Source organism: Streptomyces lasiicapitis, assembly GCF_014646335.1.
Taxonomy (GTDB): Bacteria; Actinomycetota; Actinomycetes; order Streptomycetales; family Streptomycetaceae; genus Streptomyces; species Streptomyces lasiicapitis.
Genome location: NZ_BMNG01000003.1, coordinates 230,686 through 346,028, shown reverse-complemented (window position 1 = coordinate 346,028; position 115,343 = coordinate 230,686). Strand labels below are relative to the sequence as shown.

General features: G+C 72.6%; 72 protein-coding genes (2 of these 72 only partly in view). 39 read left to right on the top strand and 33 right to left on the bottom strand.

Annotated features, from left to right (window positions below):
- The 6 genes from IEY91_RS07150 to IEY91_RS07125 form a co-directional block, all read right to left on the bottom strand.
- Window positions 1-26: the start of a substrate-binding domain-containing protein gene (locus tag IEY91_RS07150; RefSeq protein WP_164319442.1), read on the bottom strand. Its footprint begins 1,072 nt before the window's first position; only the first 26 of its 1,098 coding nucleotides appear in the window; the start codon lies at window positions 24-26; the stop codon falls past the left edge of the window.
- 122 nt (window positions 27-148) lie between these two features.
- Entirely contained in the window at window positions 149-1,348 is a 1,200-nt protein-coding gene (locus IEY91_RS07145; RefSeq protein ID WP_164319444.1) for an ROK family transcriptional regulator, read from the bottom strand.
- A 197-nt stretch (window positions 1,349-1,545) separates the two neighbouring features.
- A complete protein-coding gene (locus IEY91_RS07140; protein ID WP_164319447.1) occupies window positions 1,546-2,472 on the bottom strand; it encodes a carbohydrate ABC transporter permease in 927 nt (308 codons plus the stop codon).
- A gap of 14 nt (window positions 2,473-2,486) precedes the next feature.
- Window positions 2,487-3,416, bottom strand: coding sequence for a carbohydrate ABC transporter permease (locus IEY91_RS07135; protein WP_164319449.1), 930 nt, complete (start codon window positions 3,414-3,416; stop codon window positions 2,487-2,489).
- 117 nt (window positions 3,417-3,533) lie between these two features.
- Window positions 3,534-4,982: an N-acetylglucosamine/diacetylchitobiose ABC transporter substrate-binding protein gene (gene ngcE, locus IEY91_RS07130; protein WP_164319452.1), complete on the bottom strand. Its 1,449-nt coding sequence runs from the start codon at window positions 4,980-4,982 to the stop codon at window positions 3,534-3,536.
- A gap of 419 nt (window positions 4,983-5,401) precedes the next feature.
- Window positions 5,402-6,295 carry a LysR family transcriptional regulator gene (locus IEY91_RS07125; protein WP_189173272.1) on the bottom strand — a complete coding sequence of 298 codons (894 nt, stop codon included), beginning with the start codon at window positions 6,293-6,295 and terminating at the stop codon, window positions 5,402-5,404.
- A 195-nt stretch (window positions 6,296-6,490) separates the two neighbouring features.
- Between IEY91_RS07125 and IEY91_RS07120 the strand changes: the two genes are divergently transcribed.
- The gene (locus IEY91_RS07120; RefSeq protein ID WP_189173271.1) at window positions 6,491-7,396 is read left to right on the top strand and encodes a TIGR03564 family F420-dependent LLM class oxidoreductase; all 906 of its coding nucleotides are present in this window, start codon (window positions 6,491-6,493) and stop codon (window positions 7,394-7,396) included.
- Window positions 7,397-7,725: 329 nt separating this feature from the next.
- On the top strand, window positions 7,726-11,592 hold the full coding sequence (locus tag IEY91_RS07115) for a GH92 family glycosyl hydrolase (protein ID WP_229696763.1): 3,867 nt from the start codon (window positions 7,726-7,728) through the stop codon (window positions 11,590-11,592).
- Window positions 11,593-11,647: 55 nt separating this feature from the next.
- Here the strand turns inward: IEY91_RS07115 and IEY91_RS07110 are convergent, their stop codons facing one another.
- Complete coding sequence (locus tag IEY91_RS07110) at window positions 11,648-15,202, bottom strand: ATP-binding protein (protein WP_189173270.1); 3,555 nt, start codon at window positions 15,200-15,202, stop codon at window positions 11,648-11,650.
- A gap of 155 nt (window positions 15,203-15,357) precedes the next feature.
- Between IEY91_RS07110 and IEY91_RS07105 the strand changes: the two genes are divergently transcribed.
- Window positions 15,358-17,025, top strand: a complete 1,668-nt coding sequence (locus tag IEY91_RS07105; protein ID WP_189173269.1) for a beta propeller lectin — start codon at window positions 15,358-15,360, stop codon at window positions 17,023-17,025.
- On the opposite strand, the gene IEY91_RS07100 is transcribed toward IEY91_RS07105, so the two are convergent.
- A complete protein-coding gene (locus IEY91_RS07100) occupies window positions 17,015-17,461 on the bottom strand; it encodes an ATP-binding protein (protein ID WP_189173473.1) in 447 nt (148 codons plus the stop codon). The two genes, IEY91_RS07105 and IEY91_RS07100, sit on opposite strands and share 11 nt — an antisense overlap.
- Window positions 17,462-17,589: 128 nt before the next feature.
- Between IEY91_RS07100 and IEY91_RS07095 the strand changes: the two genes are divergently transcribed.
- Genes IEY91_RS07095 through IEY91_RS07080 form a run of 4 tightly spaced genes read left to right on the top strand, consistent with a single transcriptional unit; the run spans window position 17,590 to window position 21,421 of the window.
- Window positions 17,590-18,375, top strand: a complete 786-nt coding sequence (locus tag IEY91_RS07095; RefSeq protein ID WP_306309865.1) for a helix-turn-helix domain-containing protein — start codon at window positions 17,590-17,592, stop codon at window positions 18,373-18,375.
- Window positions 18,372-18,566 carry a DUF397 domain-containing protein gene (locus IEY91_RS07090; protein WP_189173267.1) on the top strand — a complete coding sequence of 65 codons (195 nt, stop codon included), beginning with the start codon at window positions 18,372-18,374 and terminating at the stop codon, window positions 18,564-18,566. The genes IEY91_RS07095 and IEY91_RS07090 overlap by 4 nt, the downstream gene beginning before the upstream one ends.
- Window positions 18,567-18,574: 8 nt before the next feature.
- Window positions 18,575-19,252, top strand: a complete 678-nt coding sequence (locus IEY91_RS07085) for a DUF7019 family protein (protein WP_189173266.1) — start codon at window positions 18,575-18,577, stop codon at window positions 19,250-19,252.
- On the top strand, window positions 19,253-21,421 hold the full coding sequence (locus tag IEY91_RS07080; RefSeq protein WP_189173265.1) for a HEAT repeat domain-containing protein: 2,169 nt from the start codon (window positions 19,253-19,255) through the stop codon (window positions 21,419-21,421).
- 37 nt (window positions 21,422-21,458) lie between these two features.
- Here the strand turns inward: IEY91_RS07080 and IEY91_RS07075 are convergent, their stop codons facing one another.
- Window positions 21,459-22,907 carry an MFS transporter gene (locus IEY91_RS07075; RefSeq protein ID WP_189173264.1) on the bottom strand — a complete coding sequence of 483 codons (1,449 nt, stop codon included), beginning with the start codon at window positions 22,905-22,907 and terminating at the stop codon, window positions 21,459-21,461.
- A 117-nt stretch (window positions 22,908-23,024) separates the two neighbouring features.
- On the opposite strand from IEY91_RS07075, the gene IEY91_RS07070 reads away from it, so the two are divergent.
- The 3 genes from IEY91_RS07070 (at window position 23,025) to IEY91_RS07060 (ending at window position 24,682) form a co-directional block, all read left to right on the top strand.
- On the top strand, window positions 23,025-23,333 hold the full coding sequence (locus IEY91_RS07070; RefSeq protein WP_164319466.1) for an ArsR/SmtB family transcription factor: 309 nt from the start codon (window positions 23,025-23,027) through the stop codon (window positions 23,331-23,333).
- Window positions 23,334-23,414: 81 nt separating this feature from the next.
- Window positions 23,415-23,807 (top strand): VOC family protein, encoded by a 393-nt coding sequence (locus IEY91_RS07065; RefSeq protein WP_189173263.1) that lies wholly within the window; start codon window positions 23,415-23,417, stop codon window positions 23,805-23,807.
- A 98-nt stretch (window positions 23,808-23,905) separates the two neighbouring features.
- Complete coding sequence (locus tag IEY91_RS07060; protein WP_189173262.1) at window positions 23,906-24,682, top strand: hypothetical protein; 777 nt, start codon at window positions 23,906-23,908, stop codon at window positions 24,680-24,682.
- On the opposite strand, the gene IEY91_RS07055 is transcribed toward IEY91_RS07060, so the two are convergent.
- Window positions 24,683-25,318, bottom strand: a complete 636-nt coding sequence (locus tag IEY91_RS07055) for a MerR family transcriptional regulator (RefSeq protein ID WP_229696762.1) — start codon at window positions 25,316-25,318, stop codon at window positions 24,683-24,685. It abuts the gene before it with no gap.
- A gap of 91 nt (window positions 25,319-25,409) precedes the next feature.
- Here IEY91_RS07055 and IEY91_RS42310 point away from each other — a divergent pair, with 91 nt between their 5' ends.
- Window positions 25,410-26,756 (top strand): flavin-containing monooxygenase, encoded by a 1,347-nt coding sequence (locus tag IEY91_RS42310; protein ID WP_189173260.1) that lies wholly within the window; start codon window positions 25,410-25,412, stop codon window positions 26,754-26,756.
- Window positions 26,757-26,829: 73 nt separating this feature from the next.
- Here IEY91_RS42310 and acnA read toward each other — a convergent pair whose 3' ends face one another.
- Complete coding sequence (acnA, locus tag IEY91_RS07045; protein ID WP_164319478.1) at window positions 26,830-29,544, bottom strand: aconitate hydratase AcnA; 2,715 nt, start codon at window positions 29,542-29,544, stop codon at window positions 26,830-26,832.
- A 334-nt stretch (window positions 29,545-29,878) separates the two neighbouring features.
- On the opposite strand from acnA, the gene IEY91_RS07040 reads away from it, so the two are divergent.
- On the top strand, window positions 29,879-30,478 hold the full coding sequence (locus tag IEY91_RS07040) for a hypothetical protein (protein ID WP_189173258.1): 600 nt from the start codon (window positions 29,879-29,881) through the stop codon (window positions 30,476-30,478).
- A gap of 110 nt (window positions 30,479-30,588) precedes the next feature.
- Here the strand turns inward: IEY91_RS07040 and IEY91_RS07035 are convergent, their stop codons facing one another.
- The 3 genes from IEY91_RS07035 to IEY91_RS07025 form a co-directional block, all read right to left on the bottom strand.
- Window positions 30,589-31,482: an NADP-dependent oxidoreductase gene (locus IEY91_RS07035; RefSeq protein ID WP_189173257.1), complete on the bottom strand. Its 894-nt coding sequence runs from the start codon at window positions 31,480-31,482 to the stop codon at window positions 30,589-30,591.
- 66 nt (window positions 31,483-31,548) lie between these two features.
- Window positions 31,549-32,298 carry a hypothetical protein gene (locus IEY91_RS07030; protein WP_189173256.1) on the bottom strand — a complete coding sequence of 250 codons (750 nt, stop codon included), beginning with the start codon at window positions 32,296-32,298 and terminating at the stop codon, window positions 31,549-31,551.
- A gap of 205 nt (window positions 32,299-32,503) precedes the next feature.
- Window positions 32,504-33,514 carry a LacI family DNA-binding transcriptional regulator gene (locus IEY91_RS07025; protein ID WP_189173255.1) on the bottom strand — a complete coding sequence of 337 codons (1,011 nt, stop codon included), beginning with the start codon at window positions 33,512-33,514 and terminating at the stop codon, window positions 32,504-32,506.
- A gap of 406 nt (window positions 33,515-33,920) precedes the next feature.
- Between IEY91_RS07025 and IEY91_RS07020 the strand changes: the two genes are divergently transcribed.
- The 3 genes from IEY91_RS07020 to IEY91_RS07010 all read left to right on the top strand — a co-directional run bounded on the left by IEY91_RS07020 (window position 33,921) and on the right by IEY91_RS07010 (window position 39,073).
- Complete coding sequence (locus IEY91_RS07020) at window positions 33,921-35,828, top strand: amidohydrolase (RefSeq protein ID WP_229696761.1); 1,908 nt, start codon at window positions 33,921-33,923, stop codon at window positions 35,826-35,828.
- Between the two features lie 186 nt (window positions 35,829-36,014).
- Window positions 36,015-37,544: a helix-turn-helix domain-containing protein gene (locus IEY91_RS07015; protein WP_164319486.1), complete on the top strand. Its 1,530-nt coding sequence runs from the start codon at window positions 36,015-36,017 to the stop codon at window positions 37,542-37,544.
- A gap of 68 nt (window positions 37,545-37,612) precedes the next feature.
- Window positions 37,613-39,073 carry a hypothetical protein gene (locus IEY91_RS07010; protein WP_189173254.1) on the top strand — a complete coding sequence of 487 codons (1,461 nt, stop codon included), beginning with the start codon at window positions 37,613-37,615 and terminating at the stop codon, window positions 39,071-39,073.
- 133 nt (window positions 39,074-39,206) lie between these two features.
- Here the strand turns inward: IEY91_RS07010 and IEY91_RS07005 are convergent, their stop codons facing one another.
- Together IEY91_RS07005 and IEY91_RS07000 are read right to left on the bottom strand one after the other, a co-directional pair.
- Entirely contained in the window at window positions 39,207-39,605 is a 399-nt protein-coding gene (locus IEY91_RS07005; RefSeq protein ID WP_189173253.1) for a RidA family protein, read from the bottom strand.
- A complete protein-coding gene (locus IEY91_RS07000; RefSeq protein WP_189173252.1) occupies window positions 39,602-40,768 on the bottom strand; it encodes an acyl-CoA dehydrogenase family protein in 1,167 nt (388 codons plus the stop codon). Before IEY91_RS07000 ends, IEY91_RS07005 begins: the two co-directional genes overlap by 4 nt.
- A gap of 126 nt (window positions 40,769-40,894) precedes the next feature.
- On the opposite strand from IEY91_RS07000, the gene IEY91_RS06995 reads away from it, so the two are divergent.
- From IEY91_RS06995 to IEY91_RS06985, 3 genes are all read left to right on the top strand, one after another.
- On the top strand, window positions 40,895-42,541 hold the full coding sequence (locus IEY91_RS06995; protein ID WP_189173251.1) for an AMP-binding protein: 1,647 nt from the start codon (window positions 40,895-40,897) through the stop codon (window positions 42,539-42,541).
- Between the two features lie 9 nt (window positions 42,542-42,550).
- Window positions 42,551-43,396 carry a PaaX family transcriptional regulator gene (locus tag IEY91_RS06990; RefSeq protein WP_189173250.1) on the top strand — a complete coding sequence of 282 codons (846 nt, stop codon included), beginning with the start codon at window positions 42,551-42,553 and terminating at the stop codon, window positions 43,394-43,396.
- Between the two features lie 256 nt (window positions 43,397-43,652).
- Window positions 43,653-44,111: a hypothetical protein gene (locus IEY91_RS06985; protein WP_164319517.1), complete on the top strand. Its 459-nt coding sequence runs from the start codon at window positions 43,653-43,655 to the stop codon at window positions 44,109-44,111.
- Window positions 44,112-44,323: 212 nt separating this feature from the next.
- Here IEY91_RS06985 and IEY91_RS06980 read toward each other — a convergent pair whose 3' ends face one another.
- Both IEY91_RS06980 and IEY91_RS06975 read right to left on the bottom strand, forming a co-directional pair.
- On the bottom strand, window positions 44,324-46,642 hold the full coding sequence (locus IEY91_RS06980) for a bifunctional salicylyl-CoA 5-hydroxylase/oxidoreductase (protein ID WP_189173471.1): 2,319 nt from the start codon (window positions 46,640-46,642) through the stop codon (window positions 44,324-44,326).
- Window positions 46,643-46,677: 35 nt separating this feature from the next.
- The gene (locus tag IEY91_RS06975; RefSeq protein ID WP_164319520.1) at window positions 46,678-47,505 is read right to left on the bottom strand and encodes an enoyl-CoA hydratase family protein; all 828 of its coding nucleotides are present in this window, start codon (window positions 47,503-47,505) and stop codon (window positions 46,678-46,680) included.
- A gap of 411 nt (window positions 47,506-47,916) precedes the next feature.
- Between IEY91_RS06975 and IEY91_RS06970 the strand changes: the two genes are divergently transcribed.
- Window positions 47,917-48,342, top strand: a complete 426-nt coding sequence (locus tag IEY91_RS06970) for an ATP-binding protein (RefSeq protein WP_164319523.1) — start codon at window positions 47,917-47,919, stop codon at window positions 48,340-48,342.
- Between the two features lie 15 nt (window positions 48,343-48,357).
- On the opposite strand, the gene argF is transcribed toward IEY91_RS06970, so the two are convergent.
- From argF to IEY91_RS06945, 5 genes are all read right to left on the bottom strand, one after another.
- Window positions 48,358-49,365, bottom strand: coding sequence for an ornithine carbamoyltransferase (gene argF, locus IEY91_RS06965; RefSeq protein WP_189173249.1), 1,008 nt, complete (start codon window positions 49,363-49,365; stop codon window positions 48,358-48,360).
- Window positions 49,366-49,523: 158 nt separating this feature from the next.
- A complete protein-coding gene (locus IEY91_RS06960) occupies window positions 49,524-50,750 on the bottom strand; it encodes an arginine deiminase (protein WP_164319527.1) in 1,227 nt (408 codons plus the stop codon).
- Between the two features lie 102 nt (window positions 50,751-50,852).
- Window positions 50,853-53,432: a polynucleotide kinase-phosphatase gene (locus IEY91_RS06955; RefSeq protein ID WP_189173248.1), complete on the bottom strand. Its 2,580-nt coding sequence runs from the start codon at window positions 53,430-53,432 to the stop codon at window positions 50,853-50,855.
- Window positions 53,429-54,997 carry a 3' terminal RNA ribose 2'-O-methyltransferase Hen1 gene (locus IEY91_RS06950; RefSeq protein WP_189173247.1) on the bottom strand — a complete coding sequence of 523 codons (1,569 nt, stop codon included), beginning with the start codon at window positions 54,995-54,997 and terminating at the stop codon, window positions 53,429-53,431. Before IEY91_RS06950 ends, IEY91_RS06955 begins: the two co-directional genes overlap by 4 nt.
- A gap of 278 nt (window positions 54,998-55,275) precedes the next feature.
- Window positions 55,276-56,196 carry a GlxA family transcriptional regulator gene (locus IEY91_RS06945; RefSeq protein WP_229696760.1) on the bottom strand — a complete coding sequence of 307 codons (921 nt, stop codon included), beginning with the start codon at window positions 56,194-56,196 and terminating at the stop codon, window positions 55,276-55,278.
- Window positions 56,197-56,285: 89 nt separating this feature from the next.
- Between IEY91_RS06945 and IEY91_RS06940 the strand changes: the two genes are divergently transcribed.
- Window positions 56,286-56,747: a Rid family hydrolase gene (locus IEY91_RS06940; RefSeq protein WP_189173246.1), complete on the top strand. Its 462-nt coding sequence runs from the start codon at window positions 56,286-56,288 to the stop codon at window positions 56,745-56,747.
- A 118-nt stretch (window positions 56,748-56,865) separates the two neighbouring features.
- On the top strand, window positions 56,866-57,165 hold the full coding sequence (locus IEY91_RS06935) for a hypothetical protein (protein ID WP_229696759.1): 300 nt from the start codon (window positions 56,866-56,868) through the stop codon (window positions 57,163-57,165).
- Between the two features lie 97 nt (window positions 57,166-57,262).
- Here the strand turns inward: IEY91_RS06935 and IEY91_RS06930 are convergent, their stop codons facing one another.
- Window positions 57,263-58,186, bottom strand: a complete 924-nt coding sequence (locus IEY91_RS06930) for an LLM class F420-dependent oxidoreductase (RefSeq protein ID WP_189173245.1) — start codon at window positions 58,184-58,186, stop codon at window positions 57,263-57,265.
- 263 nt (window positions 58,187-58,449) lie between these two features.
- On the opposite strand from IEY91_RS06930, the gene IEY91_RS06925 reads away from it, so the two are divergent.
- Window positions 58,450-58,698 carry a hypothetical protein gene (locus IEY91_RS06925; RefSeq protein ID WP_373287897.1) on the top strand — a complete coding sequence of 83 codons (249 nt, stop codon included), beginning with the start codon at window positions 58,450-58,452 and terminating at the stop codon, window positions 58,696-58,698.
- Window positions 58,699-58,930: 232 nt separating this feature from the next.
- Here IEY91_RS06925 and IEY91_RS06920 read toward each other — a convergent pair whose 3' ends face one another.
- The 4 genes from IEY91_RS06920 to IEY91_RS06905 form a co-directional block, all read right to left on the bottom strand.
- Complete coding sequence (locus IEY91_RS06920; protein WP_164319537.1) at window positions 58,931-59,455, bottom strand: DUF6099 family protein; 525 nt, start codon at window positions 59,453-59,455, stop codon at window positions 58,931-58,933.
- A 273-nt stretch (window positions 59,456-59,728) separates the two neighbouring features.
- Window positions 59,729-60,052, bottom strand: a complete 324-nt coding sequence (locus IEY91_RS06915) for a nucleotide pyrophosphohydrolase (protein WP_189173244.1) — start codon at window positions 60,050-60,052, stop codon at window positions 59,729-59,731.
- A 76-nt stretch (window positions 60,053-60,128) separates the two neighbouring features.
- Window positions 60,129-61,313 carry an AAA family ATPase gene (locus IEY91_RS06910; RefSeq protein ID WP_189173243.1) on the bottom strand — a complete coding sequence of 395 codons (1,185 nt, stop codon included), beginning with the start codon at window positions 61,311-61,313 and terminating at the stop codon, window positions 60,129-60,131.
- Window positions 61,314-61,459: 146 nt separating this feature from the next.
- On the bottom strand, window positions 61,460-61,843 hold the full coding sequence (locus IEY91_RS06905) for a cell division protein SepF (protein WP_016639357.1): 384 nt from the start codon (window positions 61,841-61,843) through the stop codon (window positions 61,460-61,462).
- Window positions 61,844-62,039: 196 nt separating this feature from the next.
- Here IEY91_RS06905 and IEY91_RS06900 point away from each other — a divergent pair, with 196 nt between their 5' ends.
- The 6 genes from IEY91_RS06900 (at window position 62,040) to IEY91_RS06875 (ending at window position 67,731) form a co-directional block, all read left to right on the top strand.
- Window positions 62,040-62,324, top strand: coding sequence for a hypothetical protein (locus IEY91_RS06900; RefSeq protein ID WP_229696758.1), 285 nt, complete (start codon window positions 62,040-62,042; stop codon window positions 62,322-62,324).
- A gap of 86 nt (window positions 62,325-62,410) precedes the next feature.
- Window positions 62,411-64,708: a heavy metal translocating P-type ATPase gene (locus IEY91_RS06895; protein ID WP_189173468.1), complete on the top strand. Its 2,298-nt coding sequence runs from the start codon at window positions 62,411-62,413 to the stop codon at window positions 64,706-64,708.
- A 7-nt stretch (window positions 64,709-64,715) separates the two neighbouring features.
- A complete protein-coding gene (locus IEY91_RS06890; protein WP_229696757.1) occupies window positions 64,716-65,225 on the top strand; it encodes a copper chaperone PCu(A)C in 510 nt (169 codons plus the stop codon).
- Between the two features lie 100 nt (window positions 65,226-65,325).
- Window positions 65,326-65,964, top strand: coding sequence for a metal ABC transporter ATP-binding protein (locus IEY91_RS06885; RefSeq protein ID WP_189173242.1), 639 nt, complete (start codon window positions 65,326-65,328; stop codon window positions 65,962-65,964).
- A 127-nt stretch (window positions 65,965-66,091) separates the two neighbouring features.
- Window positions 66,092-66,964 carry a metal ABC transporter permease gene (locus IEY91_RS06880; RefSeq protein ID WP_164319545.1) on the top strand — a complete coding sequence of 291 codons (873 nt, stop codon included), beginning with the start codon at window positions 66,092-66,094 and terminating at the stop codon, window positions 66,962-66,964.
- Window positions 66,919-67,731: a metal ABC transporter solute-binding protein, Zn/Mn family gene (locus IEY91_RS06875; protein WP_189173241.1), complete on the top strand. Its 813-nt coding sequence runs from the start codon at window positions 66,919-66,921 to the stop codon at window positions 67,729-67,731. Before IEY91_RS06880 ends, IEY91_RS06875 begins: the two co-directional genes overlap by 46 nt.
- Window positions 67,732-67,784: 53 nt before the next feature.
- Here the strand turns inward: IEY91_RS06875 and IEY91_RS06870 are convergent, their stop codons facing one another.
- Together IEY91_RS06870 and IEY91_RS06865 are read right to left on the bottom strand one after the other, a co-directional pair.
- Window positions 67,785-69,521 carry a class I adenylate-forming enzyme family protein gene (locus IEY91_RS06870; protein WP_189173240.1) on the bottom strand — a complete coding sequence of 579 codons (1,737 nt, stop codon included), beginning with the start codon at window positions 69,519-69,521 and terminating at the stop codon, window positions 67,785-67,787.
- A gap of 614 nt (window positions 69,522-70,135) precedes the next feature.
- Window positions 70,136-72,058 carry a CoA transferase gene (locus IEY91_RS06865; protein ID WP_189173239.1) on the bottom strand — a complete coding sequence of 641 codons (1,923 nt, stop codon included), beginning with the start codon at window positions 72,056-72,058 and terminating at the stop codon, window positions 70,136-70,138.
- 199 nt (window positions 72,059-72,257) lie between these two features.
- On the opposite strand from IEY91_RS06865, the gene IEY91_RS06860 reads away from it, so the two are divergent.
- Window positions 72,258-73,424 (top strand): acyl-CoA dehydrogenase family protein, encoded by a 1,167-nt coding sequence (locus IEY91_RS06860; RefSeq protein ID WP_189173466.1) that lies wholly within the window; start codon window positions 72,258-72,260, stop codon window positions 73,422-73,424.
- Window positions 73,425-73,477: 53 nt separating this feature from the next.
- On the opposite strand, the gene IEY91_RS06855 is transcribed toward IEY91_RS06860, so the two are convergent.
- Together IEY91_RS06855 and IEY91_RS06850 are read right to left on the bottom strand one after the other, a co-directional pair.
- Window positions 73,478-74,671: a sugar ABC transporter permease gene (locus IEY91_RS06855; RefSeq protein ID WP_229696756.1), complete on the bottom strand. Its 1,194-nt coding sequence runs from the start codon at window positions 74,669-74,671 to the stop codon at window positions 73,478-73,480.
- A gap of 106 nt (window positions 74,672-74,777) precedes the next feature.
- Window positions 74,778-75,914: an MFS transporter gene (locus IEY91_RS06850; RefSeq protein WP_189173464.1), complete on the bottom strand. Its 1,137-nt coding sequence runs from the start codon at window positions 75,912-75,914 to the stop codon at window positions 74,778-74,780.
- 339 nt (window positions 75,915-76,253) lie between these two features.
- On the opposite strand from IEY91_RS06850, the gene IEY91_RS06845 reads away from it, so the two are divergent.
- The 10 genes from IEY91_RS06845 (at window position 76,254) to IEY91_RS06800 (ending at window position 106,275) form a co-directional block, all read left to right on the top strand.
- Window positions 76,254-77,099: a hypothetical protein gene (locus IEY91_RS06845; RefSeq protein ID WP_189173238.1), complete on the top strand. Its 846-nt coding sequence runs from the start codon at window positions 76,254-76,256 to the stop codon at window positions 77,097-77,099.
- A 341-nt stretch (window positions 77,100-77,440) separates the two neighbouring features.
- Complete coding sequence (locus IEY91_RS06840) at window positions 77,441-78,100, top strand: sigma-70 family RNA polymerase sigma factor (protein ID WP_164319551.1); 660 nt, start codon at window positions 77,441-77,443, stop codon at window positions 78,098-78,100.
- Between the two features lie 301 nt (window positions 78,101-78,401).
- Window positions 78,402-79,574, top strand: coding sequence for a glycosyltransferase 87 family protein (locus tag IEY91_RS06835; RefSeq protein ID WP_444545471.1), 1,173 nt, complete (start codon window positions 78,402-78,404; stop codon window positions 79,572-79,574).
- 80 nt (window positions 79,575-79,654) lie between these two features.
- On the top strand, window positions 79,655-81,052 hold the full coding sequence (locus IEY91_RS06830; protein ID WP_189173236.1) for a sensor histidine kinase: 1,398 nt from the start codon (window positions 79,655-79,657) through the stop codon (window positions 81,050-81,052).
- A 61-nt stretch (window positions 81,053-81,113) separates the two neighbouring features.
- The gene (locus IEY91_RS06825) at window positions 81,114-81,815 is read left to right on the top strand and encodes a response regulator transcription factor (RefSeq protein ID WP_164319554.1); all 702 of its coding nucleotides are present in this window, start codon (window positions 81,114-81,116) and stop codon (window positions 81,813-81,815) included.
- Between the two features lie 615 nt (window positions 81,816-82,430).
- On the top strand, window positions 82,431-83,597 hold the full coding sequence (locus IEY91_RS06820) for a cytochrome P450 (protein WP_229696754.1): 1,167 nt from the start codon (window positions 82,431-82,433) through the stop codon (window positions 83,595-83,597).
- 151 nt (window positions 83,598-83,748) lie between these two features.
- Window positions 83,749-97,707, top strand: coding sequence for a type I polyketide synthase (locus IEY91_RS06815; RefSeq protein ID WP_189173235.1), 13,959 nt, complete (start codon window positions 83,749-83,751; stop codon window positions 97,705-97,707).
- Between the two features lie 72 nt (window positions 97,708-97,779).
- Window positions 97,780-104,229, top strand: a complete 6,450-nt coding sequence (locus tag IEY91_RS06810; RefSeq protein WP_444545470.1) for a type I polyketide synthase — start codon at window positions 97,780-97,782, stop codon at window positions 104,227-104,229.
- Window positions 104,230-104,281: 52 nt separating this feature from the next.
- A complete protein-coding gene (locus IEY91_RS06805) occupies window positions 104,282-105,043 on the top strand; it encodes a thioesterase II family protein (RefSeq protein WP_189173233.1) in 762 nt (253 codons plus the stop codon).
- Window positions 105,044-105,123: 80 nt separating this feature from the next.
- A complete protein-coding gene (locus IEY91_RS06800) occupies window positions 105,124-106,275 on the top strand; it encodes an alpha-hydroxy-acid oxidizing protein (protein WP_189173462.1) in 1,152 nt (383 codons plus the stop codon).
- Window positions 106,276-106,435: 160 nt separating this feature from the next.
- Here IEY91_RS06800 and IEY91_RS06795 read toward each other — a convergent pair whose 3' ends face one another.
- On the bottom strand, window positions 106,436-115,343 hold the 3' portion of the coding sequence (locus tag IEY91_RS06795) for a non-ribosomal peptide synthetase (RefSeq protein WP_189173232.1). It continues 7,493 nt past the right edge of the window; only the last 8,908 of its 16,401 coding nucleotides appear in the window; the start codon falls outside the window, past its right edge; the stop codon is at window positions 106,436-106,438.

Genomic DNA, 115,343 nt, shown 5'->3' with positions numbered 1-115,343 from the left:
CCGACGCGGCGCGTCAATCTGTTCATTTGGGGGTGCCTCCCTGACGTGGCCGCGTCGTTGCGGCCGAGGTGGCTCGAAGTCAACTCGGCCACCCGACACGCGTCAAGGAGTAAATCCTTAACGAGATGACAACGGTGCCATGCGTTATCTAAGTGAAGGCAGGTGCGGCAGCCGTCAGGCTCCCGTCCAAAAGGGTTGAATCACCCATCTCGCTGAGCGCGAGCGCGAGCGCGCCGAGGACCTCCGCACGATGGCCAAGTGCCCCGGGAAGTACGGACAGTTGGCGTGCCGCACTCGGGATGGCGTAGCGCCCCACGGACTCCCTGATGGGCGCGAGGACCAGTTCCCCGGCCTCCGCCAGGGCGCCCCCCAGGACGACCCTGCTCGGGTTCAGCAGGTTGCACAGGTTCGCGACACCGCTGCCGATGTGCCGGCCGACGTCGGCGATCACGCGGCGGCAGCCGGGGTCGCCCTCGCGGGCCAGGGCCACCACGCGCTCCATGGTCAGATCGCTGCCGTGGCTGGACTGGAGCAGCGGCAGGACGTACCGGGCGGCGGCGAAGGTCTCCAGGCAGCCGCGGTTGCCGCAGCGGCAGACGGGGCCGGACTCGTCCAGGGTGATATGCCCGATTTCTCCGGCCGTGCCGCCGGGTCCGCGGTAGATCCGGCCGCTTATCACCAGGCCGGCGCCGACACCGCTCGCGACCTTGATGTACGCGAGGTCCTTGACGCCCCGGCCGCTCCCCCAGACCAGCTCGCCGAGCGCGCCCAGGTTGGCGTCGTTGTCGACGTGCACGGGCACGCCGAGCCGCTCTTTGAGCTCCTCGGCGGGCTTGGTGCCCGCCCAGCCCGGCAGGATCGCGGTGGAGCCGAGGGTGCCGGACTCCACGTCGATGGGTCCGGGCACGCCGAGGCCGACGCCCGCGACCTTGGAGCGGTCCACGCCGGTGGCCTCGATCAGCTTGCCGACCAGGCGCTCGGCCCGGTCGAAGCCCTGCGCGGCGGAGGCGTCCACGTCCAGCGGCTCGGACTCCTCGGCGAGCACCTTGTGGGCGAGGTTGCCGAGCGCGACGCGCAGGTGGGTGTGGCCGAAGTCGATGCCGATGACCATGCCGGCGTCGCCGCTGAGGGAGACGCTGCGGGCCCGGCGGCCGCCCGCCGACGTGGGCGTGACCTCGACGGTGCCGCCGTCCTTCAGTTCGCGGACGATGTTGGATACCGTCGCGGCGGACAGGCCCGTCGTCCTGGCGATCTCCGCCTGCGTGAGCGATCCCGCGAGCCGTACCGCGCGCACGACCCGCTCGAGGTTTGCTCGGTGCAGTGACGACTGCGACCCCGGAGTCTCCATCGACTCATCCACTCCCGCCTATGGCGGACGGCGCCATCGCCGCCCGTACAAGTTGTGAACTCCAAGCTGTGCTGAAGGTGTTACCGCAGTCAAGTCCTTGACGAAAATCCAGTAGGTCACACCATGCACACGAAACGCCCCGCGTACGGGGCGTTCCATGGGCATGATCGCGTTCGACTACTTGATCGTGACCGCCGTCACTTGATGGTGGCCGCGGTGAGGCCGGACTGCACCTGCCGCTGGAAGGAGAGGTAGACCACAAGGACCGGGATCATGGAGATGGTCATGCCCGCGTACAGGGCGGGCAGGTCGGTCTCGTAGTTTCCCTGGTTCATCAGGCTCACCAGGCCCTGGGCGAGCATGGAGCGGTCCTCGTCGCCGCCGCTCTGCTTCTGCATCAGGGTCAGCGGCAGGATGTACTGGTTCCACTGGCCGAGGACGTTGAAGATCCCGACGCTGATCAGTCCGGGTTTCGCCATCGGCACCATGATCTGGAAGAACACCCGGGTGTGCGAGGCGCCGTCGATCACCGCCGCCTCGTGGATGGCGGTGGGCAGCGTCCGGAAGAACGAGTGCAGGTAGAACACGGTGAACGGCAGCGAGTACGCGACGTACACCAGGATCAGTCCTTGGTACGTGTTGAGCATGCCGAGCCGGTCGACCATGAAGTACAGCGGCACGAGCGCCAGGAACACCGGGAACATCGACCCGGCGACGAAGAAGTAGTACACGAACCGGTTGCCGACGAAGTCGTAGCGGGCGAGCACGTAGGCCGCCATCGCGCCGAGCAGCATCGTCAGCGGCACCGAGACGACCATGACGATCAGGGTGTTGAGCAGGTAGTCGCCGACGCCCTTCTCCCAGCCGCGCTGGAAGGCGTCGAAGGTCCATTCGGTGGGCCAGGTCCAGGCGCTGGACTTGATCTGGGAGTCGGTCTTGAAGTTGCCGAGCAGGATCCAGAACAGCGGCAGGACGATCATGACCGCCCACAGCACCAGGAAGCCGTGCGAGAAGGCGTTGAGGGTCCTTCCCTCCATGCCGTCCTTGCCGGGGCCGCGTCCGCCGCCGCGCTGGCCCGGCACCTTGACCTTGGTGGCAGGCGGTTGAGTCGCGGGAGCCGTCATCGCTCGCGCCTCCCTCAGAACTCGATGCGGTCACGGCGGCTGAGCCGCAGCGTGACGATGGACACGATCAGGGTGAGCAGCAGCATCACCACCCCCATGGCGCAGGCGTACCCGCTCTTGCTGTACGTCTGGAAGTTGCGCATCAGGTACGTCGAGATGACCTCGCTGCTGTGGTCGGGGCCACCGCCGAAGTCCTGTGACGTGAGGGTGGAGATGAGCAGGAACGCGTCCATGGAGAGAATCGCGAGGAACACCCAGGCCGTCTGGATGGTCTCCCAGAGCAGCGGCAGGGTGACCCGGAAGAAGGTCTGGAACTTCCCCGCGCCGTCGAGCAGCGCCGCCTCGTAGATGTCCTTGGGGATGGACTGCATGGCGGCCGAGAACAGCACCATGTAGAAGCCGGCCCCGGCCCAGACCATCACGAACACGATGCACCAGAGCACCAGGTCCGGGTCGTTGAGCCACTCCGTCGGGTTGCTCTTGTCGCCGAGGCCGATCGCCTGGAGCGAGCCGTTGATGAGGCCCGAGTCGTCGCCGCGGTAGACCGCCTTGAAGAGGATGGCGAGGATGGCGATGGAGAGGACCTGCGGGAAGAAGAAGATGATGCGGTAGAAAGCGGATCCCTTGACGCCGGACACTCCGCCCGCGCCGCCGCGGCCGCCGACATTCACCATGAAGGCGAAGAACAGCGAGAGCAGAATCGTCAGGGTCGGCACCAGAACGAGCAGCAGGGCATTGTGCTGCAGCGCCTTGATGAAGACGTCGTCCTTCGCCAGTGCCGTGTAGTTGTCGAAGCCGACGAAATTGAAGTTCTGGGAGGCGCCGCTCCAGTCGGTGAAGGAGTAGCTGATGGTCTGGATGTAGGGCCAGATCACCAGCAATACATAGAGCCCGACGGGGAGAATGAGAAAACCCGCGATGAACGGGTACTTTTTCCGATGCATAACACCCTGCTCCTGGCCTTGCCGTGACCGTACCGAGGCGGCGCCGCACCGCCGGCCGGGGCGCGGGCGGCGCCCGGCCGACCGTGCCGCCCGGCCCCGGCCGGCGGATGACGACGACTACTTCCGCTTCGTGTCGGGGTTCTTCTCGGCTTCCTTGTCGACCGCGGCCTGGCAGCGCTCCAGCCACTTCTTGGGCGTGATGCGCTTGGCCATCAGCTCACCGGTGGCGTTCTGGATCGCCACGTCCAGCTCGCCGTACCACTCCGAGTAACGGAAGTTGAAGCGCTCGTCGACCGGACAGGCGTCGACCGCGGCCAGCGCCGTCTTGATGCCGGGGCGAAGCTGCACGCTCTTGTCGACGAACTCCGGGCCGATCACGGACAGCGAACTGGCCTCCTTGGCAAAGGCGGTGGCGCCTTCCTTGGAGAGCATGCGGCGCAGGAACTCAAGGCCGCCGGGCACGTTCTTGGCCTTGGACGGCACGATGAACGGCTCGTCGGCGCCGGTGCGCAGGGCGTGCAGCTTCATCTTGGAGTCGGGCAGCAGCGGCAGCGGCAGGAACGTCATCTCGAAGTCGTCCGGCGTCTGCTTGGCCTGCTCGTTCTCCAGCCAGGAGCCCGACGGGATGAAGACGGCCTTGTACTCGTTCCACTTGGTCTGGGCCTCGGTGTGCTCCAGGGAGTTGGTGCCCGGCATCAGCAGGCCCTTCTCCACGATCTCGTACACCGCCTCGATGGCGCGCTCGGCGGCCGGGTTGCCGACGAAGGCCTTCTTCTCCAGGTTGTCGATCGCCTTCACGGCGTCCATGCCACCGGTCTTGGCGATCAGGTCCATGATCACGATGTTCATGTAGTACGGGTACTTGCCCTGGTGGGCGAGGCCGCCGATGCCCTTGGACTTGGCGTCCTTCATGATGTCGAGCATCTGGTCCCAGGTCTTCGGGACCTCCCAACCGTGCTTCTTGAAAAGCTTGTTGGAGTACCAGAGGCCCCACGTCGCGTACACGTAGAACAGCGCGTGGAACTTGCCGCCGAAGGTGCCCTGCTCGATCGTCCCCGGCAGCATGATGTCGCGGATCTTCTTGCTCGGGTCGTCGATGGACGGCGCGTCGAGCAACTGCGTGAGGTCGGTCAGATGACCTTCCTTGTGCAGCGTGTCCAGCTTCATCTTCTTGGAACCGGAGTCGTCGACGACGTCCGGCGGATTGCCCTTGTTGAAGCGGGGCTGCAGCTTGCCGGTGACGTCCTGCTCGCCGCTGTGCGCGACCGAGCCGCCGTACTTCTTCTCGAAGGACGCCTCCCACGCCTTGGCGTAGGCGTCGCCGTAGCCGCCCTTGAAGATGAAGACGTCCAGGTCGTTGTCCTTGGCGACGCCGAACGGGTTGCTCTTCGTCTTCTTGGACGTCTTGGCCTTGTCGTTGTCACCGCCGCCGCCGGAGGCGCACGCCGACAGAAAGCTCATCGTCGGTACGGAGATGATGCCGAGCGCGGCCGCGCGCTTGATCAGATCGCGGCGGCCGACGCCGCCGGCGGTGGGCCTGCCGGAGGTCCCAGGGGTGGATCCCATGCTCAAGTCCTCGCCTTCTTCCAGGACTCAGGCGGTGAACCGGAACCTCCCCGGCACCGCGGAGTTGTGAAGCTGGGGTTGTGCGATGGTGCGGGATGTGTCCGACGCCGGTGGAACGGCCGCCGCGGCTGGTCGATCCGGGACAGTCCAGGGAGTGCAGACGCCGACAGGTATAGTCCACTCACGGTCGGCCTAGCAAGATCGAATGCAGGTTTGGGCTGCAGGCTTTTCCGAGTTGAGACCTCACGGAGACGTGCGCGCCGAACGCTCCGCGCGCCATAAAAGTCCGTACCAATACGGAAGCGAATCGGGCTTTCTCCCGCCCCGTCCGAAGCCTGTCGGCACCACCGAACTCGACGGTGAAACCGGGCGCCCGCAAAAGCGCGGCGACGTGCCCGACGAAGGGGCCGGCACACGGCTCAGCGGAAGGCGTCCACCAGTGCGTCACGGCATGTGGCCGCCCACCGGATCGGCAGCAGCATGTGGACGGGGACGCCGAGCGGCGGGTCGAAGGGACGCACCGCGGCCCGCGGCCCCCGGTACGTCTCGCTCGCGCACCTGTCGACCTCGGTCCGCTCGCCGTGCACCACGGTCCACGCGGGGGTCCCGGTGCCGATCTCCAGGACGGCGTCGTCCACCGAGGTGACGTCGCGGCCGCGGGCGACGGCCGCCTCCTCGTCGGCGCACCGGGCGAGCACCGCGTCGTGCAGCACCGGATCGCCGTCGCGCGGGGGCAACCGCAGCCGCAGATCGGCGAGTTCACGGACCCGTACGGCCGGTGCCGCGGCGGCGGGGTGCGTACGCGGCAGCACCGCCGAGAGCGGGTCCTCGCCGAGACGCACCGCGTGCACCCCGGCCCTCGGCGGCGGCGCGGTGCGGACGAGGGCCGCGCGCAGCTCGCCGGAGGCGACGGCGGCCGCGTGGGCCCGAGCCGGTCCGTCGACCAGGATCAGCTCCACGTCCGGCGCGAGCTCCCGCAGGGTGGCGAGACCGTGCGCCAGCCTGCGCCCGAGCCCCGGGCTCGTCCCGATGCGCAGCGCGCCCGTCCGGCCCGTGGCCAGCTCCTCGGCCACGTCCCGCACCCGGTCGACCGCGGCGAGCGCCGCCCGCGCCTCGGTGAGCAGCCGGACCCCGTCCGCGGTGAGGGCGACCCGGCGCGGCGAACGGGTCAGCAGGCTGAGGCCCAACTCCCGCTCCAGCCTGGCCAGTTGATGACTCACGGCGGGCTGCGCGACGCCGAGCCGGGCGGCGGCGCGGGCGAAGTGCAGTTCCTCGGCGACGGCCACGAAGCAGCGGAGCTGCCGGATCTCCATGGTGCTTTTCTCCTCCCCGGATGCCCCTGACGCCCCGGATGCCCCGGATGCCCCGGGGATGCCCCTGACGCCCCGGCGCTCCGGCGCCCTTTGTGCCCCCGCACCGGCCCGCCCGGTGCCACCATCACGCCCGCTTATCGCTGGGCAGCGTGATTGCCCATTGTTCCCCCTGGTGCCGCGCGTTGGACTGGACCCATGGAACTCGGACTCTGGATCGACGGCACCACTCCCCTCCCGGACATCCTCGACGCCGTGGAGCACGCCGCCGCGGACGGCTTCGCGCGGGCCTGGCTGAACGAGAGCACGGGCTGGGACCCGCTGACGGTGTTCGCGGCGCTCGGCGAGCGCGCCCCCGGCATCGAGCTCGGCACCTCCGTCGTCCCGCTGTTCCCGCGCCACCCCTTCACGCTCGCCGCCCAAGCCCTGACGGCGCAGGCCGCGGTGGGCGGGCGGCTGACGCTGGGGGTCGGGCCGAGCCACGCGGCCCTCGTGGAGGCGCGGTTCGGCCTGCCGTGGGACCGGCCGCTGCGCCGCGTACACGAATATCTCGACGTCCTCGATCCCGTGCTGCGCGGTGCGGAGGCCGAGGTGCGCGGGGAGACGGTCACGGCGGTCGGCGGGGTGGCCGCGCCCGGCACGAAGGCACCGCCCGTCCTGCTCGCCGCCCACGGCCCCAAGATGCTCGCCCTCGCCGGCGAGCGCGCCGACGGGGTCCTCACCATCTGGACGGGTCCGCGCCTCCTCGCCGACTACGTGGTCCCCGGCGTCACGGCGGGCGCCGCGGGCAGGGCGGCGCCCCCGCGGATCACCGTCGGCGTGATGGCGTCCGTGACGGCGGATCCGGACGGCGTACGTGCCGGGGTCGCCGGGACGTACGGCATGGCCGGCACGCTGCCCAGCTATCGCGGCACGCTCGACCGGCAGGGCATCGGCGGCCCCGAGGAGACCCTCGTCGCGGGCGACGAGGCGGTCGTCGAAGCGGCCGTGCGCCGCTTTGCCGAGGCGGGCGCGACCGAGCTGATGCTGTTCCCCGAGGGCTCCCCGGCGGACCGGGCGCGCACGGTCGCCCTGTTCGCCGAGTTGGCCGGGCGCTCGGGCTGACCGCGCGCCGGGTTCGCGGACCTGGCCGGGCGCTCCGGTTGACCGCACGCCGCGATCGCCAACCCGACCAGGCCTCCGGCCGACCACCCGCCACGTTCACCCACCCGGCCAAGCCTCCGGCCCACCACCCGCCACCGTCGACCACACCCCCGCCCAGCCCACCTCCGCACCTCTGACGGTCCGTCCGCAGCCCCAACAGGCAGCGGACGGACCTCTCGTCGCCCGTGGCCCGGCAACACCCTTGACACCGCCGCCCACTTACCGCCCTACTGGACCCTGCGCAACCACTGACAACGTTGTCCAGCAGGTGCTTGGAGGGGACTCAGGGGATGGGACACAGACCTCGACACAGACGCCGCGGGGGGAGCGCGCGCCGCGCCCCGGCCGCCGTCGGCCTCACCGCGCTCGCGGTGCTCGCCGCCTCGCAGGGCGTCGCCGTGGCCGGGCCGGAGCGGGCGCCGCGCGCGGAGAAGGAGTTCAGCTCCTCGTTCGAGAAGAACGACGCGCAGCCCGACTGGCTGAACACGGTCGAGACGGGCGCCGACGGCAAGAAGAAGGCCGGCGGCGTCAACGGCGGCTTCAGCTCCGGGATTCCGGGGAGCGTGAACGACCACGTCGTGGACGTGCGGGCGAGCGGTGAGAACGCGGGCTCCGGGGAGACCAAGGAGAAGCTGGTCGACGGCGAGCAGTCGACCAAGTGGCTCACCTTCAAGCCCACCGGCTGGGTGGAGTTCGAGCTCGACGAGCCCGCGAAGGTCGTGACGTACGCACTCACCTCCGCCAACGACCACCAGGAGCGCGACCCGAAGGACTGGACGCTCCAGGGCTCGACGGACGGCAAGGACTGGAAGGACCTCGACACCCGCAAGGGCGAGAAGTTCGCCAGCCCCTTCACGACGAAGAAGTACGACTTCGAGAACACAGCCGCGTACTCCCACTACCGCCTGGACATCACCGCCAACAACGGCGCGAGCGATGCCCTGCAACTCGCCGACGTGCAGCTCTCCGTCGGCGGCAGCGACAACCCGGCCCCGCCCGACGACATGCTGAGCCTCGTCGACCGGGGCCCCGCCGGCTCTCCGACCGCCAAGGCGCGCGCCGGGTTCACCGGCAGGCAGGCCCTGCGGTACGCGGGCACGCACACGGCCGAGCGGCGCGGCTTCTCGTACAACAAGGTCTTCGACGTGAACGTCGACGTGCGCCGTGACACGGAGCTGTCGTACCGCGTCTTCCCGTCCATGGCGGACGGCGATCTCGACTACGACGCCACGAACGTCGCCGTCGACCTGGCCTTCACGGACGGCACCTATCTGAGTGACCTCAAAGCCACCGACCAGCACGGCTTCCCGCTGACCCCGCGCGGGCAGGGCGATTCCAAGGTGTTGTACGTCAACCAGTGGAACGACGTCGCCGGGCGCATCGGTGACGTGGCCGCGGGCAAGACGGTGGACCGGATCCTCGTCGGCTACGACTCCCCCAAGGGCCCCGCGAAGTTCCGGGGCTGGCTGGACGACGTGTCCCTGAAGGAGACCCCGCCCGCCGAGCCCAAGGCGCGCCCCTCCGACTACGCCTCCACCACGCGCGGCACCAACTCCAGCAACGGCTTCTCGCGCGGCAACACCTTCCCCGCGACGGCCGTCCCGCACGGCTTCAACTTCTGGACGCCGGTGACCAACGCGGGCTCCATAAGCTGGCTGTACGACTACGCGCGCGGCAACAACGACGACAACCTGCCGACCGTGCAGGCGTTCAGCGCGAGCCACGAGCCGAGCCCGTGGATGGGCGACCGGCAGACCTTCCAGGTGATGCCGTCGGCGGCGAAGGACAAGCCGGACGCCGACCGCACCAAGCGGGCGCTGCCGTTCCGGCACGAGAAGGAGACGGCGAAGCCGCACTACTACGGCGTGACGTTCGAGAACGGCCTCAAGGCCGAGATGACGCCGACCGACCACGCGGCCATGTTCAAGTTCACCTATCCCGGTGACGACGCGAGCATCGTCTTCGACAACATCGAGAAGACGGGCGACACCAAGCACAACGTCGGCCTGACCCTCGACAAGGAGAAGGGCGTCGTCACGGGCTACTCCGACGTGAAGTCGGGCCTGTCGACCGGCGCGACGCGCATGTTCGTGTACGGCACCTTCGACAGCCCGGTCACGGACGGCGGCAAGCTGACGGGCGGCGGCACCACCGACGCCACCGGCTACTTCCGCTTCAAGCCCGGCAAGGACCGCAGTGTCTCGCTGCGCCTGGCGACCTCCCTGATCAGCGTCGACCAGGCGAAGGCCAACCTGGACGAGGAGATCCCGGCGGGCACGTCGTTCGGCCGCGTCAAGGAGCGGGCGCAGGACAAGTGGGACGACATCCTCGGCCGCGTCGAGGTGGAGGGCGCGAGCGAGGGCCAGAAGACGTCCCTGTACTCCAGCCTGTACCGCCTCTACCTGTACCCCAACTCCGGCTTCGAGAAGGTCGGTTCGAAGCACAAGTACGCGTCGCCGTTCTCGCCGCAGACCGGCCCGGACACGCCCACCCACACCGGCGCGAAGATCGTCGAGGGCAAGCCGTACGTGAACAACGGCTTCTGGGACACGTACCGCACGACGTGGCCCGCCTACTCCCTCTTCACGCCGAAGAAGGCGGGCGAGCTGGTCGACGGCTTCGTGCAGCACTACAAGGACGGCGGCTGGACGTCGCGCTGGTCCTCGCCCGGCTACGCGGACCTGATGACCGGCACGTCCTCCGACGTGGCGTTCGCCGACGCGTACGTGAAGGGCGTCAAGGGCTTCGACGCGAAGGCGGCGTACGACGCGGCGGTGAAGAACGCGACGGTCGCGCCGGACAGGTCGGGCTACGGCCGCAAGGGCATGACCACGTCGCCGTTCCTCGGCTACACCCCGTCCGAGACGCACGAGGGCCTGTCGTGGGCACTCGAGGGATACGTCAACGACTACGGCATCGCGAAGATGGGCCAGGCGCTCTACAAGAAGACGGGCGAGAAGCGCTACAAGGAGGAGGCCTCGTACTTCCTCAACCGCGCCCGCGACTACGTGAACCTCTTCGACTCCAAGGCCGGGTTCTTCCAGGGCAAGAACAAGAAGGGCGACTGGCGCGTCCCCTCCGACAAGTTCGACCCGCGCGTCTGGGGCCACGACTACACCGAGACCAACGCGTGGGGCTACGCCTTCACCGCCCCGCAGGACTCGCGCGGCCTCGCCAACCTGTACGGCGGGCGGGGCGGCCTGTCGAAGAAGCTGGACACGTACTTCGCCACTCCCGAGACCGCCTCGCCCGAGTTCGCCGGTTCGTACGGCGGCGTCATCCACGAGATGACGGAGGCCCGTGACGTACGCATGGGCATGTACGGGCACTCCAACCAGGTCGCGCACCACGCCGCGTACATGTACGACGCGGCCGGACAGCCCTCGAAGACGCAGGAGAAGGTCCGCGAGGTCATGTCCCGCCTGTACACGGGCAGCGAGATCGGGCAGGGCTACCACGGCGACGAGGACAACGGCGAGCAGTCGGCCTGGTACCTGTTCTCGGCGCTCGGCTTCTACCCGCTCGTCATGGGCAGCGGTGAATACGCCATCGGCTCACCGCAGTTCACGAAGATGACCGTGCACATGGACAACGGCAAGGACCTGGTGGTCAAGGCCCCGAAGAACAGCGCGAAGAACGTGTACGTGCAGGGCCTGAAGGTCAACGGCAAGAAGTGGAACTCGACCGCGCTGCCGCACTCCGCCGTCGCGCGCGGCGGGGTCCTGGAATTCGACATGGGCCCGAAGCCGTCCGCGTGGGGCACCGGCAAGAACGCCCAGCCGGTCTCCGTCACGGACGACGACAAGGTGCCGTCCCCGCGCAAGGACGCCCTCAAGGTGGAGGGCGAACTCTTCGACAACTCGTCGTCCACGTACGCGAATTCGGCGTCCGTCGTACTGCCGGTGCAGGGCCGCACCAAGGCCGTCCAGTACACCCTCACCTCGGCCGACAAGGCCAAGGCCCCTCGCGGCTGGGTCCTCCAGGGCTCCCGCGACGGCGAGAAGTGGTCGACGGTCGACAAGCGGTCCGGCCAGTCCTTCGCCTGGGACCAGCAGACCCGGCCGTTCACGGTGAGCGATCCGGGGGCGTATGTGAAGTACCGCCTGGTCTTCACCGGGGGGCGGGGCACGCTCTCGGAGGTGGAGCTGCTTCACTGATCCACGGCTCGACGAAGGAGGGCGCCGGTTCGCCGAACCGGCGCCCTCCGGGCGATCACGGCGCTTGTCCCTGCCACGGAGCCGCCCGGCCGAGGAGGTGGGCGGCGCGGGCACGCAGCCAGGGAATGCCGAGCCGGGCCGCCGCGAGACCGGCCTCGGTGGCGGCCCGGACGCCCTCCTCGTGGGCGTCGGAGTGGTGGCCGGACAGGAGCTGTTCGGCGAGGCGGTACTGGGCGACGGCCGTGCAGGGCACTAGGCCCGCCGCCCGGTTCGAGGCCACGGCGGCGCGAAGGTGGTCCGCGGCCGCGCGCGTGCGGCCGCTCCCCGCGGCGGCAACGCCGAGCGGCAGCTGCGCGGAGCCTCTGGTGAGCGTCACCCCGGCGCCGGTGGCCACGTGGAAGGCGGCGTACGGGAGCAACCTGCGGTAGGCCGCCTCGCAGCCCTCGCGGTCGCCCACCGCCGCGGCGGTCTCGCCGTGGAGCCCGTACAGGTAGAGACGGGCGAAGGGCGGTGGCCGCAGGGCGTGCAGCGGCGGCACCCGTGCGTAGCACCGGCGGGCTTCCCGGTCGCGGCCGTGCAGGGCGTGGTGCTCCGCCACGCCGAGGGTGACCATGTGGGACAGGTGCGAGCGCGACCGGGACTCCGGCGACGGCGTCCGTTCGACCCCGTCGTCGACCAGTCCGGCCATGAGGTCCCTGATGTAGCGCGAGAGCCAGAGCGCCGAGGGGTGGCAGCCCGCCTCGGCCAGGGCGACGGCCTCGTCGTTGGCGGCTCGTGCCCGGGCGAAGTGCCCGCGCCCGAAGTGGATCACCGCACGGCTGCGCACCAGGTGCCAGCGGGCCAGCGGCTGGCGCATGCGGGCGACGACCGGTTCGAGCAGGTCGAGTTCCCCCTCGGCCTCGTCGACGCGCCCGAGCTGGACCAGGGCGTCGAAGCGCCACAGGTGTCCCCACTGCACGGCCTGGTCGGCCAGCCGGGGGGCGAGGCGGAGCATCCGCCCGCCGAGTGCCAGACGTTCCGCACTGCCCTCCGGCACGGACCGGGCGAGTTGCCGGGCTCTCAGGGCGGTGGTCAGCGCCGCCGGGTCGTCGAGCCGTTCCGCCATGGCGAGCGCCGCCGCGCTGCTGTCCGGCAGGCCGAGGTCCTCGCTGACGGAGGCGATGATGGCCTGGAGGGCGAGGAGTTGGGCGCGCGGCGCGCTGTCCCGGACGGGCAGCCGGGCGAGCGCTTCGTGGCACCACGGAGCGACCGTGGACAGCCACTGTGCGTCGGTGACGTCGGCCAGGACGAGGGCTGCCCGGCCGAGGGCCTCGGCGTCACCGGTGTGCCGGGCGAGCGCGGCGGCGGTTTCACAGGCGCGCATGGCGCGGGAGACGTCGTGGGCCTGGTGGAGGGCGCCGGCCTTGCCGATGAGGAGCCGTCCGCGGGCGTGGGCGTCGAGGCCGCAGAGGTCTCCGGCCGCGAGTGCCCGGTCGAAGAGTTCGACGGCGTCCTCGTAGGCGAGCTGGCGCAGGGCCAGTTCGGCCGAATCGGCCGCGGCGCGTACGGCGAGGGCGGGATCGCCCAGGGGGAGCGCGGCGAGGCGGTGCCGGGCGATGCGGGGCAGGTGCGCCGGGTCGTCGAGGGCGGTGAGGTGCTCGGCCGCGCGCACGTGGATGCGGGCGCGGTCGCCCGCATGCATGTCCAGGCACAGGCACTCGCGTACGAGGTCGTGGGCGAAGCGGTGGCCAGTGCCGCCCCGGGCGGGGCGCACCACGGCTGCCACGAGCACCTCGTCGAGGCAGCTGACCACGTCGTCGACGCTGGTGCGGGCGACGGCCGCCAGCAGCCTCGCGTCGATGTCGTCGGACAGCACGGCCGCGGTGGACAGCAGCGCGCGGCTGCGCGGGGACAGGACGTTCAAATGCTCCCGGATGGCGTCCCGCACCGCGGCCGGGACCTCGGAGACAGGTGCGCCGCCGGCCGCGGCCAGCAGCTTGCCGATCTCCTGGACGAACAGCGGGTTTCCCGCGGTGCGCCGGGTCACCGAGGCAGCGACGGCGGGGTCGCAGGGCCTGCCCGTGACGTGCCGGAGCTGGTCGGCCACCGCGGCCTCCGGGAGCCCGGTCAGCGCGAGCCGGTCGGCGGGGTACCGTCCGGCGAGCCCGGCGAGTCCGGGGATGTCGCGCCGCGGCGGGCTCAGCTCGGACGGCCGGACGCCGATGGCAATCAGCAAGGGGGCGTCCCTGAGTCCGCGCGCGAGATGGCCGAGCAGCAGCAGCGAGGCGGTGTCCGCGTAGTGCAGGTCGTCGAGTACGACGACGAGGCCGCGGCTCGCCGTGGCGGCCCGGGTCAGCAGGGCCGCGAAGAGCTCGAACAGGGCGAACCGGTGCTCGGCTCCGACCGGCGGCGCGGTCTCTCGTGCGTCGCGGTGCGCCGGGGCCAACTCGGGGACGATCCTGGCCAGTTCGTCGGCCGTGTCCCCGAGTGACGACAGTGTGTCCCGCGCGCGGCCGTCCGCGAGGAGGGCACGCACGGCCTGCCGCCAGGGCCAGAACGCCGGGGCGCCCGCCTCGCCGCTCCCCCGGCCCCACAGCACCGGCACGCCCCGTGCCGCGGCCGTGCGGTCGAGTTCCTCCAGGAGCCGGGTCTTGCCGATGCCGGGCTCGCCCTCCACCAGGACGACGCCCGGCCGTCCCGAAAGGGCGGCGTCGAGCCGCTCGGTCAGGTGGGCGAGCTCGGCCTTCCGGCCTGCGAGCGGTTGCCAGGCAGCGGTCCCGGCGGGCGCGATCCCGGCAGGCTCGGTCGACGCCCGCGGCGCGGCGAGGGAGGGGTCGCCGGTCAGCACCTGTTGGTGGAGCGTGCGCAGGTGGGGCCCGGGGTCGAGGCCGAGTTCGGCGGCGATCCCGGCGCGCGCCCGCTCGTAGGCGTCCAGGGCGTCGCCCTGCCGTCCGGCGCGGTGCAGGGCGAGCATCAGCAGGGCCCACAGAGGTTCGCGCAGAGGGTGCTCCACGAGGAGGGCGCGCAGGTCGCCGACAACGGTGCTGTCGCCGGAGTCGAGGCGAGCCCGGCAGCTCTGCTCGACGAGCGTGAGCCGGATCTCTTCCAGGCGCGCGACGTCCGCCTCCGCGCCGCCGTACAGCACCGTGTTCTCCGCCGGGTTGCCGCGCCACAGCGCCAGGGCCGCCCCGAACCTCCTTGCGGCGAGCGCGTGTTGCCCCTGATGGACGGCTTGCCGACCCTGGCGCAGCAGTTCCTCGAACGCGGTCAGGTCCAGCTCGTCGGGGTCCACTGCGAGGCGGTAGCCCCCGGACTCCGCGAGCAATCTGGGGCGGTTCTCCCCTGCCTCCTTCAAGCGGCGGCGCAACATGTGCACATGGCTGCGGAGGTTCGCGACCGCGGACGGTGGCGCGTCCTGCCCCCACGTCGAAGCGATCAACTGCCGGACGGGCACAGGCTTGTCGGACTGCAGCAGCAGTGCGGTGAGCAGTGCGCGCTGCCGTGCGGAACCGACCGGCACGAGCGCGCCCTGGACGCGTATCTCGAGTGGTCCCAGTATCCGGAACTCCATCGCGTCCCCGCCCCCCAGCGGATCGCGGTCCGCTCCCCCAGCGGATCGCAAGTCGCCCACGAAAGCAGTCCTCGTCGGGCGATGTCAATCGATCCGCTGCGCCCCCGCGTTCCGTCTCCTCGACACCGGCCTGTGCCGGAGCGTGTACGCGTGCGTGTATCCGGCGCGTCGCACCATGAGACCTCCGAGATCAGCCTTCGAAACGGGGAGAGTTCATGGTGCAGATCAGGCTGGAAAGCATTCATTGCGTGGAGGCGACCGAGTCCCACGGCGAGGACGAGACGTACGCGTTGATCGCCGCGGTCGACCTCGACCACAAGCTGGTCGTCGGGGGATTTCCGATCCCCATACCGGCGTCCGAGATCACGCTGCACGGACCGTACGACATCGACAACGGCGACACGGTGGACCTGTCGGGCTCCCGTCCCGTCTGGGGCCTCAACACGGGCGTACCGGCGGAGCTGGCCGACCCCGACCGGGCCATCTTCGTCGTCGCCCTCGTGGAGAACGACGACGGCGACGCCTCAGCGGCGCGCACGATCGCGCAGGGTGCTGTCGTCAGCGCGGTCTTCGGTGCCCTCGGGGAGTCCCATGGGGTGCTGGCTCAACGGATCATCCAGTCCCTGCACGGCTCGGTCAGGACACCCACGGGCTTCCCCGACACGGACGACCCGATCGGCGATCCGCAGGAACTTCACTTCACCACCGAGGAGTTGAAGCGGGCGGCGGCCGGTGAGTACGTCCGCAAGGAGATCACGATCTCCGGCGGCGGTGGGGAGTACCGGCTGACGTTCTCGGCCCGCAAGCGCTTCTGGACGCCACCGCCGTCCCCCGCCTATGTGGCGGCCGAGCCGCAGCGGGCGAATCAGCTGGACGCGCTCGCCATCGACGGCGACGGCGTCGTGAACGTGATGTGGGTCGAGGGTACCGGCGCGTGGCACGGCCCGCTGCCCATCACCGCGGCGGTGGCGCCGCCCGGCGGCCCCCTCGCCCTCGCCAGGCAGACGGACAACCAGCTCGACGCCGTCTTCATCGACAAAGAGGGCGCCGTCAACGTCATGTGGGTCGTCGGCACCGGCAGTTGGCAGGGGCCCGTCCGCATCACACCCACCGACTACGCACCCCGCAACACCGCGCACATCGCCCTCGCCAAACAGACCGACAACCAACTCGACGCCGTCTTCATCGACAAGAACGGCGCCGTCAACGTCATGTGGGTCACCGGCACCGACAGCTGGCACGAGCCGGTCCCCATCACGGCCGCCGACTACGCTCCGCCCGGCGGCCCCATCGCCCTCGCCAGGCAGACGGACAACCAGCTCGACGCCGTCTTCGTCGACAAGGAAGGCGCCGTCAACGTCATGTGGGTCGTCGGCACCGGCAGTTGGCAGGGGCCCGTCCGCATCACACCCACCGACTACGCACCCCGCAACACCGCGCACATCGCCCTCGCCAAACAGACCGACAACCAACTCGACGCCGTCTTCATCGACAAGAACGGCGCGCTGAACGTCATGTGGGTCACCGGCACGGGCTCCTGGCAGGGACCCGCGCGCATCACAGCCACCGACTACGCGCCGCGCGGCGGCCCCGTCGCCCTCGCCAAGCAGACGGGCAACCAGCTCGACGCCGTATTCGTCGACAAGCACGGCGCCGTGAACGTCATCTGGGTCGTCGGCACCGAAGCCTGGCACGAACCGGTGCCCATCACCGCGCCGTACACCGCCCCGAACGGCGGCGAGAGTGGGCTCGCCCCCATCGTCCTGGCCCGCCAGACCCCCGACCAGCTCGACGCGTTCTTCGTCGGCAACAACGGCGCGGTGAACGTCCTGTGGGTCACTGGCACGGGCTCCTGGCAGGGGCCCGCCGCCATCACCCACTGACCCCGTCCGGCCCGAGCCGGCCGAACTCGGCCCACACGATCTTTCCCGGATCGCGTGGCGCGACGCCCCACTTGTCGGCGAGCGCCGACACGAGAAGCAGGCCGCGCCCCGACTCGCCGTCAGGCCCCTCGGCGAGTCGGGGCCGGCCGTCTCCGCTGTCGTGCACCTCCACCCGTACGACGGTGCCGTCCCGCACGAGGCGCAGCAGGAATCCTCGTCCTGGCGGGACGCCGTGCAGCAGGGCGTTGGTCGTCAACTCGCTTACGCAGAGGGTGATGTCGGGCTCGCGGTCGCCGACCTCCCACGCGGTGAGCGCGTTGCGCGCGAACGCGCGGGCCGCGGGGATGGACTGGCGTTCACGTCGGTAGAAGCGTTCACGCAGGGGCGTGGGGGAAGTTTCTGCATTCACGTGACGAGAGTCACGTTGCGTGGTCATCATGGTGCAGTGCGTGAGGTCGTACAGCTTCGTTGTACGACCACACGCCGGTGGACGGACGGGTTCGGGTGGGGAGTTGTACCCGCATGAGCGGCTCACGGCGACGGTCACGCAGGAATGCATCGGCGATGAAGATGGTGGGGGCGCTACTTGCCCTCCACCGGGAGGCGGCGGGGCTCACCCAGAAATCCCTGGCCGAGCGCATCGTCATCAGCGAGGACCACGTCGCCTCCATCGAGCAGGGGCGGCGGCCTCTGAAGATGGACCTGGCGGTGCAACTGGACGAACTCCTCGGCACCCGGCGGACGTTGGAAACGGCGGTCGGCAACATGCCGGACGTGGATCTGGTGCCACGGTTCGCGGAGGAGTATCTGGACCGGGAGCAGGAGGCTCTCTCGATCTCGTGGTACGAGGCCTTGGTTGTGCCCGGCCTGCTGCAGACCGAGGCATACGCGCGGGCCGTATTCCACAGCCGAGTGCCGGTGTACGACGAGGACAGCATCGAGCAGCTTGTCGCAAAGCGCATCGAGCGACGGGACGTCCTGCACCGCAAGCAGCCGCCGATGGCGAACTTTGTGATTTGGGAGGCGGCCCTCCGCGACCGTTTGGGCGGGCGAGAAGTGCACATCGAGCAGGTGCGCCATCTGCGCGAGTACGCCGAACTGCCAGGCCTCTCCTTGCAGATCCTCCCGCTGGGTCGCACCACTCACGCAGCCCTCGACGGCCCGTTCATTCTCCTGGAGACCCCCGACCATCAGCGGCTCGCCTACACCGAAACCCAGCGCGGTAGCCGCCTGATCGCAGACCTCGACGAGGTGGCGATCCTGAATCAGAAGTATGCGATGCTGCGGACGCAGGCCCGCGATCCCGAGGAGACGAAGGGCCTGCTGGACCGACTGCTAGGAGAGCAATGAGCGGCAGCACCGCACTTGAGTGGTTCAAGTCCAGTTACAGCGCCAGTGAAGGCGGCGCCTGCCTCGAAATAGCCGCCCGACCGACTGCCATCCACATCCGCGACTCCAAGAACCCCGAGGCCCCCCACCTCACCGTCACCCCCGCCGTCTGGGCGGCCTTCCTGGCCCTCCCCCAAAAGCCCGTCGCCTGACGGCCCGCGTGCGGTACTACCTCTACGTCTCCACCGCCAAGGTGGACATGCTGTACGAGCAGATACCGCCGAAGCTCCTTCGGCGGCTCGCCGTCGAGGCCAAGGTCGATCTGAAGGTCGTGAGCGTGGCTGTGCAGTCGCCGCGTGCCGAAGCCAGTACGTACGACCGGCTCGACCTCGTAGAGGCCTATCTGGAGCGGGAGTTCGACGTCGGCTGGACGTCGGAGCCCACTGCCTGGTTCCGAGGCGACCTGGGGCTGCGGATCGCGGGGTACGGCGACGCGAACAGTCCGACGCTGATGACGGGGCGCGACGGTGACACGATCGTCGCGCTCATCGGGTCGGCGCACCATCTGATCGGCCATCAGGCGGCGCCCGACATGCACCGGGTCGGCTTCTCTGGACTGCCGTCGATTTTCCGGCTCCTTCAGGACATCCCGCCCGAGTGGGAGGGCCAGTTCAATGTTCGCTCGCGGTTCGCGATGCCGGATCGGGAGAGCGTGGCGGGCGACGTGCTCCGCGTCGCCGAGGCGTTGACGGTGCCGCCGATGTACTGCGACTTCCTGGCGCGGCAGTTGATGCGCGGCACGGTGACGCGGGAGGACGGGCGGGAGCTGACGGTCGTCGTCGGGACACCGCTGTACGTGGCGATGTCGGACCGGGTGCCCGGGGACGGGGAGGCCTGAGTGGAGCAGGCGTCGTCGCTCGCCGATCTGGTGCGGATGCGCATGGACGGCGACGTCACGGGGCTGTGCCGGGCCACGCGGTCGGAGGTTCTTGACGTCCGCCTCAGCGCCACCAGGTTGCTGGGCGGCAGCACGGGTTCGCCGGAAGCCGTCGAGACGCTGTTCGCCTGCCTGCGGCAGCGGGACGAGCCGTATCCCGGGCCGCGATCGCAGGCCGTCAGGGCCCTGGGGCGGCTGCGGGAGCGCCGCGCGGTTCCCACGCTCCTCGAGTTGCTGGCCGAGGGACCGTACGCCCCCGGGCAACTGGACCGGCCGGCGGGCGACGCCTTGGTCGCCATCGGCGGACCGGAGGTCGTCCGTGGCCTCCTCGGCCTGCTCGACCGGCGGACGAACGACGGGACCTTGTCGTTCCGGGTGCTCGGCGCGCTGGCCCGGCTCCGCCCGCCCGAGGCGGTGACCCCACTGCTCGCCTCGCTCTGGCTCTACCTGCCCGAGCACGCCGGACACGTGGCCCGGACGCTCGGCGCCATCGGGGACCCACGCGCGGCCTCCGCACTCCTCGTCCTCGCGCACTCCCCCGCCTCGGACACCCACCTGCGCCGGGCCGCGCTCACGGCGCTCCACGCTCTGCCCGCCGCCACCTGGCCACCCGCGCGCCGGTACCAGTCCGCCGAAGAGCTCCTGTTCGCGGCGCAGCGCGACCCGGACCCCGAAACGGCCCGCCTCGCGACGGCCCTGCTCGCCCGGACCGAGGACGGCCGGAACGATCTGTGGGACGTCCTGCACATGGCATCACACACGCCGGAGCAGCCCGAGTCCCCACCCCACGCCGTGGCCGCCGTCTGCGCCCACGTGGCGGAAGAGCCCGACCTCTTCGCGGTACCGGACCCCGGCGAGTATCACTCCCTGCTCCGGCACCACCTGCGCGAGTCGGCGGCACCGACCGTGCGCCGGGCCGCCGCCCGAGCGCTGTTCGCGTACGCGGGAGCCGAGGCAGGCGGGGCCTTACTGGAGGCGCTGGGCGACGCTCACATCAGCGACACCGTGGCGGACCTCGTCGGGCGACTTGCCGACCCGCCGGTCCGGGAACTACTGGAACTACTCGCCGACACGGACGGGAAAGCACCCCAACGGCGCGGTGCAGCAAGGGCGTTGGAATGCATCGGGCAAACGGAGGCCGCCCCGGCGCTGCTGACCGTCCTCGCGGACGACACCGCCCCGACGGCGGTACGCACGGCCGCAGCGGACGCGCTGGGCGCCCTGCGGCACGCGGACGCCGCCGCCACCCTCGCGGCCCTTGCCGAGGACGAAGGGCAACCCGGCACCCTGCGCGCCCGCGCCGTCCGCGCCCTCGGCCTGATCGGCGCCCCGGACACCCTGCCGATCGTGCTCGCCTGCGCGCGCTCGCCGCACGAGGCGGTGCGGGCGCGGGCGGTGGCGGCCCTGGGCGGGTTCCCCGTGACGGAGGCGGCCCAGGCGCTCGGGGAGTTCGTCACGTACAGCACCGAACCGCACAGCACCGAACCGCGCAGAGCCGAATCCCACGGCACCGCACCCGACCTCGCCCCCACTGAACCGCACGGCACCCCGCCCGACCTCGGCCGCGCCGAACCGCACGGCACCCCGCCCGACCCCGGCCGCGCCGAACCGCGCAGCAGCGACCCCGACCTCGCCCGCACCGCCCTCCAAGCCCTGCGCCGAATCGGCGCCCCCGCCCTGCCCATCCTCATCGCGCTCGCCGACAGCGTGGACGACCTGAGCGAGGACCTGGCCGACCGGCTCGTCGCGGCGCTCGCCGCCCGCCCGGATGCCGAGGCGACCGCCGTCCTGGTCCGGCTCGCCGCGACACCGGCCCCGCCCCGGGCAGCCAGGCACGTCGCGCCCGGCGCGGGACGGCTCGCCCCGTCATGCCCGGCGCAGGAGGCCGCGTCCCTCGCGCTGACCGAGCGCGGCACGCCCGAGTACCTCACGCCACTAACGTCACTCCTCGGCCCCGACGCGTGGTTCGGCGCCCAAGAGGCCGCTGTACACGCCCTGTTGGAGATCGGCACCGACGAGGCGCACGAGCACGTGCTGGCGTACTGCCGCAGAATGACGCACTTCTACGACTGGCACGTCGAAGCGGTGAACGCCATAGCCGAGGCCCGCGGGGTCCGGCTCGGGCCGTAGGCGCGACAAGACGTCACCCACCGTGCCCCAAGTCCCCCTAATCCAGGCCTTTCTGCAGATCGGCGCCCGACTCGGCGGCGCCGCGCCCGCCCATCAGCGCGAAGACGACAAGACCGAGGACCAGGCAGATCGCCGCGAGCCCCCAGAGGACCAGGTGGAACGCGGAGTCGTACGACCGTGACGCCGTGAGCGTGGTGAGCACCGAGCCGTACAGCGCCACCGCGACCGCCTCGCTGCCGAGCCGCAGCGTGTTGAGGAAGCCCGCGGCCATGCCCGCCTTCGCGGGGTCGACGAGCGCCAGGGCCTGGCCGTCGACGAGGCCCGCGGCGAGCGCCATGCCCGCGCCGGTGACGATCATCGGGAGCGCGACGACGGCGACGGACACGTCGGGGCCGAAGACCGTCAGGGCCACGTCGCCGACTACGAGAGCGGCGAGGCTGACGTAGATGATGGTGAGCGCGGAGACGCCACGGGCCACCAACTTGGCGGCGAGCAGCGGGAAGACGAGCATCGGCGCCGTGAGCAGGACCATGATCAGGCCCGCCGCGCCGGTGCCGCGGCCTGTCACCTCCGTCAGATACGTCGGCAGGTACGTGAGCATCGTGACGAAGCCGAACGATCCGGCGACCGGGACCAGGCACAGCGCCAGGAAGCGCCGGTTGCGGAGTAGTCCCAGGTCGAGCAGCGGGTGCTGGCGCCGCTTCTCGACGGAGCCGAAGACGGCAAGGGCCACGACCGCTCCGGCGAAGAGCCCGAGCACGCCCGCGCTCCCCCAACCCCACTGGGATCCCTGCACGATGGCGGTGGTGAGCAGCACCATGGCGACGACGAAGACCGCGCTGCCGGGGACGTCGATCTTCGCGCCGGTGCGGGGCGTCGGCGGCACCGCCCGCGCGATCACCGGTACGGCGAGCAGGACGACGGCGAGCGCCACGGCGTGCAGCGCGAACACCCAGCGCCAGCTCACCGTCTGCAGCAGCACCCCGGAGAGCGAGGGCCCGACCGCGATGCCCACGCCCGCCACGGTGCCGAACAGCGCGAACGCCTTGGCCCGCGCGGGACCCTCGTACACCGTCGACAGGATGGCGGCCCCGCACGAGAAGATCGCCGCGCCGCCGATGCCCGCGAGGGCGCGGGCCGCATCCAGCAGGAGCACGCCGGAGGCGAGCGCGCTGGCGAGCGAGGCGACGGCGTAGACGGCGGCCCCGGCGGCGAACGCCCTGACCCGGCCGACGACGTCGGCGACCGAGCCCCAGACGAGCGTGAAGCAGGCGAAGGCGACGTTGAAGGCGTTCACCACCCACTGGAGCGGGGCGGCCCCGGCATGGGTGTCGGCGCCGATGCCGGGCAGGGCGACCGCCGTCCCGGAGATCGACATCGGGACGACGAAGACGGCGAGCAGGATGGCGGCGAGCGGAAGCAGGGGCGGCTTCGGCGCCTCCGCCTCCTGCGTCGAGGGTGCGGACAGCGTGGATGGTTCGGGCATGGCGAGGAGACCCCCAGGAAGGCGAGCAAGGTTCGGTTTGGATCGAACCTGACCCTGGCACGCACAAGAGGTACGATGCAAGTCGAACCTAAGGAACCTGACTGGAGGAGCAACTCCGTGCCGGACGAAGAAGGCCACCCGCTGCCCGCCGAGATGGACCTGCGCACGGTCCTGCACGCCCTCGCGGACCCCCTGCGCTTCGGCGTGATCGCCGGGTTCCTGCGCGAGGCCGACGGCACCGAACGCACCTGCGCGTCCTTCCAGTTGCCGGTGTCGAAGTCGACCACGTCGCACCACTTCAAGGTGATGCGCGAGGCGGGCCTGCTCCGCATGGTCGACCACGGCAACAGCCGGACTGCGGTGTTGCGTACGAAGGAACTGGACGCTCGCTTCCCCGGGCTGCTCGACCTGGTGCGCGCGGAGTAGCTAAGATCCACGCCAGCATCGCGTGCCGGTCACCGCCTGGGTGAGGCATGGAGGTGCGGGAGATGCCCACGGAGGCATTCCTTGGCAGTTCAGCTCAATCACACGATCGTCCACGCCCGGGACAACCGGGAGTCCGCCGAGTTCTTCGCGGAGTTGCTGGACCTCGACATCGCGGAAGAGTGGGGCCCGTTCATCGCGGTGGCCCTGAGCAATGACGTCACGCTCGACTTCGCCACCGCCCCCGCGGACAGGATCACGCCGCAGCACTACGCGTTCCTGGTCGCGGAGGCGGAATTCGACTCCGCGTACGCCAAGATCCAGGCGCGCGGCCTGGAGCACTGGGCCGATCCGCAGCAGAAGCTCCCCGGCGAGATCAACCGCAACGACGGCGGCAAGGGCGTGTACTTCCTGGATCCGGCGGGCCACTACCTGGAGCTGATCACGGTCCCGTACGGGGGCTGGCCCGCAGAGTAGCCACAAAGGTCAATCCCCAGATCTCGGGATACCCGCACCCCTCCCGCCCCTGCGAGCTTTGCAGCACGCAAAGCAGCAAGAGCGGGAGGAACACGGAAATGATGCGACGGACGGCCAAGCTCGTGTGGCGGCCTGTGCTCGCCGGTGCGGTGGGCGTGTGCGCCTTCCTGGGCACGGCCGCGCCGGCCTCGGCGGCGACGCCGGGGCCTGCGAAGGGGCAGGAAGCGGCACCCGCCGCCTCCGGCTATCTGAACCTGCACCAGTGCTCGTACTACGCGAGCTCCCTCGACGACCACTTCAGCACCTTCGTGACGCCGAGCGCCGACAACCGGTACGCCACCGGCACGAAGCGCTCCAACACCGCCGACACCACGGCCAGTTGCGGCGGCGGCAACGGCAACCACGTACCGATCCCGGTCCTGCACGGCGTCAAGGCGCTGAACCTCGCCGGGGGGCGCTACCTCAACCTCCAGCAGTGCGACTTCTACCGGAGCGCGAGCACCGACCGCTTCACCACCCTGGTGACGCCGAGCGGCGACGGCCGGTACTCCACCGGCACGAAGGTCTCCAACACCCCGGAGACCAGCCCGACTTGTGGCACCGGCAACGGCAACCACGTACCCAACCCGGGGCTCTCGGGCGTCAAGGCCCTGGACCTGAACGCGGGCCGCTACGTCAACCTGCACCAGTGCGTGTACTACTCGGAGCGGCTCAAGAGCCATCTCACGAGCGTGGTCACGGCGCCCGACAACCGGTACGCGACCGGGACGAACGTCTCCAACACCGCCGACACCAAGCCCACCTGCGGACCCGGCAACGGCGACTACGTCCTGATCCCGATCCTGTCGGGCGTCAAGAGCATCGCACTGAGCTGATCACTCGCGGCGACGCGCGCGGTAGGCGCGTTGCCGACAGGCGCGTGAGCAGTACGTCCGGGGCCGGCCGCGCGACGACCGCGTGACCGGTCCCCGGCAGCCGGGGCAGCGCACCCGACTTTCGTCACACAGAAGGCGGGCCGCCGCGTTTTCGTCACGCGAGGGCTCGCCCTCCGTGCTGCCGCGGGCCGTGCGGGCGGCGGTGAGGAGGTCGGCGCCCGGGAAGCGCCCGCGCGGGGTGTGCGCGGTCAGTTCGGCGTCCAGGACGGGGCAGTTCGCCGCGATGTCGTCGTCCGTGCAGGCAAGGGTGTGGCGGAGGTATCCCCGGGCCGCTTCCAACTGCGCGATCTGCCGCTCCACTTGCGCGAGCCGGTCGTCGACGACGTGCTGCCAGGCGTCGCGCGTGGCCTTTCCGGAGGTGACGACGGCGGCCTGGTCCAGCGGCATCCGTCCGACCACGCAGCACAGATAGGCGAGGCCGATGCGGCGCAGGTCGGTGTCGTCGTAGAGCCGCTTGCCGCCCTCACGGGCGGGCGGGCCGAGCAGCCCCTGCTGCTCCCACCACCGCACCGCCGACGGCGCCAGGCCGTACAGAGCCGCCGCTTCACCGATGAGGACCCCGCTTCGCCGCGTCATGAACCCAGTTGACATCAAGGCGACTTGAGAAGGCAAGGTCATACTTAGGTAAGCCTAAGTAGCCGCGTCCTCGCGGCAGAAGGGTTCGGTCGTGGCAGCACGCGAGTACACGTCAGCAGACGAGCACGTCGACTACGAAACCGCCTACGAATACGCGGAGACCGTCGTCATCGGCGCCGGACAGCAAGGGTGCGGAGTGGCCGGGGCCCTCCAGGAGCGGGGACGGGAAGCGCTCGTCCTGGAGCGGGGAGAGATCGGCCAGGCCTGGGCCCACGAACGCTGGGACAGCCTGCTCGTGGGCAGCGGGAACCTGTCGGTCCGCTTCCCCGGCCGTGAGTACGACGGCGACGACCCCTACGGCCTGCCCTCGGGCCCCGAACTGGCCCGCCGCCTGCGCCGTTACGCGGCGGAGCGGAAGCTCCGGGTGCGCCAGCACACGCCCGTCCAAAGGGTCGAGTGCCCGCCGGACGCCTCCGACCGCGACGACGTACGGTTCAGGACGCACCTGACCTCCGGCGGCGTGATCGGATCCCGCAACCTCGTCGCGGCGGTGGGCGGCTACGCGGCTCCCCGCACCCCCGCCCTTGCCGCCGACGTCGACCCGGCCGTCCACCAGATCCACTCCCGCGACTACCGCAACCCCGAGGCCCTGCCGGACGGGGCCGTCCTGGTGGTCGGCGCGGGCATCAGCGGCCAGCAGATCGCGGACGAACTGGTGGACTCCGGTCGGCGCACCTTCCTCGCGGTCGGCCGCCATCGCGCGTGGCCGCGCCGCTACCGGGGGCGCGGCATCCAGGAATGGCTCCAGGCCCTGCCTCCCCTGTACGAGGAGTTCGGCGCGGCGGGCGGCGACGGCGGACCCGTCCTGCCCGGCCTGCCGGTCACCGCCGTGAACGACAGGACCGGCGACCTCAACGTCGGCGCCCTGGCCGCGAAGGGCGTCACCCTGGTCGGCTCCGTGCGCGCGGCGGACGGCGGCAGGCTCCTGCTCAAGGACAACGTGGTCGCCACGGCGGAGGAGTCCGCGCGATCGTTCCGGCGGGCCGTCGACCTGATCGACACCGTGATCCGGGAACGCGGCTTCGCGGCACCGCAGGAGAACCCGGCCCCGGCGATGCCCCTGGACGGCGTGACCGCCTTCGGCGAGACCCTCGACCTGGCGCACCACGGCATCACCACCCTCGTCTGGTGCACCGGATTCGGCCCGGACTACGGCATCCTGCCGCGCCACATCCTCGACGCGAACGGCGCCCCCGTCCAGCAGAAGGGCCTCCTCGGCGCGCTCCCCGGCCTCTACTACGCCGGGCTCCCCGACGGGAACTCGCTCGCCTCCGTGGGCATCGCGGCGAACGTGGAGAACGGCAGGTTCATCGCCCGCCTGATCCACGTCGACCACGTGATGCGCTCCGGCTCACCGATGTCCCTGGCCACCGCGTAGGAACACGTGCGAAAGGGCCGTACCCCCCGGTCGACACCGGGGGGTACGGCCCTCAACTGCCTGCCCTGACCGCTTACTTGCGGATCAGCGAGCGCAGCACGTACTGCATGATGCCGCCGTTGCGGTAGTAGTCCGCCTCGCCGGGGGTGTCGATGCGGACGACCGCGTCGAACTCCACACCGGTGTCGGTGGTGACCTTCACCGTGCGCGGCGTGGTGCCGTTGTTGAGCTCCTCGACGCCGGTGAAGGAGAAGGTCTCCTCGCCGGTCAGGCCGAGCGTCTCGACGGACTGGCCCTCGGGGAACTGCAGCGGCAGGACGCCCATGCCGATGAGGTTCGAGCGGTGGATGCGCTCGTACGACTCGGTGATGACGGCCTTGACGCCGAGGAGCGCGGTGCCCTTGGCGGCCCAGTCGCGGGACGATCCGGAGCCGTACTCCTTGCCGCCCAGGATGACGAGCGGGGTGCCCTGCTCGATGTAGTTGCGCGAGGCGTCGTAGATGAAGGAGACGGGGGCGCCGTCCTTCGTGAAGTCGCGGGTGTAGCCGCCCTCGGTGCCCGGCGCGAGCTGGTTGCGCAGGCGGATGTTGGCGAACGTGCCGCGGATCATGACCTCGTGGTTGCCACGGCGCGAGCCGTAGGAGTTGAAGTCACGGCGCTCGACGCCGTGCTCCGTGAGGTACTTGCCGGCCGGGGTGTCGGCCTTGATGGCACCGGCGGGCGAGATGTGGTCCGTGGTGACCGAGTCGCCGAGCTTGGCGAGGACCCGGGCGCCCGTGATGTCGGAGACCGGGGTGGTCTCCATCGTCATGCCCTCGAAGTACGGGGGCTTGCGGACGTACGTCGACTCGCTGTCCCACTCGAAGGTGTTGCCGGTCGGGATCGGCAGCGCCTGCCACTGGGCGTCGCCCGCGAAGACGTCGGCGTAGGACTTGTTGAACATGTCCTCGCCGATGGCGTTCGCCACGACGTCGTTGACCTCGGCCTCGGTCGGCCAGATGTCCGCGAGGTGGACGGGCTTGCCGTCCTGGTCCACGCCGAGCGCGTCCTTGGTGATGTCGACCTTCATCGAACCCGCGAGGGCGTACGCGACGACCAGCGGCGGGGACGCCAGGTAGTTCATCTTGACGTCGGGGTTGATGCGACCCTCGAAGTTACGGTTGCCGGAGAGCACCGAGGTCACGGCCAGGTCGTGGTCGTTGACGGCCTTGGAGACCTCCTCGGGCAGCGGGCCCGAGTTGCCGATGCAGGTGGTGCAGCCGTAGCCGACGAGGTTGAAGCCGACCTTGTCGAGGTAGGGGGTGAGCCCCGCCTTGTCGAAGTAGTCGGTGACAACCTTCGAACCCGGTGCCAGGGTCGTCTTCACCCACGGCTTGCGGGTCAGGCCCTTCTCGACGGCCTTCTTCGCGACGAGCGCGGCGGCGACCATCACGTACGGGTTCGAGGTGTTGGTGCAGGAGGTGATGGCCGCGACCGTCACCGCGCCGTGGTCGATCTCGTACGTCGAGCCGTCGGGGGCGGTCACGGTGACCGGGTTGGACGGGACGCCGTTGGAGACGGCCGGGGCGTCGGAGGCCGGGAAGGACTCCTTGCCCGCCTCGGAGTCGTCCGAGACGTAGTTGCGCACGTCCTGGGCGAACTGCTGGGAGGCGTTGGCGAGGACGATGCGGTCCTGCGGGCGCTTCGGACCGGCGATCGACGGGACGACCGTGGAGAGGTCCAGCTCCAGCTTCTCGGAGAAGTCCGGCTCGGCGGCCGGGTCCAGCCAGAGGCCCTGCTCCTTGGCGTACGCCTCGACGAGCGCGACCTGCTGCTCGTCACGGCCGGTCAGGCGCAGGTACTTCAGCGTCTCGCCGTCGATCGGGAAGATCGCGGCGGTGGAGCCGAACTCCGGCGACATGTTGCCGATGGTGGCGCGGTTGGCGAGCGAGGTCGCGGCCACACCCTCGCCGTAGAACTCGACGAACTTGCCGACGACGCCGTGCTTGCGCAGCATCTCGGTGATCGTGAGCACGAGGTCGGTGGCGGTGGTGCCCGGCTTCAGCTCGCCGGTCAGCTTGAAGCCGACGACACGCGGGATGAGCATGGAGACCGGCTGGCCCAGCATCGCGGCCTCGGCCTCAATGCCGCCGACGCCCCAGCCCAGGACGCCCAGGCCGTTGACCATCGTGGTGTGCGAGTCGGTGCCGACGAGGGTGTCGGGGTAGGCCTGGCCGTTACGGACCATGACCGTACGAGCGAGGTGCTCGATGTTGACCTGGTGCACGATGCCGGTGCCCGGCGGGACGACCTTGAAGTCGTCGAACGCGGTCTGGCCCCAGCGCAGGAACTGGTAGCGCTCCTTGTTGCGGCCGTACTCCAGCTCCACGTTCTGCGCGAAGGCGTCATTCGTACCGAACTTGTCGGCGATGACGGAGTGGTCGATGACCAGCTCGGCCGGGGAGAGCGGGTTGACCTTCGCCGGGTCGCCGCCGAGCTCCTTGACGGCCTCACGCATGGTGGCGAGGTCCACGACACACGGGACACCCGTGAAGTCCTGCATGATCACGCGGGCCGGCGTGAACTGGATCTCCTGGCTCGGCTGTGCCTGGGAGTCCCAGCCGCCGAGCGCGCGGATGTGGTCGGCGGTGATGTTCGCGCCGTCCTCGGTGCGGAGCAGGTTCTCCAGCAGCACCTTCAGGCTGTAAGGGAGGCGCGCGGAGCCCTCTACCTTGTCCAGCTTGAAGATCTCGTACGACTCGTCGCCCACGCGCAGCGTGCTGCGGGCGTCGAAGCTGTTCGCCGACACGACAGTCTCCTTCATATATGTGCGCAGTCCACCGCATCCTGCCGCCACAACTTCTCGCCCATCCGCTAAGGTAAGGCTAAGTTAGGTAACCCTTACCGTCGGAGTGGCGACCCGAGCGGCTGCGGCACGCCTCGGCAGATATCTCGATGTCGAGATAACTCTAGTACATGACCCGCCGTGGCGACGAGGCGCGCCCCTGTCTCGTCTCAACGAAGGCAGGCGCCCATCAGGCGCTGACCAGCCTGGCCTGGATTGAGTGAGACGCGTGAACTCGGTCCGGTGGGGCGAACCCATGTCGGCGTACGCGCGCACCCTCTCAGGGAAGAACGCAGATATGACCGCCATCTTCGTATCGGCCGTGGGCGTGCTGGGAACCGTCATGGGGGCCGCCCTCACCGCCTTCATCGCAGCTCGTACGGAACGGCGCAGAGAAAGATCACAGGACCGGGTACAGCTGAATGATCTGCGGGTCGAGCATCAGCGATGGCGTCGTGAACGCCGACAAGCTGCCTATCTCTCATTCCTCGAAGGGCTGGGCAACGCTGACCGGGACAACCAAGCCTTCTTCCGTGAGTTGCGCGCCGGGCACGCTCCGGTCCCGCTCGACGAGACGCGGATCGCCGCGATCAGGCTGAAGTTCAAGGATGCCGAGAGCGCGGGACTGGTGGTGGTGCTGGAGGGCCCCGAGGCCGTCGCGGAAGCAGCCCACAACCTCGTCGATCAGTTGTCCTCCCTCGTCCAAGACGTTCGGGAGTACGCGGAAGCAATCGCGGCTGACAGCCACCCCAACGGGGGCGACAACGTGCACGAGGCTGGCATGAGGTTTGTAGCCGAGCGGAAGGCGTTCCTCGGCTTGGCCAGGGATGCGCTTGATGAGGTGACCAAGCACATCCTGATCCTCCCCGAAACTCAGCTTCGAGATTGGGCGAGCTGACGCAGAAGCAGAGACGACTCGGTTCGGTGAGACCACGACTCGATTGCGCGAGACAGGACAGCCCCTGTGTCCTGCCTCGGGACGGGGCGCGCCCCCGGCTTCCCGCCGCCTCAGACCACGATGACCCGGCGCCCGCGCGTGTGCCCGGCCTGGCTGTCGATGTGGGCCGCCGCGGCCTCGGCCAGCGTGTACGACTTCTCGACCGGGATGTGGAGCCTCCCCCGCTCGATCAGGCCGACGGCCTCGGCGAGGGCGTCCGGCACGCTCCCGGCCACGCCGGAGAACCGGACGCCGAACTCCGGCGCGCCGAGATCGGCGATGGAGATCACCTTCCGCGGGTCCCCGGTCAGCTCGACGAGTTCGCGGATCACGCCCGAGCCGGCCAGGTCGAGGGCCGCGTCGACGTGCCCGAGCTTGCGCACCCGCTCGACCCAGCCCTCGCCGTACGTCGTGGCGAGTGCCCCCAGATCGCGCAGGTAGTCCTGGTTCGCGGCTCCGGCCGTGCCGATCACCGTGATGCCGCGGTCGCGGGCGATCTGAAGCACCGCCGACCCGACTCCCCCGGACGCGCCGCTGACCAGCAGCGTCTGCCCGGACCGCACACCGGACTCACGGATGAGGCGCAGCGCGGTCTCCACCACGGAGGGGTACCCGGCCGCCTCTTCGAAGCTCAGCCCCTCGGGCATCCGGGCCCAGGCCGAAAGGACGGCGAACTCGGCGTACGTGCTCGCCCCTTCACCGAACACCCGGTCGCCGACCTCGACCCCTTCGACGCCCTCACCGACCTCGTCCACCACGCCCGAGGCGTCCAGGCCGACCCCGGAGGGCAGTTCGGTCGGATGGGCGCCCAGGACCTGCCCTTCACGGACCCGCCAGTCGACGGGGTTCACGCCTGCCGCCCGCACGGCGACACGTATGTGGCCGGGGCCCGCGTGGGGCTCCTCGGCATCGATGAGTTGCAGAACGTCGGGGCCGCCGAACTCGGCGAAGCTCACTCTCTTCATGCGACCGAACGTAACACTAACGGTTATTGTTTCAGAACCGTTAGCTGTTCATCGACGCCTCTGCGCTCACGTGCGGCGCACCGGGGCGTGACAGCACTCGATCTCCCACTGCGCGCGCTGAAGTGACCTGCCTCGCGGCAGGATGCGGGTGGCCGAGGCGACCGTCACGTGGCGGTCGGCGGAGAGGCAGAAGACGACGAAGACGCGTTGGTGGGCGAACTCGACCGTTTCGTAGTAGTACCAGTCGGCGACGACGCGGCGGTCGTCCCGCAGGAAGGGGCGCTGCAGGAACTCCTGCACGTCGGCGGGGAAGTTCCCGAGGATGCCGAGGGTGTCGTCGTCCAGGTCCAGCGGGTGTGTGGAGGGGAGCGGCGGCTGAGCGCCGGGGAGTCGGGGTTGCGCGCCGGGCAGCGGCGGCCGCGGGCGGCTTTCGGGCGGGGTGCGGCGAAGGACGCGGTCGGCGAAGGAGGGGCGGCTCTTGGCGGACGCGCCGCCGAACGTCTGCCGCGTCATCGCGCCGGGCTCCAGTTGCAGCCGTTCGACCAGGTACACCCGCTTGCCGTTCCTGATCACGGAGGTGGCCTGGCACAGCCCGTGCGACCCGAACACGGTGGCCCGGGGACGCCTGTCGTGGTCCAGGCGGGCCCACCACTCGACGACCGTGCCTGCCTTCGCGAGCAGCCTGTCCCGCACGCCCGCCCCCAGCATGTCCCAGCACTGCTGCCGGTCGGGCACCGAGGAGTCCACGGGGAAGCCGCCGGGCTCGTGGATCGGCGGCACGATGTCGAGGGAGTCGTGGGATTCCGTGCGGGGCACCGGCAGAGGGCGTTCGCCCGGCGGTAATCCGGTCGGCGCCGCATCGGCCCGCCGGCGCCCGCGCCCGGCGCGCTCCGGCAGCCGCCCACTCCCCGACCCCTCCGGCAACTGTGCACTCGTCATCCGCTCCCCCTCGCCGACCACGACCACCCTCAGCTCCTACAAGCGGCCATTGTCCTGTCCGTCCGGGTCCTGGTCGACACCCTCACGGAAGGTACGGCGGCCGCATGCCCCGGGACGAGGTACGCACACGAAGTGCCGCCGGCACCACGGTCGGGCCCGGCGTCGGCGGGTGCGTGCCCTCGACCAGGGCGACCAGGCGGTCCACGGCCGCGCGGGCCGTCAGCTCCGGGTTGAGGCTCACCGTGGTGACGGGCGGCGCGGTCTCCGCGTACCCGGGGTCCTCGCTGGCGCACACGAGGAGCAGGTCCTCGGGGACGCGCAGGCCGTGGCGGCGGGCGGCGGCGAGGAGTTGGCGACCGCCCGGGTCGTACGCGGCGTAGACGGCGTCGACGCGTTCGGTGCCGGTGAGCAGCTCGTCGAAGATCCGCCCCTCCGTGTCGGCCGCGTCGAAGCGCACCGCGCGGGCCGGGACACCGCGCTCCGCGCACCACTCCTCGTACGTCGCCGTCACCACGCGCGCGTACGTCTCGGCGCCGCTGCCCGCCTGCAGGGCGATGCGGCGGGCGCCCGCGGCCGTGAGGTGGTCGAGGACCTCGCGGGTGGTGGCGGGGTGGTCGTTGTCGATCCAGTGGTCGTTCGCGCGTACGTCGCCGGGGGCGCCGTCGAAGACGAGCGGGATGCCGCGGGCGCGCAGGGCGCGTGCCATCGGGTCGCCCGGCGGGCTGTCGACGATGAGCATGCCGTCGACGGCGAGGGTGTGCCAGGCGGCGTCGGCGACGCGGTCGGCGGGGAGCGTGGTGAGGGCGTATCCGTGCGCGTGGGCGGCGGCGGTGGCCGCGGTGACGGCACGTGAGAAGTAGGCGATCTCGGTGTAGTTCCAGGGCCCGGGGAAGGTGGTGACGGCGATGCCGAGGGTGCGGGTGCGCGGGCCCGTGCGCGGGGCACCGTAGCCGAGGGCGGTCGCGGTCGCGCGGACGCGGCGCCGGGTCGCCTCGGACAGCCGGCCCGTTCCGTTGAGCGCGTGCGAGACGGTCGCGGTCGACACCTCGGCGGCGCGCGCGATGTCGGCGAGAGTCGGTCCGCTGTCCGGCACGCGGCCATCGTACGGAGGGGGGCGCGGGGTGGGAGGGGGTGTGGGTGCGGGATGTGCGGGGGTGGGTGTGCGACTTCGCGGGAGTGGGCGTGGCGGTTGGGTCTCGCGGAAGTGGGTGCGCGGAATCGGGGACGCGGGCGTGGCCGTGGGCTTCCCGGGGACGGGCGGGTGCTTGGCGGGCGCGGGCGTGGTCGCGGGCTTCGCCGGGAGTAGGCGCGGGGGCACGGACGCCGGCGTGGTCGCGGGACTCGCGGGAGCGGGTGCGCGGGCTCGCGGACACGGGCGTGGTCGCGGGACTCGCCGTGCCGCGCGTGCGGATTTCGTTGTTCGGGGTGGGTTCTGGTTAACGGGTTACTCACGCAGCGTGCGGTCACGACCCAGCCGACGTATGCGCCTTGGAGTGACCATGCCTGTCGAGCCGTCCACACCGCCCGCGCCGAACGCGCACCCTTCGTCTGTCGCGCGGCGCAGCCTGCTCGCCGCCGCCGGTGCCGTCGGCGCCGCCGGACTCGTCGGGACCACCGGCGCCCCCGCCGTCGCCTCGCCCGCGCGCGGGCAGCGCCACAGTGCGGCGCTGGTCGTGCACAACGCGCGGGTGTTCACGGGCGTGCGCGGCGACGGGCCCGCGCGGGCGGTCGCCGTCGGGCGGGACGGGCGGATCCTCGCCGTCGGGTCGGACTCGAAGGTGCGGCGGTTCGCCGGACGGGACACCGACGCCGTCGACGCGCGCGGCGGCAGCCTGCTCAGCGGGATCCACGACGGGCACGCCCACCCGACGGACGCCGCGACACGGTCCCTCAGGCCGTCGCTCGACAGCGCCGAGCAGACCGTGGAGGAGCTGCAGAAGACCCTCACCGGGTTCCTCAAGGACAGCTCCGGCGAGGGCGGCGGCGAGCCCGACGGGTGGCTCGTCGTGGAGGACTGGAACCCCGTAGGACTGCTGCCGCGAGGCACCGCCCCGCACCACTCCATGCTCGACGCCCTGCCCACCCGCCGCCCCATCGCCCTGCGCGGCGGCGACGGCCACAACATGTGGGTCAACCAGCGCGCCCTGGACATCGCGAAGATCACCGCGACGACGCCGGACCCCGTCGGCGGAAAAATCGTGAAGGGGGCGGACGGCAAGCCGACCGGCGTGCTCAAGGACGACGCGCAACCCCTGGTGTCCCGGCACATCCCCGAGCCCGGCGAGGCCGAGCTCGTCGCCGCGGCGGCCAAGGTGTTCGCCGAGGCGGCGGCATCGGGGATCACCACGTTCATGGAAGCGGTGGTGGGCGAGGACGAGCTGGCGCTGTACCGGGCGCTCGCCGCGGCGGGCAAGCTGCCCCAGCGGATCGTGCCCGCGCTCCGCCTCACCTCCGAGCAGGCCAAGGACCCGCGCGCCTCGGTCGCGTACGCGAAGAAGCTGCGCGACGACTTCGACGGCGTACGCGGACTCCGGTTCGGGACCGTCAAGGTCTTCCTCGACGGCGTCATCGAATATCCGGCGCAGACCGCCGCACTCCTCACGCCATATCTGGACAAAGACGGCAAGCCCACCGATCACCGGGGCGACCTGTATGTGTCGGCACCGGACTTCGGGCGGCTCACCGCCGCCTTCAACGCCGAGGGCTGGCAGCTGCACGCGCACGCCATCGGCGACCGCGCCGTGCGCACCGCCCTCGACGGCTACGCGTACGCGCTGCGCCACACCGACCGCCGTGACGTCCGCAACACCATCGCGCACCTCGAACTCGTCGACCCCGCCGATCTGCGCCGCTTCGCCGAACTCGGCGTCACCGCCTGTATGCAGCTGCAATGGGCGACGCGGAACGTCTGGACGATGGACTCGCTGCTCCCCCACCTCGGAGCCGCCCGGCACCGGTGGCTGTACCCGGCGCGCAGCCTTCAGTCGCACGGCGCACGTCTCTCCGGTGGCTCCGACTGGCCCGTCGACCCGCTCCAGGTGTGGAACCAGGTGCGCACCGCCGTCGACCGGCGCGGCACGGACGCCGACGGAGAGGGCGACCTCTACCGCGCCAAGGAAGGCATCAGCCGCACGTCGTCCCTGCTCATGCACACCCTCGGCACGGCGCGCCAGCTCCGTATGGCGCACCTCACCGGGACCGTCGAGCGCGGCAAGCAGGCGGATCTCGTGCTGCTCGACCGCGATGTGACGCGGTGTCCGGTGGCCGAGATCAGCGGCGCCGAAGTGCGCCTCACGCTCCGCGGAGGCACAGTGGTGCACGACGGCGAGTCGTCGTCGGGGCGCGCGGCCGCCGCCCGGGTGACGCGGGCGGCGGGTCGGCCCCGCGCGACGTGCGGGTGCGGCTGACCTGCGGTTCGGGTGCGGGTGACCCATGGGTGCGGCCGGTCCCCGGCGGGGTCCGGCCCAACTCCCGGGCGGGAGGCGGCTCCCGTCGGCTCGCGCGGAGCCTCGTGCGCCGCTCGGAACCGGTCACTCCACCAATGGCCTACCCCGACGCGCACTTCATCTCATATCTGAGATAGCCTGCGTCGCATGGCAGACGACTACCTCGTACGCATCGGCAAGCTCATCCGTGACGCCCGGCAGCACCGTGGCTGGACTCAGTCGCAGCTGGCCGAGGCGCTCAACACCAGCCAGAGCGCCGTCAATCGCATCGAGCGCGGCAACCAGAACATCAGCCTTGAGATGATCGCCCGCATCGGCGAGGCGCTCGACAGCGAGATCGTCTCGCTCGGCTACGCGGGTCCGATGCATCTGCGAGTGGTCGGCGGGCGCCGGCTCTCCGGCTCCATCGACGTGAAGACGAGCAAGAACGCGTGCGTGGCGCTGCTCTGCGCGTCCCTGCTCAACAAGGGCCGCACGGTGCTGCGCCGCGTCGCCCGCATCGAGGAGGTCTACCGCCTCCTCGAGGTCCTCAACTCCATCGGTGTGCGCACGCGTTGGATCAACGACGGCGTCGACCTGGAGATCGTGCCGCCCGCGAAGCTCGACATGGACGCCATCGACGCGGACGCGGCCCGCCGCACCCGCTCGATCATCATGTTCCTGGGCCCGCTGCTGCACCGCATGGACCACTTCAAGCTGCCGTACGCCGGCGGCTGCGACCTCGGCACCCGCACGATCGAGCCACACATGATCGCGCTGCGCCGCTTCGGCCTGGACATCGCCGCCACCGAGGGGCTTTACCACGCGGAGGTCGCCCGCGACGTCACGCCCGACCGCCCGATCGTCCTGACCGAGCGCGGCGACACGGTGACGGAGAACGCGCTGCTCGCCGCCGCCCGCAGCGCCGGCACGACCGTCATCCGCAACGCCTCGTCCAACTACATGGTCCAGGACCTGTGCTTCTTCCTGGAGGCGCTCGGCGTCAAGGTCGAGGGCATCGGCACGACGACGCTGACCGTGCACGGCGTGCCGACCATCGACGTGGACGTGGACTACTCGCCGTCGGAGGACCCGGTCGAGGCGATGAGCCTGCTGGCCGCCGCCGTCGTCACGGAGTCCGAACTGACAGTGAAGCGGGTGCCGATCGAGTTCCTGGAGATCGAGCTCGCGGTCCTGGAGGAGATGGGCCTCGACCACGACCGGTCGCCGGAGTACGCGGCGGACAACGGCCGTACGCGCCTCATCGACCTCACGGTGCGCCCCTCCAAGCTGGAGGCGCCCATCGACAAGATCCACCCGATGCCGTTCCCCGGCCTCAACATCGACAACGTCCCGTTCTTCGCGGCCATCGCCGCGTCCGCCCAGGGCAAGACCCTCATCCACGACTGGGTCTACGACAACCGCGCCATCTACCTCACGGACCTCAACCGCCTCGGCGGCCGGCTCCAGCTCCTGGACCCGCACCGCGTCCTGGTCGAGGGCCCGACTCGCTGGCGCGCCGCCGAGATGATGTGCCCGCCCGCGCTGCGGCCCGCCGTGGTGGTGCTGCTCGCGATGATGGCGGCGGAGGGCACGTCCGTGCTGCGCAATGTGTACGTGATCAACCGTGGGTACGAGGACCTGGCGGAGCGGCTGAACTCGGTCGGCGCGCAGATCGAGACGTTCCGGGACATCTGAGGCAAGTGGGCCGGTAGTTGCCGGCCTGTGCTGGAGTCCGGGCGGGTCCCGGTGTGAAGGTGTGCCCCATGCCTTCTGCCGCCGTGACCCGCCCGTTCGCCGTCTGCGCCGCGCTCGCCCTGCTCGCGGGGTGCGGCGGCTCGGGTGACTCCGGCGGCGACGGGTCCGGCAAGTCCGGCCGGGACGCGTCCGCTTCGCGGGCCCCGGACGTCGTACCGACCGAGAGCCGCCCGCCCGCGCCCGGCCGCGGCTCCGGCGACCCGGACGACATCAACGGCGACGGCCACCGCGACCTGCTGATGGAGGTGTCGGGGCCCGATCCCGGAAGCCGCGGCGGCGGGGCGTCCCACGTCGCCGTTGTCTTCGGCACCAAGCGCGGCCCCGACCCGACGGTCCGCAGCGTGTACTCCTCGCGCGAACTCGGGCTGCCCGCCGTCGAGCCCCCGGGGACCGGGGCGGTGCTCCCCGAGACGACCGCCGACCTGGACGACGACGGCTTCCCGGACTTCATCGGCGTCGGTGGCGAGGAGGTCCCCGAAGAGGAGCGCGGCCCCACCGGCTCGGCGCAGCGCCGGGTCGAGTACGTGACGTGGGGCGGCCCGAACGGACCCCGGCGCAACGCGGCGGCGACCCGGCTCCGACTGCCCGCGCAGGACGCGGCGGAGGGCTACGAGGAGACGGTGCGCGGCGACTTCGACGGCGACGGGCGCCACGACCTCGCGGGGCTGCGGGCGGACGGCGCGGCCGTGGTGCTGCTGTTCGGCCCGTTCACGCGCGAGGGCGCGGCGGCGCGCACGGAGCGACGCACCTTGGCCCAGGCGGGCCCGACCTCGTACGGCAGTCTCCACGCCGACGAACTGCCCACCACCGGCAAGCCCCGCCCCACCGGCGTGTTCGTGCACTACGGCAACGACGGCGAGCAGTCCGCGGGCGAGTACTTCGCCGCCCGCCCCGGCGGCGGCCTCGCCGCCACGAGCCGTACCGTGCGCAAGGGGAACGGTCACGCGTTCGGCGACTTCGACGGGGACGGCACCCGTGACCTCGCCGTCGGCGACGACGGCGGCCGCAACGACGAACCCGGCGCCTCGAAGGAGTCGGCCGACGTCCACGGCAGCTATGCCGTCTACCCGGGCGGCGACGGCGCCGTACGCACCTACCTGCCGCCCGAGGGCGCCCGCGAGGGCTCGTACACGGCCGTCGACCCCGACGGCGACGGCCGCGACGCGCTCCTGCGCGGCGATCCGCGGACCCCGGCCCTCATCGAGGGCGACCGGCGGATCGGGGAACTGGTCCGCAGGCCGCCTGCCCGCGTCGACGGCACGCGCATCCCCGCGACCAACGGCTCGAAGCAGGTGCACGCCGCCGCCGACTTCGACGGGGACGGCAAGGACGAGGTGGTCCTGTCCTGGACGTCGACGAGGCTGTACGGCGCCTACGGCGCGACGCCGACGCACTGGTGGGTCACGGACGGCGTGAGCGCGACGGACGACGCGGCCTTCTCCTCGCGGAAGTTCGCACGGCGGGGGTGAGTCCTCGCGGGGGCGCCCCAGTCCCACCCCTTCCCGTAACCAGGGGGCTCCGCCCCCTGGACCCCCTATCGGCCTGGACGGCCTCGTCCTCAAACGCCGGACGGGCTAGTTGGGGCGTCCCCTCGGACAAGGTCTACGGCAGCACCGCAAAGCCGTCCAGCTCGACCATGCACTCGTCGTCCCACAGGCGTACCGCGCCGATCACTGCCATCGCCGGGTAGTCGCGGCCCGCCAACCTCTTCCAGATGCGGCCCAGTTCGGGGGCCTGGGCGCGGTAGTCGGCGACGTCGGTGGCGTAGACCGTGACGCGGGCGAGGTCGGCGGGGGTGCCGCCGGCGGCGCGGAGGGCGGTGAGGAGGTTGGTCAGGGCCTTTTCGAACTGCTCGGGGAGGGTGGTGGCGGTGACCTTGCCTTCGGTGTCGAGGGCCGTCTGGCCTGCGAGGAAGACGAGGCGGCTGCCGGTGGCCACCACGGCGTGAGAGAAGCCGGTGGGCGGGGAGAGGTCGGCGGGGTTGAGGCGTTCGAGGCTCATGCGGACGGGGTCTCCTTTCCGTACAACTCCTTGGCGATGACGGCCCGTTGGACCTCGCTCGCCCCTTCGTAGATGCGCGGCGCCCGCACCTCGCGGTACAGGTGCTCCAGGAGGTGGCCGCGGCGGAGCGCGCGGGCGCCGTGCAGTTGGACGGCGGTGTCGACGACGAACTGGGCGGTCTCCGTGGCGAACAGCTTCGCCATGGCGGCGCGGCCCGCGATGTCCGGCTCGTCGCGGTCGTACGCAGCGGCGGCCGCGTACACGAGCAGGCGAGCCGCCTCCGTGCGCGTCGCCATCTCCGCCACCTGGTGGGACACCGCCTGCAAGTCCTTCAGTTTGCCGCCGAACGCGTCCCGGTCCGCGGTGTGCGCGAGGGTCGCGTCCAGGGCCGCCTGGGCCATGCCGACGGCGAAGGCGCCGACGCTGGGGCGGAAGCGGTTCAGGGTCGTCATGGCGACGCGGAAGCCGTGGTTCACGTCGCCGAGCACGTCGGCGGTCGAGACGCGTACGCCGTCGAAGGCGAGGGTGCCGATGGGGTGCGGGGACAGCATGTCGAGCGGGGCGCCGGTCAGGCCCGGGCGGTCGGCGGGGACCAGGAAGGCGGTCACGCCGCGGGCGCCCGCGTCCGGGGACGTACGGGCGAACACGGTGTAGAAGTCGGCCTCGGGCGCGTTCGAGATCCAGGACTTCTCGCCGGTGAGGCGCCAGCCGCCGGACCCGTCGGGCTCCGCGCGCAGGGCGAGGGCGGCGGCGTCCGAGCCCGCGCCGGGCTCGGAGAGGGCGAAGGCGGCGATCGCGCGGCCCGCGCGCGTGGGCGGCAGCCAGTGCTCGCGCTGCTCCAGGGAGCCGTACGCGTGCACCGGGTGGGCGCCGAGCCCCTGGAGGGCGAGCGCGGTCTCGGCCTCCGTGCACACACGGGCGAGGGACTCGCGCATCAGGCACAGGTCGAGGGCGCCGGAGGTGAACAGGCCCTCCAGGAGGCCGAGTTCACCCAGGGCCTCGGTCAGGGGGCGGTTGACGCGCCCCGGTTCCTTCTTATCCGCATATGTCTCCGCGTGTGCCTCCGCATGCGCCTCTGCGAGTGGCCGCAATCGCTCCTCGGCCAGCTCCCGCAGCCGGTCACACCGGGCGGTTTGTTCCGGATTGAGCGAGAATGCGGTCATCCCGAGCTTCTCCCCTCGCACGCGGTTTCCTCGCGTTTATCGCGCACCGTTGACTGTCGTCACCATCACGATACGCTCGTCTGGCTGGCTCATCACTACGCCCGACCGGCAAGGGGGCGAAGAACCATGGAGCTCACAGGTCACGTCGACACCTTCGCGCGCGACCACCTCCCGCCCCGCGAGGAGTGGCCCGCGCTGGTGCGGGACCGGCCCGAGCTGCACTATCCGGACCGCCTGAACTGCGGCACCGAACTGCTCGACAAGTCGGCGCGGCGGTACGGCGCGGACCGTCCGGCGTTCCGCGCGGGCGACGGCACGGTCTGGACGTACGGAGAACTCCGGAGCCATGTCGACCGGATCGCGCACGTCCTGACCGACGAGCTGGGCGTGCTGCCCGGCAACCGGGTGCTGCTGCGCGGCGTCACCTCGCCGTGGCTCGCGGCCTGCTGGCTCGCGGTGATGAAGGCGGGCGCGGTCGCGGTGACCGTCCTGGCCCAGCAGCGCACCCAGGAGCTGGCCACGATCTGCGACATCGCGCAGGTCTCGCACGCGCTGTGCGACGCCCGCGCGGTCGACGACCTGACGAAGGCCGGAGTGCCGGGCCTGCGCGTGACGACGTACGGCGGCGAGGGCCCCGACGACCTGCTCGCCCGCGCGGCGGCCCGCCCCCAGGCGGCGTACGAGGCCGTCGACACGGCCGCCGACGACGTCGCCCTGATCGCCTTCACCTCCGGCACGACCGGCCGCCCGAAGGGCTGCATGCACTTCCACCGGGACGTGCTCGCCATCGCCGACACCTTCGCCCGCCACGTCCTCAAGGCCCGCCCCGACGACGTGTTCGCGGGCAGTCCCCCGCTGGGCTTCACGTTCGGCCTCGGCGGCCTGGTGATCTTCCCGCTGCGGGTCGGGGCGTCGTCCGTACTCCTCGAACAGGCGGGCCCGAAGCAGTTGCTGCCCGCGATCGCGGAGCACGGGGTGAGCGTGCTGTTCACGGCGCCGACGGCGTATCGGGCGATGCTGGACGCGTTGGCCGAGCCGCCGGAGAAGTCCACGCCCACGCCTTCGTACGAGATTTCCTCCCTCCGTCGCTGTGTCTCCGCGGGCGAGAACCTGCCCGCCGCGACCTGGCAGGCGTGGCACGAACGCACAGGGCTTCGCATCATCAACGGCATCGGGGCGACGGAACTCCTGCACATCTTCATCTCCGCCGCCGACGACGCGATCCGCCCCGGCACGACGGGGGTGGCCGTGCCCGGCTGGCACGCGCGCGTGGTCGACGATGCGGGCGCGCCCGTGCCGGACGGCGAGCCGGGGCTGCTCGCGGTGCGCGGCCCGGTCGGGTGCCGGTATCTGGCCGATCCGCGGCAGCGGGAGTACGTGCGCCACGGCTGGAACGTCACAGGTGACACGTACGTCCGGGACGCGGACGGCTACTTCCGGTACGTCGCCCGCGCGGACGACATGATCATTTCCGCCGGGTTCAACATCGCGGGCCCGGAGGTCGAGGAGGCGCTGCTGCGCCACCCGGACGTGGTGGAGACGGCGGTCGTGGGCCGCCCGGACGAGCGGCGCGGGCAGGTCGTCGTGGCGTACGTGGTGCTGCGCGCGGGCGCGGTGGCGGACGCGGAGCGGCTGCGCGAGTTCGTGAAGGCGGAGCTGGTGCCGTACAAGTGCCCGCGCGAGGTGGTGTTCCTGGAGGTGCTGCCGAGGACGGCGACGGGGAAGCTCCAGCGGTTCCGGCTGCGGGAGCCGGGGCCGGCGGCCGAGGCCTAGAGTGATCACGTGTCAGAGCAGCACACGCAGCACACCCCCAGGTCCCTGATCGTCACGTTCTACGGTGCGTACGGACGGGCGGCGCCCGGCCCTGTCGCGGTGGCCGAACTGGTGCGGCTCCTCGCGCCGGTGGGCGTGGACGCGCCGTCCGTGCGGTCGTCCGTGTCGCGGTTGAAGCGGCGGGGGTTGCTGGTGCCGGATCGTACGGCTTCCGGGGCCGCGGGGTACGCCCTCTCCCCCGACGCGCGCCAGCTTCTGGAGGACGGCGACCGCCGGATCTACTGGCCGTGGGCCTCGCGCCGCGAAGGTTCTGGCGGCGGCGCCGGGTGGGTCCTCGCCGTCTTCTCCGTCCCGGAGGCCGAGCGCAGCAAGCGCCATGTGCTGCGCTCACGCCTCGCGGGCCTCGGCTTCGGTACGGCGGCGCCCGGCGTCTGGATCGCCCCGGCCCACCTCTACGAGGAGACCCGGCACACCCTCGCCCGCCTCCATCTCACCTCCTACGTCGACCTGTTCCGCGGCGAACACCTCGGCTTCACGCCGACCGCCGAGGCGGTGTCCCGCTGGTGGGACCTGGCCTCCCTCGCCAAGCAGCACGAGGCCTTCCTCGACCGCCACGAGCCCGTCCTCCGCGCCTGGCAGTCCCGCCCCGACACCCCCGCCCCCGACGCCTACCACGACTACCTCCTCGCCCTCGACTCCTGGCGCCACCTCCCCTACGCCGACCCCGGCCTGCCCTCGGCGCTCCTGCCGGAGGGGTGGCCCGGGGGGCGGGCGGCGGAGGTGTTCCGGGGGCTGGACGAGAGGTTGCGGGAGGCGGGGCGGGGGTTCGTGTCGACCGCCGGTCCGCTGCGCTGAGCCTTCCCGAACCGGGGGCTCCGCCCCCGGACCCCCGTATCGGCCTGAACGGCCTCGTCCTCAATCGCCGGACGGGCTAGAAGGGTGCCGGGGCGGGCTGGAAAGCTGCGGCCAGATCTCAGCCCTTCCGTGCTCGCATGGGAGGGATCACCTCCTGACACGAACGGTGGTAGTGGATTTGCCCGCTGTGCAGGGATGCGGCAGCGTCGGAAGCTGCTCAGTCAGCGGAGCATCCCACGCCTGGATGGGGACCCACGTGAACGAACTCAACGTCAGCGAAAATGCGTTCGACTCTATGTTCAATAAGCGCATCTCTGCGCGCCGCAAAACGCGGAAGCAGACTTTCGGAACCGTGCTCAGCATCGATGTTCGCCCGCCCGCCAAGGCGAAGGGCGATTCGCAACGACTTGCGCAGATCAAGTTCCCAGACGGGTCCAAGGCGACCGCCTACATTCCCAGCGGCGTGAAGGGTGTCACGGAAGGCGCGCCCGTCCTGATTCGCGCCAGCCGCACCAACAGCCGTCCGGAAGTTGACCAGCGAGTAGTCAAACCCTTGAATGGTCCATCCACGGCACGGCAGAAGCATTCGAAGAATGCCAAGTACCGCAAGTCCTACAAGGCGGTCGCGAATATGGCCGCGCGGACCGGCTATCGCGGCTCGCGGAGCGCCCAAGCGGTTACCCGAGAGAGCGCGACCCGGAGAACAGTCAAATAGGTAAAAGTCCCAGAGGCGCCCGGATGGAGTCGCGAGCGGCCGCACGTGGTCCACGTCCACCGCATTCGCGGGGAAGTCGCCCAAGCACCAGTCACACCAAGCGTGCCCGCGTTCCTGTATCCGTCTGCGGAGCCGCGCCGTTGAGCTGCCCAAACACAAGCGAGGGCGGTTCCGGGGGCAGGCGACCGACAGTCCCGGCAGGGCCTCCGACCTCAACCCCCCAACGACAGCCTCGGCTTCGCCGTGTCCGTGCGGCCCGTTTGGGGGCGGCGGCTGCCCGCGCGGTACTGGAGGGGCCAGACCACGCCCGGCCCGGCGTAGTCCTGTTCGGCCGCCGCGTGGAGGGTCCAGTGGGGGTCGTACAGGTGCGGGCGGGCCAGGGCGCAGAGGTCGGTGCGGCCTGCCAGGAGGAGGGAGTTGACGTCGTCCCAGGAGGAGATGGCTCCGACGGCGATGACGGGGACGGAGGTTTCGTTGCGGATGCGGTCGGCGAAGGGGGTTTGGTAGGAGCGGCCGTAGGCGGGGCGTTCGTCGGCGACGACCTGGCCGGTGGAGACGTCGATGGCGTCGGCGCCGTGCGCGGCGAAGGCGCGGGCCACGGCGACGGCGTCCGCGGCGGTGGTGCCCCCGTCGGCCCAGTCGGTGGCGGAGATCCGGACGGTCATGGGACGGGAGTCGGGCCACACGTCCCGTACGGCGTCGAAGACTTCCAGGGGGAAGCGGAGGCGGGCTTCGAGGGAGCCGCCGTAGGCGTCCGTGCGGTGGTTGGTCAGGGGGGAGAGGAAGCTGGAGAGCAGGTAGCCGTGGGCGCAGTGGAGTTCGAGGAGGTCGAAGCCGGCGGCGGCCGCGCGGCGGGCCGCGGTCACGAACTCCTCTCGGACGGCGGCCAGGCCGGCGGTGTCCAGGGCGTGCGGGACCTGGCTCGCGGGGGTGTACGGGAGCGGGGACGGTGCGGCCAGGGGCCAGTTGCCCGCGTCCAAGGGCTCGTCCATGCCGTCCCACATGAGTTTCGTGGAGCCCTTGCGGCCCGAGTGGCCGAGCTGCACGCCGATCGCCGTGCCGGGCGCCTGGGCGTGGGCGAAGTCCACGACCCGCTTCCAGGCGGCCGCCTGCTCGTCCGTGTAGAGGCCGGCGCAGCCCGGCGTGATGCGGCCGCGCTCGCTCACGCACACCATCTCGGTCATCACCAGGCCCGCCCCGCCGAGCGCCCGCGCGCCCAGGTGGACCAGGTGGAAGTCGCCGGGCACGCCGTCCACGGCGGAGTACATGTCCATGGGGGACACGACGACGCGGTTGCGCAGTTCGAGGTCGCCGAGGCGGAAGGGGGTGAACATCGGAGGTGTACCGGGGGCGCAGCCGAAGTCCCGCTCCACGGACTGCGTGAAGTGCGCGTCGCGCAGCCGCAGGTTGTCGTGTGTGACGCGGCGGCTGCGGGTGAGGAGGTTGAACGCGAACTGCCGGGGCGGCTGGCCCAGGTACAGCGGGAGCTCCTCGAACCACTGCAGGCTGGCGCGGGCGGCGCGCTGCGTGGACTCCACGACGGGGCGGCGCTCGGTCTCGTACGCGGCGAGGGCGGCGGGGATGTCCGGCTGCTCCTGGAGGTTCGCGGCGAGCGCGAGGGCGTCCTCGACGGCGAGCTTGGTGCCGGAGCCGATGGAGAAGTGCGCGGTGTGGGCGGCGTCGCCGAGCAGGACGGTGTTGCCGTGCGACCAGTGCTTGTTGACTACGGTGCGGAAGGTGAGCCAGGAGGAGTTGTTGCCGTGCAGGGGGCGGCCGCCCAGCGCGTCCGCGAAGAGTTTGGCGCAGCGCTCCACGGATTCGGACGCGTCCGCGTCCTCGAATCCGGCCGCCCGCCACACCTCTTCGCGCATCTCGACGATGACGGTGGACGCGCCAGGGCTCGTGTCGGTGGCCGCCTGGTACGGGTAGCCGTGCAGCTGCATCACGCCGTGCTCGGTCTCGGCGATCTCGAAGCGGAACGCGTCGAAGGCGAAGTCGGCGGCGAGCCAGATGTAGCGGCAGCGGTGGGTGGTGAGGGTGGGCCGGAAGACGTCGGCGCGCGCCTCGCGGGTGAGGCTGTGCACGCCGTCCGCGGCGATCACCAGGTCGTACGCCGTGGCCAGTTCGGCGGCGGGCGGCGCCTCCGTACGGAAGCGGAGGTCGACGCCGAGGCCGCGGCAGCGCTCGTGCAGGACGGCGAGGAGGCGCTTGCGGCTGAGGGCGGCGAAGCCGTGGCCGCCGGAGGTGTGCCGGGTGCCGCGGTGCACGATGTCGATGTCGTCCCAGCGGACGAACTCCGCCTGCAGCGCCGCGTACACGGCCGGGTCGGCGTGCTCGATGCCGCCGAGGGTCTCGTCGGAGAGGACCACGCCGAAGCCGAAGGTGTCGTCGGGGGCGTTGCGCTCCCAGACGGTGACCTCACGGTCCGGGTCCAGACGCTTGAGCAGCGCGGCGGCGTACAGACCACCGGGGCCGCCGCCGACGACGGCGATCCGGTGGGCGGCACCGGCCGGGGAAACGGGAGCGGCCACCGGCGCGGCGTCCCCCGGCTGTGCCCCTGCCACCGTCACCGCCCCCGCCACTTCGGCGACCGCTTGGCCGTGAACGCAGCGTGGAACTCCGCGTAGTCCTCGCCGTTCATCAGCAGCGCCTGCGTCGCCGCGTCCATCTCGACGGCGGCCGCGAGCGGCATGTCCAGCTCGGCGGTGAGCAGGGCCTTGGTCTGGGCGTACGCGAGGGCCGGGCCCTCGGCCAGGCGGCGGGCCAGGGCGGCGGCGGTCTCCTGCGCCTTGCCCTCGTCCGTCAACTCGCTGATCAGGCCGATCCGTTCGGCCTCGGGCGCGCGCACCGGCTCGCCGAGCATCAGCAGCCGTGTGGCGTGGCCGAGCCCGACGACGCGCGGCAGCAGATACGCGGCGCCCATGTCACCGCCCGACAGCCCCACCTTCGTGAACAGGAACGCGAACCGCGCCGACGGGTCCGCGATCCGGAAGTCCGCGGCGAGCGCGAGCACCGCGCCCGCGCCCGCGGCGACCCCGTGCACCGCGGCCACCACCGGGAACGGGCATTCGCGCAGGGCCCGCACCACCTGGCCCGTCATGCGGTTGAAGTCGAGGAGCTGCGCCGTGTCCATGGCGAGCGTGGCCCCGATGATCTCGTCGACGTCGCCGCCGGAGCAGAAGCCGCGCCCCTCGCCGCCGAGCACGAGCGCCCGCACGGACCGCTCCCGGGACAGCTCGGCGAGCAGGTCGCGCAGGTCGGCGTAGGCGCCGAAGGTGAGCGCGTTCAGCTTCTCGGGGCGGGCCAGCGTGACGGTGGCGACGCCGTCGTCGACGCTGACGCGCAGGTGCTGCCACTCGGGCGTGCGGGCGGTGGAGCCGGTGAAGGGACTCATGACGGGCGGCCTCCTCGGTCGGGGGCGGCGGGGCCTCGCGGGGGCGCGGGCGCGGACCGTGCGGCGGTGCGGGGAGCGCGCCGGCCTCCGTCAGTGTCAGCCTGCGTCAGCGCCCGGCGCCTGTCGGCGTCCGGCCTCCCTCGGCGTGCGTCCGCTTCCGTCGGCTCAGCCCCGCTCCTCTTCGAAGCTATCACCCATCCATGACCGTCGTCACGAGTACGCGATACGCCTACGTCACCAGGGCTACTCGGTCGTACACTCCAGTGGCATACGTCCCGTAATTTCCCAGCATGGGTCGCCAAACCGGCCGACGGTGGGCTCTGTCGTCACTCCGCTTAGGATTCGTACGGTTGAAAGCAGGACCGCACAGGGACCACCTGCTCGGACCCCCTGCACCTCGAAGGACCCGCCTTGGCCGACGCCCACTCCCCCGCTTCGTGGCGCATCGCGCTGCCGCACACCGTGGCAGCCGTGCCGATCGCGCGTGCCCTGGTCCGCACGGCGCTCACCGACATCGGGTCCACCGCGGACACCGACACCGCGGAGCTGCTGACGGCGGAGCTGGTGGCCAACGCCGTGGAGCACACGGCGGGGCACGACCCGATAGAGCTGGTCATCGAGCTGCTGCCGACGCTCTGCCAGGTCGAGGTGCGTGATTCGAGCCCCGTGCCGCCGTTCGACCTGACCGACCCGGCGGCGGACGACGAGCCCGACCCCTGGCAGGAGCACGGGCGCGGCCTGCTCCTCATCCGCACCCTCAGCTCGTCATGCGGCCACCGCCCCACCGAGTCCGGCAAGGCGGTCTGGTTCACGCTGTCGGCGCCGGCCGAGCGCTGACGGCCACACCTTCGCTCAGGCGAGGGTCGCCACCAGGACGGCCTTGATCGTGTGCATCCGGTTCTCCGCCTCGTCGAAGACGACGGAGTGCGCCGACTCGAAGACCTCGTCGGTGACCTCCAGGGAGGTCAGCCCGTGCCGCTCGCACACCTCGCGGCCGACCTTCGTGCCCAGGTCGTGGAAGGCGGGCAGGCAGTGCAGGAACTTCACGTCGGCGTTGCCGGTGGCGCGCAGGACGTCCATCGTGACCGCGTACGGAGCGAGGGCCGTGACGCGCTCGTCCCAGACCTCGGCGGGCTCCCCCATCGACACCCAGACGTCGGTGGCGACGAAGTCGGCGCCCGCGACGCCCTCGGCGACGTCCTCGGTGAGCGTGATCCGCGCCCCGCTGGCCTCGGCGAGCGCCCGCGCGCGGGCCACGACCGCGTCGGCGGGCCAGTACGCGCGGGGCGCCACGATGCGTACGTCCATGCCGAGCAGCGCGCCGGTGACGAGGTAGGAGTTGCCCATGTTGAGGCGGGCGTCGCCGAGGTAGGCGTACGCGATGCGCTCAAGCGGCTCGGCGCAGTGCTCGGTCATCGTGAGGATGTCGGCGAGCATCTGCGTGGGGTGCCAGTCGTCGGTCAGGCCGTTGTAGACGGGCACGCCCGCGTGGGCGGCGAGGGCCTCGACGGTCTCCTGCGCGTCCCCGCGGAACTGGATCGCGTCGAACATCCGGCCGAGGACGCGGGCGGTGTCCTTCGCGGACTCCTTCTTGCCGATGTGCGAGCCGGAGGGGTCGATGTACGTCGTGGCGGCGCCCTGGTCGGCGGCGGCCACCTCGAAGGAGCAGCGGGTGCGGGTCGACGCCTTCTCGAAGATCAGCGCGATGTTCCTGCCGGTCAGGTGCCGGACCTCGGTCCCGGCCCGCTTGGCCGCCTTCAGGTCGGCGGCCAGGGCGAGCAGACCGCGGAACTCGTCGGCGGTGAAGTCCAGCTCCTTGAGGAAGTGGCGGCCGGTGAGGTCGGTCGTGGGTGTCGCCATGGGGCGCTCCTGGGGTACGAATGCGTCGAGGCGGGGCAGGGAACCCTTGAAAGTCTATACGACCTTTCACATTTGTATGCAGGCCCCCTGTGCCCCCGCTTCTCGGCGACTCGGCGCGCCCCGCTTCGGCGCCCGCGCGCCGCACCGCGCCGCCGCCCCTACCCGACCGGCTCCCGCTCCACCGGACAGCTCATGCAGCGCGGGCCGCCCCGGCCCCGGCCCAGCTCACTGCCCGGGATCTCTATCACCTCGATGCCCTGCTTCCGCAGATACGTGTTGGTGGTCGCGTTCCGCTCGTACGCCACGACCACGCCCGGCTCGACCGCGAGCACGTTGCAGCCGTCGTCCCACTGCTCGCGCTCGGCCGCGTGCACGTCCTGGGTGGCCGTGAGGACGCGGATGCCGCCGAGGCCGAGGGCGGCGGCGATGGCGCGGTGCATGTGCTCCGGCGGGTGGTCGGTGACCTTCAACTCGCGCTCGTCGACGCCCGGTTCGATGGTGTACGAGCGCAGCATGCCGAGCCCGGCGTACTGCGTGAACGTGTCGCCGTCGACCATCGTCATGACCGTGTCCAGGTGCATGAAGGCGCGGCGCTTGGGCATGTCGAGCGCCACGATCGTGGTCGCGGACCCGGCGGCGAACAGCTTGTGCGCGAGCATCTCGACGGCCTGCGGCTTGGTGCGCTCGCTCATGCCGATGAGCACGGCGCCGTTGCCGATGACCAGGACGTCGCCGCCCTCGATGGTGGACGGGTAGTCCGACTGGCCCTGCGACCAGAGGTGGAAGCCCTGGTTGTGGAAGAGCGGATGGTGCTGGTAGATCGCCTCGAAGTGGACGGTCTCGCGCTGCCGGGCCGGCCAGCGCATCGCGTTGATGGACACGCCGTCGTAGACCCAGGCGGACGTGTCGCGCGTGAAGAGGTGGTTGGGCAGCGGGCCGAGCAGGAAGTCGTCCATGTCCATGCAGTGGAAGCGCACGGACGTCGGCTCCGGGTGCCGCGCCAGGTACTCCCGCTTCGTCATGCCGCCGATCAGCGTCTCCGCGAGCTCCGCCGACGGCAGGTTCTCGAAGGACGCGCGCAGGTGGTCGGTGGCGAGCGGGCCGTACTCCTTCTCGTCGAAGACGCGGTCCAGGACAAGGAGGCGGGCCGCCGGCACGTCGAGCGCCTCGGTGAGCAGATCACCGAAGAGGTGGACGGTGACGCCCCGGTCGCGCAGCACGTCGGCGAAGCCGTCGTGCTCCTGTCTCGCCCGCCGCACCCACAGGACGTCGTCGAAGAGCAACGACTCCTTATTGGTGGGCGTGAGCCTTTTCAGCTCCAGATCGGGGCGGTGCAGGATGACGCGGCGCAGCCGCCCGGCCTCGGAGTCGACATGGAATCCCATGTCTCCATCCTCACCCCAGGAAGGCCGCGTCACGCGCCCGGCGGCGCGTTTTGGACGTCCTGCCGGGCAGGACAGGAAAGCCCAAAACGCGCCAATCATGCCTCAGAGCCGCGGATCCACCGGTTCCGATTCCAGTGCGAGCACCGCGAACACCGCCTCGTGGACCCGCCACAGCGGCTCGCCGTCCGCGAGCCGGTCGAGTGCCTCCAGGCCGAGCGCGTACTCCCGGACGGCGAGCGAGCGCTTGTGGCCGAGGAAGCGGCCGCGCAGCTTGTCCAGGTTCTCCGGCCGGGTGTACTCGGGACCGTAGATGATCCGCAGGTACTCCCGGCCGCGGCACTTGATGCCGGGCTGCACGATGCGGCCCTTGCCGTCGCGCACCAGCGCCTCGACCGGCTTGACGACCATGCCCTCGCCGCCGCGCCCGGTCATCTCCAGCCACCAGTCGACGCCCGCGCGCACCGACTCCTCGTCGCCGGTGTCGACGTACAGGCGCCGCGTGGTGCGCAGCAGCCCGGTGGTGTCGTGCTCCACCATGCGGTCGATCAGGGCCAGTTGCCGGTCGTGCGGCATGGCGGCGAGGCTCCTGCCCTGGACGGCGAGGAGCTGGAACGGCGCGAGGTGCACGCCGTCGAGCCCGTCGGTCGGCCAGCAGTAGCGGCGGTAGGCGTCGGTGAACGCGGCGGCGTCCGCGGCGCGTTCGCGCTGCTTGCCGAGCAGGCCGTGCACCTCGATGCCGCGGGCCGCTGCCGCCTCCAGGGCGTTCAGGGCACCCGGGAAGACCGCGCCGGACGCGGCGCCCACGGCGGCGTACTGCGTGCGCAGCAGGCCGGAGGCCTTCAGCGACCAGGGCAGCAGCTCGGCGTCGAGCAGCAGCCAGTCACTCTCCAGCTCCTCCCAGAGTCCGGCAGCGTCGACGGCGTCCCGCACCCGGCCGAGCACCTGCTCGGTGCGGGCGGGGTCGTCGAGGAAGGGGCGGCCGGTGCGGGTGTAGAGCGCGCCGGTCGGGCCGTCGGTGGCTCCGGCGGCGGCGCTCACGCCGAAGCGTTCGCGCGCGACGTCCGCGTTCCGGCACACCAGGGCCACCGCGCGCGACCCCATGTGCTTCTCCTCGCACACCACGCGTGCGACGCCGTCGGCCGCGTACTGCGCGAACGCCTCCATCGGGTGCTCCAGGTAGCCGTCCCGCTGCGAGGTGGCGGTGGGCGCCATCGTCGGCGGCAGGTACGGCAGCAGGCGCGGGTCGCCCGCGAAGCGGCTCATCACTTCGAGCGCGGCGGCGGCGTTCTCCTCGCGCACGGTCACGCGTCCGGCGTGCCGGGTCTCCACGGCGCGGCGGCCGTGCACGTCGCCGAGGTCGAGCGGCCGGCCGTCGTGCCCGCCGGGCGCGTCGGTGCGCAGCGGCCTCGTCGGTTCGTACCAGACGCGCTCCGCCGGTACGTCGACGAGCTCGCGCTCCGGCCAGCGCAGCGCGGTGAGCTTCCCGCCGAAGACGGCGCCGGTGTCGAGGCAGATGGTGTTGTTCAGCCAGGTCGCCGTCGGCACCGGGGTGTGGCCGTAGACCACGGCCGCCTTGCCGCGGTACTCCTCGGCCCACGGGTAGCGCACGGGCAGGCCGAACTCGTCGGTCTCGCCGGTGGTGTCGCCGTACAGCGCGTGCGAGCGCACCCGGCCCGAGGTGCGGCCGTGGTACTTCTCGGGCAGGCCCGCGTGGCACACCACGAGCTTGCCGCCGTCGAGGACGTAGTGGCTGACGAGGCCGTCCACGAACTCCCGCACCCGCGCCCGGAAGTCCGGGTCGCGGGCGTCCTCCGCCGCGAACTGCTCGACGGTCTCGGCGAGGCCGTGGGTGAGCTGGACGCCGCGGCCCTTGAGGTGGCGGCCGAGCTTGTTCTCGTGGTTGCCCGGTACGCACAGGGCGGTGCCGTCGGCGACCATGCTCATGACGCGGCGCAGGACGCCGGGGCTGTCCGGGCCGCGGTCGACGAGGTCGCCGACGAACACGGCCGTGCGGCCCTCGGGGTGCGCCCCGTCGACGTATCCGAGCTTGCCGAGCAGCGTCTCCAGCTCGTGCGCGCAGCCGTGGATGTCGCCGATGATGTCGAAGGGCCCGGTGAGGTGGGTGAGGTCGTTGAAGCGCCGCTCGGTGACGACCTCGGCGGCGTCGATCTCCGCGACACCCCGCAGCACGTGCACCTTGCGGAAGCCCTCGCGCTCCAGGTGCTTGAGCGAGCGCCGCAGTTCGCGCTGGTGGCGCTGGATGACGCGGCGCGGCATCCCGGCCCGGTCGGCGCGCGCGGCGTTCCGCTCGGCGCAGACGTCCTCGGGGACGTCGAGGACGATGGCGATGGGCAGCACGTCGTGCCGCCGGGCCAGCTCGACGAGCTGCTTGCGGCTGTCGGACTGCACGCTGGTCGCGTCGACGACGGTGCGGCGGCCCGCGGCGAGGCGCTTGCCCGCGATGTAGTGCAGCACGTCGAAGGCGTCGGTGCTCGCGCCCTGGTCGTTCTCGTCGTCGGCGACCAGGCCGCGGCAGAAGTCGCTGGACAGCACTTCGGTGGGCTTGAAGTGGCGCCGCGCGAAAGTGGACTTACCTGCTCCGGATGCGCCGATGAGGACGACGAGGGAGAGGTCGGTGACGGCGAGGGAGCGGCCGCCGGGGGTGGTGGTGTTCTCCGTCATGCTGCTTTCGCCTCCTTGTTGTTCCGGTCGTTCGTGGTGGTCTGGGTTGTCTTGGTGGTCTGAGTGGTCTGAGTGAAGACCGCCATCTGGGTCGGCGGTCCCACCTCGGGGTCGTCGGGGCCGACGGGCACGAACGCGACGGTGTACGCGTGCTGCTGGGCGACCCCCTCGGCCCAGGCCCGGAACTCCGCGCGGTTCCACTCGAAGCGGTGGTCGCCGTGCCGGACGTGGCCTGCGGGGAGCGATTCCCAGCGGACGTTGTACTCGACGTTCGGCGTGGTCACGAGCACGGTGCGGGGGCGCGCCGAGCCGAACACCGCGTACTCCAGGGCGGGCAGCCGCTCCGGGTCGACGTGCTCGACGACCTCGCTGAGCACCGCGGCGTCGTAGCCCTTGAGACGCTTGTCGGTGTACGCGAGCGAGCCCTGGAAGAGCGACACGCGGTCCGCCTGGCGCTCGCCCATGCGCTCCAGCTTCAGCCGGCGCGCGGCGACGGTGAGCGCGCGCATCGACACGTCGACACCCACGATCTCCGTGTACCGCGTGTCCTTGAGCAGCGCCTGCACCAACTGGCCCTGGCCGCAGCCCAGATCGAGCACGCGGGCGGCACCAGTCGCGCCGAGCGCGGCGAGGATCGCCTCGCGGCGGCGCACGGCGAGGGACACCGGCTTGTCGCCCTCGGAGTTCTGGGCGCCCTGGGAGCCCTGATCGCCCTGTTCCCCCTCGCTCTCCTCGGGGCCGTCGTCGGCGACGGCGTTGTCGATGTCCTCGACCGCCGTGTCGTCGGCGTCGGCGAGCCGGACGAGTTCGAGCCGCTCCATGGCCTCGCGCGTCAGCGACCAGCGCCGCGCCAGATAGCGGCTGGTGATCAGCTTCTGCTCGGGGTGGTCCGCGAGCCAGCCCTCACCGGCCCGCAGGAGCTTGTCGACCTCGTCGGCGGAGACCCAGTAGTGCTTGGCGTCGTCGAGCACCGGCAGGAGCACGTACAGGTGGCGCAGCGCCTCGCCGAGGGTCAGCCTGCCGTCCGGTACGTCGAGTACGAGGCGTACGTACCGCGAATCGCCCCACTCCGGGAAGCGTTCGTCGAGCGGCACCGGCTCGGCCGTGACCGTCCAGCCCAGCGGCTCGAAGAGCGCCCGCACCAGGTCGGGGCCGCCGCGCGCGGGCAGCGCGGGCACCTCGACGCGCAGCGGCAGCGGCTGCTCCGCCCGCGCGGGCAGGGCCTTGCAGACACCGCGCAGCGCGCTGGAGAACACCGCGCTCAGGGCGACGGCGAGCAGCGAGGACGCGGCGTACGGCCGGTCGTTGACGTACTGCGCGAGGGCCGCGTCCGGGGCGCCGCCGCGGCCGCCGCGTCCTTTGCCCCGCCGCACCAGCGCCACGGGGTCCACTTCGAGGAGCAGCGCGGCCGTGCAGCGCGCGTCGGTCGCCTCGGGGTAGAAGACGTGCGCCTGCCCGTAGGACGTGGAGAAGGCCTGCGCCTTGGCGGGATGCTTGTGCAGCAGGAACCCGAGGTCGGTGGCGGGGCTTTCCGGGGTGCCGGTGGTGGTGATCGTCAGGAACACTGGGTATGCCTCGAAACGCAATCTGAGCTGCGGATGCTTTCTGAGCTGCGGTGGTTTCCGGGTCGGTCCTTCGCGGTCCGTCGCGGTGCGCAGCGGGTGCGCGGGCGCCGGATGTCGCGGACCGCGCCGAGGGCGGAGCGCGCGCCTGTTGCGGCGGCTCCCGGCCCTTCGTCAACCCCCGTATCTGTCGCGTGCGCCGCGGCGCGGCCCTCTCGCCGCGCGACGCCTTCTCCCCCCGGCGCACCTGCACAAACGTACAGCGAGCTGTCCGGAATGGCTCAAGATTTTCCGCCCTGGATGTGCGACGCGGTGTGCGAGGTGCGGTAGGCGGTGGGGGTCACGCCGACCTCCCTGCGGAAGAGCGTCCGGAAATTCGCGGCCGTGCCGAATCCCGTCTCCCCGGCGATCCGCTCGACGGACCAGTCGGAGGTCTCCAGGAGTCGCCGTGCGTGCAGCACCCGCTGGAGAGCGACCCAGCGCATGGGCGGCATTCCCAATTCCCGCGCGAACCGCCGGTTGAAGGTTCGCCGCGACAGCAGGCTGTGGTCCGCCATTCGCTGCACGGTGATCGGCGAGCCGATGTTGTCGATCACCCATTCCCGCGTGGCCCGCAGGCTGTCGCGATCGGGCGCGGGCACATCCGTGTACTGCGGTTCGTTCGCGCCGCGGACCGCGGAGAAAACGACGTCCTTCGCCACGCCGTCCGCGACGGTGGACCCGAAATCGCTCTGCACGACGTGCAGGCACGCGTCAATTCCCGCGCCTCCGCCCGCGGAGGTGAGAATCACCCCGTCCTCGACGAACAGCCGATTCTCCAGGACTTCGATTTCGGGATACATCTGCTGAAGCTGCCCCGTGTGACGCCAATGCGTCGTGGCCTTCTTTCCGCTCAGCATTCCGCAGGCCGCGAGCGCGAAGACGCCCGTGCAGATGGCGACTACGCGGGCATTCCGGTCTGCCGCATCGCGCAGCACCTTGAGATATTCCTCGGGGAGCGGGAGATGCGGATCCTCATATCCCGGTACGACGACGATGTCCGCGCTCTCGAGATCCCGCTCTCCGCACGCAGAGACGCGATATCCGGGATGCCGTCCGAACACGTGCGTCGCGATGCTGACGTCCAGCGCGTACGCCCCGGGCACGGCAAGGATCGTCACGATCGTCCCGCCCTCTTCGGACCCCTGCTCTTCGGACCCCAATGACGCCTCCTCGCTCTGGCACGATCCTTGCCGTGAGTGGCACAGCCACCGCTGGTCCGCCGCCGGCCCGGCCCCATACCGTCTTCACCATGAGCAACGCAGTGCAGAAGAACGCACATCACACGACGGAATTCCGCACGGAAAGCTTCGGAGTTCCGTGGGAATCACGTTACGGATACGTCCAGGCCGTCAAGCGCGGCGATACCATCCACCTCTCCGGCCAGGTCGCCCACGACGGCACGGAACTCGTCGCCCCCGCTCCCGTCGATGATGCCGGACTGGTCACCGATTTCGCCAACACGGGCGCCCAGTTGCGGCAGTGCTACGCCAACGCGGCGGAACTGCTCCGGCGTTTCGGCGCTTCCCTGGACGACGTCGTCGAGGAAGTCATCCACGCCGTCGATGTCGACGCGGCCGACGCCGCGGCGGGGCCGGTGCGCAAGGAGGCCTACGGCCGCCCGGACCCGCAGGTGGCCAGCACCATGATCGGCACCCCTCGCCTCGCCTTCCGCGAACTCCTTGTCGAGGTCAGGTTCGTCGCCCGGGTCTGACGCCCGCCTGCCCCGGCCGCTGCCCGGCCTTACGCCCCCCTAGGATGATCATGCACACGCTCTGCCGTGTTCGCAGCCATCTCGTTCGCCCGTCAGGGCATCTCTGGGGGAGACTTCCTTGAAGCTCACTGTGTCGCGCCGCGTCGCGGCCACATCCATCGCGGCCGCGTTCCTCGCCGGCGGCCTCGCCACCGCCGCGCCCGCCTCCGCCGCCGGCAACTACGGTTGCAGCGGCTGGAACGTGAAGGTCAACCGCTGGACCGCGAACTGCGACGTGAAGAGCGGCCAGGCCCGTTCCGTCACCGAATGCAGCAACGGCAAGACCATCTACGGCAAGTGGGTGGGCAAGGGCAAGTGGAAGTTCGGCGGCGACTGCGGCAGGTACTTCATCGTCTCCCACGGCACCGACGGCCGATAGCGGCACCTGACGTGCGGGCCCGCCGATGCGTCGGCCGGCCCGCACGTCGTGCTTTCACCGGGCGGTGACGGCCCCGGGGCCGCGGGACCGCGGTGAGTTACGGCAGTTGCGACTGCACCTGCGCCGAGATCAGCTCCAGGTGGTCCAGGTCCGCCAGGTCCAGGCACTGGAGGTAGACCCGGCTCGCGCCGATCTCCGCGTACCGGCCGATCTTGTCGACGACCTCGTCGGGCGAACCCGCGAGGCCGTTGGCCTTCAGCTCGTCCACCTCACGGCCGATGACCGCCGCACGACGGGCCACCTCGGCGTCGTCCTTGCCCACGCAGGCCACCAGCGCGTTGGAGTACACCAGGTCGTCGGGCTTGCGCCCTGCTTCCTCGGCGGCGGCCCGCACCCGGGCGAACTGCCGCTCGCTGTCCTCCACCGACGCGAACGGGATGTTGAACTCGTCCGCGTACTGCGCCGCCAGGCGCGGCGTGCGCTTCGCGCCGTGGCCGCCGATCAGCACCGGCACCTTCGCCTGCGCCGGCTTGGGCAGCGCGGGCGAGTCGGTGAGCTGGTAGTGCGCGCCTTCGTACGAGAACGTGCGGCCCGGCTCCGTCGCCCACAGCCCGGTGACGATCGCCAGCTGCTCCTCCAGGCGCGCGAACTTCTCCTTCGGGAACGGGATGCCGTACGCCTTGTGCTCCTCCTCGAACCAGCCCGCGCCAAGGCCCAGTTCGACCCGGCCGCCCGACATCTGGTCGACCTGCGCCACCTGGATGGCGAGCACGCCCGGCAGCCGGAACGTGCCTGCCGTCATCAGCGTGCCGAGCCGGATCCGCTTCGTCTCCCGCGCGAGGCCGGCCAGCGTGATCCACGCGTCCGTGGGGCCCGGCAGGCCGTCGGCCGATCCCATGCGCAGATAGTGGTCGGAGCGGAAGAAGGCGTCGAAGCCCAGGTCCTCGGTCGCCTTGGCGACCGTGAGCAGCGTGTCGTAAGTGGCCCCCTGCTGGGGCTCGGTGAAGATGCGAAGATCCATGCCTCCATCCTGCACGCTCGAACGTCCGTCAACCTCCCCGGTCCCGCCGGTCCGCCGCCGCCTCGGTCGGGTGAAATCCGTCAACCCGACGGCCGGTGCGGGTCCGCCGCAGTGACTGTGCCGCTCGGGTGATCGTTGGCTCGGGCGGAGCCGGACCGCCCGGCACCCGCGCCGGCGGTCGCTGCCGGTGCGTCCCTTGCACCAACTGCCTTGCCCGGCCGGGGCGTCCCCGGTCCGGCGGGGCGCGGGCCGAGGAGGCCGTCATGTCCCAGGAAGCCGTGCCCGAGCAGGCGCACGACCCGTTCGCGCCGGATCAGCAGCGCGCCGAGGTCGTGCCCGAGCAGGCTCGCGCGCACGCACCGGCCGAGCAGCAGGGCCCGCCCAAAGGCCTGCTGCAGCAGATGGAGGAGCTGATGGCCGCGCTCAACGCGGATCTGACCCAACTGGACGCGGACCTCCAGCAGTCCACCACGTCACGCCCGCCGGCGGGCGGGGAGCCGGACCCCGCCTGACGGCACGACCCCGGCGCGTCACCGGGCCGCCGCTCCCGCCTCCGGCGGTGGGGGCGGGGGCCCGACACCTCGCGCCGACAGCCACCTGCCGTGGCCCGGACCTCCGCCATGGGGGCTCCGCCCCCAAACCCCCGCTCCTCAAACGCCGGAGGGGCTATATCTTCCTCAGCAAACCGTCGGGGCTGAATCTCTCTCAGCAAGCCCGGAGGGGCTGAATCCCGCCGCATCCCCCTCAGCAAGAAGGCGACCTCCCCTCCGTCACCCAGTCGCCCCTCCCCCTGTCCAAGGCGCCCCCGCCAGAATTCGCGCCGCCGCCGGAACGCGCGAGTCTGCGGAGCATTTCGAGGACGCGGTCCCGGGACTCGTCCGCCGCGTCGATGGCTTCCATGCACTGCCAGTACATTCCCTCGCCGTCGGCGCCCATGGCGACCGTGACGAGGGCGATGCCCACCTCGCCGAGGAGGGCGCCGAGGCCGAGCAGGGTGTCGTGGGCGTCGCCTATCTCGGTGAGGCCCGCCGCGCGTATCTCCTCCGGACCGGGCTGCTGCGGTGGGCTCAGGACCGCGCAGCCGCGGCCGCTGAGCTCGCTCAGGCCCAGCGCCTCGCCGCGTAACTCCGGCGGGCCCGCGACCGCGAGGCGGCTGCCGATCGCCTGTGCCAGCGCCTGGGACTGCCACACCTCCGCCACGATGGCCGCGGGCTCCTGACTCCGCGCCAGGGCGCACCTGCTCGCCTCGATGAGCCGCATCGCATCCATGCGCCGTCCCCATTCATCCCGCGCCCACACACGGCACGTTCACCCGAACTCCCTTGTCCACTACCCACAGTGAGCGCCTTCAGGACGAAAAGCCAGAGGAAGCCTGAAATCTGTGGACAAAAAATCGACAGTGGACAATGCATCCACTCCGGAGAGTGACGATGGGGTGTCTTTGGGGGGCTTTCGGCATGTCCAACGGGCGGTTACGTCGGCGGACTTGCGGGACAGGTGGGCCCCGCGCCGGTCCCCAACCGCCCGCGCACCACGGGCGCGTTACGGCGCCGGAAAGCGGTGCTCATTCCTGTCGATCTTCGCGGCGAGGGCGTCGAGCGGGTCGATGCCGAGCACTTCGCAGAACTGCAGGAGATAGGCGAGGACGTCGGCGACCTCGTCCGTGACGCGGTGCGCCGACTTCGGGTCGTCCATCACCCGCGCCGACTCCTCCGGCGTGAGCCACTGGAAGATCTCCACGAGTTCGGCGGCCTCCACGCTGAGCGCGGCGGCGAGGTTCTTGGGCGTGTGGAAGGGCTCCCAGTGCCGCGCGGCCGCGAACTCGGCCAGCCTGCGCTGCAGTCCCGCTACGTCATGATCTGTCACGGCTCCAGTCAACTACACCGTCGGCCGCGCCCCGCAATCGCACCGTCGGCCGCGCCCCGTATTCACATCGTCGGGGCTACGTCCCCGCACACCCCGGCCTCCCCAGGTCCACCACCGTCACGCCGTCCGCCGTCGCCGCCCACGTCGCGTCGGCCACGGCACCGATCAGCCGCAGATGGCCGCGCGCGCACATCCGCGCCGCGAGATCGGCGAGGGCCCGCTTCTGGCGCTGGTCGAGGCAGCGGTCGAAGCCGTCGGCGAGGACCGTGAGGCTCTGGTAGGCCTCGGGAACCTCCGCGACCGGGTCGACCTCCAGGACCCGCGGCCCGGTGAGCAGCACCAGGGCGAGCGCGAGATAGCGCAGTTCGCCGTCGCCGAGCCGGCCGACGCAGGTGCGCACCCCGTCGCCGCGGTCGAGCAGCGCGCGCAGGGCGCCGTCGCGCGTCTCCTCGGCGAACACGTCGGCGACCGGCCCCGAGCACCCGGCGCGCAGCGCGGTCACCAGCTGGGAGTGCCGGTTGCCGCACTCCGCGCGGGTGCGCCACAGCACCTCCGCGAGGTTGTCGCAGCCGCCGAGGAGACGCCCCGCGCCGATCAGCCCCGGCGGCACCGGCTCACGCATGCGGCCGGGCCGCGGGTCGCAGGTGAACACCGACCGCAGCGCGACGACGACCTGTTCGGCGGCGGCGAGCACGAGCCGCTGCCCGTCGGTCTTGCCCGCGACGCGCAGCGGAAGCAGTGCCGTGCCGAGCCGGTCGTCGGGCAGCGGCGCACGGGTCACGGGCGCGGCGCCCGCGGTGTGCCAGGCGGCCTGGACGGCGCGCCGCCCGGGGTCGCGCAGCGCGGTCTCCAGGAGGGTGAGCCCGTCGCGCGTCAACCGCTCGCCCGCGATGCGCAGTTCCGGCTCCGCCTGTACGGCGACGTCCAGCCGTACGGGTCCCGCGGGGCCGTCGACCGTGCAGCCGATGCGGAAGCCGCGGCGCGCCTGCCCGTCGGCCCGCGCCCGCTCGGGCACACAGCGGATGGGCTGCGGGAACACATCCATCAGCTCGGCTCCCGCGCCGAGCAGCGCCAGCGCCTCGTACGCCCGCAGCGCGCTCGACTTGCCGCTGCCGCTCGGGCCCGCGAACAGGGTGAGCGGGCCGAGCGGGAAGGCGGCGCCACGATGCCCCGCGAAGGCGGACAGGCGCAGTTCGGTGACGCGAGGCTTGGCCCGGGACGACGGATTCTGCGCGACCGCCCGGCGGGAGTGCACACTCATGACCGGAAGCTATGGGCAGTTGGATCAGCCGAACCGTTTTGCCCGAGCGACCTTCGCACGATTGAGGGACGCCTGGTCAATGCGCCTCACGGGGCCGCGAGTTGAGCTACGGGAATGCGTACTACCGGGACAGCGGGGACGGACCGCTAGATACCGGTCGCCGCCTCCACCAGGCCCTGCACCTCCGTGTCCGGCGGGGACAGCAGGAAGACGTTCTTCTCCACGCGGTGCATTCCGCAGCCGAGGCCGAAGACCACGCCGCTGCTGAAGTCGAGGACGCGCTTGGCGACTTCGGTCTCGGCGCCGGACAGGTCGAGCAGGACCGGGGTCTGCGACATCAGGTTCTCTGCGACCTCGCGGGCGTCCGCGAAAATGTTCACGCGGGTCACGACGAAGCGCCGCCGCGCTTCCGTCTCGGCGTCGGGCAGCGCGCGGTGCCCGGGCCACGACGGCCATTCGTTGCGGCCGCGCAGCGGCACGACCTGGGCGAGCCCTTCCCACTGTTCGTCGGTGGCTTCGTGGCTGGTCACAGCGCAACCCCGTCCCTGCTCGTCCTCAACGTCTGCACCAGGCGATTCTTGCGCAACTCACCCGATCGGCCCAACCACGACACGGCCGGATGGGATGTCTCACACCCACCGGGAACTCCCCGGCCGCCGCGCGCGACCACCTGACCGGTGCCGGGTGTCCGCCGCCCGCGCCGCCGGATCAGCCACGGGAGCGCCGATGCCAGCCGAACATTCATCCCTTTCGGGTACGTCGGATTCTTCGCGTACGTCGAATTCTTCACGTACGCCGGGAAGTCAGGGCGGGGTGTGGCGGCCGCCGCCCGCGCTGCTCGGGTTCCTCGTGCTGCTCGTCGTCGTCTTCGCCGTCGCGTACCAAGTCGGCTCGTCCGTGGGGCCCGTGGCGCCGGGGATGCGGTCCTCGACTCCGGACTCGGGCACGGGCGGCGGCAGCGGCGGGTCGGACGACGGCGGTTCGCACGGGGGTCATGGAGGGCACGGCTAGTGGGCGGCGAATCCGCGGCCGCGCCGGCCGCAGAACCAGCCGCGACCGCCCCGGAGTCCACCACCACCGACCTGATCGTCGGCGGCATGACCTGCGCCGCCTGTGTGAACCGGGTCGAGAAGAAGCTGGCCAAGCTGGACGGCGTCAGCGCGACGGTGAACCTCGCCACCGGGCGGGCCCGGGTGCGCCACCCCGTGGGCATCACGACGGACGAGCTCGTCGCCGTCGTCGTACGCACCGGATACACCGCCGAACCGCCCCCACCGCCGGAACCGGAAGCGGGCCCGGCGGGACGGACGGGCGAGGAAGCGGCGGGCGGCGACGACGAGGCGCGAGCGGCCGAGCGGCAGCGGCTGCTGGTCACCGCGCTGCTCTCGCTGCCCGTGCTCGTGCTTTCGATGGTGCCCGCCTGGCAGTTCGACAACTGGCAGTGGCTGTGTTTCGTGCTGACGGCGCCGGTGGCGGTGTGGGGCGCGTGGCCCTTCCACCGGCGGGCGCTCGCCGGCCTTCGGCACGCCGCCGCGACCATGGACACGCTGGTGTCGCTCGGGGTGGCCGCGTCCTTCTCCTGGTCGGCGTACGCACTGTTCCTCGGCGGGGCGGGCGAGCCCGGGATGCGGATGGCGTTCGAGGTGCTGCCGTCGGCGGGCGGCGGCGCGCACCACGTGTATCTGGAGGCGGCGGTCGGGGTGCCGCTGTCCGTGCTGGCGGGGCGCTTCCTGGAGTCGCGGGCGCGGCACGGGACGGGTGCGGCGCTGCGGTCGCTCGCCTCGCTCGCCGTCAAGGACGTGGCGGTACGTGACGCGGGTGGCGGCGAGCGGCGGGTTCCCGCAGGGCAGTTGCGGGTGGGGCAGGAGTTCGTCGTGCGGCCCGGGGAGCGGGTGGCCACCGACGGTGTGGTGGTGTCCGGGAACTCCGCGCTCGATCTGTCCCTTGTCACCGGCGAGAGCGAGCCCGTGGAGGTGGGCGCGGGCCAGGAGGTCGTCGGCGGGGCCGTCAACGCGAGCGGGCTCCTTGTCGTACGGGCGACGGCTGTCGGCGCCGACACCCAACTCGCCCGCATCACACGGATGGTGACGGAGGCCCAGGCGGGCAAGGCGCGCGCCCAGCGGCTCGCGGACGCCGCGGCGGGCGTGTTCGTCCCCGTCGTCCTCACGCTCGCCGTCACCGTGCTCGGGTTCTGGCTGGGCGCCGGGGCCGACCCGGAGGGCGCGGTCACCGCGGCCGTGGCGGTCCTGGTCGTCGCCTGCCCGTGCGCCCTGGGGCTCGCCACGCCCACCGCGCTGCTCGCCGCCACCGGCCGCGGCGCCCAGCTCGGCGTACTCGTCGGCGGACCGCGCGCCCTGGAGACGCTGCGCCATGTCGACACGGTCGTCCTCGACAAGACCGGCACGCTGACCACCGGGCACATGACCGTCACCGAGGTCACCGCCGCTCCCGGCGGACTCGGCCGCGAGGCGGCGCTGCGGCTCGCCGGGGCGGTGGAGCGGGGCTCGGAGCATCCGCTGGGGCGCGCCGTCGTCTCGTACGCCCGCGAGGCCCTGCCGGAACGGGAGTTGCCGGAGGTCACGGACTTCCGCGCGACGGCCGGTTGGGGGGTTTCGGGTGTGGTGGAGGGGCGGCGGGTGGAGGTGTGCTCGCCAGGGGCGGACCCTCTTCCCGCGTCTGCCGGGGAGTCCTCGTCACCGGCTCGCCCCGGCCTTCCCGAGGAACTCGCCCGCGCCCTCGCCGACGCCGAGGCCGCCGCCCGGACCGTCGTCCTCGTACGCGTCGACGGCGTCGTCGAGGCCGTGGTGGCCGTCGGGGACGTGCTGCGGGCCGGGAGTTATCGCGCCGTCGACCAACTGCGGCGGCTCGGTGTGGAGCCGGTCCTCGCCACCGGGGACCGCCCGGCCGTGGCCCACGCCGTGGCGGCCGAGCTGGGGATCGGTGAGGTGTACGCGGGCTGCTCCCCCGAGGACAAGGCCGAGTTGGTCGGGCGGCTGCGGGACGAGGGGCGCCGGGTCGCGGTGCTCGGCGACGGCGTGAACGACGCGGCGGCGCTCGCCCGCGCCGACCTGGGCATCGCCATGGGCTGCGGCAGCGACGCGGCGATCGGCGCGGCCGACGTGACGCTGGCCGCCGGGGACATCGGCGCGGCCGCCGTCGCCGTGCGCCTCGCCCGCCGCACCCTTGCCACCATCCGCGCCAACCTCGTCTGGGCGTTCGGCTACAACGCGCTCGCCGTGCCGCTCGCCGCAGTCGGCCGCCTCGGCCCGATGACGGCGGCCGTCGCGATGTCGGCGAGTTCGCTGCTCGTGGTCGCCAACAGCCTGCGGCTGCGTACGTGGGGGCCGGTGCCGCGGAGTGCGGCGCGGCGGCGACGGGGGTCCTTCGGTGCGTAGGAGTGACGTGAACGATGAAGGCGGGACCTCGCTGTACGCGGGGCGTGTGTGGGCCGCGTTGCCCGGTGTGCTGGCCCCCGTCCTCGCCTGCGCGCTCGCCCTGTGCGGGCTTTCGGCCTGGGTCGCCGTGGGGGCCGCGGGCGGGCCTTCGCGGATCGCCGTCGGGGACGGGCGGGTGTTCCTGGCGTACGGCGGCAAGGTGGAGACCGCCGCGTTCTTCCGGATCACCAACAGCGGGGAGTCCGGCGACGAGTTGCTGTCCGTCCGCTCGCCCGACGCCGACGACGTGATGCTCAGCCGGACCGTGGAGCGGCCCGGGAACGTGGAGTCGATGCGGATGGTGGACTCCGCGGCCGTGCCCGCGCGGTCCGTGGTGCGGATGACGCCCGAGGGCCTGGACGTGATGCTGCGGCCCCGGAAGCCGCTGCGGCTGGGCGACGAGGTGCGGTTCGTGCTGCGGTTCCGGCATGCCGGTGAGGTGGTTGTGCGGGCTGAGGTGGTCAGGCCCGGGAGTTGAGCCGCGGGTCCGTTCGTTTCGTGTGTACGGGAACTTCCCTCGCCGCCCGTCCGACTACTGCCGCACAAGGCAGCGGGCGGGAGAGGGGCACGGGCGGCGGATGGGTGGTCTGGACGTACACATGCGGGGTGTGACCTGCGGGCACGGGCGCGTGGTCGCCGTCGACGGGGTGGACCTGGAGGTCGCCGCGGGGGAACGCGTGGCGCTGACCGGGACCAACGGGTCCGGCAAGTCCACGCTGCTGCGGGCCGTCCTCGGGCTGCACCGGCCCGCCGCCGGCAGCATCCTCGTCGGTGGGCGCGGCACCGCGTCCGCGGCGGATCGGGCCTGGCGGCGGCGGGCTTGCGCGTGGGTGCCGCAGAAGCCAGCTGCGGGGCGGTTTCCGCTGCTCGCGGGTGAGTTGCTGGACTCCGGGGGCGCGCCCGAGCAGGCGGCTGACGCCGCCCGTGCCCTGGGGGTGGGTGACTTGCGGCGGCAGGCTCTGGACACGTTGTCCGGGGGGCAGTTGCAGCGGATGTACCTGGCCCGGGCCATCGGGTGTGTGGGCGCCGGGGCCGGGGTGTTGCTCGCCGACGAGCCCACTGCCGCGCTCGACTTCGCGGGGCAGGAGGAGGCTGCCGCGGTGCTCACGGCTCTGCCGGTCACGGTTGTTGTCGTCACGCACGATCGGGCGCTTGCCTCGCGGTGCGATCGGGTGCTGGACATGGCGGCTGGGCGGCTGCGGGAGGTGGAGCTGTGAGGCCTTGCCGGGGGCTCCCCAAGCCCGCCCCTTCCCGAAACCAGAGGGCTGCCGCCCCCTGGACCCCCGCCCATCGGCCTGAACGGCCTCGTCGTCAAACGCCGGACGGGCTGGAATGGGTGCAGGAATGAGCCTTCTCGCCACCGCCGACCTCGGGCTGATGCTTGAACTCGTGCCCGTGCAGCGGGCCGGGTTCGCGTTGTTGCTCGCTGCCGTCGGGCTGCCGATCGTCGGTGTGGTCATCGTGGGGCTCGACATCATGCCGGTGCGGTTCGCGATGATGCATGTCGCGTTGCTGGGCATCGCGGTGGGGCTGTTGACCGGGCTTGATCCGATGCTGTGCGCCCTTGTGGCGTGCGCGCTCGCGGGGGCCGGGGTCGCGCCGCTCGCCAGGACGCCCGCCGGGCTTTCCGGGGCGATGGGGCTGCTCATGAGCATGGCCATCGCGGCGGCGCTGCTCGTGCTTTCCGTCTCCGGGGTCAACGCCTCCGGCGCGTTCGCGCTGCTGTGGGGGTCGATCCTGTCCGTCGGCAGCGCGGACATCGTCGTGGTCGGCGTGCTCGCCGTCGTCGTACCGGCGCTGTTCTGGTGGCGGCGGCGCGACCTCGCACTCCTGCTGTACGACCGCGAGCTCGCCCAGTGCTCGGGCGTGCGCGTCGGCCCGCTCACCGTCGTCCTGCTCGTCCTCGTCGCCGTCGCCGTGGCGGGCGCGATCAAGCTGACCGGGGCGCTGCTCGTGGACGCCCTCACCCTGCTGCCCGCCCTCGCCGCACGCCGTCTCGGCAAGCGGCTCACCACCATCGCGCTGTGGGCCGTGGCCATCGGCGTCGCCGTCAACGTCACCGGCTTCCTCATCGCCCTCTGGCTGGACTGGCCGCCAGGGCCGGTCCTCGTCCTGACCGCGGGGGCCGTCGTCCTCGCCGTCCATCTCATCCCCGAACGGAGCATCACCTCATGTCCACCCCCCGCACCCGCCGCCGCGCCTCCGTCGTCGCACTGAGCGCCGCGCTCGCCCTGACGGCCGCCGGCTGCGGTGACGACGACAAGTCCGACGGCGCCGGCAGCGGCTCCGACGGCAAGAAGGGCGGGCCCGTCGTCGTCGCCACGACCACCTGGGAGGGCGCGTTCGCCAAGGCCGCGGGCGCCGAGGACGTCACCGTCCTGGTCCCGCCGTCCACGCAGCACGCGCCCGACTACGACCCCAAGCCGTCCGACCTCGCCGCCGTCGCGAAGGCCGACTTCGTTCTGTACGCGCCCTTCGAGCCGTACGCCGACAAGATCAAGGACGCGGCGGGCTCCGACGCCGAACTCGTGAAGGTGAACCTCGACAACGACGCAGGCAAGGTGCGCGGCGAAGTCACCCGCCTCGGCGGCCTGTTCGGCACGAAGGGCGCGGCCGCGCGCTGGAACAAGACCTTCGACCACGAGTACGCGCGGCTCTCCAAGGACCTCAAGGCGTCCTGGCCCGGCGGCAGGAGCCCGGCCGTCGTCAGCCAGGTGTTCACCACGTGGTCGGCGCGGATGGCGGGCGCGCGGACCGTCGGAACGTACGGACCCGAAGCCGTGACCGCCTCCCAGCTCGCCGGACTCTCCGCGAAGAAGCCCGCGCTCGTGCTCGACAACGCGCACATGTCCACCGGGAAGGTACTGCCCGACTCCGGGGCCGAGCAGGTGAAGATCGTCAACTATCCGGGGAAGGATCTGGAGTTGCTGCCGGTGTATCGGGAGGCCGCGGCGCAGTTGAAGAAGGCGATGAAGGGGGCCTGAGGGCCGCTGACCGAGGGGTTCCCGGGGCCCGCTCGGCCCCGGGAACCCCTCGGTCAGACGCGTGCGGCCCGCTCCCGCAGGGCCGCGCGGTCCGGCTTGCCCGCCGGGGTCAGCGGCAACTCCCGGACGAGCAGCAGCCGTTCGGGGTGCTTGCCGCGGTCGAGGCCGCGTGCGGTGAGGTGCTGGGCGAGGTCGTCCAGGGTGGGCGCGTCGGAGTCGGCGGCGCGGGCCGCCGGAACCACGCAGGCCGCGAGGCGCTCCCCCATCACCGGGTCCGGTACGCCGACGCACACCACGTCACGTATCGACGGATGGGCGCTCAGCTCCCGTTCGACCTCCGCGGGGCTGATGTTGGCGCCGCCGCGGATCACCACGTCCTTGAGGCGGCCGACGACGTGCAGGACGCCGTCCGCGTCGAGGAGCCCGAGGTCGCCGGTGCGGACCCAGCCGTCGGGGGTGCGGTAGCGGGCGTCGAGTTCGGGGGCGCCGACGTAGCAGAGCGGGGTCATCGGGCCGCGTGCGACGATCTCGCCGACGGCGCCGTCCGGCAGGGGCTCGTGGGTGACGGGGTCGGCGACGCGGATGTCGGCGACGCGGGGGTCGGGGCGGCCCGCGACCATGCCGTGGCCGCCGGTGCCGTCCTCCGCGTCCTGCCGATCACCCAGTCCCGTATGGCAGTTGACGCCGTCCGCGGAGCCGTACAGATTCACCACCGGGCAGCCGAAGGCGTGGCGGGCCTCGGCCGCCGTGGTGGCGTCGAGCGGGGAGCCGCCGAGGACGAGCGCGGTCGGCGCGGGCAGCTTGCCCGCGCCCTCCTGGTCCTGTTCCCGTTCCTGCTCCAGGCGGTCGAGGACCATGCGGGCCATGGTGGGCACGCCCAGGACGTGCGTGGGTTCGTGCTCCCGTACGGCGGCGATCGCGGCCTCCGGCGTGAAGTGGTCGAGCAGTACGAGGGTGCCGCCGTGCCGGGCGAGGACGACGGCCGTGCCGTTGGAGCCGAACGCCGACGCGAGCGGGACGAGGAACAGGCAGCGCGGCGGGGTCGCCGGGTCCGGCATGAGCGAGGCGAAGAAGTTGCCCCGGCCACCGGCCAAGGCGTTGTGCGAGTACGCCACCATCTTCGGCTCGGCCTCGGAGCCCGAGGACACGAGGATGCGGGCGGGGCCGTCGGGGTCGGGGCGGGCGGCGACGAACGCGGCGGGGTCGCTGCGGCGCAGCAACTCCGCGAAGGGGACGGTGCCTTCGGGGGCGGGGCCTGGGCCGACGGCTATGACGTGGCGGAGGGGCGGCTTCGTGGCGGGGTCGGTCGCGGTCGTCGACTGCGCAGTCGCCTCGGCGGCCGTCTCGGCAGTCGTCGACGCCGTGAGCGCCGCCGCGGGGTGGGTGCCGCGGTGTTCCGTGGCGGCGATGACGGCCACGGCCTGCGCGCGGTGCAGCAGGCTCGTGGCCTCGGCGGCGCCCCGGCCCACGGGGAAGGGGAGCGCGACCGCGCCGATCGCAGCGAGCGCGAGGTCGGCGATCACGGCGTTCCGGTTGTTGGGCAGTTGTACGCCGACGACGTCGCCGGACGCGATGCCGAGCTCTCTGAGCCCGACGGCCAGACATCGGACCTTGCGGTCCAGGGCGGTGTAACAGAGCTTGCCCTTGGCGTCGATGACGGCGGTGCGGTGCAGATCGCCGATCTGGCGCGCCCGGAACAGGCTGTAGAGGTCGAGATCGGGGCAGGTCCCGTCGACGGCCCAGGTACGGCGGAGGGAGGCGGGGAGAAGGTCGTTCAGGGGGTGAGTCATTGGGGGCTCCTGAGGGGCTTGGGAGTGGCTTGGGAGGGGAGGGGGCCGTCCGGGGGCGGGCCGTCCGGGGCCTGTGGCTTGGACCCCGGGTCGGACTTCGGGGCTTCGGGGCTTCGGGGCTTCGGGGCTTCGCTGGAGGGGCTGGTTTCGGGGCAGGTGTGTGGGCTTGTCTCTGGGTCGGGCCCTGCGCCTCGGCTCCCGGAGGGTTGCCGAATCTCGGGGAGTCAGCTGGGGGTGTGGGCCGGGTGGAGGAGGGCGGGCTCGGGCCGGGAAATCAAGCGCCGGGCCTGGAGGCCGGGGACTGGGAGCCGGGGACTGAGGACTGGGACCCGAGGCCCCGGGACACAGGACTCGAAGATCCGAGCCCCGAAGGCCGAGAGCTGAACTCCGGGGCGCCTGGGCCCGCGAGCCCGGAACCCAGAACCCCGCAGACCCGAACGCCGGGGATCCGGGGATCCGGACCCAGGTGCCGGGCCCCGAGATCCGGAACCCACCGCCCCGCAGGCCCGGGCCCCACCTGACGAGGGCATCCGGCGTACCGAGAATCCCGGGCGTACCGACGCAGCCGGTCGGCGGACCCGTCTGCCGCGCCGTTCAGGGGCCGGGGGCGGGCCTCATGTGAAGGTCCACGGGTCCGGGACCACGGGGGCGCCGTGTGTGTCTCGGCCGATCGACCCGGCGAAGCGGGGGTCGGTGTGGAGGGACGCTAGGTCCGTCGTCACCGGAGTCGCCGTCAGGCCGTGGGAGTTGAGGAGGGTCAGGGCCCGGGGTGTGGGCAGGGCGGTCAGGTCGTACGCCGCTGCCGCTGCCGCGCAGGTGTCGGTCGGGGCGAGCCAGCCGTCGGCGGTGCGCAGGGGGCGGCGGAAGCCCGCGGGCGGGCGGGGGTCGGTGCCCCGGGCGGCGCGGCGCAGGGCGGGGGCGGTGAGGGTGTCGGCGGCGGCGAGGAGGGAGGAGTCGACGCGAACGCCGAGGCCGCCGTTGCGTTCGCGCAGGAGCAGTCCGGCGAGGACGGCCTCCGCGCCGAGGAGGCCGCCGAGTACGTCGAGGAGGGTCATCAAGGAGGGCGCGGGCGGCTCGTCGGCCGGGCGCACCGCCTCGCCGACGGCCGTGCGGGCCTGGACCATGAAGTCCGTGCCCATGGGGGCGTCGTCGAGCCGGTCGGCCCAGCCGCTGGTGTACGCGTACACCAGGCCGGGGTTGACGGCGGCCAGGTCGGCGGCGTCCAGGCCGAGCTGGGCGGCCTTGCCGGGAGCCCAGTTGTGCAGGAACACGTCCGCGCCGGCGACGAGTTCGCGCAGGCGGCGGCGTCCGGAGGGCGACTTGATGTCGGCCTCGACGGCGCGCTTGCCGCGGTTGAGGGCCAGCCAGCGGGCCGAGACGCCGTCGCAGGCGGGCGGCATGCCGCGCAGCGGGTCGCCGCCCGGCGGCTCGACGCGGACGACGTCGGCGCCGAGGAGGCGCAGCAGGTGGGCGGCCAGCGGGGCCTGGATGCGGCGGCCCGCCTCCAGGACGGTGAGCCCCGCCAACGGGGCGTCGGCGGTGGGCAGTTGACTGTCCCGCTCCCTCGGTGGCGGGGCGGCCGGGCTGAGCCGGGCCAGGGACCAGGGGGCCGCGCCGTCGTACTCCGCGGCCCGCCCGGCGAGGGTGCGCAGAGCGCACACCTCGGCGCCGGACGCGGCGGCCGCCTCCTGGACACGTGTCCAGCGGTGGCCGCGGGCCGTGGTGTGCAGGGCTTCGGGGAAGGGGGCGCAGGCGGTGGCGTACCGGAACTGGAAGGGGCGCCAGCCGCCGCGTATCGCCTCCGGCGGGGCGTCGAGGGCACGCCAGAACGCCGCCCAGGCGCCGGGGTCGAGGGTCTCCAGCTCGAAGAGGGTGCCGTCGGCGGAGGTGAACGGGGGACCGCCCGGGGCGAGTTCGGCCGCCTCGCCCTCGTCGGCGCCGGTCGCGGCGAAGTACTGCGACACGGCGAGCAGCCCCGCGCGGGCGGCGCTGGTACGCACACGTCCCGCCGTACGCGCCTCGCCGCCGCGCGCCTGCGCGAGGAGCTGGGCCAGCAGGCCCTGGACGGCGAGGACGCCCGCGGCGGTGGCCGCGTAGTCGGCGCCGAGCCCGCGCGGGGCGCCGTCGCGGCGCCCGTGCACGGCCATGATGCCGGTGGCTGCTTGGACGGTGGGTTCGTCTTGGGCGGGCAGGAGCCGGTGGGGGGCAGGGGTGTGGCTGCCGGGCGCCACGGCGTCCCTTTGGCCGGAGGCTACGGCGTCGCGCGAGGCAGCGCCCTCCGGCTCCGCCCAGAGCACCTCGGCCGTCACCAGGCCGAACCCGGCCCCGGCGAGGGCGACGTGGGCACTCGTAGCACCCCGGGCATCGGGGGCACCCACGGTCCCGCCGTCGCCCGGTGTGCCATGGGTCTCGGCTCCGAGCAGACGCAGATGTTCGGCGACGACCCGCGTCAGCTCGGGCGGTCCGCCGATGTCGCAGCGGAGCGCTTCCAGGGGCCGGGCGGTGGTCTGTGCGGTGGTGAGGGGTGGTGACGTCATGTCAGTCGTGTCTCCTCTCCCGGCACGGGACAAGGCCCGCCGGGGTCGTTCCGAACGCGGGAACCCGAGGCCGTCGGCAGCCGACCAGTTCCATGGAGAGACAGTCGGGCGCCCGGGCCCGCGGGTTCCCGACGAACTGGAGGAAGCGGTGGCGGAGCTGAGTGAGCGGGATGTGGCGGGAGCGCGGGCGGGGGGTGGGGTGGCGGCGTCAGGCGGTGCGGGTCCGGCGTCCGACGGGCTTCCCGGGCGGGTTGCCGCCTTCGTCGCCGAGCATGTCGTGCCGCATGAAGGGCTCCTGGACGCCGGTGGACCGCGTGCCGACGCCGTGCTGCGGGAGTTGCAGGAGCGGGCCCGGCGGGCGGGGTTGTGGGCGCTGCCGTTGCCCGCCGAGTGGGGTGGGCAGGGGCTCTGTCTGGAGCGGTACGCGGCGTTCGCCGAGGTCGAGGGGGCCAGTGACCACGGGCCCGCCGTCCTCGGGTCCGCGCCGCTGCTCGACGTACTGATGCTGCGCGCCCACGGCACCGTACGCATCCGCGAGGAGTACCTCACCGGCCTCGTCGCCGGCGACCTCCGCACCTGCTACGCCATGACCGAACCCGACGTACCGGGCACCGACCCCTTCCTCACCGCCACCCGCGCCACCCGCGAGCCGGACGGGAGTTGGCGGCTCACCGGCCGCAAGTGGTTCACCTCGGGCGCGGGCGGCGCCGACCTCGTCACCGTGCTCGCCCGCACCGACGGCGCGCCGCCCGACCGCGACGGTCTGTCCCTCTTCCTCGTGCCCACCGCGTCCCCCGGCTTCCGCCTCGTACGCGAACTGCCCGTCCTGGGTGCGAGCGGGCAGTGGGAGATCGCGTTCGACGGCGTACGCGTACCCGCCGACCACCTCGTCGGCGCACGCGGAGCCGCCCTCGCCGTCGCCGGGGAACGGCTCCAACTCGGCCGTACCCTGCGCTGTCTGCGCTGGCTCGGGCAGGCCCAGCGGGCCTTCGACCTGATGGCCGCCCGCGCCGTCACCCGCACGGGGTCGCGCGGCCCGCTCTCCTCCCAGCAGCTCGTCCAGCGCCATGTCTTCGAGTCGCTGCTCGCGCTGCGTACGACGCGTCCGCTGGTCCACGAGGCCGTGGCGCGGCTCGCCACGGGCGAGGACGCCCACGTCGAGGTGGGCCTCGCCAAGGTCGCGGCCGCGCGCACGCTCCAGCAGGTCGTGGACGCGGCCATCCAGGTCCACGGCGCGGCCGGACTCGGCCCGGACACCGCACTGCCCGCGCTCCTGCGCACCGGGCGCGCGGCACGGATCCTCGACGGGCCGGACGAGTCGCACATCACGTCGGTGGCGCGGCGGGTGCTGGGCGGGTACGTCTAGGGCGTCATGCCTCGTGCGTCATCCGGCGTGCGTCGTTCGTCATGCCTCGTACGTCATACGTCGCGCAGGTCCGCCTTGCCCGTCAGGGCGGCCAGGGCCAGGGCCAAGTAGAAGTCGCCCCAGATCAGTTCGTGGCGGACGGCCGTTCGGGTGGGGGCGTCGTGGCAGCCGTCGAGGAGCATGCCCGGTGGGCGGGTGGTGCCGGTTCCGGTTCCGGTCAGGTGCTTGCTGATCAGGCGGTGCACGATCGCCTCCGCTCGGCGCGCGCAGGCCTCCGCGCCGGGCAGCAGGGCGAGTTTGAGCAGGGCGACGGCCGTGATGGCTGCGGCGGAGGTGTCCAGGGGGCCGTCGGGGTGGTCTTCGTCGGCGGGTGGGACCAGGGGGGATGACGTCACGTCGTCGCCGGGCGGCGCCGCGCCCGCCTCGGGGCGTCCTCCGGGCAGCGGTGCCCCCAGCCGTGTCGCCACCGCACGCAGGTGGTCGGGGTCCCCGACGGCACCGTCACGGCGTACCGACGCGTCCGCGACGGCGAGCAGGAGCCAGGCTCGGCCGCGGCTCCAGCCGGGGGCCGGTTCGGCGAGGGGGCGCCAGCCGGTGGTGGGGGTGTGCTCCCAGGCGGGGGCGAGGCGGGGCGTGGCATCGACGCACAGGTCGAGGTGGCGGTGCAGGTGGGACGCCGCCGCGTCACTGCCCTGCGGGCCTGCCGAGGCGAGGAGGGGTACGAGGCCCGGTACCGCGTCCGCGCGAGCGAGCAGGCGGGGGCCGCCGAAGGCCGAGCCCCAGGGGACGAGGCCGAGTTGGGGGTCGAGTGCGGTGAGGCAGGTGCGGGCGGCGTGGGCGCGGAGGGTGGTGGCCGCCGTCGAGTCGGGGGCCAGGGCCGTGCCGTACCAGAGGATCAGGCCGCGTGTGGCGGTGTCCGCCCCGGCCCAGTCGGCGAGGCGCGCGGTGCACGCCTCGGCCGCCGCGCGGTCCGCCGGGTCGCCGGTGTGCCGGGCACGCAGCCACAGCAGCCCCGCCCAGAAGCCGCCGGTCCAGGACCCGCGCCGGGTCGTCTTCCACGCTCCGGTGCCGGGGTCGGCGGACAGCGGAAACCGGGCGCCGACCTCGCCCCGGGCCACGGCCACGCGCCCGAGCACGGCCTCGTATGCCGTCTCGTACAGGGGCTGGTACGCGGTCTCGTCCGCGGAGCGGGGCCAGGCCGTCACCACAAGCCCCCCGTCCAGGACCCACACAGCGGCCTCGCCCATCTTTCCGTGCCGGGGACCGCGGACAACGGAAACCGCGCGCCGACCTCGTCCCGGGGCACGGCCACGGCCTCGTACGCGGTCTCGCACGCAGGACCGGGCCGGGCCGTCATCGGACCGGGCCCGTCGTCTGCCGGGCAAGGCCCCGCTCCCGTACCGCCCACACCAACCCCACCCCGCACGCCGCCGCGAACTCCGCCGCCACCAAGGACCAGCCCCACCCGTAGCGGTCCGACGCGGCGAGGAGGCCGAAGAGGGGTGGGCCCAGGGCGAAGCCCGTGAAGAAGCCTGCTGAGACCAGGGCCGAGTCCTGGCCCGCGTGGCCCGGGGCCGCGCGTTGCATGACCAGGACCATGGAGACCGCGTTGGCCGACACCGCGAACACGCCCACGGCCACCGCCGCCACCCACACCAGCGGGCCCACCGCCGCCGCCCCTGCCAGGAGCAGCGCCGCGCCCACCGCGCCCGCCGCGAGCCACCCCGGCAGCCACTCCGCCCGGCCGGGCCGCGCCGCCTTGGACCACGCGACCCGGCCCACCACCCCGGCCACGCCCAGCACGGCCACCAGCGCGCCCGCCGCCCCGGCCCCCATGTCGAGGCGACGCACCCCGTACAGCGCCAAGTACGTGTTGACCGACGCGATGCCGCAGCCGAGCAGCAGCGAGAACGCCGCCAGCCAGGCGATCGCACCTCGCGGTACGAGAGACGCGCGCGGCGCACCCGTCCGCGCGGGCGGGTCCGGCGGCAGCGCCCGCAGCGCCCACCCCGCCGTCACCACGGCGGCACCCGCCGCCGTCCACACCGCGCCGCGCCAGCCGACCCACCCCGCGAGCGCCGCGAGGGGCAGGCCCGCCGCGAACGCGCCCAGTTGGACGCCGGACTGCTTCATGCCCGTCACCGCGCCCCGCCGCGCGGGTTCCACGGCGGCCAGGATCGCCTTGTTCGTCGCCGGGTTGGCGAGGGCCTGCGGCAGTCCGCCGAGGGCCACGGCCGCAAGCAGGAAGCCCGCCCCGGGCGCCGCGCCGATCAGCGCGAGCGCCGCCGCCGAGAGCAGGAGCAGCGCGGCCAGGGCGCGGCGCGGGCCCACCCGGTCCACGATCCGGCCGCCCGCGGGCGACAGGACGGCGGCCGTACCGAACCCGATCGTCGTCGTCAGGCCCAGCACCGTGGGTGAGAAGTCCAACTCGTCCACGAGGCGCGGGCCGAGCGCGCCGAGGAGGAAGAGCTGGAGCATGGAGAAGGCCATGGCGGAGGTGAGGAGGGCGGTGGGGACGCGGGCGCCCCCGGTGGTGCCGGTGGGTGCTCCTGTTGCGTCGGGCGCCACACGTACGTCAGGTGCCTCCGGTACGTCAGGTGCCTCCGGCGGCTCGCGCCCCGCGTCCTCAGTTCCCACTCGGCCACTCCCCGGCAAGTCCCCGACAGCCCACAGGCCACAGCCCGCGGCCGTGCCTCTCGCAGGAGTCGGATGCGGGCCCGCGCGGGTTCCCGGGCCGTGCCGTGACCCGGGCCACACCGACCCGGCGGTGGCGGAACATTCCGGACCCGCCCGTTGCCGCCGTGAGGCGGATGCAAAGATGAGGCCGCCATGACTGGGGGCCGAGACTGTCGCGCGGTACGGGCTGCGGTGTTCGCAGCCGCCTGTGTGCTGCTCGCGAGCACCGGCCACGCCCTGATGTCGTCGGCTCCGCTGCCCTGGTGGGCGCTGTCCGGCGCGGCCGCCGCCACCTTCGCGGGTGCCTGGCTCCTCGCCGACCGCGAGCGCGGCGTCCTCACGGTCACCGCCGCGTCCGTCGTGGCCCAGGCCGCCCTGCACACCTGGTTCTCGTTCGCGCAGGCCGCGGCCCACGCGTCCACGGGCGGCGGTGCCTCGCTCGCCCAGCAGTGGGCCCGCCATCTGCTGTGCGGGGCGGGCGGTTCGGCGCCGATGCCGGAGGCGGACGCGGTGCGCGCCGTCACCGACGCGGGTCTCGCCGACCGCCTCGACGGGCCGCCGCCGGGGCACGCCCAGCATTCGATGGGCATGCAGGAGACCATCGCCTCCGGGGCCTCCAGCTCCTCCGCCCACTCCTCCGGCGCCCACGACATGGCCGGTATGGGCGATATGGGCGGCGGCGCGGGCGGCATGGACGGCATGCACTCCGGGCACGACATGGGCGGCATGTCGCCCCTCGGCATGCTCGCCGCGCACCTGCTGGCCGCGCTCCTGTGCGGCCTGTGGCTCGCGTACGGCGAACGTGCCGCGTTCCGCGTCGGCCGCGCCGTCGCGGGCTGGATCGTCGCGCCGCTGCGGCTCGCGCTGCGGCTGCCGCCGCCCCCGCACCGGCCGCGACTGCGCCCGCGCCGGGACTTCCGCGCCCGCAACGCGCGGCGCCTGCTCCTCGTACACGCCATCACGTCCAGGGGTCCGCCCCTCGGGATCGCTGTCATCTGACAGCCGGTTTCCCCCGACCCGCCACGGCCGCGCACGGCACGCTTCGGCGCGGTACGGCAGCACGGCGAAGGCACACCCGAGACGTACGGCACGGCGCCGACCGGCCCGCGCCCCGCGTCCTCGTACGCCCCCGTCCCCGCCGCCGTACACCGCGCCCCGCCGCCCCGCGTCCCGCCCCGTCTCGCCGTATGGCCTGACGTCGCGGTACGCCCGCGCCGCCACCGGGTCGGGCAGCGGCCCGCGACCGTGCCCCGCACGGCGCCGGGCCCACGACACCCAGCACCGGCCCCGCCCCCGCGCGGCCGGATCCCGAACTCCGGATTCCAGAAGGACATCAGGCGATGACTCCTGCCCTGACGGCACCCCCTGCCCAGAAACACCCCACCGACCACCCGGCCGACCGCCCCACCGACCGCCGCGCCGACCGTTCCGCCAACCGCCCCACCACCCGCCGCACCGACGCCGCCGACGAACCCGTCACCCGGCTCGCCCTCGCCGCCCGCGACGGCGACCCCGAGGCCGTCGAGCGGTTCGTGCGCGCGCTGCACCGCGACGTCCTGCGCTACGTCGCGCACCTCAGCGCCGACCCGCAGGCCGCCGACGACCTCGCGCAGGACACGTTCCTGCGGGCGCTCGGCAGCCTGCACCGGTTCGAGGGGCGCTCGTCGGCGCGTACCTGGCTGCTCTCGATCGCGCGCCGCACCGTCGTGGACAGCCTGCGGCACGCGGCCGCGCGGCCCCGGCTCTCGGACCGCGACGACTGGCAGGCCGCCGCCGAGCAGGCCCAGCCGCGCGGGCTTCCGGGCTTCGACGACGGCATCGCGCTCGCCGAACTCCTCGACGCCATACCGGCGGAGCGGCGTGAGGCGTTCGTCCTCACCCAACTGCTCCAGCAGCCCTACGCCGAGGCCGCAGCCGCCATCGGCTGTCCCGTCGGCACGGTGCGCTCCCGCGTGGCGCGGGCGCGGGCCAATCTGATGGAGGCGCTCGCGGCGGCGTGAGCCCTCGGGGGTGGGTGCCGCCGCTCGCCGCCGCACGCGGCACCCGCCCCGCCTCCGCCCGCACCCGCGGGCCCCGTGGTCGGGGAAACCCGACCCTCAAGTCTCGATCTGGCCGTCATGACCGCACCGGGCCCTCACGGCTGCAATGAACAGCGTGTCCAGACAGCAGATCGCAGCCCCGCGTATCCCAACAAGGCCCTCAAAGCTCGCAAAGCACGTCGAGTACGCGAAGCTCGCAAAACATCCCGCCGGGAGGCTTCTCGCCCTGCCCTCCCGCCGGGCGCTCTGGGTCGGCGGATGGCTGCTCGCCGCCGGGTGGGCGGCCGCGTTCCCGCTCTTCTCCACGCTGCCGACGCACCGCGTGTGGGGGATCTCCGCCGCGGCCGGATACGTGGGCGCCGCGCTCGCCGCGTGCGGGCTGCCGCGGCCGCGTGCCCGCGCGTTCAGTGTGGCCTCGGCGTTGGCGGGGGCCGTCGCGGTGCCGCTGCTGTATCTCGTCCTGACCGGGCGGGCGCAGAGCGAGGTCGGGGTGATCGAGCGGTCGGGCGCGCTGCTCGTCCAGCAGGCGAGTCCGTATCTGGACGACCCCCGGACGGTCACGGACTACAACCCCTACCTGCCGGGGATGGCGCTCTTCGGCCTTCCCCGGGCGCTGTGGGGCGACCATGTGCCCGCGCTGCGGCTGCTCGGCGACGCCCGGGTGTGGTGCGCGGCGGTGTTCCTGCTGTGCCTGGGCGCGGGCAGGAGTCTCACACGCCGGGGGCGCGGAATTCGTACGCCCGCGGAAGGTTCTTCGTACGTCACCTCCCTCACCGCGCTGCTCGCCTCGCCGGTGGTCGCGCTGCCCCTGTGCGTCAGCGGTGTGGACCTCGCGCCGGCCGGGCTGTGCTGTCTCGCGCTCGTGCTCGCGGCGCGCGAACGGCCCGTCGCCGCCGGGCTCGTGCTCGCCTTTGCGTGCTCCCTCAAGTGGACGACGTGGCCCGCGGTCGCGGTCGCTGCGGCGCTGCTCGCGGCCACGTGCGGCGGGCGGGCGGCGCTGCGGTGCGCCGGGGCGGCGCTTGCGGGGGCGGCGGTCCTGATCCTGCCGAGCGCGCTGCTCTCGCCGGGGCCCATGGTCCAGCAGGTGCTCGCCTTTCCGACCGGGCGGGGGGAGTTGGCGACCCCGGCAGCGAGTCCCCTCCCTGGGCGACTGCTCGCGGATCTCGGGCCGGTCGGCTGGTACGCGGCGGTCGCGCTGCTCCTGTGCGGCGGGCTCGCCGTCGCCGCCTCCCTCGTCCTGCGGCCGCCCACGGACGCCGTCGGCGCCGCCGACCGCCTCGCGGCGGGCCTGGCCGTCGCCTTCCTGCTCGCGCCCGCGGGACGCTTCGGCTACCTCGCGCTGCCCGTCGTACTCATCGTGTGGACACGGCTCGCGACCGGGGCCGCCCGGCGCCCCCTCGGGGTAGGGAAAACCCTCCCCCGAACCCTCGGGTAAGACCCAGCGACCTGGCCCCCGCCGCCTGGCTACGCTTTCTGGAGATCATGCACGGCAGGGTCCCGCGGGAGGCCAGACGGATGTCAGGGGAAGCGATCTCGGGGGACGCGGTGTCGGGGGACGCGGTGTCGGGGGACGCGGTGTCGGGGGAGCAGCCCGCCAAGCCCTTGCCTCCCGGCGAACCCGCCGACCCCCAAGTCACCCTCTGGACCGCCCTGCGCCACCGCCCCCCGCCCCGCTTCCTCCTCTCCCCCCTCCCACCTCGCGCCTACTGCTTCCTCCTCAGCGGTGCCTTCCTCGGGCTTCCCGTCCTCCTGGTCCTGGCCCTGCTCATCGCCGCAGGGCTGCTCCTCTCCGTCCTCGGGGCGGGGCTTGTCCTGCTCACGGGCGCCGCGCTGCTCGGGGTGCCGGTCGCGCGGATCGAGCGGCGGCGGCTGCGGCTGGTCGAGCCGGTGGTGCTGCCCGATCCGCATCGGGCGATGCGGGTGCGGGACGCCGGGGTGCGGGTGTGGGTGCGGATCCGGCTGCGGGAGCGGGCCACCTGGCGTGAGTTGGGGTACGCCGTGCTGCTCGGCGTCGTGTTCGCCCCGGCGGGGATCGGCGTCACGCTGCTGCTCGCCCTCGCGGGCATCCTCGTGGCGACGCCCGTCCTCGTGTGGGCGCTGGCGCCGGAACCGGTGATGGTGCTGCCGGGGCAGGCGATCCCGGACCCGCTCGCCGCGGTGCCGTTCAGCGCGGCGGGCGTTGTCGGGTTCGTCGTGGTGGCGTACCTGGCGGGGCTGTTGGCGGGTGCGCAGGTGAAGACGGCGTGGTTCCTGCTCGCCCCGCGCGAGGAGCCGCTGAGCCGGCGCGTCCTGGAACTCACCCGGTCCCGGGTGCGCCTCGCCGACGCCTTCGAGGCCGAACGGCGGCGCATCGAGCGCGATCTGCACGACGGTGCGCAGCAGCAGCTCGTCGCGCTCACCATGACGCTGGGCCTTGCCGAACTGGAGCTGGGTGACGGCAGTCCGGCGGCGGCCGCACTCCTCGCGCGCGGCCGCGGCGAGGCCCGGCACGCCCTTGAGCAGTTGCGCGAGCTGGTCCGCGGCATCCATCCCCGGGTCCTCACCGACCACGGCGTCGCCGCCGCCGTCACCGAGGTCGCGCTGCGCCACCCCGTGCCCGTGGCGGTCGACATCGACCTGCCGCGACGGCTGCCGGACGCGGTGGAGACGACGGCGTACTTCACCGTGACCGAGGCGCTCGCCAACGCGGCCCGGCACAGCGGGGCCTCCCACGTCACCGTGGTCGGCAGGCTCGAACGCGAACGGCTCCGGCTCGTGATCACCGACGACGGGTGCGGCGGCGCCGATCCCGACGCCGGCACGGGCCTGTCCGGCCTCGCGGACCGGCTCGCGATCCTCCGCGGCCGGCTCGTGGTGTCCAGCCCCGTCGGCGGCCCCACCGAACTGCGCGTGGAGGTCCCGTGCGCCGCCTGACACCCCCCGAAGTCCCGTGAGTGGGCGAGGAGTTCACCGCACCGCACGCCGAGGAGGCGCCATGCTCCGCATAGTCCTCGCCGAGGACGCCGTGCTGCTGCGCGCGGGCCTCGTCGAACTGCTCACGCGCGGCGGCCACGAGGTGCGTGCCGCCGTCGGTGACGCCGACGCGCTGGCGCGGGCCGTGGACGCCGAGCGGCCGGACGTCGTGATCACCGATGTGCGGATGCCGCCCGGCTTCCGCGACGAGGGCCTGCGGGCGGCGCTCGAACTGCGCGCCCGCCACGACCGGTTGCCCGTCCTGGTGCTTTCCCAGTACGTTGCCACGGCCTATGCCACCCAGCTCCTCGGCGGGGGCAGTGCTCCTGGCGGTCCCGGCGGTGTGGCCGGGCTCGGTTACCTGCTCAAGGACCGGGTCGGCGAGGTCGCGGAGTTCCTGGACGCGCTGTGCCGGGTCGCGGGCGGCGGGACCGTCATCGACCCCGAAGTCGTACGCGTACTGCTCGTGCAGCAGACGCGGGGACGGCCGCTGAGCCGGCTGACCCCGCGCGAGCGGGAGGTCCTCGCGCTGATGGCGCAGGGCCTCAACAACCAGGCGATCGCGCACCGCCTGACCGTCACCGAGGCCTCCGTCGTGAAGCACTCCGGAAACATTTTCATGAAGCTGGAGCTGGATCCCGCCGAAGGCAACCGACGGGTGCTCGCCGTGCTCGCGCATCTGCGCGGCGAGGGTTCTCCGGGGCGTACCGACGCCGACACCTGACCTTCTCCCCCGCGTCGCGACAGAAAGTCGCGCCCGTTATAAATACGTCAAGGATCGCGCCCCGAACACCCGTCGCGGAATTACGGATTCGCGGCCGCCGGACCGAGAAGGCGACCGATTCGTTCCCAGGCGTCACGGGCCCGGTCCGTCCCGTTGACGGGACAGCCGCGCGCGAGGGCCCCCTTTGCGGCCTGGCACCGGGCACAAGGACCGGGCCGTACCGCGCCGTGACGTGCACTACTTCACGCTGTCGAAGGCTCGCACTGAGCTGCTTTCCGGTTCCCCCGTTTCCCGGCCGGGGGGTATGTTCGGGCTCAGTCGGAATCTGGAAATGCGGGGGCGAGTGCGGCAGCGCTCTCCATCAATCCGATGGACTTGCCGAGTTGACAGTAAAGTCGCCGACGGCCTTTCCCTGTAGGGAATACAGGGCGGCTTCCAGCAGCTCGACAAAGCCAATGTTTTCACGGTCCATGACGGCCTGTGGCGAGACCCGCCTCCAGGAGTCCGGAGCTTGAGCGATCAACCGGCAGACCGAGGCGCCCGAACAAGCGGAGCGCTGGATTCAGGCTGTCTGGCAGCCGACGACCAGGACGACCAGGGGGAGGAAGTACACCCATGACGCAGTGCCCCTATCACCAGATGGGCCCGCTGCCGGAGTTCTTCGCGCCGGGCGAGGAGGACGTCAAGCAGATCGTCACTCCGAGCGGCGACAAGATGTGGCTCGTGCGCGACTACGCGCTCGGCCGCATGGTGCTCGCGGACGACAAGAAGTTCAGCAGGGCCGCCGCCGTCAAGCCGGACGCTCCGACGTTCAACGACGCCCAGCCCGTGCCCGAGTCGATGATGAGCATGGACGGCTCCGAGCACGCCCGCCTGCGCAAGACCGTCACCGGCGCCTTCACGGCCCGGAAGATGGCCGCGATGGCCCCGGGCATCGAGGAACTGACGGACCGTTACCTCGATGGGCTCGAGGCGGCGGGCCCCGGCGCCGACATCATGGAGCACCTCGGCAACCCCCTGCCGCTCGACGTCCTGTGCCAGCTCCTCGGCGTACCGCTGGATGACAGCGAGAAGTTCCGCGACTGGGTCGAGGTGCTCTTCGACATCTCCGCGAGCACCCCGCAGGAGAAGGGCCGCAAGCGCCTCGAACTGAGCGCCTACATGGCCGACCTGATCGACGCCAAGCGCACCGAGCCGCAGGACGATCTGCTGACCTCGCTGATCGCGGCGCAGGACGCCGGCAAGCTGTCGCCCGGTGAGCTGATCACCCTCGGGCTCACGCTCCTGATGGCCGGGTACGAGACCACCGTCGGCCAGATCGCCCTGAACCTGAACGTGCTGCTCTCCGAGCCGGGCGCGTACCAGGACCTCGTGGACCACCCCGAGCGGGTGGACGCGGCGGTCGAGGAGCTGATGCGGGTGTCCCCCACCACTCCGCTCAGCTTCTCGCGCGTGGCCACCGAGCCGGTGCAGCTCGGCAGCGTCCTGGTGCAGGCCGGGGACGCCCTGATGGTCTCGCTGCTCAACGGCAACCGGGACGGCAAGGTGTATCCGGAGCCGGACTTCCTGGAGCCCGAGGGCCGCAGCTCCGTCCATCTCACGTTCGGGCACGGCCTGCACCGCTGTCTCGGCGCGCCGCTCGGCCGGATCCAGCTGCAGATCGTCTTCGCCCGCCTGGTCAGCCGTTTCCCCGGCCTGCGCTTCGCCGACGTCGCCGAACCGGCGGTCTGGAAGGACGGGATGGGCACCCGCGGGCTCGCCCGCATCCACGTCGACTGGTAGCCCGCCACCGGCTCGGGACCGCAATGCCGCGGTCCTGGGCCCGCCCACCGGCGTACGTACACCCCCCTGGAAACGCCGTAGCAGCCGCAGCAGCCGTCACAGCCGCAGCAGCTCTCCCTAGAACACCGCTTGACCTTGAGTGAGGAATGGCATGTCTGTTGACAACACCCGCAGCGATGCAGGGCTTGCCGGGGAACCCATAGCCGTCGTCGGGATGTCCTGCCGCTTCCCCGGCGCCCACAACCCCGAGGCGTACTGGCAGTTGCTCGTGCACGGCGGCAACGCCGTGACCGAAGTCCCCGCCGAGCGCGCGGACATGGGTCTCGGCACGGAGCACGGCGCGACCGGCAAGGGTGCCTTCCTCGACGACATCGACCGTTTCGACCCGGGCTTCTTCAACATCGCCCCGCGCGAGGCGGCGATGATGGACCCGCAGCAGCGGCTGATCCTGGAGCTGGGCTGGGAGGCCCTGGAGGAGGCGGGCATCGTCCCCGCCGGTCTGCAGGGCGGTGACACGGGCATCTTCCTGGGCGCGGCGACGGGCGACTACGCCGACCTGGTGCACCGCACGTCCGGCGGCGCCGGGGTGACCCACCACTCCTTCACGGGGCTCGACCGCAGCCTCATCGCCAACCGCGTGTCCTACGTGCTCGGCCTGCGCGGCCCGAGCCTGACCGTGGACGCGGGCCAGGCCTCCTCGCTGGTGGCCGTGCACATGGCGTGCCAGAGCCTGCGCAACGGCGAGTCGACGGTCGCGCTCGCGGGCGGTGTGGAGCTGCACCTCGCGCCCGAGAAGACCGCCATGGCGCAGAAGTTCGGCGGCCTGTCGCCCGACGGCCAGTGCTTCACCTTCGACGCCCGCGCCAACGGCTACGTACGCGGTGAGGGCGGCGCCGTGGTCGTCCTGAAGACGCTCGCGCGGGCCCTGGAGGACGGCGACCGCGTGCACGCCGTGCTGCGCGGCAGCGCGGTCAACAACGACGGCGGCGGCGCGGGCCTGACGGTGCCGCACGAGGACGCGCAGCGCGATCTGCTGCGCCGCGCCTACGAGCGCGCGGGCACCGACCCCGCCGAGGTCGGCTACGTCGAACTGCACGGCACCGGCACCCCGGTGGGCGACCCGGTCGAGGCCGCGGCGCTGGGCGCCGTGCTCGGCACCGCGCGGCCCGCGTCGGCGCCGCTGCTCGTCGGCTCCGCCAAGACCAACATCGGGCACCTGGGCGCCGCGGCGGGCATGGCAGGCCTCCTGAAGGTCGTGCTCTCCCTCACCCACGGCCAGCTCCCGCCGAGCGTCAACTACACCGCGCCCAACCCGCGCATCCCGATGGCCGAGCTGAACCTGCGGGTGCAGGACACCGTGGGCGACTGGCCGGGCAGCGAGCAGCGCCTCGCGGGCGTGTCGTCGTTCAGCGTCGGCGGCACCAACTGCCACGTCGTGGTCGCGTCGCCGCCGCTGCCCACCGTGCCCGCCGCGGCCGCCCCGGGTTCGGGCAGGGCCGCCTTCCGCAGCGACGCGCTTCCCTGGCTGCTCTCCGGCCGCACCGCGAACGCCGTGCGCGCCCAGGCCAAGCGGCTGCTCGCGCACCTCGACTCCAGCGCCGCGTCCGACGCCGACCTCGCGCTGTCGCTCGCCACCACGCGTACCGCCTTCAAGCACCGTTCGGTCGTCCTCGGCACAGGGCGCGAGGAGTTCGCCGCCGAGCTGACCGCGCTCGCCGCGAACCGGCGCACCGCCAACCACGTCGGCGCCACCGCGAAGCCGCGCGAGCGCGTCGTGTTCGTCTTCCCCGGCCAGGGCCCGCAGTGGACCGGCATGGCGGGCGATCTGCTCGACACCTCGGACGTGTTCCGGGCGAGCGTCGACGCCTGCGCCGCGGCGCTCGCGCCGCACGTCGACTGGGACCTCGAAGCCGTCCTGCGCGCCGCGCCCGACGCGCCCTCGCTGGAGCGCGAGGACGTCGTGCAGCCCGCGCTGTTCGCCGTCATGGTGAGCCTCGCCGCCGTGTGGCGGTCCTTCGGCGTCGAGCCGACGGCCGTCGTCGGGCACAGCAACGGCGAGATCACCGCCGCCGTGGTCTCCGGCGCGCTGTCCCTGGAGGACGGGGCGCGCGTCGTGGCGCTGTGGAGCCGGGCGATGCTGCGCGTCGTCGGCAACGGCACGATGATCTCCGTGCCGATGTCGGCCGACAAGGTCCGCCCGCGCCTGGTCCGCTACGACGGCCGGCTCGAAGTGTCGACCATCAACGGGCCCCGCCAGATCACGGTCTCCGGCGACGTGGACGCGATCGAGGAGTTCCTCGCCGAGCTGGTCGCCGAGGACGTGCGGGCCAAGCGCATCCCGATCGACCTCGCGCCGCACTGCGACAAGATGGAGGTGCTGCGCGAGGAGATCCTGGGCCTCCTGGAGCCGATCCAGCCGCGTACGCCGACGCTGCCGATGTACTCGACGGTGACCGGCGAGCTCATCGACTCGCCGTCCCTCGACGGCACGTACTGGATGAGCAACCTCAGCGGCACCGTCGACTTCGAGCGCACCATCCGCGGCCTCGCGGACCACGACGCGTTCGTCGAGATCACCCCGCACCCGGTGCTCGCCCTCGCGCTCCAGCAGACGCTGGACAACACCGACTCGGACGCGGTCATCGTCGGCACCCTGCGCCGCAACGAGAACGGGCCGCGCCGCTTCCTCACCTCGCTCGCCGAACTGCACGCCGCCGGCGGCACGGTCGACTGGACCCCGGCGCTGCCCGCGGACGCCTCGGTGGCCGAGCTGCCGACGTACGCGTTCCAGCGCAAGAGCTACTGGCTGGAGGGGGCCACGGCGCCCACGCCCGGCGCGGTCACCGCTGCTTCCTTCCCGGACGCCGCCCACCAGGCCGCTCCCGACCAGGGCGCGGACACCTCGTACACCGCACCCGTACCGGCCGCGACCGCTCGACCCGCCGCCGCCACCGCCGACGAAGACGAGTTCGAGGACACCGGCCTGCGCGGTCTGAGCCGCGAGGAGACCGTCGAGCGGCTCATGGAGATCGTGCGCCACGAGGCCGCGCTGGTCCTCGGCCACGAGGGCGGCGACGACATCGACCCCGAGGGCGCGTTCATCGACCTCGGCTTCGAGTCCGTGAGCGCCGTGGAGATGCGCAACCGGCTCGTCGCCGCGACCGGCATGAAGCTCCCCGCGACGCTGCTGTTCAACCACCCCAACCCGCAGGCCCTGGTGGCCCACCTCGCCGACGAGCTGGCCGGGACCAAGGCCGCCCCGCAGGCGAGTGCCCGCAAGGGCAGGTCCCGCGCGGCGGACGACGACCCCATCGCGATCGTGTCGATGGCCTGCCGCTTCCCCGGCGACGTCACCTCGCCCGAGGACCTGTGGCAGCTCGTCCTGGACGAGAAGGACGCCATCTCGCCCTTCCCGGCCAACCGCGGCTGGCCGCTGGACGCGCTCTTCGACGACGACCCGGACCGCGCGGGCCGCTCCTACGCCCGCGAGGGCGGATTCCTGCACGACGCCGACGAGTTCGACGCCGAGTTCTTCGGCATCAGCCCACGCGAGGCCGTCGGCATGGACCCGCAGCAGCGGCTGATCCTGGAGACGGTCTGGGAGACCGTCGAGCGAAGCGGAATCGATCCCTCCGCGCTGCACGGCAGCGGCACCGGCGTGTACGTCGGCGCCATCAAGCAGGACTACGGGCCGCGCCTGGACGTCGCCGACGAGACCGCGAGCGGCTACCTGATCACCGGCAACTTCACCAGCGTGGTCTCCGGCCGCGCCTCCTACACCTTCGGGCTCCAGGGCCCCGCCGTCACCGTCGACACCGCGTGCTCCTCCTCCCTCGTGGCCATCCACATGGCCGCGCAGGCGCTGCGCGACGGCGAGTGCGACCTCGCGTTCGCCGGCGGTGTGACCGTGATGTCCAACCCCGGCCTGTTCATCGAGTTCAGCCGCAACCGCGGGCTCTCCGCCGACGGGCGCTGCAAGGCGTTCTCCGACGACGCCGACGGCACGGGCTGGGCCGAGGGCGCGGGCATGCTGATGCTGGAGCGCCTCTCGGACGCGCGCCGGGGCGGCCACGAGGTCCTCGCCGTCGTACGCGGCTCCGCGCTCAACCAGGACGGCGCGAGCAACGGCCTGTCCGCCCCCAACGGCCCCTCGCAGGAACGCGTCATCCTCGACGCGCTCGCGGGCGCCGACCTGTCCGTCGCGGACGTCGACGCCGTCGAGGCGCACGGCACCGGCACCCGCCTCGGCGACCCGATCGAGGCGCAGGCGCTGCTCGCCACGTACGGGCAGCGCGAGGGCGCCGAGCCGCTGTACCTGGGCTCGCTGAAGTCCAACGTCGGCCACTCGCAGGCCGCGGCGGGCGTCGGCGGCCTCATCAAGATGGTCATGGCGATGCGCCACGGCGTGCTGCCGCGCACCCTGCACATCGGCGAGCCGACCACGCACGTCGACTGGAGCGCGGGCGCCGTCTCGCTCCTCACCGAGGCCCGTACGTGGCCCGAGACCGGCAGGCCGCGGCGCGCGGGCGTCTCGTCCTTCGGTATCAGCGGCACCAACGCCCACGTCATCGTGGAGCAGGCGCCCGCCGAGGCCCCGGCCGAGCCGCGCGCGGACGTCGCGCCCGCCCTGCCCGCCGCCCCCTGGCTCCTTTCGGGCCGCACCGACGAGGCGCTGCGCGCCCAGGCCGCACGGCTGCGGGACTTCGTCACCGCTCACCCGGAGCACGAGCCGCGCGACATCGGCCTCTCGCTGGTCTCCCGGCGCACGCTCTTCGCGCACACGGCCGCCGTCGTCGGCGCCGACCGCGAGGGCTATCTGACCGCGCTGTCCGCGCTCGCCGAGGGCGAGGCCTCCGCCGACGTCCTGCACGGCCCGGCCACCCTCCCGACCAAGGCCGTCACCGGCCGCGTCAACAAGGGCGGCACCGCCTTCCTGTTCACCGGTCAGGGCAGCCAGCGGCTCGGCATGGGCCGTGAGCTGTACGAGACGTGCGCGCCGTTCACGACGGCGTTCGACGCCGTGTGCGCGCAGCTCGACACGCACCTGCCGCAGCCCCTCAAGAGCGTGGTGTTCGCCGAGGCCGACACCGCCGGGGCGGAACTCCTTCACCAGACGCAGTACACGCAGGCGGCGCTGTTCGCCGTCGAGGTCGCGCTGTTCCGCGTCATGGAGCACGCGGGCCTGACCCCGGACTACCTGATCGGGCACTCCGTCGGTGAGCTGGCCGCCGCGCACGTCGCGGGCGTGCTCGGGCTCGAGGACGCGTGCACGCTGGTCGCCGCGCGCGGCCGTCTGATGCAGGCGGCGCCGGCCGGTGGCGCGATGGTCGCCGTCGAGGCCGCGGAGGAGGAGGTCCGCGAGGCGCTCGCCGCCTACGGGGGCCGCCTGGACATCGCGGGCGTCAACGGCCCCGTCGCCGTCGTCGTCACCGGCGACGAGGACGCCGCGCTCGAACTGGGCGCCGCCTTCAAGGAGAAGGGCCACCGCACCTCCCGCCTGAAGGTCAGCCACGCCTTCCACTCGCACCACATGGACGGCGTGCTCGACGAGTTCCGCGCGGTCGCCGCGGGCCTGACGTACGCCGAGCCGCGCATCCCCGTCGTCTCCAACCTCACCGGCGCCCTCGCCACCCCCCAGGAGCTCGCGTCCCCGGACTACTGGACGCGACACCTGCGCGGCACGGTCCGCTTCCGCGACGGCGTGCGCGTCCTCCAGGACGCGGGCGTCACCGCGTACGTCGAACTCGGCCCCGACGCCGTGCTCGCCGCGATGGTGCGCACCTGCCTCGGCGAGGAGGCGGCCGAGGCCGCCGCTCCCGTGGCCGTGCTGCGCAAGGGCCGCCCCGAGGCGCACACCGTCGCCGCCGCGCTCGGCCACGCCGCGCTGCGCGGCGCGGCCGTCGACACCGCGCGCCTGTTCCCCGGCGCGCTCAGCGTCGAGCTGCCCACGTACGTCTTCCAGCGCACCCGCTACTGGCTGGACGACGCGCCCGCCGCCGTCGACGCCGACGGCCTCGGCCTCAAGTCCGCCGAACACCCGCTGCTCGGCGGCATGACGAGCCTCGCGGACGGCGACGGCCTGCTCCTGACCGGGCGCCTGTCCCTGCGCAGCCACCCCTGGCTCGCCGACCACGTCATCGCCGGTACGGCGCTGCTGCCCGGCGCCGCGATGGTGGAGCTCGCCGTCGCCGCGGGCGACCGCTTCGGCTGCGACCGGCTCCGCGAGATCGTCCTCGAAGAGCCCCTGGCCGTCCCCGCGGACGGCGCCGTCTTCCTCCAGGTGACCGTCGGCGCGGCCGTCGAGGGCTCCGGTGAGCGTCCCGTCGCCATCTACTCCCGGTACGAGGCGGGGGCGGGCGGCGACGCGTGGGGCGAGGGCGAGTGGACCCGGCACGCGTCGGGCGCGCTTGCGGTGGACGGGCGGACGCCCGCTCCTGGCGAAGACGAGATCTGGCCTCCGCAGGGCGCGGTCGCGCTCGATACCGACGGTCTGTACGACCGCCTCACCGAGCTCGGCTACACCTACGGCCCGGCCTTCCAGGGCCTGGTCTCCGCCTGGCAGTCGGGCGCGGAGAGGTTCGCGGAGGTGGCGCTGCCCGAGGCGCAGCACGCGGACGCGGGCGCCGGGTTCGGCATCCACCCCGCGCTCCTCGACGCGGCGCTGCACGCGCTGCTGCTGGCCGGTCCCGACGCGGACGAAGCGGCCGAGCTGCGCCTTCCGTTCTCCTTCGACGGCGTCACGCTGCACGCCTCCGGCGCCACCGCGCTGCGCGTGCGACTGACCCCGGCGGGCCGCGACGGCGCCGCCCTGACCGCCACCGCCCCCGGCGGCGACCCGGTCCTGAGCGTCGACTCCGTCATCCTGCGGGCGCTGCCCGCGGACCGGCTCGCGCAGAGCGCGACCGCCCACCACCAGGGCCTGTACCGCTTCGGCTTCAAGCAGTACGAGATCTCCGACGCCGCGCCGGACAAGGCAGGATGGGCGGTCCTCGGGGTCGACCCGATGCGCCTGGCCGCCGTGCTCACCCGGCAGGGCGTGCGCAGCGACAGCTTCTTCGACGTGGAGTCCCTCGACGCCGCGCTCACCGCGGGCACCCCGGCGCCCGCCGTCCTGGTGCTCGCCCACCCGGCCGTCGACGGCTCCGCCGCGGAGGCCGCGCACACCGCAACCGCGCGCGCCCTGGCCGTCGTCCAGCGCGCCCTCACCGACGAGCGCCTGGCCGCGACCCGCGTCCTTCTGCTCACCAACGGCGCGGTGGCCGCGCTGCCCGGCGAGCACGTGCGGGACCTGCCCGGCGCCGCCGCGTGGGGCCTGGTGCGCACCGCGCGCAGCGAGCACCCCGGCCGCTTCGCCCTCCTCGACGTCGACGGGCCGCTGTCCCCCGACACCGTGGGCGCCGTGCTCGCGGCCGTCGCCGAGGGCCAGGAACTCGCCCTGCGCGAGGGCGAGACGTACGCGCCGAGCCTGGCGCGCACCCCTGTTGACGCCGACTCCGAAGGCGCCGGCCTCGACCCCGAAGGCACCGTCCTCATCACCGGCGGCACCGGCGCCCTGGGCCGCCTCTTCGCCGAGCACGTCGTCACCGCGCACGGCGTCCGGCACGTCCTGCTCACCAGCCGGCGCGGCCGCGCCGCCGAGGGCGCGGACGAACTCGCCGTGAAACTCGGCGCGTTGGGCGCCGAGGTCACCATCGCCGCCTGCGACGTGGCCGACCGTGCCGCGCTCACCGAGCTGCTCGCGGGCATCCCCGCCGAGCACCCGCTGACCGCCGTCGTGCACACCGCCGGTGTGCTGGCCGACGCCACGCTGCGGAACCTCACGCCCGAGACCGTCTCCGAAGTGCTTCGCCCGAAGGCGGACGCGGCCTGGAACCTGCACGAGCTGACCGCGGGCGCGCCGCTGAAGGCGTTCGTCCTGTTCTCCTCCGTCGCGGGCCTCATCGGCAACGCGGGCCAGGCCAACTACGCCGCGGCCAACGTGTTCATGGACAACCTGGCGCAGCACCGCTGCGCCCAGGGCCTGCCCGCGACCTCGCTGGCGTGGGGCCTGTGGGGCACCGACGGCATGGCGGGGACGCTGTCCGACGCCGACCTCGCACGCTGGGCGCGGGCCGGGCTCGCGCCGATCACGGCCGAGCGCGGCGCGCAGATCTTCGACGCGGCCCTGACCACCGGTGAGCCGGTGCTCCTGGCCGCCGAGCTGGACCTCGCGACGCTGCGCGACGCGGACAAGTCGGCGACGGCCCCCGCACTGCTTCGCGGTCTGGTGCGCCCCGCGCGCCGCCGCGCCACCGTGAGCGCGGCGCGGCCCGACGCGGGCTCGTCGGACTGGGCGCGCCGCACGGCGGGGCTCCCGGAGGGCGAGCGGCGCCGCAAGGTGACGGATCTGGTGCGCTCGACCGTGGCCGCCGTGCTCGGGCTCGCGGGCCCGACCGCCGTCGGCTCCGGCGCGGCGTTCAAGGACCTGGGCATGGACTCGCTGACCGCCCTGGAGCTGCGCAGCAGGCTCAGCGCGGTCTCCGGTGTGGCCCTTTCGGCCACGCTCGTCTTCGACCACCCCTCGCCCGGCGCCCTCGTCGACCACCTCCTGAACGAGGTCGCCGAGGCCGGCGGCGCCGAGCGCGCCGAGGAGCAGACCGCGGCCGTCGCGCCGGCCCCGCAGGACGACCCGATCGTGATCGTCGGCATGGCCTGCCGCTACCCGGGCGACACCAGGTCCCCCGAGGACCTGTGGCGCCTGGTCGACAGCGGCACGGACGCCATCGGCCCGTTCCCGGAGAACCGCGGCTGGAACGTGGAGACCCTCTACGACCCCGACCCGGACCGGCACGGCCACTCCTACGTGCGGGACGGCGGATTCCTGTACCGCGCCGACGAGTTCGACGCCGAGTTCTTCGGCGTCAGCCCCCGCGAAGGCGTCCGGATGGACCCCCAGCAGCGGCTCCTCCTGGAGACGAGCTGGGAGGCCGTGGAGAGCGCGGGCATCGCCCCGACCTCGCTGCACGGCACCCGCACCGGCGTGTTCAGCGGTGTGATGTACAGCGACTACACCTCGCGGCTTCCCGTCGAACCGGAGGACGTGGAGGCGTACCGCTTCGTCGGCAACTCCCCCAGCGTGGCCTCCGGCCGGGTGTCCTACACCTTCGGCTTCCAGGGCCCCGCGATCACCGTGGACACGGCGTGCTCCTCGTCCCTGGTGTCGATGCACCTGGCGGCGCAGGCGCTGCGGGGCGGCGAGTGCGACCTGGCCCTGGCGGGCGGTGTCGCGATCATGTCGTCGCCCAGCACGTTCCTGGAGTTCAGCCGTCAGCGCGCGCTGGCTCTCGACGGGCGCTGCAAGGCGTTCTCGGAGTCGGCGGACGGCACCGGCTGGAGCGAGGGCGTCGGTGTGCTGCTCCTGGAGCGGCTCTCGGACGCGCGGCGCAACGGCCACGAGGTCCTCGCGGTCGTGCGCGGCTCCGCCGTCAACCAGGACGGCGCGAGCAACGGCCTGACCGCCCCGCACGGCCCCTCCCAGGAGCGGGTCATCCGGGACGCCCTGGCGGGCGCGGGCCTGACCGCCGCCGACGTCGACGCCGTCGAGGCGCACGGCACCGGCACCCCGCTCGGCGACCCGATCGAGGCGCACGCGGTGCTCGCCACGTACGGGCAGCGCGAGGGCGCCGAACACCCGCTGTACCTGGGCTCGTTGAAGTCCAACATCGGACACGCGCAGGCGGCGTCGGGCGTCGGCGGCGTGATCAAGATGGTGATGGCGATGCGGCACGGGAAGCTGCCGCGCACCCTGCACGTCGACCGGCCGACGACGCACGTCGACTGGACCCGGGGCGACGTCTCGCTGCTCACCGAGGAGCGGGCGTGGCCCGAGACCGGCCGCGCGCGCCGTGCCGCCGTGTCCTCGTTCGGCGTCAGCGGCACCAACGCGCACGTCATCCTGGAGCACGCCCCGCAGACCGTGGCCGAGGCCGCGGCCGTGGAGCCCGCGGGCACCGGCGCCGCACCCGGCGTCGTCCCGTGGACGCTCTCCGGCAAGACCGTCGGCGCGCTGCGCGCGCAGGCCGAGCGGCTGCGTACGTTCGTGGGCGACCGGCCCGAACTGGCCCCGCACGACGTGGCGGCGTCGCTTGTGCGCACGCGTGCGGCGCTGGAGCACCGCGCCGTCGTGGTCGCGGGCAGCCGCGACGAACTGCTCGCCGGGCTCGACGCGGTCGGCCGCGGCGAGGACTCCCCGCTGGCGGCCGTGGGCCAGGCCCAGCAGGGCGGCGACGCCGTGTTCCTGTTCCCCGGCCAGGGCGCCCAGTGGGTCGGCATGGCCCGGGAGCTGCGGGAGGCGTCCCCGGCCTTCGCGAGCCGGCTGCGCGAGTGCGGCGAGGCCCTGGAGCCCTTCATCGACTGGGACTTCGCGACGGAGCTCGACGGTCCCCTGGACCGCGTGGACGTCGTGCAGCCGCTGTCGTGGGCGATGATGGTGTCGCTCGCCGAGCTGTGGCGGGTGTACGGCGTGGAGCCCGCGGCCGTCGTCGGCCACTCGCAGGGCGAGATCGCCGCCGCCGTCGTGGCGGGCGCGCTCACCCTTGAGGACGGGGCCCGCGTCGTCGCCCTGCGCTCCCGCGTGATCGCCGAACGCCTCGCGGGCAAGGGCGGGATGGTCTCGCTCGGCCTGCCGCGCGCCGCCGCCGAGGCCCGCATCGCCCCGTTCGACGGCCGGATCTCCGTGGCCGTCGTCAACAGCGCCTCCTTCACGGTGGTCGCGGGCGAGCCCGAGGCACTGGACGAGCTGATCGCGGGCTGCCAGGCCGAGGAGATCATGGCGCGCCGCGTCAAGGTCGACTACGCCTCGCACACCCGCCAGGTCGAGGCCCTGGGCGACGAGATGCTCGACGTCCTTGCGGGGGTGCGGCCGCAGGCGTCGCGGGTGCCGTTCTACTCGACCGTCGACGGCGACGCGATCGACACCACCGGCCTCGACGCCGCGTACTGGGTGCGCAACCTGCGCCAGACCGTGGAGTTCGAGAAGGTCGTCGGCCACCTGGTCGGCCTCGGCTTCACCACCTTCGTCGAGTCCAGCACGCACCCGGTCCTGACGGTGGCCGTCGGCGAGACCGCCGACCGCGCGGGTGCGCAGGACGTGGCCGTCATCGGCACGCTGCGCCGGGGCGAGGGCGGCGTGGGCAAGTTCGCCCTGTCGCTCGCCGAGGCGCACGTGCACGGCGTGGACGTCGACTGGAGCAGCCTGTTCCCGGGGGCGCGCAACGTGGCCCTGCCGACGTACGCGTTCCAGCGCGAGAGCTACTGGCTGACCGCGCCGCCCGCCGCGCCCGCGCCGACCACGACCGGCCACCCGCTCCTGAGCAACGCCGTCGAGCTGGCCGGCAACCAGGGCTGGCTGTTCGCCGGTCTCGTCGACCCGGACGTGCACGACTGGCTCCTGGACCACACGCTCGTGGGGCAGCCGCTGCTGCCCGGCGCGGCCGTCGCCGAACTCGCCCTGTACGTGGGGCGCAAGTCCGGTGCGGAGCGCGTCGGCGACCTCACCCTGGAGCAGCCGCTGCTGCTCTCGGAGCCCATGGACATCCAGGTGATGGTGGGAGCCGCGGGCGCCGGCGGATCGCGCGGCTTCACGCTGTTCTCGCGGCCCACCTCGGCCACCAAGGACGACTGGAAGCGGCACGCCACCGGCATCCTGGAGGAGGTCGAGGCCACGGCCGACCCGGACGGTTCGGCGGCCCTCACCCTATGGCCGCCGCACGGCGCCTCGGTGGTGCCCATCGACGGCCTCTACGCCGAACTCGCCAAGATCGGCTACGAGTACGGGCCGACGTTCCAGGGCCTGCGCGCCGTCTGGCGCCGGGGCGCCGACCTGTACGCGGACGTCACGCTGCCCGAGGACGCGCACGCCCACGCCCGCGGCTTCCAGCTCCACCCGGCCGCCCTGGACGCGGCGCTGCAGACCCTGGTCAGCGGCGCGGCCGGCGAGGGCAGCCGCCTGGTGGTGCCGTTCGCCTGGAGCGGCGTCACCCTGCACACGCCCGGCGCGACCGCGCTGCGGGTACGGATACGCCAACACGAAGGGGACTCCTGCTCCGTGTACATCGCCGACGAAACCGGTACGCCGGTCCTCGACGCCGAAACCCTCGCGGTGCGCGAGCTCCCGAAGGAGACGCTGGCCTCGGCCGCGTCCGCCGCGTCCGCGGACGGCGCCGCCCTGTTCGCCCTTCAGTGGGTGGAGCGGGAGGCCTCGAACGTGACGCCGACCGGGCCCTGGGCCCTCGTCGGCCCGGACGGCTCGGGCCTCGCGGACGTCGTCCGCGCCACCGGCGTCGCCGCGGAGACCCACGCCGACCTCGACGCCCTGCGCCGCGCGGTCGACGACGGGGCCGATGTGCCCGCCGTCGTCGTCGCCACCGGACTTGGCGGCCTCGCCATCAGCGAGTCCGCCGACAGCGAACCCACCGCACCCAGTGGGTCCGCCACGGCCGGTGGGTCCACCGAACCCGGTGGACCCACCGTGGGGGCGAGCCGGGCCGCGCACGCGGCCCTGGGCCTGGCACAGACGTGGCTCGCCGACGAGCGCTTCGCGGGCTCCCGGCTCGCCGTCCTGACCGAGCGCGCCGTCGCCGTCACCGCCGAGGAGCGCCCCGACCTCACCGGAACCCCGGTGTGGGGCCTGATCCGCTCCGCGCAGACGGAGAACCCCGGCCGCTTCGCGCTCATCGACACCGACGGCCGCCCCGGCTCCGCCGACACGCTGATCGACGCGATCGCCTCGGGCGACGCCCAACTGGCCGTGCGCGGCGGGACGCTGTCCATGCCGAGCCTGCGCGTGCGCCAGACGGAGGCGGGCGAGACCCCGGCCGCCGAGCCGGTGTTCGGCGCCGAAAGCCACGTACTGATCACCGGCGGCCTCGGCACCCTCGGCCGGCTCGTCGCCCGGCACCTCGCCGGCGAACACGGGGTGCGGCGGCTGCTGCTCACCGGCCGGCGCGGCATGGAGACGCCCGGCGCGCAGGAGTTCGTGAACGAACTGCGCGCCAGGGGCGCCGAGGTGAGCGTCGCGGCCTGCGACACCGCCGACCGCGCGGCCCTCGCCGCCGTCCTCGACGGCGTGCCGGGCGAGCACCCGCTGACCGGCGTGGTGCACGCGGCCGGTGTCCTGGACGACGCCGTGATCGGCGCGCAGACGCCGGGCCACCTGGACCGGGTCTTCAAGCCCAAGGCGGACGGCGCCGTGCACCTGCACGAGCTGACCCGCGGCCTCGGCCTCACGGCGTTCGTCCTGTTCTCCTCCTTCGCGGGGATGCTGGGCACCGCAGGGCAGGCCAACTACGCGGCCTCCAACACCTTCCTCGACGCGCTCGCGCAGTCCCGCCGCGCCGAAGGCCTGCCCGCGCAGTCCATCGCGTGGGGCCTGTGGGCGGACGAGTCCACGATGACCGGCAACCTCAGCGAGGCCGACCTGCTGCGCCTGCAGCGCTCCGGCATCGGCACGCTGTCCGCGGAGGACGGGCTCGCCCTGTTCGACGCGGTCCTCGCCGACACGGCCCCGGTCCTCGCGGCCGTCGTCCTCGACCCGCGCGCCCTGGACGCGGACACCGCCCCGGTGATCCTGCGCTCCCTGGCCCCGCACCGCGGCACCTCGGCGCCCGTCAAGGACACCGCCGCCGAGCTGCGCACCAAGCTGGACCGGGCGCCGCAGCGCGAGCACCGGCACATCCTGCTCCAGACCGTGCGCGGCGAGGTCGCCGCGATCCTCGGCCACACGCAGGAGAAGATCGCGGCCAACCGCCGCTTCCAGGACCTGGGCTTCGACTCGCTCACCGCGGTGGAACTGCGCAACCGGCTGATCGCGGCGACCGGCGTCAAGCTCCCGCCGACGCTGGTCTTCGACCACCCGACCCCGGGTGAGCTGACCGAGCGGCTGCTCACCGCGCTCGCTCCGGAGCCCGACGAGAACGCACCGGGCGCCCCGGGCGCCGTCGACACGGCAGACCTGACGGACCTGACAGACCTCACAGACCTGTCAGGCGGCTCAAGCATCAGCGAGAGCGACCTCGACGACATGAACACCGACGACTTGATCCGCCTGGCACTAGGCGACAGCGAGTCCTGACACAGCCCCCAGCAGGGAACTATGGAGAGAGACACGATGGCGTCCACATCACCCCAGCAAGTCGTCGACGCGTTGCGGGCCGCGCTCAAGGAGAACGAGCGGCTGAAGGCCGCCAACGCCCGCATCAAGGAGCGCGACGAGGAGCCGATCGCGATCGTCGCGATGGCCTGCCGCTTCCCGGGCGGCGTCCGGTCCCCCGAGGACCTGTGGCGACTGGTCACCGACGAGGTGGACGCGGTCGGCCCGTTCCCCACCAACCGCGGCTGGGACCTGTCGAACCTGTACGACGCGGACCCCGACCACGCGGGCACCTCGTACGTGCGGCACGGCGGCTTCATCTATGACGCCCCGGAGTTCGACCCGGAGTTCTTCGGCATCTCGCCGCGCGAGGCGTACGCCGTCGACCCCCAGCAGCGGCTCCTCCTGGAGACCGCGTGGGAGGCCTTCGAGTACGCGGGCATCGACCCGGCGACGCTGCGCGGCAGCCGCACGGGCGTGTTCGTCGGCACGATGTACGACGACTACGCGGCGCGCGTCAACGACCCGGCTCCCGAGGAGTACGAGGCGTACCTGACGCTCGGCAGCGCGGGCAGCGTGGCCTCCGGCCGCCTGTCCTACACCTTCGGTCTCCAGGGCCCGGCCATCACCGTGGACACGGCGTGCTCGTCGTCCCTGGTGGCGCTGCACCTGGCCGTCAACTCGCTGCGCCGCGGCGAGTGCACGATGGCCCTCGCGGGCGCCTCGACGCTGATGGCGTCGCCCAACTCCTTCATCGAGTTCAGCCGTCAGCGGGGCCTGTCCCCCGACGGCCGCTGCAAGTCCTTCTCGTCGTCCGCCGACGGCACCGCCTGGGCGGAGGGCGCGGGTCTGCTGCTCGTCGAGCGGCTCTCCGACGCCCGGCGCCTGGGCCACCCCGTCCTCGCGGTGGTGCGCGGCTCCGCCGTCAACCAGGACGGCGCGAGCAACGGCCTGACCGCGCCCAACGGCCCCGCCCAGGAGGCCCTGGTCAAGCAGGCCCTGACCGGCGCGAAGCTGACCGGCGCCGACGTCGACGTCGTCGAGGCGCACGGCACCGGCACGTCGCTCGGCGACCCGCTGGAGGCCAACGCCCTCATCGCCACGTACGGCGCGGCCCGCTCGGCGGACAACCCCCTGTACCTGGGCTCGCTGAAGTCCAACATCGGTCACGCGCAGGCGGCCGCCGGCGTCGGCGGTCTCATCAAGATGACGATGGCGCTGCGCAACGGCGTGCTCCCCAAGACGCTGCACGTGGACACCCCGAGCCCGAACGTCGACTGGTCCGCGGGCACCCTTGAGCTGCTCACCGAGGCGAAGGCCTGGCCCGAGGTCGACCGGCCGCGGCGCGCCGCCGTGTCCTCCTTCGGCATCAGCGGCACCAACGCCCACGTGATCCTGGAGCAGGCCCCGGAGTTCGCGGCCGAGGACACCGCCGAGGAGACCTCCGCGCCGCTGCCCGCCGTCCCGCTGGTGCTCTCCGCGACCACCGAGGCGGCGCTGCGCGCGCAGGCCGAGCGGCTGCACCAGCACCTGACCGCCGACACGTCGGCGCACCTCTCCTCGCTGGGCCTCTCGCTGGCCACCACGCGCGCCCACCTGGCGCACCGCGCGGTGCTCGTCGCCTCCGAGCGCACCGAACTGCTCGCGCAGTTGCGCGCGTTCGCCGACGGCACGCCGGGCCCGGAGGCCGTGCGCGGCAAGGCCGTCGAGGGCAGGACCGCGTTCCTGTTCGCGGGCCAGGGCTCGCAGCGCCCGCAGATGGGCCAGGAGCTGTACGCCGCGTTCCCCGCGTTCGCCGCGGCCTTCGACGCCGTGTGCGCGGCGGTCGACCCGCACCTGGCCAAGCCGCTGCGCGAGGTCGTGTTCGCGGCCGAGGGCACGCCCGAGGCCGAGCTCCTGAACCGCACCGAGTACACGCAGCCCGCGCTGTTCGCGATCGAGGTCGCGCTGTTCCGGCTCTTCGAGTCCTGGGGCATCCGTCCCGACGCCGTCCTCGGCCACTCGGTCGGCGCCTTCGCGGCCGTCCACGCCGCCGGGGTGCTGTCCCTGGAGGACGCCGCGCAGCTCGCCGTCACCCGCGGCCGCATCATGCAGCAACTGCCGGCCGGTGGCGCGATGGTGGCGCTGCGGACCTCCGAGGAGGAGGCCGTCAAGCTGCTCGCCGGGTACGAGAGCAAGGTGTCGCTCGCCGCCGTCAACGGCCCCGCCGCGACCGTGCTCTCCGGTGAGAAGGAGGCGCTCGCCGCCGCCGTCGAGCCGTTCGAGGAGGCAGGCGGCAAGGCCACCTGGCTGAAGGTCAGCCACGCCTTCCACTCGCCGCTCATGGAGCCCGCGCTCGCCGAGTTCCGCGCGCTCGCCGCGCGGTTGACGTTCGAGTTCCCGCAGCTCACGGTCATATCCGACCTGACCGGGCAGCCCGCCGAGCCCGACGAGCTGGCCAGCCCCGACTACTGGGTGCGCCACATGCGCCAGGCCGTCCGCTTCCAGGACGGCGTGCACGCCCTCGCCGACGACGGCTGCACCCGCTTCGTGGAGATGGGCCCCTCCGGCGACCTGACCGCGATGGCCGCCGACTCCCTCGCGGACACCGCCGGAGACAAGCGCACCGCGCGCTCCGCACACGAGCTGATCCCCGCCCTGCGGCGCCGCAACCCGGAGGCCGCGACGCTGCTCACCGCGCTCTCGCGGGTGCACGCGTCCGGCGGCGACGTCGACTGGGCCAAGGTCTTCACGGGCCAGGGCGCGGCCCGCGTCGAGCTGCCGACGTACGCCTTCCAGCAGCGCCCGTACTGGCTGGACAAGCCGGCCAGGTCCGGTGACGTGCGCGCGGCCGGGCTCGTCGCGCTCGACCACCCGATACTGACCGCGGTCGCCGAACTGCCCGATCAGGACGGCCTGTTGCTGACCGGGCGGCTCTCCCTGGAGACGCACCCGTGGCTGGCCGACCACAAGGTGGGCGAGCAGGTCCTGGTGCCGGGCACCCAGTTGCTCGACCTCGCCGCGCGCGCCGCCCGCGAGGCGGGCTACGGCCTGGTGGAGGAGCTCCTCCTGGAGGCCCCGCTGATCGTCCCCGCGGACCCCGAAAACACAGAGATCCAGCTCCGGGTGTTCCTCGCGGCGCCCGACGCCTCCGGCAGCCGTGCCGTCACGGTGCACTCGCGCCGCGACGAGGACGGTGAGGCGGGCGACTGGCTGCGCAACGCGGGCGGCTCCGTCGCCAAGGACGCACCCGCCGCGGCCGCCGACCTGTCGGTATGGCCGCCGAAGGACGCCGAGCAACTGCCGGTCGCCATCGACGACCTGTACGCCGACCTGTCCGCGAAGGGCCTGACCTACGGTCCGGTGTTCCGCGGCGTCAAGGCGCTGTTCCAGCGCGGCGACGAGGTCTTCGCCGAGGTGGCCCTGCCGGGCGAGAGGCAGCCGGGCACGGGCGGCTACGCGCTGCACCCGGCGCTCCTGGACGCGGCCCTGCACCCGTCCGCGCTGGGTGGTCTGACCGACACCTCGGGCGGCAAGACGCTCCTTCCGTACGCCTGGAACAACGCCCGCACGCTCGGCTCCGCCGACGCCGCGCTGCGCGTGCGGCTCGCCCCGGCGGGCCCGAACGCGATCGCCGTCGACGTGGCCGACACCGCGGGCAAGCCGGTGGCCTCCATCGGTTCCCTCGCGCTCCGCCCCGCCGCCACGGGCGGCTCGGCGAGCGACCGCGACGGCCTGTACCTGCCGTCGTGGGAGGCGCTCACCGAGCTGGCGACCGCGCCCGCCTCGGAGCGCTGGGTGCTGATCGGCGACGCCCCCGAGGCCGCGGAGGCGCTCGCCGGCGTCCTCGAAGGCACCTACGCCGACCAGGCCGCCCTGTCCGTCGCCCTCGAAGAGGACGAGGCACCGGACGTCATCCTGCTCGCGGTCCCGGCGCACGCCACCGACGTCACGTCGGACGCCGCCACGGTGCGCGAGTCCCTGCACCACGTCCTGACGACCGCTCAGCTCCTGCTCTCGGACGGACGGCTCGACCAGTCCCGGCTCGTCGTGCTCACGCGCGGCGCCGTCGCCGTGGACGCCGAAGCGCCCACCGGACGTCTCGCGCTGCGCGCGGTGTGGGGTCTGCTGCGCTCCGCGCAGGCCGAGCACCCGGGCCGCTACTCCCTCCTCGACGAGGACGGCACGGCCGGTTCCCGCGCCGCCCTGGAGGCGGCCGTCGCCACCGGCGAGGGCCAGCTCGCGCTGCGCGGCGGCACCGCCTACCGCCCGTCGCTGACCACGGCGACGCCGGACGGCACGCTGCGCGCCCCGGCGGACGTGCCGTGGTACCTCGACTACGTCGCCAAGTCGTCGTTCGCGAACCTGTCCCTGGAGCCGTGGCCCGAGATCGAGGCCCCGCTCGCCGAGGGCCAGGTCCGCATCCGGCTGCGCGCGGCCGGTCTGAACTTCCGTGACGCGCTGCTCGCGCTCGGCGTGATCCACGCCTCCGTCGACGCCAACGCCTCCGACAAGGGGCAGGGCGGCGAGGGCGCCGGTGTCGTGCTCGAAGTCGGCCCCGGCGTCACGGACCTGAAGCCGGGCGACCGCGTGATGGGTCTGATCGCCGGTGTCGGGCCGAACACGGTGGCCGACCGCCGCCTGCTGTGCCCGATCCCCGAGGGCTGGTCGTTCCGCCAGGCCGCCGCGGTCCCGGTGACGTACCTGACCGCGTACTACGGCCTGGTCGACCTCGGCCGCGTGCGCGAGGGCGAGTCGCTGCTCGTCCACGCGGGCGCCGGCGGCGTCGGCACCGCGGCCCTGCAGATCGCCCGGCACCTGGGCGCGACGGTCTACTCGACGGCGAGCCAGGGCAAGTGGCACGCGCTGCGCGCCGCGGGCGTGGCCGACGAGCGCATCGCCTCGTCCCGGACGCTCGACTTCGAGCAGAGCTTCCTCGCCGCGACCGGCGGCAAGGGCGTCGACGTCGTCCTGAACTCCCTCGCGGGCGAGTTCGCCGACGCGTCGCTGCGGCTGCTTCCGCGCGGCGGCCGGTTCCTGGAGATGGGCAAGACCGACCGGCGCGACCCGGCCGAGGTCGGGGCGCAGTACCCGGGCGTCGCCTACCAGGCCTACGACGTGCGTGAGCCCGGCCCCGACCGCATCCAGGGCATGCTCCTGGAACTGCTCGAACTCTTCGAGCAGGGCGCGCTTTCGGCGCCGCCCGTCTCCGCCTGGGACATCCGGCGCGCCCCCGAGGCGTTCCGCTACCTCAGCGAGGCCCGTCACATCGGCAAGGTCGTCCTCGACCTCGCCGACGCGGACGAGCCGTGGGACACCAGCCGCGCCGCCCTGATCACGGGCGGTCTGGGCTGGCTCGGCCGGCTCGTCGCCCGGCACCTGGTGACCGAGCACGGCGCGCGGAAGCTGGTCCTGATGGGCCGTGGCGCGCCCCGTGACGAGGCCGCCAAGGACATCGAGGAGCTGCGCGCGCTCGGCGCGGACGTCCGCGTCGTGGCCTGCGACGCCGCCGACCGCGACGCGCTCGCCGCCACCCTCGACACCCTGCTGAAGGACGGGGTGCACGTCGGCAGCGTCGTGCACGCGGCCGGTGTCCTGGACGACGGCATCCTCGCCGCGCTCACGCCCGAGAGCCTGGACCGCAGCCTGCGCCCCAAGGTGGACGCGGCGCTGAACCTGCACGAGCTGACCGAGCCGCTCGGCCTGGACGCGTTCGTGCTGTTCTCCTCGCTCGCCGGAACCATGGGCTCGGCCGCGCAGGGCGGTTACGCCGCGGGCAACTCCTTCCTCGACGGCCTGATCGAGTACCGGCGTTCCATCGGCAAGCCCGGCGTCTCCCTCGCGTGGGGCCTGTGGGGCGGCGACGGCGGCATGGGCGCGGGCCTGACCGACACCGACATCACCCGCATGGGCCGTATCGGTGTGGCGCCGCTCTCCACCGAGCAGGGCCTGAAGCTCATGGACGCGGCGATCCGCAGGGACCGTCCGGTGGCCGTGGCCGCCGCCTGGAACCTGGCGGGCCTGCGGGCGAGCGCCGCGGCCGGCGGCACGGTGCCGCCGCTCCTTCGGAGCCTGGTGCCCGCGACCGCGAAGGCCGCTCCTTCCGCTGCGGCGGACGGCGCGGTGGAGGGCGCCGGGACCGGCGACCGCCTCCTGGACACGGTCCTGCACGAGGTCGCGGCCGTCCTCGGCCACGCCTCGGGCGCGGTCGTGGACCCGCACGGCGCGTTCGACCAGATCGGCTTCGACTCGCTGACCGCCGTCGAGCTGCGCAACCGTCTGGGCGCGGCGACGGGCGTCAAGCTGCCCGCCACCTTCATCTACGACTGGCCGACCCCGGCCGAGCTCGTGGAGCACCTGAAGTCGGAGCAGCAGGACGGCGAGGAGGACGCCGGTGACGCCATGGCCGTCCTCGACGAGCTGACCAAGCTGGAGTCGGTGTTCGCCGACACCCGGCTGAGCGACTCCGTGCGCGACACCGTGGGCGACCGCCTGCGCGACCTGCTGACCAAGCTCGGCTCCTGATGCCGCTCCCCAGTACGCCTGCTCCCCAGCCTGAAGGACAGGACTCGAAGGCATGACACGCAACACCTGGATACGTACGTTCCATCCGAAGCCGGACGCCAAGGCCCGCCTGGTGTGCTTCCCGCACGCCGGCGGCCCGGCGATGGCGTTCACCGCGCTCTCGGCGGCACTGCCCGCCGACATCGAGCTGGTGGCCGTCCAGTACCCGGGGCGCCAGGACCGGCGCGCCGAGCCGTTCGCGGACAACATCACGACGCTCGCCGCCGGGGCCGTCGGGGCGCTCGCCGACTTCGACGACCGGCCGCTGTTCCTGCTCGGGCACAGCCTGGGCTCCCTGGTCGCCTTCGAGGCGGCCCGGCTCCTGGAGCAGAAGGGCGAGTTGCAGCGGCTCTTCGCCTCGGCTGCCTGGCCGCCCTCGGCCGACTGGAAGGCCGGCACGCCCGAGGACAGCGGCGACGACGTGATCGTCGAGCATGTGCGGTGGCTCGGCGGCGTACCGGAGGCGCTCCTCAACGACCCCGAGACCGTCGCGGAGATGGTCCGCCTGATGCGCGGCGACAACGAGGCCCTCGGCAACTACACCCCCGAGGACGGCGCCGCCGTGGCGGCGCCCCTCACGGTGCTTCTCGCCAAGGAGGACCCGAAGAACACCGCCGAGCAGATGACCGGCTGGTCCGGCCACACCCGTGGTGAGTACGGCCTCGAGCTGCTGCCCGGCGGCCACTTCGCCCTGACCGAGCGGGACTCGGGGGCGGCGCCGCTGCTCACCCGGTACATCCGCGAGGACCTCCAGAAGTCCGCGGGGGCGTCATGACGACGGCGGAGCAGGCCCAGGCGGCGGAGCAGGCCCAGGCGGCGGAGCAGGCCCAGACCGGCCAGGTGGCCCGTGCCGAGATGGTCCGGGAGATCTACCTGGCCGGGATCGCGGGCAAGAAGCCCAAGCTGTCCACGGACCTGACGACGCTTGAGGACGCGGCGCGCGCGGTCATGGAGCCGCACGCGCACGCGTACGTCGCGGGCGACGCGGGCACCGGCACGACCGGCAGCGCCAACCGCGAGGCGTTCGAGCAGTGGCGGCTCCTGCCGCGCATGTGGAAGGGCGTCAGCGAGCGCGACCTGTCGGTGTCCCTGCTGGGCCAGCACCTCGACGTGCCGGTGCTGCTCGCGCCGGTGGCCGCGCAGACGGTGGCGCACCCCGAGGGCGAGCTGGCCTCGGTCCGGGGCGCCGCCGAGGTGGGCGTGCCGTTCGTGCTCTCCTCGTTCTCTTCGCACTCCATGGAGGACGTGGCCAAGGAGGCGGGCTCGCAGCCCCGTTGGTACCAGCTGTACTGGCCGAACGACCCCGAGGTGGCCGAGTCCCTGGTGCGCCGGGTCTCGGTGGCCGGGTACACGGCGATCGTGGTCACGGTGGACAACCCCACCTTCGGCTACCGCCCCTCGGACCTGGACGCCGCGTACATCCCCTTCGTGCACGGCCAGGGCATCGCCAACTTCACCAGCGACCCGGCGTTCCAGGCCGGGCTGCCCGCGGACGGCGGGGCCATGGCGGCCGTGGGCCACTGGGCGAAGATCTCGTCCAACCCCACGCTCACCTGGGACGACCTGCCGCGCCTGCGGCAGTGGACCGATCTGCCCATCCTCATCAAGGGCGTCCAGCACCCCGACGACGCGCGCCGCGCGTTGGCGGCCGGTGCCGACGGCGTGGTGGTCTCCAACCACGGCGGCCGTCAGCTGGACGGCGGCGTGGCCGCCCTCGACGCCCTGCCCGCGGTGCGCGCCGCCGTCGGTCCGGGCGTCCCGGTCCTGATGGACTCCGGTGTCCGCACCGGCACGGACGTCGTCAAGGCGCTCGCCCTGGGCGCCGACGCCGTCCTGTACGGCAGGCCCTACGTCTACGGCCTCGCCCTGGACGGCCAGGCCGGCGTCGAGCACGTGCTGCGGTGCCTGCTCGCCGATCTGGACCTGGCCATGACTCTCACCGGTTGCCCGTCCATCGCGGACATCACGCGTGAGTTGCTCGCCCCGCGAGGACCGCTCACCATCTAGGTCCCCGCAAGCACGCGACGAGCACGCGGCCCCGAGCAGCGCCCACAAGGCGCGGCCCGGGGCCGTTTGCCGTGCGCCCACACCGTGCGAAACCCCGAAGGGGGCGAAGCCTTCCGGCCTCGCCCCCTTCGGGGTTCAGGTGGTGCTCCCTCGGCTGCCGTCAGCTGCCGTCGAGGTGGCGCTTGAGGACCTTGCAGATCTCCGCCGCCGGCCGCGGCAGGTACATCCCCATGTGCGTGGAGTGGATGTCGTGCTCCTCGACGGTCCCCGTGATGTACGCGGCCCACTGGGGGGCGTACGAGTCGTCGGGGTTCAGCGTCGCGTTGAAGAACACGGCGTCACCGCGGTAGGTGGGCTGGCTGTACTCGCCCATCATGTCGGTGTGCCGCACCGCGATGGTGGACGCGTTCTTCACCAGCGAGGCCCGCGAGCCGTCGTCGGCGCCCTCCTCCGTGCCGGCCGACGGGATGTACCCGCCGAGCACGTCCTCGACCTCGCCCATCTCCAGGGACGTGTTGTTCCGCGCGAACCACTCCGCGGGAACGCAGTCCATGAGGCCGAGCAGCGCCACCTCGTGGCCGAGCCGCTGCAGCTCGGCCGCCAGGGCCTGCGCCAGCGTGCCGCCGATGGAGAGGCCGACGAGCCGGAAGGGACCCTCCGCCTGCACGGAAAGGATCTGCTCCAGGTAGTCCGCAACCATCTCCTCGATGGAGCCGGGCAGTTCGGAGCCGTCGAAGCCCCGCGCCTGGATGCCGTAGACGGGACGGTCCCCGACCTGGCTGGCGAAGCCCAGGTAGACCCAGGACAGACCGACACCGGGGTGGATGAACCACAGCGGTCCCTCGTCGCCGTCGGTCTTCATCGGCATGACCACACCGAACGGGTCGGTGAAGCTGAAGGACTCCGTGCCCGAGGTCAGGCACTCCGCCATCTCCGCGACCGTGGAGTGCTGGAACACGACCCGCATCGGGATCTCGACGCCGAGCACCGTGCGGATCCGGCTGACGAGCCGGGTCGCGAGCAGCGAATGGCCGCCCACGGTGAAGAAGTTGTCGTCGATGCCGACCTGGTCGAGCCCGAGCACCTCGGCGAACAGGCCGCACAGGACCTCTTCCTGCGGGGTGCGCGGCGCCCGGTACTCCGCGCCGGTGAACTCCGGCTCCGGCAGCGCCTTGCGGTCCAGCTTGCCGTTCGGGGCGAGCGGGAGGCGCTCCAGGACCACGAAGGCCGACGGGACCATGAAGTCCGGCAGCTTCGCGGCCACGAACTCCCGCAGCGCGGTGACGTCGAAGGTGTCGACGTCCTGCGCCCCGGCAGGTACGACGTACGCCACCAGGCGCTTGTCGACCGTCCCCGTGCCGCGGGCGATCACCGCGGCCTGGGCCACGTCCGGGTGCGCCGTGAGCGCCGCCTCGACCTCGCCCGGCTCGATGCGGAAGCCGCGCACCTTGACCTGGGAGTCGTCGCGGCCGACGTACTCGAGCTGCCCGTCGGTGTTCCAGCGGGCGAGGTCGCCGGTGCGGTACATGCGCGAGCCCGCCGGGCCGAACGGGTCGGCCACGAACCGGTCCGCGGTGAGCTCCGCGCGGTCGAAGTAGCCTCGGGCCACCGCTCCCGCCACGTACAGCTCACCGACCACGCCCTGCGGAACCGGCGTGAGGTCGGGGCCGAGGATGTAGGTGCGCATGTTGCCGATCGGAGCACCGATCGGCGCGCTGCCCGCGGCCGCCCACTCCTGCTCGGCGGCGAGGGCGAACGTCGTCGCGTAGAACGACTCGGTCTGGCCGTAGGCGTTGACCACCCGCACACCCGGGATGGCCTCGCGCACCCGCTGCACGAGCGCGGGCGACAGGGCCTCGCCTGCGAAGACCACGGACTCGGCGCGGATCTCGCCGGTCACCTGGTCGAGGAGTTCGGCGAAGACCGACGGGACGGTGGAGATGACGCCGCCCGTCCAGCCGTTGCGCTCGCCGATGACGAGGACGTCGCGGGCCACTTCGAGGGTGCCGCCGGTCGACAGCGTCGTGAAGGTCTCGAAGACCGACACGTCGAAGTTGACCGAGGTGCCCGCGAGCGTCCGCCCGCCCGCGCCGCCGACCCGCTCGACCAGGCGCGTGATGCCGTTGACCACGCCCGCGTGCGTCACCATGACGCCCTTGGGGGTGCCGGTCGAACCCGAGGTGTACATCACGTACGCCACGTTGTCCGGAAGCAGCGGCGCCACCCGGTCCGCGTCGCTGACCTTGGCGTTCCGCTTCTTCGGCTCCAGGTCGAGGTCGCCGATGAACAGGCGCGGGATGTCGTTCCCGGGCAGCACGCCGACGGTGTCGGCGTCCGTGAGGACCAGCGCCGGCCGGGCGTCGGACAGGATGTGGTCCAGGCGCGAGCTGGGGTACTTCGGGTCGATCGGCAGATACGCGCCGCCCGACTTCAGCACACCGAGCAGACCCACGATCAGGTCCGCCGACCGCGGCAGCGCGAGGCCCACGACCGACTCCGGGCCCACCTCGCGCCGGATCAGCTCCCGCGCGAGCCGGTTCGCCCGCGCGTCCAGTTCGGCGTACGTCCACGACGTGTCGCCGAACTCCACGGCGACCGCGTCCGGTGTGGCCGCCGCCTGCCGCTCGAACAGCTCCGGCACGGTGATGGCGGGCGTCTCCGCGGCGGTGTCGTTGTACTCGCCGAGCAGCCGCTCCCGCTCCCCCGGCGCGAGCACGTCGACGTCCTTGACGGGCGTCTGCGGCTCGGCCGCGATCTGCTGGAGCACCCGGCCGAGTCGCCCTGCGATCTCGCGGACCACGTCCTCCTCGTACATGGTGTCCTGGAACTGCAGGCCCATACGCAGGTGCGGCGATGCGTCGGCGCCCACGATCAGCGGGTAGTGCGTGCCGCTGGAGGCGCGCAGACCGGTGACCGCGATGCCCGCCGTGGCGTTCGCGTCGCTCATTCCGGCGTGGTCGACCGGGAACGACTCGAACACGACGATGGTGTCGAAGAGCGAGCTGAGCCCGGTGCCCCGCTGGATGTCGGACAGGCCGTAGTGGTGGTGGTCGAGCAGCGCGGCCTGCCGGTCCTGGAGCCCCGTCAGCATGTCCGCGAGCGTCTCCAGGGGGGAGGTGCGCACACGTACCGGCAGGGTGTTGATGAACAGACCGACCATCGTGTCGACACCGGTGACCGACGGCGGCCGTCCTGACACCGTGGCGCCGAACGTCACATCGTGACGCCCCGTCATCTGGCCGAGCACGAGCGCCCAGGCGCCCTGCACCAGCGTGTTCAGGGTGATGCCCAGCTCGGACGCGCGCCGCGAGAGGACGCGGGCGTCGTCCGCCGGGAGCGGCACCTCGACCATGCCGAGGCTGCCCTGCTCCTCGGAGGCGCCGGGAGCCAGCATCGTCGGCTCCTCGACCCCCTGAAGCTCGTCGGCCCAGGCACGGGCCGCCTCGCCGAGGTCCTGCTTCGACAGCCAGGCGAGGAACTCGCGGTAGCTGCGTACGCGGGGCAGGTCGGAGGCGTCGCCCTGGGTGCCGTAGAGACGCAGCAGGTCCTGGATGAGCATCGGGAAGGACCAGCCGTCGTACAGCACGTGGTGGGCGCTGAACACCAGCTCGGAGAGGTTGTCGTCCATCTTGACCAGGCACATCCGCAGCAGCGGTGCCGCGGCCGGGTCGAAGTGCTTCACCTGGTCCTCGGCGAGCAGCAGCTCGAAGGACGCCTCGCGCTCGCTCTCCGGCAGGCCGCTCAAGTCGGCCTCGCTCCAGGGGAGTTCGACGCCGTCGACGACGAGCTGGCGCAGTTCGCCCGCCGCGTCGTTGACGAACGCGGTGCGCAGGTTCGCGTACCGGTTGAGGAGCGCCTGGCCCGCCGTGCGGACCCGGGCCGGGTCGATCTCTCCGGAGAGGTGCATCACGAGCTGGATGTGGTAGGCGTCGCGGGCGTCGTCGGCGTCGGCGTTGCCGAGCATGCTGTGGAACAGCAGGCCCGACTGCATCGACGTCAGCGGCCACACGTCCGCGAGGCCCGGGTACTTCTTCTCCCAGTTCTCGATGTCGACCTGGGTGACGTCGACCAGCGGCACGTCGGACGGCGTGAGGCCGCCCGCGCCGGGCCGCGCCACGTGCTGGGCGAGGCCCTCCAGGGCCGTGCGCCAGTGGTCGGTGAGCTCCTGCACCTCGGCGCGCGACAGGACGCCGGTGGGGAAGCCGACGCTGGCGGTCAGCTCCGGGCCCTTGACGGTGTCGGTGACGTACGCGGCGAAGTCGACCGTGGCGAGCGCCGGCATCTCCGCGTTGAGGTCGGCGATCAGGTCGTCGGTGTCCTCGGCCACGCTCCAGCCGAGGCCGCGCAGCTCCTCGGGCATGTCGTCGGCGGAGAACCGGCCCAGGTAGTTGAACGCGATCTGGCCGGTCGGGCGGCCGTCGAGGACCGCCGCGGTCTCGGGGTTGAGGTAGCGCAGCATGCCGAAGCCGATGCCCTTGTCGGGCACGGCGAGCAGCTGCTCCTTGACCGCCTTGACCACGCCGCCCGCGGCCGAGCCGCCCGCGAACGCCTCGTCCACGTCGTGTCCGGCGACGTCGAGACGCACCGGGAACATGCTCGTGAACCAGCCGAGGGTGCGGGACAGGTCCGCGCCCGGGGCGACGTACTCCTCGCGGCCGTGGCCCTCGAGACGGATCAGCGTCGAGGACTCGGCCACGCCGCGGCCCTTGCGCCAGCGGGTGACCGCGAGGGCGAGGGCGGCGAGCAGTCCGTCGTTGACGCCACCATGGAAGGCGGCGGGGACGGTGGTGAGGATCGCTTCGGTGAGCGCCACCGGCAGCTTCACCTGCACGGTCTCCACCGTGGCGGTGACGTCCACCGCCGGGTCGAGGTCGCGCGCGCCGAGGACGGGGTCCGGGCCCTCCAGCATGCCCTGCCACAGGGGCAGTTCGGCCGTGCGGGACTCGGTGGCCGCCTCGTTCTCGAGGGCGTGGGCCCAGCGGCGCAGGGAGGTGGCGACCGGCGCGAGTTCCGGTGTCCGGCCCGCCTTGACGTGCTCCCAGGCGGCGGCGAGGTCGGGCACGAGGATGCGCCAGGAGACACCGTCGACCACCAGGTGGTGCAGGACGATGATGAGGCGCCCGGCGCGGTCCGCGGACGCGGTGTCGAACCAGACGAACTGGACCATCTCCCCGGCGGCCGGGTCCAACCGGCCCGTGGCGGCGTCGAGTTCGGCCGCCGCGAGCCGTCGCCAGGCCACGTCGGTCCAGTCGCCGTCGCACTCCACGCGGTGGACCAGCGAAGCCACGTCGACCGTGCCGGGCGCGGCGACCTCAAGGCCGCCGTCGCCCTCGGTGAGGAGGGTGGAGCGCAGCACGTCGTGGGCGTCGACCAGGGCCGTGAGGGTGGCGACAAGACCGGGCTCGTCGATGTCCTTGGGCAGGTCCAGGACCGTCGACATGGAGAACCGGTCGGTGCTCGCGCCGAGTTCACCGGTCATGTAGCGGGCCACGGGCAGCAGCGGCATGGTGCCGACGCCGCCGCCCTCCAGCTCCTCCAGGACCGCGCCGGCGCCCGCGAGGCGGTTCTCCAGCGCGGCGACGGCCAGTTCGGACACCGTGCGGCGCTCGAAGATCTGCCGCGGGGTGATCTCGATGCCCTGCGCCTTGGCGCGGGACACCACCTGGATGGAGCGGATGGAGTCGCCGCCGACGGCGAAGAAGTCGTCGTCGACGCCGACCCGGCCGAGGCCCAGGACCTCGGCGTACACCCCGGCGAGGACCTTCTCCTCGGCGGTGCGCGGCGCCCGGTACTCACCGGCGGTGAACTCCGGCTCGGGCAGGGCCTTGCGGTCCAGCTTGCCGTTCGGGGCGAGCGGGAGGCGCTCCAGGACCACGAACACCGAGGGGACCATGAACTCGGGCAGCCGCGCGGAGGCGTACTTGCGCAGCTCCTCCACCGAGACACCGGCGGTGAGGTCCAGGTCGGCGTTGACGTCGTCGATCTGCTCACCGGCGGGCACGACATAGCCCACGAGCTGCTTGCTGCCACGCCCGTCCACGACGGTCACGACGGCCTGCGCGACGCCCGGGTGGGACATCAGGCAGGCTTCGACCTCGCCGGGCTCGATGCGGATGCCGCGCACCTTGACCTGCGCGTCGTCGCGGCCGACGTACTCCAGCTGACCCTCGGCGGTCCACCGCGCCAGGTCACCCGTGCGGTACATCCGCGAACCCGCGGGACCGAAGGGGTCGGCCACGAAGCGGTCCGCCGTGAGGTCGGGCCGCCCGAAGTAGCCGCGCGCCACGTTCCCCGCGACGTACAGCTCGCCCACGACGCCCACGGGAACCGGAGTGAGGCCGGAACCGAGCACGTAGGTCCGCATGTTGCCGAGCGGGGCGCCGATGGGCGCGGCGCCCGTGCCCGTCCACTCCTGGTCGGCGGGCAGCGCGAAGGTGGTGGCGTAGAACGACTCGGTCTGGCCGTAGGCGTTGACCACGCGGACGCCCGGGATGGCCTCGCGGACCCGCTGCACCAGCGAGGACGTGAGGGCCTCACCGGCGAACACCACGGAGTCGACGTCGAGTTCGCCGTCGACCTGCTCCAGGAGCTCGGCGAAGACCGAGGGCACCGAGCTGACGACGCCGCCGGTCCAGCCACCGCGCTCGCCGATGACGAGCACGTCGCGGGCCACCTCCACGGTGCCGCCCTGGCACAGCGTCGTGAACGTCTCGAACACGGACACGTCGAAGTTGACCGAGGTGGCGGCCAGCATGCGGGTGCCGGAGTCGATGCCCACGGACGCGGCGAGGCGCGTGATGCCGTTGACCACGTTGTGGTGGGTGATCGCCACGCCCTTGGGGGTGCCGGTCGAGCCCGAGGTGTACATCACGTACGCGACGTGGTCGGGCTTCAGCGCGGCGAGGCGGTCCTTGTCCTGGACCTTCAGGTTGCGCTTCTTCGGCTCCAGGTCGAGGTCGCCGAAGAACAGGCTCGGGACGTCGGTCTCCGGGAGCACGCCGACCGTGTCGGCGTCCGTGAGGACCAGCGTCGGCCGGGCGTCGGACAGGATGTGCCCGAGGCGCGAGCTGGGGTACTTGGGGTCGATCGGCAGGTAGGCGCCGCCGGCCTTGAGCACCGCGAGCCAGGCCACGATGAGGTCGGCCGTGCGCGGCAGGGCGAGACCGACGATCGTCTCCGGGCCGACGCCGCGCTTGATCAGCTCGCGGGCGGCGAGGTTCGCCTTCGCGTCCAGTTCCCGGTACGTCAGCGACTGATCGCCGAACACCACCGCGACCTCGTGCGGACGCTTGGCCACCTGCTTCTCGAAGAGCCCCGGGATCGTGAGCTCGGGCGTGGGCTGCGCGGTGTCGTTGAAGCCGCGCAGGACGAGATCGCGCTCGGCCGCCTCCACCAGCTCGACCGCGCCGACCCGCTGGGCCGGGTCGGCCGCGAGCAGCCCGACGACCCGGATGAAGCGGTCGGTGATGGTCTGCGCGGTGGTGTGGTCGAACAGGTCGGTGGCGTACTCCAGATGACCCACGACGCCGTAGCCCGGGATGTCGGCCATGTTGAAGAACAGGTCGAACTTCGCGCTCTCGTTGCGGATGCGCTCGAACTCGACGTCGAGGCCGGGCAGCGAGAAGTCGTTCCGGTTGAAGTTCTGCCAGGCGAACATCACCTGGAACAGCGGCGAGTACGCGGTGGAGCGCTCGGGGTTGAGCACCTCCACCAGGCGCTCGAACGGCACGTCCTGGTTGTCGTAGGCGGTGAGGGACTTGGTCCTTGCCTGGTCGAGCAGCGTCTCGAAGGTGGGATTGCCGGACAGGTCGGCGCGCAGGACCCAGGTGTTGACGAAGAAGCCGACCAGGTCGGCGAGGCCTTCGTCGGTGCGGTTGGCGATCGGCGAGCCGATGGTGACGTCGTCGCCGCCGCCCATTCCGTGCAGGAGCACGGCGAGCGCGGACTGGAGCACCATCGCGGCGGTCGCGCCGCGCTGCCGGGCCAGCTCCTCGACGGTGTCCATCACGTCGCGGTCGAGCTGGAACTCGACGGTGGCGCCGCGGTGGCTTGCCTGCGGCGGGCGCGGCCGGTCGGTGGGCAGGCGCAGCGGCTGCGGTACGGCGGCCAGCTCCTCGCGCCAGTAGTCGACCTGGGCCGACTGCACGCTGTCCGGGTCGTCCTCGTCGCCGAGCAGCTCGCGCTGCCACAGCGTGTAGTCGACGTACTGGACGGGGAGTTCCCGCCAGGCCGGTGCCTCGCCCGTGAGGCGGGCGGTGTAGGCGGCGGCCAGGTCGCGGGCCAGCGGGCCCATGGACACGCCGTCGCTGACGATGTGGTGGAAAAGGAGCAGGAGGACGTACTCCTGATCGCCGGTCCTGAGGACGGTGGCCCGCGTCGGGACCTCCGCGGCCAGGTCGAAGCTGTATCCAGCCGCGGCCACCATCGCGTCGGCGAGCTCGTCAGGCGCCACGTCGACGACGGGCACGTCCACGTGCACGTCGGCGGCGGGCAGCACCTTCTGGAAGGGCACGCCCTCGCTGTCGTCGATGATCAGCGTGCGCAGGCTCTCGTGCCGCCCGACGATGTCGTTGACCGCCGCCTGGAGGGCGGCCGCGTCCAGCGTGCCGCTGAGCCGCAGCGGGAACGGCGTGTTGTACGTCGCCGAGGGGCCCTCGAACCTGTCGATGAACCACAGGCGGCGCTGGGCGTACGACAGCGGAATGAACTCGGGCCGCGTCTCGGCCCGCTTGAGCTGCGGCCGCACCCGGCCGCCGACGGACAGGTGCCCGACCAGCTCCGCGACGGTGGGCGACGCGAAGACGACGCGGATCGGGATCTCGACGTCGAGGGCGGTGCGGATGCGGCTGACGAGGCGGGTCGCGAGCAGCGAGTGGCCGCCCACGGTGAAGAAGTTGTCGTCGATGCCGACCTGCTCCAGGCCGAGGACCTCGGCGAACAGTCCGCAGAGGACCTCTTCCTGAGGGCCCCGCGGCGCGCGGTAGACGGCGCCGGTGAACTCCGGCTCCGGCAGCGCCTTGCGGTCCAGCTTGCCGTTCGGGGCGAGCGGCAGCTTCTCCAGGACCACG

Bases quoted from the DNA above. Each gene is read 5' to 3' on its own strand.
- IEY91_RS07125 (WP_189173272.1), bottom strand. From the start codon at position 6,295: ATGGAGATCCGGCAGCTCCGCTGCTTCGTGGCCGTCGCCGAGGAACTG.
- IEY91_RS06910 (WP_189173243.1), bottom strand. From the start codon at position 61,313: ATGAGTGTGCACTCCCGCCGGGCGGTCGCGCAGAATCCGTCGTCCCGG.
- IEY91_RS06960 (WP_164319527.1), bottom strand. From the start codon at position 50,750: ATGGGATTCCATGTCGACTCCGAGGCCGGGCGGCTGCGCCGCGTCATC.
- IEY91_RS06840 (WP_164319551.1), top strand. From the start codon at position 77,441: ATGACTCCTGCCCTGACGGCACCCCCTGCCCAGAAACACCCCACCGAC.
- IEY91_RS07075 (WP_189173264.1), bottom strand. From the start codon at position 22,907: ATGCCCGAACCATCCACGCTGTCCGCACCCTCGACGCAGGAGGCGGAG.
- IEY91_RS06940 (WP_189173246.1), top strand. From the start codon at position 56,286: ATGAGCAACGCAGTGCAGAAGAACGCACATCACACGACGGAATTCCGC.
- IEY91_RS07020 (WP_229696761.1), top strand. From the start codon at position 33,921: ATGCCTGTCGAGCCGTCCACACCGCCCGCGCCGAACGCGCACCCTTCG.
- IEY91_RS06880 (WP_164319545.1), top strand. From the start codon at position 66,092: ATGAGCCTTCTCGCCACCGCCGACCTCGGGCTGATGCTTGAACTCGTG.
- IEY91_RS06955 (WP_189173248.1), bottom strand. From the start codon at position 53,432: ATGACGGAGAACACCACCACCCCCGGCGGCCGCTCCCTCGCCGTCACC.
- IEY91_RS06815 (WP_189173235.1), top strand. From the start codon at position 83,749: ATGTCTGTTGACAACACCCGCAGCGATGCAGGGCTTGCCGGGGAACCC.
- IEY91_RS07095 (WP_306309865.1), top strand. From the start codon at position 17,590: ATGAAGATGGTGGGGGCGCTACTTGCCCTCCACCGGGAGGCGGCGGGG.
- IEY91_RS07100 (WP_189173473.1), bottom strand. From the start codon at position 17,461: ATGACCACGCAACGTGACTCTCGTCACGTGAATGCAGAAACTTCCCCC.
- IEY91_RS06900 (WP_229696758.1), top strand. From the start codon at position 62,040: ATGCCAGCCGAACATTCATCCCTTTCGGGTACGTCGGATTCTTCGCGT.
- IEY91_RS06875 (WP_189173241.1), top strand. From the start codon at position 66,919: ATGTCCACCCCCCGCACCCGCCGCCGCGCCTCCGTCGTCGCACTGAGC.
- IEY91_RS06995 (WP_189173251.1), top strand. From the start codon at position 40,895: ATGGAGCTCACAGGTCACGTCGACACCTTCGCGCGCGACCACCTCCCG.
- IEY91_RS06975 (WP_164319520.1), bottom strand. From the start codon at position 47,505: ATGAGTCCCTTCACCGGCTCCACCGCCCGCACGCCCGAGTGGCAGCAC.
- IEY91_RS06800 (WP_189173462.1), top strand. From the start codon at position 105,124: ATGGTCCGGGAGATCTACCTGGCCGGGATCGCGGGCAAGAAGCCCAAG.
- IEY91_RS06925 (WP_373287897.1), top strand. From the start codon at position 58,450: ATGTCCCAGGAAGCCGTGCCCGAGCAGGCGCACGACCCGTTCGCGCCG.
- IEY91_RS07015 (WP_164319486.1), top strand. From the start codon at position 36,015: ATGGCAGACGACTACCTCGTACGCATCGGCAAGCTCATCCGTGACGCC.
- IEY91_RS06845 (WP_189173238.1), top strand. From the start codon at position 76,254: ATGACTGGGGGCCGAGACTGTCGCGCGGTACGGGCTGCGGTGTTCGCA.
- IEY91_RS06820 (WP_229696754.1), top strand. From the start codon at position 82,431: ATGACGCAGTGCCCCTATCACCAGATGGGCCCGCTGCCGGAGTTCTTC.
- IEY91_RS07035 (WP_189173257.1), bottom strand. From the start codon at position 31,482: ATGAAGAGAGTGAGCTTCGCCGAGTTCGGCGGCCCCGACGTTCTGCAA.
- IEY91_RS07105 (WP_189173269.1), top strand. From the start codon at position 15,358: ATGGTGCAGATCAGGCTGGAAAGCATTCATTGCGTGGAGGCGACCGAG.
- IEY91_RS07090 (WP_189173267.1), top strand. From the start codon at position 18,372: ATGAGCGGCAGCACCGCACTTGAGTGGTTCAAGTCCAGTTACAGCGCC.
- IEY91_RS06825 (WP_164319554.1), top strand. From the start codon at position 81,114: ATGCTCCGCATAGTCCTCGCCGAGGACGCCGTGCTGCTGCGCGCGGGC.
- IEY91_RS07010 (WP_189173254.1), top strand. From the start codon at position 37,613: ATGCCTTCTGCCGCCGTGACCCGCCCGTTCGCCGTCTGCGCCGCGCTC.
- IEY91_RS06870 (WP_189173240.1), bottom strand. From the start codon at position 69,521: ATGACTCACCCCCTGAACGACCTTCTCCCCGCCTCCCTCCGCCGTACC.
- IEY91_RS06830 (WP_189173236.1), top strand. From the start codon at position 79,655: ATGTCAGGGGAAGCGATCTCGGGGGACGCGGTGTCGGGGGACGCGGTG.
- IEY91_RS07145 (WP_164319444.1), bottom strand. From the start codon at position 1,348: ATGGAGACTCCGGGGTCGCAGTCGTCACTGCACCGAGCAAACCTCGAG.
- IEY91_RS07005 (WP_189173253.1), bottom strand. From the start codon at position 39,605: ATGAGCCTCGAACGCCTCAACCCCGCCGACCTCTCCCCGCCCACCGGC.
- IEY91_RS07135 (WP_164319449.1), bottom strand. From the start codon at position 3,416: ATGCATCGGAAAAAGTACCCGTTCATCGCGGGTTTTCTCATTCTCCCC.
- IEY91_RS07060 (WP_189173262.1), top strand. From the start codon at position 23,906: ATGATGCGACGGACGGCCAAGCTCGTGTGGCGGCCTGTGCTCGCCGGT.
- IEY91_RS07000 (WP_189173252.1), bottom strand. From the start codon at position 40,768: ATGACCGCATTCTCGCTCAATCCGGAACAAACCGCCCGGTGTGACCGG.
- ngcE (WP_164319452.1), bottom strand. From the start codon at position 4,982: ATGGGATCCACCCCTGGGACCTCCGGCAGGCCCACCGCCGGCGGCGTC.
- IEY91_RS06895 (WP_189173468.1), top strand. From the start codon at position 62,411: ATGACCTGCGCCGCCTGTGTGAACCGGGTCGAGAAGAAGCTGGCCAAG.
- IEY91_RS07055 (WP_229696762.1), bottom strand. From the start codon at position 25,318: ATGACGCGGCGAAGCGGGGTCCTCATCGGTGAAGCGGCGGCTCTGTAC.
- IEY91_RS06850 (WP_189173464.1), bottom strand. From the start codon at position 75,914: ATGGCCTTCTCCATGCTCCAGCTCTTCCTCCTCGGCGCGCTCGGCCCG.
- IEY91_RS06920 (WP_164319537.1), bottom strand. From the start codon at position 59,455: ATGGATGCGATGCGGCTCATCGAGGCGAGCAGGTGCGCCCTGGCGCGG.
- IEY91_RS06865 (WP_189173239.1), bottom strand. From the start codon at position 72,058: ATGACGTCACCACCCCTCACCACCGCACAGACCACCGCCCGGCCCCTG.
- IEY91_RS07040 (WP_189173258.1), top strand. From the start codon at position 29,879: ATGACCGCCATCTTCGTATCGGCCGTGGGCGTGCTGGGAACCGTCATG.
- IEY91_RS06855 (WP_229696756.1), bottom strand. From the start codon at position 74,671: ATGGGCGAGGCCGCTGTGTGGGTCCTGGACGGGGGGCTTGTGGTGACG.
- IEY91_RS06885 (WP_189173242.1), top strand. From the start codon at position 65,326: ATGGGTGGTCTGGACGTACACATGCGGGGTGTGACCTGCGGGCACGGG.
- IEY91_RS07140 (WP_164319447.1), bottom strand. From the start codon at position 2,472: ATGACGGCTCCCGCGACTCAACCGCCTGCCACCAAGGTCAAGGTGCCG.
- IEY91_RS07115 (WP_229696763.1), top strand. From the start codon at position 7,726: ATGGGACACAGACCTCGACACAGACGCCGCGGGGGGAGCGCGCGCCGC.
- IEY91_RS06805 (WP_189173233.1), top strand. From the start codon at position 104,282: ATGACACGCAACACCTGGATACGTACGTTCCATCCGAAGCCGGACGCC.
- IEY91_RS07120 (WP_189173271.1), top strand. From the start codon at position 6,491: ATGGAACTCGGACTCTGGATCGACGGCACCACTCCCCTCCCGGACATC.
- IEY91_RS06930 (WP_189173245.1), bottom strand. From the start codon at position 58,186: ATGGATCTTCGCATCTTCACCGAGCCCCAGCAGGGGGCCACTTACGAC.
- argF (WP_189173249.1), bottom strand. From the start codon at position 49,365: ATGGCGACACCCACGACCGACCTCACCGGCCGCCACTTCCTCAAGGAG.